106 protein-coding genes (2 of these 106 cut by a window edge) are annotated in these 115,098 nt (G+C 60.4%); 39 read left to right on the top strand and 67 right to left on the bottom strand.

Going from position 1 to position 115,098, the window contains the following annotated elements:
• The 14 genes from YH62_RS08140 to YH62_RS08075 all read right to left on the bottom strand — a co-directional run.
• Positions 1-148: the 5' portion of a Xaa-Pro peptidase family protein gene (locus tag YH62_RS08140; RefSeq protein ID WP_046793635.1), read on the bottom strand. 1,271 nt of this gene lie to the left of the window's left edge; only the first 148 of its 1,419 coding nucleotides appear in the window; the start codon lies at positions 146-148; its stop codon lies beyond the left edge, outside the window.
• 841 nt (positions 149-989) lie between these two features.
• Positions 990-2,498, bottom strand: a complete 1,509-nt coding sequence (locus YH62_RS08135; RefSeq protein WP_046793634.1) for an aldehyde dehydrogenase (NADP(+)) — start codon at positions 2,496-2,498, stop codon at positions 990-992.
• Positions 2,499-2,609: 111 nt separating this feature from the next.
• Positions 2,610-3,515: a 5-dehydro-4-deoxyglucarate dehydratase gene (gene kdgD, locus YH62_RS08130; RefSeq protein WP_046793633.1), complete on the bottom strand. Its 906-nt coding sequence runs from the start codon at positions 3,513-3,515 to the stop codon at positions 2,610-2,612.
• Positions 3,516-3,588: 73 nt separating this feature from the next.
• On the bottom strand, positions 3,589-4,323 hold the full coding sequence (locus YH62_RS08125) for a FadR/GntR family transcriptional regulator (protein ID WP_046793632.1): 735 nt from the start codon (positions 4,321-4,323) through the stop codon (positions 3,589-3,591).
• A gap of 221 nt (positions 4,324-4,544) precedes the next feature.
• Positions 4,545-5,234 carry an RraA family protein gene (locus tag YH62_RS08120; RefSeq protein WP_245282060.1) on the bottom strand — a complete coding sequence of 230 codons (690 nt, stop codon included), beginning with the start codon at positions 5,232-5,234 and terminating at the stop codon, positions 4,545-4,547.
• Positions 5,231-6,016: an aldolase/citrate lyase family protein gene (locus tag YH62_RS08115; protein ID WP_245282059.1), complete on the bottom strand. Its 786-nt coding sequence runs from the start codon at positions 6,014-6,016 to the stop codon at positions 5,231-5,233. Before YH62_RS08115 ends, YH62_RS08120 begins: the two co-directional genes overlap by 4 nt.
• 22 nt (positions 6,017-6,038) lie before the next feature.
• Positions 6,039-6,869: a carbon-nitrogen hydrolase family protein gene (locus tag YH62_RS08110; RefSeq protein WP_046793630.1), complete on the bottom strand. Its 831-nt coding sequence runs from the start codon at positions 6,867-6,869 to the stop codon at positions 6,039-6,041.
• Positions 6,870-6,925: 56 nt separating this feature from the next.
• Complete coding sequence (locus YH62_RS08105; protein WP_046793629.1) at positions 6,926-7,924, bottom strand: DctP family TRAP transporter solute-binding subunit; 999 nt, start codon at positions 7,922-7,924, stop codon at positions 6,926-6,928.
• Positions 7,925-7,969: 45 nt separating this feature from the next.
• The gene (locus YH62_RS08100) at positions 7,970-9,250 is read right to left on the bottom strand and encodes a TRAP transporter large permease subunit (protein ID WP_046793628.1); all 1,281 of its coding nucleotides are present in this window, start codon (positions 9,248-9,250) and stop codon (positions 7,970-7,972) included.
• A complete protein-coding gene (locus tag YH62_RS08095) occupies positions 9,247-9,822 on the bottom strand; it encodes a TRAP transporter small permease (RefSeq protein ID WP_046793627.1) in 576 nt (191 codons plus the stop codon). Before YH62_RS08095 ends, YH62_RS08100 begins: the two co-directional genes overlap by 4 nt.
• Before the next feature lie 202 nt (positions 9,823-10,024).
• Positions 10,025-10,726, bottom strand: a complete 702-nt coding sequence (locus YH62_RS08090; RefSeq protein WP_046793626.1) for a FadR/GntR family transcriptional regulator — start codon at positions 10,724-10,726, stop codon at positions 10,025-10,027.
• A gap of 220 nt (positions 10,727-10,946) precedes the next feature.
• Positions 10,947-11,411 (bottom strand): hypothetical protein, encoded by a 465-nt coding sequence (locus tag YH62_RS08085; protein WP_348625750.1) that lies wholly within the window; start codon positions 11,409-11,411, stop codon positions 10,947-10,949.
• Between the two features lie 120 nt (positions 11,412-11,531).
• Positions 11,532-11,801, bottom strand: coding sequence for a hypothetical protein (locus YH62_RS08080; RefSeq protein ID WP_046793752.1), 270 nt, complete (start codon positions 11,799-11,801; stop codon positions 11,532-11,534).
• A 248-nt stretch (positions 11,802-12,049) separates the two neighbouring features.
• Positions 12,050-14,092 carry an alpha-amylase family protein gene (locus YH62_RS08075; protein WP_046793624.1) on the bottom strand — a complete coding sequence of 681 codons (2,043 nt, stop codon included), beginning with the start codon at positions 14,090-14,092 and terminating at the stop codon, positions 12,050-12,052.
• A 228-nt stretch (positions 14,093-14,320) separates the two neighbouring features.
• Between YH62_RS08075 and YH62_RS08070 the strand changes: the two genes are divergently transcribed.
• The 6 genes from YH62_RS08070 (at position 14,321) to YH62_RS08045 (ending at position 22,282) form a co-directional block, all read left to right on the top strand.
• The gene (locus tag YH62_RS08070) at positions 14,321-15,061 is read left to right on the top strand and encodes a GntR family transcriptional regulator (protein ID WP_052760366.1); all 741 of its coding nucleotides are present in this window, start codon (positions 14,321-14,323) and stop codon (positions 15,059-15,061) included.
• Positions 15,062-15,280: 219 nt separating this feature from the next.
• A complete protein-coding gene (locus tag YH62_RS08065; RefSeq protein ID WP_052760365.1) occupies positions 15,281-17,230 on the top strand; it encodes an ABC transporter substrate-binding protein in 1,950 nt (649 codons plus the stop codon).
• Between the two features lie 119 nt (positions 17,231-17,349).
• Positions 17,350-18,345 (top strand): D-2-hydroxyacid dehydrogenase, encoded by a 996-nt coding sequence (locus YH62_RS08060; protein ID WP_046793623.1) that lies wholly within the window; start codon positions 17,350-17,352, stop codon positions 18,343-18,345.
• A 23-nt stretch (positions 18,346-18,368) separates the two neighbouring features.
• Positions 18,369-19,355 (top strand): ABC transporter permease, encoded by a 987-nt coding sequence (locus YH62_RS08055; protein ID WP_046793622.1) that lies wholly within the window; start codon positions 18,369-18,371, stop codon positions 19,353-19,355.
• Positions 19,356-19,470: 115 nt separating this feature from the next.
• Positions 19,471-20,553 carry an ABC transporter permease gene (locus YH62_RS08050; protein WP_046793749.1) on the top strand — a complete coding sequence of 361 codons (1,083 nt, stop codon included), beginning with the start codon at positions 19,471-19,473 and terminating at the stop codon, positions 20,551-20,553.
• A gap of 10 nt (positions 20,554-20,563) precedes the next feature.
• Positions 20,564-22,282, top strand: coding sequence for an ABC transporter ATP-binding protein (locus YH62_RS08045; RefSeq protein ID WP_046793621.1), 1,719 nt, complete (start codon positions 20,564-20,566; stop codon positions 22,280-22,282).
• Positions 22,283-22,295: 13 nt separating this feature from the next.
• Here the strand turns inward: YH62_RS08045 and YH62_RS08040 are convergent, their stop codons facing one another.
• The 3 genes from YH62_RS08040 to YH62_RS08030 are packed head-to-tail and all read right to left on the bottom strand — an operon-like array spanning position 22,296 to position 25,284.
• The gene (locus YH62_RS08040; protein WP_046793620.1) at positions 22,296-23,324 is read right to left on the bottom strand and encodes a LacI family DNA-binding transcriptional regulator; all 1,029 of its coding nucleotides are present in this window, start codon (positions 23,322-23,324) and stop codon (positions 22,296-22,298) included.
• Between the two features lie 33 nt (positions 23,325-23,357).
• The gene (locus YH62_RS08035) at positions 23,358-24,236 is read right to left on the bottom strand and encodes a 2-hydroxy-3-oxopropionate reductase (protein ID WP_046793619.1); all 879 of its coding nucleotides are present in this window, start codon (positions 24,234-24,236) and stop codon (positions 23,358-23,360) included.
• Between the two features lie 28 nt (positions 24,237-24,264).
• Positions 24,265-25,284, bottom strand: coding sequence for a LacI family DNA-binding transcriptional regulator (locus YH62_RS08030; protein WP_046793618.1), 1,020 nt, complete (start codon positions 25,282-25,284; stop codon positions 24,265-24,267).
• Positions 25,285-25,695: 411 nt separating this feature from the next.
• Here YH62_RS08030 and YH62_RS08025 point away from each other — a divergent pair, with 411 nt between their 5' ends.
• The 7 genes from YH62_RS08025 to YH62_RS07995 all read left to right on the top strand — a co-directional run bounded on the left by YH62_RS08025 (position 25,696) and on the right by YH62_RS07995 (position 34,538).
• The gene (locus YH62_RS08025) at positions 25,696-26,838 is read left to right on the top strand and encodes an ABC transporter permease (RefSeq protein WP_046793617.1); all 1,143 of its coding nucleotides are present in this window, start codon (positions 25,696-25,698) and stop codon (positions 26,836-26,838) included.
• Positions 26,835-27,887 (top strand): ABC transporter ATP-binding protein, encoded by a 1,053-nt coding sequence (locus YH62_RS08020; RefSeq protein WP_046793616.1) that lies wholly within the window; start codon positions 26,835-26,837, stop codon positions 27,885-27,887. Before YH62_RS08025 ends, YH62_RS08020 begins: the two co-directional genes overlap by 4 nt.
• Positions 27,884-28,945, top strand: a complete 1,062-nt coding sequence (locus YH62_RS08015; RefSeq protein WP_082118290.1) for an oligopeptide/dipeptide ABC transporter ATP-binding protein — start codon at positions 27,884-27,886, stop codon at positions 28,943-28,945. Before YH62_RS08020 ends, YH62_RS08015 begins: the two co-directional genes overlap by 4 nt.
• On the top strand, positions 28,935-31,019 hold the full coding sequence (locus YH62_RS08010) for a beta-galactosidase trimerization domain-containing protein (protein WP_046793615.1): 2,085 nt from the start codon (positions 28,935-28,937) through the stop codon (positions 31,017-31,019). Before YH62_RS08015 ends, YH62_RS08010 begins: the two co-directional genes overlap by 11 nt.
• Before the next feature lie 64 nt (positions 31,020-31,083).
• The gene (locus YH62_RS08005) at positions 31,084-33,042 is read left to right on the top strand and encodes an ABC transporter substrate-binding protein (protein ID WP_046793614.1); all 1,959 of its coding nucleotides are present in this window, start codon (positions 31,084-31,086) and stop codon (positions 33,040-33,042) included.
• Between the two features lie 77 nt (positions 33,043-33,119).
• Positions 33,120-34,106 carry an ABC transporter permease gene (locus tag YH62_RS08000; RefSeq protein ID WP_046793613.1) on the top strand — a complete coding sequence of 329 codons (987 nt, stop codon included), beginning with the start codon at positions 33,120-33,122 and terminating at the stop codon, positions 34,104-34,106.
• Positions 34,107-34,286: 180 nt separating this feature from the next.
• Positions 34,287-34,538, top strand: a complete 252-nt coding sequence (locus tag YH62_RS07995; RefSeq protein WP_046793612.1) for a type II toxin-antitoxin system ParD family antitoxin — start codon at positions 34,287-34,289, stop codon at positions 34,536-34,538.
• A 350-nt stretch (positions 34,539-34,888) separates the two neighbouring features.
• Here the strand turns inward: YH62_RS07995 and YH62_RS07990 are convergent, their stop codons facing one another.
• From YH62_RS07990 to YH62_RS07980, 3 genes are read right to left on the bottom strand one after another with little or no spacing between them, the layout of a single operon-like run.
• On the bottom strand, positions 34,889-36,556 hold the full coding sequence (locus YH62_RS07990) for a hydantoinase/carbamoylase family amidase (protein WP_046793611.1): 1,668 nt from the start codon (positions 36,554-36,556) through the stop codon (positions 34,889-34,891).
• A complete protein-coding gene (locus YH62_RS07985) occupies positions 36,556-37,491 on the bottom strand; it encodes a dihydroorotate dehydrogenase (protein WP_046793610.1) in 936 nt (311 codons plus the stop codon). Before YH62_RS07985 ends, YH62_RS07990 begins: the two co-directional genes overlap by 1 nt.
• Positions 37,491-38,345, bottom strand: a complete 855-nt coding sequence (locus tag YH62_RS07980) for a dihydroorotate dehydrogenase electron transfer subunit (RefSeq protein ID WP_245282057.1) — start codon at positions 38,343-38,345, stop codon at positions 37,491-37,493. Before YH62_RS07980 ends, YH62_RS07985 begins: the two co-directional genes overlap by 1 nt.
• Positions 38,346-38,682: 337 nt before the next feature.
• Between YH62_RS07980 and YH62_RS07975 the strand changes: the two genes are divergently transcribed.
• From YH62_RS07975 to YH62_RS07945, 7 genes are all read left to right on the top strand, one after another.
• Positions 38,683-39,588, top strand: coding sequence for a helix-turn-helix transcriptional regulator (locus tag YH62_RS07975; RefSeq protein WP_046793608.1), 906 nt, complete (start codon positions 38,683-38,685; stop codon positions 39,586-39,588).
• 166 nt (positions 39,589-39,754) lie between these two features.
• Positions 39,755-40,537 (top strand): ABC transporter ATP-binding protein, encoded by a 783-nt coding sequence (locus YH62_RS07970; RefSeq protein ID WP_137326660.1) that lies wholly within the window; start codon positions 39,755-39,757, stop codon positions 40,535-40,537.
• The gene (locus tag YH62_RS07965) at positions 40,537-41,301 is read left to right on the top strand and encodes an ABC transporter permease (RefSeq protein ID WP_046793606.1); all 765 of its coding nucleotides are present in this window, start codon (positions 40,537-40,539) and stop codon (positions 41,299-41,301) included. The genes YH62_RS07970 and YH62_RS07965 overlap by 1 nt, the downstream gene beginning before the upstream one ends.
• Positions 41,298-42,065: a nucleoside phosphorylase gene (locus YH62_RS07960; RefSeq protein ID WP_052760364.1), complete on the top strand. Its 768-nt coding sequence runs from the start codon at positions 41,298-41,300 to the stop codon at positions 42,063-42,065. Before YH62_RS07965 ends, YH62_RS07960 begins: the two co-directional genes overlap by 4 nt.
• Before the next feature lie 20 nt (positions 42,066-42,085).
• Positions 42,086-43,090, top strand: a complete 1,005-nt coding sequence (locus tag YH62_RS07955; RefSeq protein WP_052760374.1) for an ABC transporter substrate-binding protein — start codon at positions 42,086-42,088, stop codon at positions 43,088-43,090.
• Positions 43,091-43,093: 3 nt separating this feature from the next.
• Positions 43,094-43,837, top strand: a complete 744-nt coding sequence (locus tag YH62_RS07950) for an ABC transporter permease (protein WP_046793604.1) — start codon at positions 43,094-43,096, stop codon at positions 43,835-43,837.
• A gap of 8 nt (positions 43,838-43,845) precedes the next feature.
• On the top strand, positions 43,846-45,039 hold the full coding sequence (locus YH62_RS07945) for a phosphopentomutase (RefSeq protein WP_046793603.1): 1,194 nt from the start codon (positions 43,846-43,848) through the stop codon (positions 45,037-45,039).
• 75 nt (positions 45,040-45,114) lie between these two features.
• Here YH62_RS07945 and YH62_RS07940 read toward each other — a convergent pair whose 3' ends face one another.
• From YH62_RS07940 to YH62_RS07900, 9 genes are all read right to left on the bottom strand, one after another.
• A complete protein-coding gene (locus YH62_RS07940) occupies positions 45,115-45,549 on the bottom strand; it encodes a heme-binding protein (RefSeq protein ID WP_046793602.1) in 435 nt (144 codons plus the stop codon).
• A 19-nt stretch (positions 45,550-45,568) separates the two neighbouring features.
• Entirely contained in the window at positions 45,569-46,234 is a 666-nt protein-coding gene (locus YH62_RS07935) for an HD domain-containing protein (protein ID WP_046793601.1), read from the bottom strand.
• Between the two features lies 1 nt (position 46,235).
• Entirely contained in the window at positions 46,236-47,192 is a 957-nt protein-coding gene (locus YH62_RS07930) for an acetamidase/formamidase family protein (protein WP_046793600.1), read from the bottom strand.
• Between the two features lie 5 nt (positions 47,193-47,197).
• Entirely contained in the window at positions 47,198-47,611 is a 414-nt protein-coding gene (locus YH62_RS07925; RefSeq protein WP_046793599.1) for a DUF3830 family protein, read from the bottom strand.
• A 64-nt stretch (positions 47,612-47,675) separates the two neighbouring features.
• Positions 47,676-48,452 carry an ABC transporter permease gene (locus tag YH62_RS07920; RefSeq protein WP_046793598.1) on the bottom strand — a complete coding sequence of 259 codons (777 nt, stop codon included), beginning with the start codon at positions 48,450-48,452 and terminating at the stop codon, positions 47,676-47,678.
• The gene (locus YH62_RS07915) at positions 48,449-49,288 is read right to left on the bottom strand and encodes an ABC transporter ATP-binding protein (RefSeq protein ID WP_046793597.1); all 840 of its coding nucleotides are present in this window, start codon (positions 49,286-49,288) and stop codon (positions 48,449-48,451) included. Before YH62_RS07915 ends, YH62_RS07920 begins: the two co-directional genes overlap by 4 nt.
• Before the next feature lie 5 nt (positions 49,289-49,293).
• A complete protein-coding gene (locus YH62_RS07910; protein WP_046793596.1) occupies positions 49,294-50,727 on the bottom strand; it encodes a dihydroorotase family protein in 1,434 nt (477 codons plus the stop codon).
• Positions 50,728-50,739: 12 nt separating this feature from the next.
• On the bottom strand, positions 50,740-51,531 hold the full coding sequence (locus tag YH62_RS07905) for an SDR family NAD(P)-dependent oxidoreductase (RefSeq protein ID WP_046793595.1): 792 nt from the start codon (positions 51,529-51,531) through the stop codon (positions 50,740-50,742).
• Positions 51,532-51,589: 58 nt separating this feature from the next.
• Positions 51,590-52,639 carry an ABC transporter substrate-binding protein gene (locus YH62_RS07900; protein ID WP_245282056.1) on the bottom strand — a complete coding sequence of 350 codons (1,050 nt, stop codon included), beginning with the start codon at positions 52,637-52,639 and terminating at the stop codon, positions 51,590-51,592.
• On the opposite strand from YH62_RS07900, the gene YH62_RS07895 reads away from it, so the two are divergent.
• Positions 52,600-53,679 (top strand): LysR substrate-binding domain-containing protein, encoded by a 1,080-nt coding sequence (locus YH62_RS07895; RefSeq protein WP_137326659.1) that lies wholly within the window; start codon positions 52,600-52,602, stop codon positions 53,677-53,679. The genes YH62_RS07900 and YH62_RS07895 overlap by 40 nt on opposite strands.
• Positions 53,680-53,733: 54 nt before the next feature.
• Here the strand turns inward: YH62_RS07895 and YH62_RS07890 are convergent, their stop codons facing one another.
• From YH62_RS07890 to YH62_RS07835, 12 genes are all read right to left on the bottom strand, one after another.
• A complete protein-coding gene (locus YH62_RS07890; protein ID WP_082118287.1) occupies positions 53,734-55,308 on the bottom strand; it encodes an amidohydrolase family protein in 1,575 nt (524 codons plus the stop codon).
• Positions 55,226-56,239 carry an ABC transporter substrate-binding protein gene (locus tag YH62_RS07885; protein ID WP_046793593.1) on the bottom strand — a complete coding sequence of 338 codons (1,014 nt, stop codon included), beginning with the start codon at positions 56,237-56,239 and terminating at the stop codon, positions 55,226-55,228. The genes YH62_RS07890 and YH62_RS07885 overlap by 83 nt, the downstream gene beginning before the upstream one ends.
• 269 nt (positions 56,240-56,508) lie before the next feature.
• Positions 56,509-58,329, bottom strand: coding sequence for an allophanate hydrolase (gene atzF, locus YH62_RS07880; protein WP_046793592.1), 1,821 nt, complete (start codon positions 58,327-58,329; stop codon positions 56,509-56,511).
• Positions 58,326-58,679, bottom strand: a complete 354-nt coding sequence (locus tag YH62_RS07875) for a cupin domain-containing protein (protein ID WP_046793591.1) — start codon at positions 58,677-58,679, stop codon at positions 58,326-58,328. Before YH62_RS07875 ends, atzF begins: the two co-directional genes overlap by 4 nt.
• Entirely contained in the window at positions 58,672-59,340 is a 669-nt protein-coding gene (locus YH62_RS07870) for an isochorismatase family cysteine hydrolase (RefSeq protein ID WP_046793590.1), read from the bottom strand. Before YH62_RS07870 ends, YH62_RS07875 begins: the two co-directional genes overlap by 8 nt.
• Positions 59,340-60,890: an ABC transporter ATP-binding protein gene (locus tag YH62_RS07865; protein ID WP_046793589.1), complete on the bottom strand. Its 1,551-nt coding sequence runs from the start codon at positions 60,888-60,890 to the stop codon at positions 59,340-59,342. The genes YH62_RS07870 and YH62_RS07865 overlap by 1 nt, the downstream gene beginning before the upstream one ends.
• Positions 60,887-61,948, bottom strand: coding sequence for a ring-opening amidohydrolase (locus tag YH62_RS07860; protein WP_046793588.1), 1,062 nt, complete (start codon positions 61,946-61,948; stop codon positions 60,887-60,889). Before YH62_RS07860 ends, YH62_RS07865 begins: the two co-directional genes overlap by 4 nt.
• Entirely contained in the window at positions 61,948-62,649 is a 702-nt protein-coding gene (locus YH62_RS07855; RefSeq protein ID WP_046793587.1) for an isochorismatase family cysteine hydrolase, read from the bottom strand. The genes YH62_RS07860 and YH62_RS07855 overlap by 1 nt, the downstream gene beginning before the upstream one ends.
• Positions 62,650-62,659: 10 nt before the next feature.
• A complete protein-coding gene (locus tag YH62_RS07850; protein ID WP_046793586.1) occupies positions 62,660-63,676 on the bottom strand; it encodes a formamidase in 1,017 nt (338 codons plus the stop codon).
• A gap of 10 nt (positions 63,677-63,686) precedes the next feature.
• Complete coding sequence (locus YH62_RS07845; protein WP_046793585.1) at positions 63,687-64,616, bottom strand: ABC transporter permease; 930 nt, start codon at positions 64,614-64,616, stop codon at positions 63,687-63,689.
• A gap of 3 nt (positions 64,617-64,619) precedes the next feature.
• Positions 64,620-65,744 (bottom strand): ABC transporter permease, encoded by a 1,125-nt coding sequence (locus YH62_RS07840; RefSeq protein ID WP_046793584.1) that lies wholly within the window; start codon positions 65,742-65,744, stop codon positions 64,620-64,622.
• A gap of 17 nt (positions 65,745-65,761) precedes the next feature.
• The gene (locus tag YH62_RS07835; protein ID WP_046793583.1) at positions 65,762-66,889 is read right to left on the bottom strand and encodes a BMP family ABC transporter substrate-binding protein; all 1,128 of its coding nucleotides are present in this window, start codon (positions 66,887-66,889) and stop codon (positions 65,762-65,764) included.
• A gap of 308 nt (positions 66,890-67,197) precedes the next feature.
• Here YH62_RS07835 and YH62_RS07830 point away from each other — a divergent pair, with 308 nt between their 5' ends.
• The 3 genes from YH62_RS07830 to YH62_RS07820 all read left to right on the top strand — a co-directional run bounded on the left by YH62_RS07830 (position 67,198) and on the right by YH62_RS07820 (position 69,813).
• Positions 67,198-67,881 carry a GntR family transcriptional regulator gene (locus YH62_RS07830; RefSeq protein ID WP_046793582.1) on the top strand — a complete coding sequence of 228 codons (684 nt, stop codon included), beginning with the start codon at positions 67,198-67,200 and terminating at the stop codon, positions 67,879-67,881.
• Between the two features lie 374 nt (positions 67,882-68,255).
• On the top strand, positions 68,256-68,567 hold the full coding sequence (locus tag YH62_RS07825; RefSeq protein WP_046793581.1) for a helix-turn-helix domain-containing protein: 312 nt from the start codon (positions 68,256-68,258) through the stop codon (positions 68,565-68,567).
• Complete coding sequence (locus YH62_RS07820; RefSeq protein ID WP_046793744.1) at positions 68,560-69,813, top strand: HipA domain-containing protein; 1,254 nt, start codon at positions 68,560-68,562, stop codon at positions 69,811-69,813. Before YH62_RS07825 ends, YH62_RS07820 begins: the two co-directional genes overlap by 8 nt.
• Before the next feature lie 144 nt (positions 69,814-69,957).
• On the opposite strand, the gene rpiB is transcribed toward YH62_RS07820, so the two are convergent.
• The 8 genes from rpiB to YH62_RS07780 all read right to left on the bottom strand — a co-directional run bounded on the left by rpiB (position 69,958) and on the right by YH62_RS07780 (position 75,739).
• Positions 69,958-70,404 (bottom strand): ribose 5-phosphate isomerase B, encoded by a 447-nt coding sequence (rpiB, locus tag YH62_RS07815; RefSeq protein ID WP_046793580.1) that lies wholly within the window; start codon positions 70,402-70,404, stop codon positions 69,958-69,960.
• A 15-nt stretch (positions 70,405-70,419) separates the two neighbouring features.
• Positions 70,420-71,697 (bottom strand): TRAP transporter large permease, encoded by a 1,278-nt coding sequence (locus YH62_RS07810; protein WP_046793579.1) that lies wholly within the window; start codon positions 71,695-71,697, stop codon positions 70,420-70,422.
• 9 nt (positions 71,698-71,706) lie between these two features.
• Entirely contained in the window at positions 71,707-72,174 is a 468-nt protein-coding gene (locus tag YH62_RS07805) for a TRAP transporter small permease (RefSeq protein WP_046793578.1), read from the bottom strand.
• A gap of 67 nt (positions 72,175-72,241) precedes the next feature.
• Positions 72,242-73,234 (bottom strand): TRAP transporter substrate-binding protein, encoded by a 993-nt coding sequence (locus tag YH62_RS07800; protein WP_046793577.1) that lies wholly within the window; start codon positions 73,232-73,234, stop codon positions 72,242-72,244.
• A 35-nt stretch (positions 73,235-73,269) separates the two neighbouring features.
• Positions 73,270-74,022, bottom strand: coding sequence for a FadR/GntR family transcriptional regulator (locus YH62_RS07795; protein WP_046793743.1), 753 nt, complete (start codon positions 74,020-74,022; stop codon positions 73,270-73,272).
• Positions 74,023-74,074: 52 nt separating this feature from the next.
• Positions 74,075-74,317, bottom strand: a complete 243-nt coding sequence (locus YH62_RS07790) for a hypothetical protein (protein ID WP_046793576.1) — start codon at positions 74,315-74,317, stop codon at positions 74,075-74,077.
• Between the two features lie 253 nt (positions 74,318-74,570).
• A complete protein-coding gene (locus YH62_RS07785) occupies positions 74,571-74,834 on the bottom strand; it encodes a DUF2798 domain-containing protein (RefSeq protein ID WP_046793575.1) in 264 nt (87 codons plus the stop codon).
• A gap of 2 nt (positions 74,835-74,836) precedes the next feature.
• The gene (locus tag YH62_RS07780; protein WP_046793574.1) at positions 74,837-75,739 is read right to left on the bottom strand and encodes an NmrA family NAD(P)-binding protein; all 903 of its coding nucleotides are present in this window, start codon (positions 75,737-75,739) and stop codon (positions 74,837-74,839) included.
• Positions 75,740-75,844: 105 nt separating this feature from the next.
• Between YH62_RS07780 and YH62_RS07775 the strand changes: the two genes are divergently transcribed.
• Positions 75,845-76,738, top strand: coding sequence for a LysR family transcriptional regulator (locus YH62_RS07775; protein ID WP_046793573.1), 894 nt, complete (start codon positions 75,845-75,847; stop codon positions 76,736-76,738).
• Between the two features lie 312 nt (positions 76,739-77,050).
• Here YH62_RS07775 and YH62_RS07770 read toward each other — a convergent pair whose 3' ends face one another.
• Positions 77,051-77,779 (bottom strand): class I SAM-dependent methyltransferase, encoded by a 729-nt coding sequence (locus YH62_RS07770; protein WP_046793572.1) that lies wholly within the window; start codon positions 77,777-77,779, stop codon positions 77,051-77,053.
• Positions 77,780-78,232: 453 nt separating this feature from the next.
• Positions 78,233-79,063, bottom strand: coding sequence for an alpha/beta hydrolase (locus tag YH62_RS07765; protein ID WP_046793571.1), 831 nt, complete (start codon positions 79,061-79,063; stop codon positions 78,233-78,235).
• Positions 79,064-79,247: 184 nt separating this feature from the next.
• Here YH62_RS07765 and YH62_RS07760 point away from each other — a divergent pair, with 184 nt between their 5' ends.
• Entirely contained in the window at positions 79,248-80,216 is a 969-nt protein-coding gene (locus YH62_RS07760; protein WP_046793570.1) for a GlxA family transcriptional regulator, read from the top strand.
• A gap of 391 nt (positions 80,217-80,607) precedes the next feature.
• On the opposite strand, the gene YH62_RS07755 is transcribed toward YH62_RS07760, so the two are convergent.
• From YH62_RS07755 to YH62_RS07730, 6 genes are all read right to left on the bottom strand, one after another.
• Positions 80,608-81,072 (bottom strand): shikimate kinase, encoded by a 465-nt coding sequence (locus YH62_RS07755; protein WP_046793569.1) that lies wholly within the window; start codon positions 81,070-81,072, stop codon positions 80,608-80,610.
• 53 nt (positions 81,073-81,125) lie between these two features.
• Complete coding sequence (locus YH62_RS07750) at positions 81,126-81,845, bottom strand: glyoxalase superfamily protein (RefSeq protein ID WP_046793568.1); 720 nt, start codon at positions 81,843-81,845, stop codon at positions 81,126-81,128.
• A 218-nt stretch (positions 81,846-82,063) separates the two neighbouring features.
• Positions 82,064-82,750, bottom strand: a complete 687-nt coding sequence (locus YH62_RS07745) for a hypothetical protein (RefSeq protein WP_046793567.1) — start codon at positions 82,748-82,750, stop codon at positions 82,064-82,066.
• The gene (locus YH62_RS07740) at positions 82,747-83,979 is read right to left on the bottom strand and encodes an MFS transporter (RefSeq protein ID WP_082118286.1); all 1,233 of its coding nucleotides are present in this window, start codon (positions 83,977-83,979) and stop codon (positions 82,747-82,749) included. Before YH62_RS07740 ends, YH62_RS07745 begins: the two co-directional genes overlap by 4 nt.
• On the bottom strand, positions 83,976-84,572 hold the full coding sequence (locus tag YH62_RS07735; RefSeq protein WP_046793565.1) for a TetR/AcrR family transcriptional regulator: 597 nt from the start codon (positions 84,570-84,572) through the stop codon (positions 83,976-83,978). Before YH62_RS07735 ends, YH62_RS07740 begins: the two co-directional genes overlap by 4 nt.
• A gap of 383 nt (positions 84,573-84,955) precedes the next feature.
• Positions 84,956-86,014: a LacI family DNA-binding transcriptional regulator gene (locus YH62_RS07730; protein WP_170986307.1), complete on the bottom strand. Its 1,059-nt coding sequence runs from the start codon at positions 86,012-86,014 to the stop codon at positions 84,956-84,958.
• A gap of 178 nt (positions 86,015-86,192) precedes the next feature.
• Here YH62_RS07730 and YH62_RS07725 point away from each other — a divergent pair, with 178 nt between their 5' ends.
• The 11 genes from YH62_RS07725 to hisD all read left to right on the top strand — a co-directional run bounded on the left by YH62_RS07725 (position 86,193) and on the right by hisD (position 99,492).
• Complete coding sequence (locus YH62_RS07725) at positions 86,193-88,574, top strand: CoA transferase (protein ID WP_082118284.1); 2,382 nt, start codon at positions 86,193-86,195, stop codon at positions 88,572-88,574.
• Positions 88,575-88,576: 2 nt separating this feature from the next.
• Positions 88,577-89,392 carry a hypothetical protein gene (locus YH62_RS07720; RefSeq protein WP_046793562.1) on the top strand — a complete coding sequence of 272 codons (816 nt, stop codon included), beginning with the start codon at positions 88,577-88,579 and terminating at the stop codon, positions 89,390-89,392.
• Positions 89,385-89,825, top strand: a complete 441-nt coding sequence (locus YH62_RS07715; protein WP_046793561.1) for a MaoC/PaaZ C-terminal domain-containing protein — start codon at positions 89,385-89,387, stop codon at positions 89,823-89,825. Before YH62_RS07720 ends, YH62_RS07715 begins: the two co-directional genes overlap by 8 nt.
• Before the next feature lie 160 nt (positions 89,826-89,985).
• Complete coding sequence (locus YH62_RS07710; protein ID WP_046793742.1) at positions 89,986-90,447, top strand: thioesterase family protein; 462 nt, start codon at positions 89,986-89,988, stop codon at positions 90,445-90,447.
• On the top strand, positions 90,440-91,555 hold the full coding sequence (locus tag YH62_RS07705) for a mandelate racemase/muconate lactonizing enzyme family protein (protein ID WP_046793560.1): 1,116 nt from the start codon (positions 90,440-90,442) through the stop codon (positions 91,553-91,555). The genes YH62_RS07710 and YH62_RS07705 overlap by 8 nt, the downstream gene beginning before the upstream one ends.
• Positions 91,556-91,674: 119 nt before the next feature.
• Positions 91,675-93,270 (top strand): ABC transporter substrate-binding protein, encoded by a 1,596-nt coding sequence (locus YH62_RS07700; protein WP_046793559.1) that lies wholly within the window; start codon positions 91,675-91,677, stop codon positions 93,268-93,270.
• Between the two features lie 61 nt (positions 93,271-93,331).
• Positions 93,332-94,267, top strand: coding sequence for an ABC transporter permease (locus YH62_RS07695; RefSeq protein WP_046793558.1), 936 nt, complete (start codon positions 93,332-93,334; stop codon positions 94,265-94,267).
• A gap of 1 nt (position 94,268) precedes the next feature.
• The gene (locus YH62_RS07690; protein ID WP_046793557.1) at positions 94,269-95,153 is read left to right on the top strand and encodes an ABC transporter permease; all 885 of its coding nucleotides are present in this window, start codon (positions 94,269-94,271) and stop codon (positions 95,151-95,153) included.
• A 9-nt stretch (positions 95,154-95,162) separates the two neighbouring features.
• Complete coding sequence (locus YH62_RS07685) at positions 95,163-97,028, top strand: ABC transporter ATP-binding protein (protein WP_245282055.1); 1,866 nt, start codon at positions 95,163-95,165, stop codon at positions 97,026-97,028.
• An 80-nt stretch (positions 97,029-97,108) separates the two neighbouring features.
• Positions 97,109-98,098, top strand: coding sequence for an acryloyl-CoA reductase (locus YH62_RS07680; RefSeq protein ID WP_046793556.1), 990 nt, complete (start codon positions 97,109-97,111; stop codon positions 98,096-98,098).
• An 83-nt stretch (positions 98,099-98,181) separates the two neighbouring features.
• Entirely contained in the window at positions 98,182-99,492 is a 1,311-nt protein-coding gene (hisD, locus tag YH62_RS07675) for a histidinol dehydrogenase (RefSeq protein ID WP_046793555.1), read from the top strand.
• A 186-nt stretch (positions 99,493-99,678) separates the two neighbouring features.
• On the opposite strand, the gene YH62_RS07670 is transcribed toward hisD, so the two are convergent.
• The 3 genes from YH62_RS07670 to YH62_RS07660 are packed head-to-tail and all read right to left on the bottom strand — an operon-like array spanning position 99,679 to position 103,192.
• Positions 99,679-99,921, bottom strand: a complete 243-nt coding sequence (locus YH62_RS07670; protein WP_046793554.1) for a type II toxin-antitoxin system prevent-host-death family antitoxin — start codon at positions 99,919-99,921, stop codon at positions 99,679-99,681.
• Positions 99,922-99,980: 59 nt separating this feature from the next.
• Positions 99,981-101,342 carry a sigma-54 dependent transcriptional regulator gene (locus tag YH62_RS07665; RefSeq protein ID WP_046793553.1) on the bottom strand — a complete coding sequence of 454 codons (1,362 nt, stop codon included), beginning with the start codon at positions 101,340-101,342 and terminating at the stop codon, positions 99,981-99,983.
• Complete coding sequence (locus YH62_RS07660) at positions 101,339-103,192, bottom strand: ATP-binding protein (RefSeq protein ID WP_046793552.1); 1,854 nt, start codon at positions 103,190-103,192, stop codon at positions 101,339-101,341. The genes YH62_RS07665 and YH62_RS07660 overlap by 4 nt, the downstream gene beginning before the upstream one ends.
• Before the next feature lie 223 nt (positions 103,193-103,415).
• On the opposite strand from YH62_RS07660, the gene YH62_RS07655 reads away from it, so the two are divergent.
• A complete protein-coding gene (locus YH62_RS07655; RefSeq protein WP_046793740.1) occupies positions 103,416-104,744 on the top strand; it encodes a dicarboxylate/amino acid:cation symporter in 1,329 nt (442 codons plus the stop codon).
• Positions 104,745-104,824: 80 nt separating this feature from the next.
• Here YH62_RS07655 and YH62_RS07650 read toward each other — a convergent pair whose 3' ends face one another.
• The 3 genes from YH62_RS07650 to YH62_RS07640 all read right to left on the bottom strand — a co-directional run bounded on the left by YH62_RS07650 (position 104,825) and on the right by YH62_RS07640 (position 110,148).
• Positions 104,825-105,892, bottom strand: a complete 1,068-nt coding sequence (locus YH62_RS07650) for a glycosyltransferase (RefSeq protein ID WP_046793551.1) — start codon at positions 105,890-105,892, stop codon at positions 104,825-104,827.
• A 114-nt stretch (positions 105,893-106,006) separates the two neighbouring features.
• Positions 106,007-109,114, bottom strand: coding sequence for an autotransporter outer membrane beta-barrel domain-containing protein (locus tag YH62_RS07645; protein WP_046793550.1), 3,108 nt, complete (start codon positions 109,112-109,114; stop codon positions 106,007-106,009).
• A 212-nt stretch (positions 109,115-109,326) separates the two neighbouring features.
• Complete coding sequence (locus YH62_RS07640) at positions 109,327-110,148, bottom strand: NAD(P)H-binding protein (RefSeq protein WP_046793549.1); 822 nt, start codon at positions 110,146-110,148, stop codon at positions 109,327-109,329.
• Positions 110,149-110,303: 155 nt separating this feature from the next.
• Here YH62_RS07640 and YH62_RS07635 point away from each other — a divergent pair, with 155 nt between their 5' ends.
• The gene (locus tag YH62_RS07635) at positions 110,304-110,897 is read left to right on the top strand and encodes a TetR/AcrR family transcriptional regulator (RefSeq protein WP_245282054.1); all 594 of its coding nucleotides are present in this window, start codon (positions 110,304-110,306) and stop codon (positions 110,895-110,897) included.
• 39 nt (positions 110,898-110,936) lie between these two features.
• Here YH62_RS07635 and ugpC read toward each other — a convergent pair whose 3' ends face one another.
• The 4 genes in view from ugpC to YH62_RS07615 are tightly spaced (at most 34 nt apart) and all read right to left on the bottom strand, a layout consistent with a single transcriptional unit that may run on beyond the window.
• Positions 110,937-111,992: a sn-glycerol-3-phosphate ABC transporter ATP-binding protein UgpC gene (ugpC, locus tag YH62_RS07630; RefSeq protein ID WP_046793547.1), complete on the bottom strand. Its 1,056-nt coding sequence runs from the start codon at positions 111,990-111,992 to the stop codon at positions 110,937-110,939.
• Between the two features lie 34 nt (positions 111,993-112,026).
• Positions 112,027-112,848 carry a carbohydrate ABC transporter permease gene (locus YH62_RS07625; protein ID WP_046793546.1) on the bottom strand — a complete coding sequence of 274 codons (822 nt, stop codon included), beginning with the start codon at positions 112,846-112,848 and terminating at the stop codon, positions 112,027-112,029.
• Complete coding sequence (locus tag YH62_RS07620) at positions 112,848-113,786, bottom strand: sugar ABC transporter permease (RefSeq protein WP_046793545.1); 939 nt, start codon at positions 113,784-113,786, stop codon at positions 112,848-112,850. Before YH62_RS07620 ends, YH62_RS07625 begins: the two co-directional genes overlap by 1 nt.
• A protein-coding gene (locus YH62_RS07615) for a sugar ABC transporter substrate-binding protein (protein ID WP_046793544.1) crosses the window boundary here: on the bottom strand, positions 113,786-115,098 show its 3' portion. 19 nt of this gene lie beyond the right edge of the window; only the last 1,313 of its 1,332 coding nucleotides appear in the window; its start codon lies off the right edge, out of view; it ends in the stop codon at positions 113,786-113,788. Before YH62_RS07615 ends, YH62_RS07620 begins: the two co-directional genes overlap by 1 nt.

Below are 115,098 nucleotides of genomic sequence, written 5' to 3'. Positions count from 1 at the left end.
TGGCCTCGCGCCGGATATGACGCAGACGTTCGGCGAATTCCTCCTCCGGCAACGGATTGACGGGCTCGAATTCGAAGCTTGGCCGGAACCCGTCGAGAAGGGTTTCGGGGGAAAGTGATGCGAGAGCGTAATCGGACCTTGTGAGCATTCATATGGTTCCTTTTTTTCAATTAAGAGCGCATCGGCCAGTCTTTGCAATAAATATTTCATGAAAGGAAAATCGCATCGCAGGAGGGCTGTAAAAAAATTCAGGCCCGGAGCGGCCTTTCTTTCATGAGTTTTATCGGTCGAAGGCGATAATTATCAGAAATAATTGGCATAACGAGCTGTGCTATTGCCTGGGAGACTTAGAAGAAAATGCCGCAAGACGAAATATTTTTTACAGCGTTTTTTTTAAAGGCTGGCATCCACTCAGCCGTGCTTGCGGGTGGACATGATGGGCTTCCTCGTCGGTTGTGGTCGCAGCCGCAACCATGGCGTAGTGTTCAAGGTGGCGATGAAGCTCGGAGACATTTGCTTCGCAACCCGGAGCGGGTGGCGGGCGAGCGCATCCGAACATTTCAACGGTGGGAACGCCGATCTAGAGCTTCCGGTCGTGCGGCAACCAAGGGAGAAGCGGATGATGAAGACAGTGCGTCCTCTTGCCAGCATATGGTGCGTGAAATGCTCGACCGGCGCCGCCGCCTATGTCCGAAAACTTCCAGCGGCCATGGGCCTGAACGTGATCATAGTCAAACCAAACGAAGGATCACCGCTTCGACACGGGTCTCTTCTCGGGCCTGACAGCGACGGGAGCGCGTTGTTCGCCTATCTGGCGGCGGCGGGGCGGCCTGTCTCCTGCGATCTTTCGACGGAGGCTTCAGGCGGAGTTGTCTCGCCTGTCGATGGCGCACGGATCCTCATCGAGGACGTCGCAGTTTCGCAACCGTCTAACTCGGTATGGCGAAGACTTCGAGGCGCTTCGCCATGCCATCTCGCGCCGCGCCTTCTCAGTCCACAGGCAGGAGGTCTGAAGGGATATTCTGATAGCTGACCGGACGCAGGAACCGACGGATGGACATGGTCCCGACGCTCGTCGCGCCGAAGTTGGTGCTGGCCGGGTAGGGGCCGCCATGAACCATCGAATCGACCACCTCAACGCCGGTGGGAAAGCCATTGGCCAGTACGCGTCCGGCCTTGCGTTCCAGAACCGGCATCAGCTTACGGGCATCGGCGACATCGTCCTTGTCCACATGCAGGGTGACGGTGAGCTGCCCCTCAAGACCCTTTGCCAGATGCACCATATCGTCAACCGATTTCACCCGAACGACGACCCCGAGCGGGCCGAACACTTCTTCACCAAGCGTATGGTCGCTGAGGAAGGCTTCGCCCGTTGTCTCGTAAAGATTGGGCGAAGCCTCGCGTCCCTTGCTTTCGGTCGTAAGGATAGGGCTGACGGAATTGCGGCTGTCGAAACGGGTCTTGCCGTCCTGATAGGCCTTGGCGATGCCGTCGGTCAGCATGACCTGCGGCGAAACCTTTTCCAATGCACTGCGGGTGGATCGCACGAAACTGTCGGCATCCGGACCGGCAATCACCACCGCGATGCCAGGATTGGTGCAGAACTGGCCTGCTCCCATGGTCAGCGATCCGGCCCAGCCCTCACCGAGCGACGTTGCACGTGCCTTCATGGCTTCCGGCAGCAGGAACATTGGATTTACCGAACCCAGTTCGCCGAAGAACGGAATAGGCTCGGGACGCTGTGCACAAAGATTGAACAGGGCGCGGCCACCGCCAAGCGAACCGGTAAAGCCGACAGCCTTGATGAGCGGATGGGTGACAAGCGCTTCGCCGACCTTGCGATCGCCGCCCTGAATGAGGCTGAACACCCCCTTTGGCATGCCGGTCCTGGCGATGGCGGCATGAATGGCTTCAGCTACGATCTCGCCGGTTCCCGGATGCGCCGAATGACCTTTCACCACCACAGGGCAGCCCGCGGCAAGCGCGGCCGCCGTGTCGCCTCCGGCCGTGGAGAAGGCAAGGGGAAAATTGGAAGCGCCGAAGACCGCGACCGGGCCGATCGGACGCTGCATCAGGCGGATTTCCGGACGCGGTGCCGGCTTACGATCAGGCAGGGCCTCGTCAACGCGACGATCGAGATAGTCGCCCTTGCGGATATGATTGGCGAAGAGCCGCAACTGGCCGGTAGTTCGTCCGCGTTCGCCTTCGATCCGAGCGGCAGGCAAGCCGGTTTCCTGGGTGCAGATTTCAGTGATATCGGCAGCGCGCGTTTCGATTTCATCGGCGATTGCGTCGAGAAACGCAGCGCGTTCGTCGCGCAACGTATAGCCATAGATCCAAAACGCTTCTTCTGCGGCCTCACAGGCCTTCTCGACATGAGCAGGTGATCCGACCGAGAAACTGTGGGACATCCCGTGAGCGGGCGCCGACTGGAAGATGCTTTTGCCTTGGACCCATTCGCCAGCAATCAGGTGCATTCCATGAGGGACAAACGTCATCGTTTCCGTTCCTTTATCGTGGGGAGGTTCCTATGCGACGGGAGGCAATCTCTGCCCCTCACAGAGAGCGTCGCCCCATCTTGGCCGAGGCGACGCGCCGCTTATACCACGTCAGCGCTTATATGGCGCGATCAGCTCAGCCATCATGTCTTCCTCTTCGGCGGAAAGATCGCTCAGAGGTGGCCGGACCGGGCCTGCATTGAACCCCTGGATTCGTACGCCAGCCTTGATCGCGGAAACCGAATAGCCCTTGGCTCGGTTCCGGATCGCCATAAATGGATAGAAGAAATCCAGCAGGATCCGTTCGCACTTGGCACGTTCGCCGGCACGCAGGGCATCGTAGAATTCTACCGCAAGCCCCGGCACGAAATTGAACACCGCCGAGGAGTAGGTGGTAAAGCCTGCCCCCAGGTAAGCCTCGGCAAAAAGCTCGGCAGTCGGCATTCCACCAAGATAGGTCAGCCGGTCACCCATTTTCGCGGTGATCTGACGGACGAGCCCGATCTCGCCAGTGCCATCCTTAAAGCCGACCAGATTGGGGCATTCATCACAAAGCCGGGCGAGAGTATCGGCCTGGAGGACCGAGTTGTCGCGATTATAGACCATGACGCCGATCGCCGTGGCCTGGCAGACGGCCTTGATGTGATGATAGAGGCCCTCTTGCGGTGCATCGATCAGATAATGAGGCAACAGGAGTATCCCGTCCGCGCCCGCCTTCTCGACAGCATTCGCGAGCGAAACGGCTACCTCGGTACCGTAGCCGCAGCCGGCTACGATCGGAGTTGCGCCTGCCGCTGCCTTGGCCGCCTTGACGACCGCAGGAACCTCATCCGGTGCAAGCGAGAAGAACTCGCCCGTTCCACCCGCGGCAAAGAGTGCTGCGGCTCCAAAGCCTGAGAGCCATTCGACATGCTCGCCATAACTGTCGGGATTGAACTTTCCTTCGGAATTGAAATGGGTGACCGGGAACGACAGAAGGCCGGCCCCGAGGGTTTGTTTGAGAGTCAAGAAATCCATGAATGGCACAACCTTTTCTGATGACCGTTACAGCCCGGTTATGCCTCTTTGAGGATACATGTCAATAGAGTTATTATGATAAGTTTGTATCGTCGTTCAGATAGGAGCGGTAGCGCTGTTGACTTCCTGCGAGATGAGCGCGCATCGCTTCCCTTGCTGCCATCTGATCACGATCCGTGATGGCTTTGACAATCAGGCGATGCTCCTCGTGGAGACGCTCGAGATAAGCAGGAGAGGCGGCGCCCGGTCCCTCAAGAGCGGCACGTGGGATCATCTCGGCTCCCAGTGATTTCAGTATTTCGATGAAGCGACGGTTGTTGCTCGCTTCCGCGATCGCGAGATGGAAAGCGAGGTCGGCATCAATGGTCGGCTTTCTTTCTCTGATGCGCTTTCCGATTTCCTGATGGCAGCGGATGATCGCTTCTTCCTGAAGAGGCGAGCACCGCGCTGCGGCGAGATAAGCTGCTTCCACCTCAATCGCCGTACGGAGCTCCAAACCTTCGACAACCGAGGAAATCCGACTAGCGTCTATTCCGCCCGACACCGGATCAATCGCAGCGGCTGGTTCTACTACAAACACGCCGGCTCCTCGGCGCGGATCGACCAGGCCTTCCTCACGCAGATGGGCAATAGCCTCGCGGATGACAGTCCGGCTCACACTGAAACGCTCGATCAACTGGGCTTCACTTGGCAGTTTCTCGCCAGGCGCCGGATTGCCGCCGAGTATGCCCTCTTTGAGCGTGTCGTGGACATGACGTGTTAGCGTCCCGTAACGCCGACGAATGTTGTCGCCTGATATTCTTTCCATGCTCGGTGACCGTTCTTATTTACCACCTCTCTCCTACCTCGATGACACACGATATGAGCTATACTCGCGACTTTTGAGGTTCGGAAAGTTATGATGATACGTAGAGCGGTATCGTGGACAGGATGTCAAGCCGGCTCTGCCAGTCGCTGACTGCTGGTGCTCACCTCGAGGGTCTGGATAGTGCGGACCCGAGCGACCTTAACCTTGCGGCAGATTCCATATCAAGGCGTGTCCGCTACAGAGCGTACACTCGCTGCACGTTGCCGGGCTCCGTTCAATTCAGCCAGGGATTCGCCGGAAGCCAACCTTTGTCGCCATTCCACCTCCCTCCGTTCATCGGCTAATGCGAGTTCGATCAAGTTTTGGATGTCGACGCCGGAGACGTCGAGCCGAAGAACACCATTCATGTCTCCGAAAAGAATGTCGCCGGTCGAAATGGCGACCCCTCCGAGCGAGATAGTTCCAAATAGTTCTGCGCCGGGCAGGCCAAGTGCTCGCGTCGTGATCACGCTCGTGCCTCGAGCATAGATCGGCAACCCAATCGTCGCGAGTTCCTCAATATCCGTGACGACCCCATCCACCACGATGCCTGCCGCCCCGGCGTGAAACGCGGCACGTGCGACCATCTCACCGACACATGCGACCTGATGATCGCCCTGTCGATCGATGACGAGGATATCACCCTCACGAAGCTCATCGAGCGCGAGATGAACCGGCACGCCATCCGGGAGTGGTTGCTTGACCGTCAAGGCGCGTCCGACCATACGCTGCACGGGTACGAGCGCACGGATTCCCGATGATATGGAACCGGAAGCAAGATAATGACCGAGAGAAGCAGGCTGCACCTGCGCTAGTCTGTTGAACAGGTCGGCGTCATCGGACACTGCTGCGCGCGGATGCAAAATCATCATGCTTGCCTCCGCGTATTGAGGGCGATGTTAGCCGCGTGTTCGCAACCTTGATGCAGAAAGCCCAGATCATTGCCGAGAAGAAGCATGTCTCCGCCTTCGGAAATCAGTTCCTGTGCCTTGGCGCTCTCGGCTGGAAAGCAGGGCAGCATCACTTTGATTCCGCGTGAACGGCATTTGGCAACGAGCTCACGCATTGCCGCCCGCACCTGCGGATGGTTCATCGCGTAGTCCACTTCGATTCCGCGGGAGAGGGCATAATCCGCTGGACCGAAATGGACCGCATCGATCCCCGGAACATCGAGTATGTCCTCGATCTCCTCGAAGAATTCGAAGCTTTCGGCCATCGGAATGATCAGCGTTTCGCGGTTCGCCTGCTCGGTATAGGAGGACCAGTTAAAACCGGGTCCTCCATAGCCGGCGGAACGGACGGAACTATCCCCACCGCGCCGTCCGAGCGGGGGAAATTTGGTCGCGGCAATGATTGCCCGCATTTGCTCTGCAGTATGGACCTGGGGAACGATGACACCTGCCGCCCCAAGTTCGAGCGCCTTGCGCAATCCCACCGCACCGCTGTCGGGCACGCGGACCAGGGGAGAGATGTTTGCAAGCCGTGCCGCGAGGACCATGCGCTCCATGGGCAAATCGAGGCCCAGCACCGTATGCTCGGCATCGATGAATACGAAATCAAGCCCCATCCGTCCCGCGATTTCGACCGCAGCGGGCGCCCCGGAATAGACGTTAATTCCAAAAACGACTTCGTTTGCCTGGAGTTTCTGTTTCAAGGCCGAGTTGTCGAACATTGCATCAGACCGCACTGGGCATCGCGCAGATCCGGTAGTCCTGCGGCCTCCTGTCTCGGAAAGGGTGGACCTCGTAAACGCCGGGCTCTCGGATGATCGACTTAACGCGGGCACTCTCGATATCTATATCGACCGAGAAGATGCCATCCTCCATGCCTGCATTGATGATTTCGCGACCATCGGGCGAAATGACATGGCTGGATCCCATGAAGGCCATCCCCTCGTCTACGTCATTGCGGTTCACCGCCAACAGGAACACGAAGTTCTCGGCAGCCCTCACTGTCGTGAACAGATCTGGCAAGATGCGCGCCGCTTCAGGCCAGGCTGCCGGAAGTACGATAAGATCGGCACCTTCCAGCGCCAGTGTCCGCGCAACCTCCGGAAACCGGATTTCGTAACAAATGGCGACGCCGATCCGTCCGATGGGCGTATCGAATACCGAGGGCCCTTCGACTTCGGGAATTTCCGCGAACCGGTCGCCGATCATGAAAGGCAGGTGCATTTTATGATGCAATCCAATTATGCCTTCAGGGCCGATGACAGCCGCCGTATTGAGCGCCTGGTCGCCTTTGGCCTGATAGAAACCCACCACGACCAATATTCCTGTCTCACGTGCTGCGGCCAGGATCGGCTCCAGATCGCCGCGCTCGATATTGATGGCCGCGTCAAGCAGGCTTTGGCGATCATCGAAAGAGCCGCCGGTCAGGAAGCATTCGGGAAACGCAATAAGCTGTGCGCCGTCCGCTGCCGCCTCGCGGACCTTCTGCGCAACAAGGCGCGTTGTGGCGACGGTATCGCCATGGATCGGTGGAAATTGGGCAAAGGAAATCTTCATGAGCAAATCCGGTCAGGTTGGAGCCGCACACGGCACGCCGTGTGCGGCTTGGTCTTTCAGTTAAGGGAGAAGCCAACTGCCTCGAATACAGTCTTGGTGAGCTGCGGATCGAAGGTTTTGGCGTATTTCTCGATGACGGGCTTAACCGCCTTCTGCATCTCGGCCAGGGCGGTCGGGTCAGGCTCGGTCACGACGTTGCCGGCAGCGCGTATCTTGTCGAGTGCCGTGGTCTGCGCATCGCGCGAGATCTTGCGCTGTTCAACGGCGGTCTCTCGTGCAACGTCGATGATCAGCGCCTTTTCGTCGTCGTTAAGCTGATCCCAGAACGGCTTCCCGATCAGCACGATCTGAGGGTTGTAGTTGTGGCGAGTAACAGTGATATATTTCTGCACCTCATAATACTTCGAACCGAGCATGAAGGGTGCGGTGGTCTCCTGGCCGTCAACAGCTCCGGTCTCGAGCGCAGTGTAGAGCTCGGTGATTGCCAGTGGCGTCGGGTTCGCCCCGAGAGCCGCCCACATGTCCGCCAGCAATGGATTCTGCTGCACCCGAATCTTCAGGCCGGATATGTCGGAGAGATCATGCACTTCATGCCGGTTGTTCGACAGAAGACGGAAGCCTTGCTCCCAGAAGGCGAGACCAACGACGCCGTGGGCGGGCAGCTTGTCGATCAGCTGCTTACCCAAATCTCCGTCGAGCAGGCGATCCATGACGTCCACGTCCTGATAGATGAAGGGTAGATCGAAGATCCCGAAATCCTTCTCCTGGGCGATCATGTTACCGGCATTCCAGACCATCATCTCCACGACGCCACCCTGGAGTGCCGAGAGCACCTGCACGTCACCTCCCAATACGCCGTTCGAAAAGACGCGCGCTTTGAGCTTGCCGCCGCTGCGTTCGGCGAGCTTCTCGGCGAAGATATGCATCCCCATGACCGGAGGCGTGCCTTCCTGCCCGGTCGCCGCAAACTTGATCGTGCGAGTTTGGTACTCCTGTGCCTCGGCGCCGCCGACCAGCAACGCAAAGGCGATGGCCATTCCAACAAATCGTTTCATTTTACTCCCCTTTTGTTGGTTGAGATTGAAGGTTTCGTGGCTTGGTCAGTGCGCGATCCAGCGCGCTGGCTCCGTGACGAGTTCCGGAAACAGAACCAGGAGGAAAAGCACCAGCAGCTGCGCCAGGAAGAACGGCAACGTACCCTTGAGCAACGACTCGTACTTCATACCGCCGATCGAGCAGACCACGTTCAGCACGGTTCCCACGGGCGGCGTAATGAGCCCGATTGCACCGTTGATCATGAACAGGACGCCGAAGTAGATCGGATCCACACCCGCTTGAGCGACAACCGGCACAAGGATCGGCCCGAGAAGTAGAATCGTCGGCGTAAGGTCCATCGCCGTGCCCACGACGATGATGACAAGCATGAGAACGAAGACGAGTAATCTGGGATAGTCCATGAATGGACCGATCATATCGACGATCTGGCCAGGAATGTCGGCGATGGTGATCATCCAGGCCGGTATGGCTGCGGCCCCTACCAGAAACATCACGCCCGCCGCTACTTTACCGGCGCGCAGCGCAAGGTCAGGAAGATCCGAGATCTTGAGTTCGCGGTAGACAAACAGCGCTACGAACAACGAATAGGCAGCCGCCAGGGCCGCGGCTTCGGTCGGTGTGACAATACCGAAACGGAGCCCCACGACGATGATGATCGGCAGCATAAGGGCCCACAGGCTGTCGACGAATGCCGAAAGACGCTCGGCTGCGGTCGCTTTCGGCGCTGCCTCCACATCCTCTCGTCTGGCCACGAAAAACCATGTCACGGCGAGCGCCGCGGCGATCATCAGGCCTGGGGCAATTCCGGCCAGGAACAATTTGCTGATGGACAGGTTCGTGGCAACACCAAATACAATGAACCCGATGCTTGGGGGGATGATCGGCCCGATTATGGAGGATGAGGCAATGAGACCACCGGCGCGCGCCTTGTCGTGCCCGGCCGCAACCATCATCGGCAGAAGGAGAGCTGAGAGAGACGCAGCATCGGCGAGCGCGCTGCCTGACAGACTCGAGAGCAACACGCCCGCGAAGATCGCCACATAGCCTAATCCGCCTCGCCTATGGCCGACGAGGGCTCGGGCCAGGGCGATGATGCGGCGAGAAAGGCCGCCGGTATTCATGACCTCTCCCGCGAATATGAATAGCGGGACGGCAATCATCGCGAAACTGTCGACGGAATTCAGGATGTTCTGCGCCAGGATCTGGCCGTCAAACAGCCCCTGCTGCCACATCAGTGCCGCGCCTGTGATGATAAGGGCGTACGCGATGGGCGCACCGACGGCGATTGCGAGGAGCAGCGTTCCGGTGAAGATCGCGATCGTCATTTGAACACACCCCTGGCATCGGCAAGGTCATCGCGCTGAAGTTCGGACGCCATTCGATCGGCTTCGGCTTCATCCTCTCCGACACTCACGACCAGATCTTCGTCGTTGAGCTTGCCCGTGAGCATCAGGAGAAGCTGGGATACCAGGAAAAGCCCGCTTGCGGCTGCGAAGACCACCCCGGCCAGATAGAGCAGGGCGATTGGAAGCCGTGTTGCAGTGGAGAGGACATGAAGATTGATAAGCGCTTGCGCCCAGCTGCCTTTTAGCAACAGCCACGTGGCATAGATCATGATCCCGTGGGTCAGCACGAAGCACACACGACGCAACCGCAACGGCAGCCTGCGAACTGCCATGTCGACGCCGATATGTCCCCGATCATAAAGAACGAGAAGCGCACCGATGAACGTCATCCATACGAATAGTAATCCAGCGATGCCCTCGGCCAGAAAGATGCCCGAGTTGAATACATAGCGCAGGAAAACATTCGCGAAGATAAGAAAAAGGATTGCGAGGATGCTGGTGATAACCACCCACTCAAGCAGTCGCAGATATAATTTCGCTAGATGTCCCATCGCTCCTCCCATTGGCAGTGAATGCCAAATTGCCAGCCAGGTTGGGCCTTCCCCTCAATCGGCGCCTCGGTCGGCGCCGTCGAAAAACATCGGCCTCCCTCCGGCTTTCGCCGAAGGCTCCCAAACCCTCGCTCCCAGTCGATGGCTGTTTTCCTATTTCAATTGTATGATGACTGTCAACAGACAATAGTGGGCCAGAGACTCACTTTTCGAGTTGGAGCTCTCGGTAGCGTTCCAGGCTCCCGGCGAGATGGAACCGCATTGCTTCGCGCGCACCGAGCACATCTTTCCGTTTGATTGCCACAGCGATGCGCCGGTGCTCCTCCGTCATCTTTGCAAGATACTCGCGAGTGATCTTAGGCACGGTTGAGTGGATCAGTTGGCTGCGTGGTATGATCACCGGCCCAACAAAATCCATGAAGCGGGGCATGTAGGCATTGCCCGAGGCGATGGCGATTGCCTTGTGAAAATTGAAATCAAGCTGACGCGGATTCTGATTGAAGGCGTCCGGGTCCGCCGTTTTCTCAAGGCACTCCAATATTTTGGCTAGCTCGGTTTCGTTCGCACGCTGCGCCGCAAGGCCCGCAGATTCGACTTCGACGCCAATTCGAAGCTCCAGAATGTCGATGATTTCGGACAGCTCCTCCGCCGCCTCAGGCGGTATCTTCAGGGTTACGTTCCCCCGGCCGGTAACAAAGGCGCCGATTCCTTGACGAGAGTCGACCAGTCCTTCGGAACGCAGATAGGCGATCGCTTCGCGAACGACCGTTCTACTGACATTGTAGATCTCACAGAGCTCAGTCTCGATGGGAATTCTGGCTCCCACCGCGTACTCACCCGTGTCGATGCGTTGGGCGATATCTTTCGCCACAACGCTGGCCAGACTGTCGCGTCTTCGTCTCATTTAGCTCCCTCACGTCGAAGTATTGGTACTATGTCGTACAATAGCGCAAGAGGCACTCGCTAGCCAGATTCAAGGCGCTGTGGGTGATGTTAATCACCGTAAAGTCACAGGATGGAGGTGTTCAAAAACCTGAGTAGGCAAAAATTATGCTGCTTTGGATAAAATGCAGGCGGTTTGCCTCGGATCAATACCTTATAGCGGCTTGTTCGTTGATCCTTGGCTAATGGGCGCAAACTTCCTCTAGAAGCTCTATTGTTCTCTGCTGCGCTTGGGACGGAATCTCTGAATAGTTCGGCCTATAGAGTAGCTTGGACATAACCGTTTCCGCGAGCCGAGGATTCATCTTACGTGCTGCGTTCAGGGCTTGTGAGCATGCATCTTTAAACGGGGTGAGCGCATCGATAAGGCGGGCATCACCCTCACTCTTGCGGACACACGCAATATCAAACATATCGCGCGGCTGCATCGAGGCTCCGCGGTAGAATATCTTCTTTGCAATAATTTCGGCAGGGGTTTCGAGGTTAACTATTTGTCCGCGTACCTCTTTTTCCCTATATGGCTCCGGTGTGAGAGCTGGCGCCACGATGAAGTCGATTTCGCCGATATCTTTAAACACAATCTTGAGCGCGTGCGTTCCGTCGGAACTATAGGCGTCGAAGCTCTCCCGATGATCGATCTGAAGCATTAGTGAGGTGCCTCCGCCGAAGCTCCACCTGTCGAGCAAGGTGAACTTTGAATTGGCGTGGCTGATTATCTTCTGGGCTTGATCAAAGATTGCCCCAGTGGCTAATTTGCGGCTGTGCCACTAGGATGCCCGGGCCAGCGGTAACTGGTATCCAGCCATGCCGGAAAACTTCTGCGCAACGATAGATGCATCCGCCAGGCTGATATGCATCTCGTCCAGGAACGAAAGCTGAAGGGCTTCTCCAACGTCCGAAAAAAACGCAAATGCAAATACATCACAATGGTCGGCGCTAGCCGGGTCGGCAAGCTTTGACGCCAGCTGCTCAGCCGAAAGCCTCGTCCCATAAGGGGCGTTTACAGTAGACAAGACTATTATAGCGACCGACGTCATTGATTTCATCGCAGTTAAGCTAGTCCCCATATGTAGTCTATTCAGATGATGGAGATAAGGAACAGCCAGCTGGCGATAGCAAGCATCGCCATCAGTCATGTCGTACCAGCTTACGATATCTATGTCTTGCCGCCCACATCAATGTCGGACGAAAGCGCATTTTCAGCGGAAGAGACGTAAGCGGTGTCCCGCTCGCATCTTGACCATGCCTCTTTTATCTAAAATTCGGAGACGGCCGTCACGCGATTTCAAGCATCAGTTCCGGTCCACCTGATGCGGATTGCCTCGAAATAGCCGATCGGCGGAAGTCTCACTTTCTGGCGGCCGTTGCCATCGTTTTCAACTGTGAGAGCCTTGCCTGCCACCAGCGCACGGCAGCTGACAACCGGCAGGTCAAGCAGGAGGTCCATGTCGTGAATGGCGATAGGCTCGTCGTAGCAATTGTCATTCTGGCCGGAGTAATTCACCAGATGCACAACGAGATCGCCGCTTTCGCGATGGCGCTGCACGGTCATTTCCAGCCGCCGCGGCGCGGAGAGGGATATTTTCGCCGGTGCGAACTTCAACGCCAATTGTGCGAGCAGCGCACGGTGCTCGAGCAGCCCGTGCTCGTGATAGAGCATGTCTACGTTCCACGGGATATAGATCACCTGTCCCTTCCCGTGATCTGCAAGCAACACACCTGGCAGATCGGAGTCGAGTTCCGGATCCGGATAGCAGAGTTCCGGCGGCCCGAAGCGCTGCGGCAGAAGGATCGAATAGAGTGTCCGGGCGTCGGGCTTGGGGGTGACACGCCAGTAGGAGCCGTCCAACAGAATGAGATCGGAATCGAGCCCACCGATCGTGCCGGCGTCCGTCCTGACATAGCCGCCGCGCATCTCCTCGAAAACCTCCTCAACCCTGGTGAACGGGCGGCAGTTCAATCGGTTCTGCGGCAGCGGATCGCCTGTTTCGTCATAGTTGCCCGCATCGCCGATCATCAGCAGCGTGCCGCCCGCCTCGACAAAGGCGTCCAGCGACGTCGCCTCGGCCTGGCTCATGCAGCCGGCACCGGCCAGGATGATCGTTTCGTAGCGGCGGTGCGCTTCGGCGAAATCCGCATCGTCAGCCCGCAGATCATGGATCGTGTCGAAGGCGATGCCGGCATCGACCAGCGCCCGATAGGCACCGCGAAAGGCGGCGACGGACGCGCCGCGGCGCGGGTGGTAGCGGCGCGACTTGTGGGACGTGTAGAGCGCAATGCGGGCGGCGGATTCGAGATCGCCGTAGAGCGTCTCATTGTGACGGTGGTAGTCGAAAATCGCCCGCACGGCGGCTAGCGGTTTGCGGTCGGCCTGATCGAGTGTACCCATGAAATAGTAATGCGGATCGGCTCCGTTGGCGAGCTGCTGGGCGAGACGTAATGCCTGCGCTGCGCCCGTCTCGGCGCTGTAACGCCAAGGAAAGTCGACAAAATGCGTCAACGCGCTGGAATAGCGGGTTTGGTCGCCGCCAAATGAACGGAAGTTGCGGGCCTCTTCTCCGGAGAGATGCGCCCATTCGGGATGCGGACGGTCCAGCCGGCGGTTTACCTCGCCGCGGAAGAAGTCGCTTCTGCGGCCCATGTTCGAGACGGCAACGCCCGGCCGGACGGATTTGACGACGTCATAGATCTCTTCGGAAAGGGCCCGGCTGGTGACCTCCTGGAAACGCAGATAGGTGCGGTAGAGCCTGTCGGAGACATTGGCGCGATGAGGCAGGTCCTCGCCCGAGAAGGTGCGAAATTCGCGCCGGCAGTTGTTGCAGTGGCAAAGTCCGTACTGGCGGTAGCTGTAATCGGTGCTGAGATAGCCGAACATGTTGAAGAACAGCCCGTCGATATCGTAGCGCCCGAGGGATTCCTTGAGCACCTGGACGCCCTGATGGTGATACCAGCCGCCGTTGACGCAGGCCTGATAGGTGCCGTTATATTCGAAGGGGCGGCCGTCGCGGTCGCGGCAGAACCATTCCGGGCGTGCCTCGTAGGCGATCCGTGTTGCCTTCGACAGGTCGTACCGGCCTATGAAGCGGATGTCGTGGCGATGCGCGGCATCGACCATGCGGCCGAGCAGGTCACCCTCAAGCATCGGATTCTTCGCCTGCAGACCAAGTTCGGTTGGATACCAGGCGAAGATGCCGCCGACATTGAACAGCATAGCCGTCGCGCCGAAGGCTGCGACATCGGCCGCCAGCCGTTCGGGATCTAGGGTGCCATCGATCAGCCGTAGATTGGTCTGGACAATGCGCTGCGTGCGGCGCCACCACTCCGTCATGATTTCCTCCCGATTTGCGGATTTTTGCAGGCGCAGTCACGGCACCGGCCCTTTTCCAGCATGCGGCATCAACAAATAACACATAAAACGTCCACGATAGTGTGTGATATGTCAATATCCAGCCAGACGAGTGCCGGATTTTAGGGGAAACGTGTAAAATTCTTGATCTGTATCCTAAGATTGATGCTAGGCTTGGAGAACAGTTGCCCTACCACCAAGGGAGAGATCATGGAGCAGCGCGCCGTCAGGCAACGACAGTCATCCGCAGCACGCGGCAAGGCCACCGAGGTCCGGGAGGTGCGCGAGCCGGGTTACGGGCGTCTGCAGCAGCTGCTTCGCGACGATATTCTCGAGGGCCGCATCCCGGCCGGCGCGCGGCTGAAAGTATCGGAAATCGTCGAGCGCTACCAAACGAGTACCAACCCGGCCCGTGAGGCATTGCAGGCCCTGGAAGGCGAGGGGCTCGTCGTCATCATGCATAACCGCGGCGCCCGCGTACGGCTGATCAACGAGGACCTCGTCCAGAACATCTTCGATATCCGCGGCCTCCTGGAACCTTACTTCGTCAGGGCTTTCGTTGAATACGCGACACCTGAGGATGTCGCGGTTTTGAGGCGTTACCAGGAGGGCTGCCAGGCGGCGGCTGATGCGGCCGACTATCCGAGTTTCCATCAGAACAATCTCGCCTTCCATGATTTCATTATCGAGCGGCATTTCAATGTCGAGGCAGTACGGATCATGAAGCAGCACAATGGCTGGCTGCGGGCCTTGTCGCGCAAGAATCCGCTCACACTCGCTCACATGCGGCGCTCGAGTAGCGAGCACTGGGAGTTGATTGAAGCGGTGGAAAAGGGCGACCCCGACAAGGCCGTCGAGGTCATAGAGCGGCATATGCGCAACTCGCGCGCAGTGTTCCTTGCCAACATGCGGCGCGATCGCCTGCGGGATGCGGGCGAAGAGGCGATGTAAACTGCAAGGGGCAGTGGTGCGCCCCCTATTTGGCTGAAATAACACATTAAATTACCTAACTTTCGCAACATTGTGGATTTTTGTACAAAAATCGCACACTATCCGATATCATCCCCATGAAGCGAACATCTGCGTGGCTCCGGTGATCCTCTGAATAGACGGAGGACTGTCGGGTCGTAACGCGGTCGCTTCCTGTACGCAGACTTTGGGAGGGGTCGGATGAACATGCTTGCGAAAATGTTTGTGGCTGCGGCGGCACGGCGGATGTCGCTCGCCTGCGGCCTTGCCTTTGCCTTGGGCGCCGCGCTTCCCGCGGCAGCCGGCGAATCGCCGATGTTGGCCAAGCTGGTCGAAGCCAAGAGCCTGCCGCCGCTTGAAGAGCGCCTGCCGAAGAACCCGCTGGTGGTCAGGCCGGTCGAACGCGTCGGCGAATATGGCGGGACGTGGCGCTCGGCCCTGGTCGGCGGCTCCGACGACGGCTGGATCCTGAGGACAGTCTCCTACGAAAATCTGATGCGCTGGTCTCCCGACTGGAAGGAAGTCGTGCCGAACATCGCCGAATCGATCGATGTCAGCGACGACGCCAAGAGTTTCACCGTCCATCTTCGCGACGGCATGAAATGGTCGGACGGTGCGCCCTTCACTGCTGACGATGTGCGCTTCTGGTACGAGGATCTTTTCACCAACAAGCAGTTCACGCCGACGCCTTCGGAACCCTTCATCAATACCGATGGATCGCCGGTCGACTTCAAGATGGTGGACAAGACCACCTTCCAGTTCAACTTCAAGAACCCGAAGGGCATCTTCCTGCAGTATCTCGCCACGGCGCGGCCGCTCGACAATGCAACGGTCCGTTATCCCCGGCATTATCTGGAAAAATTCCATCCGAAGTACAATCCAGACATTCAGAAGGAGATCTCCGCCTCCGGGCAGTCCGACTGGGTGGGCCTGATGGTCAACCGGTCGAACTTCTGGTCCAATGTTGACGTGCCGACGATCAATCCATGGATCTTCAAGACCGGCTACGGCAGCGGTTCGGCAACACAGGCGATCGCCGAGCGCAATCCCTATTACTGGAAGGTCGATACGGAGGGTAACCAGCTGCCCTACATCGACATTCGCCATTTCGACGTGCTCTCCGACCCCCAGGTCCTGGTGGCGAAGACGCTGGCTGGCGATATCGACTTCCAGGATCGCAATCTGGCCGTCGCCGCCAACAAGCCTGTGCTCTTCGAGGGCCGCGAAAAGGGCGGCTTCGAATTCTTCGAGGAAAAGCCGGCGAGCCCGAACCTGATGGTCATGATGTTCAATCTCAACCACAAGGATCCCGACACGAGGGCGATCTTCCAGAGCAAGGATTTCCGTGTCGGCCTGTCCTACGGCATGGACCGCCAGGAAGTGCTCGACGTGGTGTGGCTGGGGCAGGGCGAAATCGCCCAGAGCTCGGTGACGCCGGGCTCGGTTTACTACAATGAGCGCCTTGCCAAGCAGTACACCGAGTATGACGTCGAAAAGGCCAACAGCTTCCTTGACAAGGTGCTGCCGAACAAGGGATCGGACGGCATGCGCCTGCGCCCCGACGGCAGGCCCTTCGCCTTCACCTTCGCCTACAGCGCCGCCAATCCCGTCTTCGGCGACGCGTTGGAACTGGTGGCCGCGCAATGGGCAAAGGTCGGCATCGCGATGACACCGACGCCGCTCGACCGTACGCTGATCCAGACACGTCAGGATGCCGGTGAACTCGAAGGCGTTGCCTGGGAGCGCGGCGGCGGTTCCGGCCAGGAGGTCGTGCTCGATCCGCGCTGGTGGTTCCCGTCCAACACCGACAGCTATTATTGGGCGCCGGCCTGGGCTGCCTACTTCCTGGGCGTTAATCCGGATTCCGCACAGGTCAAGCCCGAAAAGCCCGTGCCGGCCGCCCTCAAGCAGATGGAACTCTATGGCCAGCTGCAGGCCTCCGCGAGCGCCGACGAACAAATCAAGCTGATGAACCAGATTCTCGACATCGCTGCCGAAGAGTTCTGGACCATGGGCATTGCCTGGGAGGCGAGCGGCTACGGCGTCAAGAAGACGAACTTCCACAACGTGCCGGCTTCCATGCCTGCTTCCTGGATCTATCCGACGCCAGGTCCGACCAATCCCGAGCAATACTTCATGACCAGGCCGTAAGGCCCGTTGGTCCGCCCCGTGGTCTCCTCCGCCCGGGGCGGGCCTTCCAGACGCCTTGCCCTTCGGGCAGGCGCAGTTGCCCGCAACCCCGTCAAACAGTACTCCAGGACCAATGATCGATGTCGCAACCTATTGTCTTCGTCGCACGTGACCTCCCTTTCGACGCCGGGCACTGGCAGCGGTTGGAGGAAGCGATCGGCTCCGGCCGTATGCTACTCGTGGATACTAGGGATCCGGCTGCGGTTTCGGCTGCGCTTGAACAAGCGGAAATCGCCATCCTTTCCGGCGACCTCGACGATCGCCACGTCGCCGCTCCGAATCTGAAATGGGTCCATTGTGACCATGCCGGACTGACGAAATCCGCAAGGCCCGAAGTCTTCGAGCGCGGCCTTGTAGTCACCGGCTCTGCGGGCCGATCGGGTCCAGCGCTTGCCGAACATGTGTTGATGTTCTCGTTGATGCTCTGCTCGCGCTACCCGGATTTCTATGATGCGCAGAAGCGCCATGAATGGCGCCGCACGCCCGAGATGATGGATATCCGCGCGCTCTACGGCCGCACGATCGGCATTCTCGGCATGGGGCATACCGGCATTGCACTGGCGAGCCGGGCGAAGGCCTTCAACATGCGCGTTCTCGGCTATCGTCGCCGCGATCTCCCGCCGCCTCCAGGTGTCGACCGCATGTACAGCGCCGACAGGAAAGAAACCATCGACGAGATCCTCGAACAGGCTGACATTCTGGCGCTGGTGCTCAACCTTTCGGATGCGACCTACCGAATGATTGGACGCGAGCAGATCGCCCGCATGAAGCGGTCGGCGATCATCGTCAACCTGTCCCGCGGCGGTGTCATCGACCAGGACGCTCTGATCGAGGCGCTGAAGGACGGGCGGCTCGCAGGCGCCGGTCTCGACGTCACGAGCCCGGAACCGCTGCCGGCCGATCATCCGCTGTGGGATACGCCGAACGTGCTGATTACCCCTCATTTCACTGCGGCCCTGCCCGACAAGGTCGACCGGTCAGTCGACGTGATCACCGAGAATTTCCGTCGCTATCGGGCAGGGGAACCGATGCTCAACCGGATGACGAAGGAAGATCTTTGGACCAGGGATGCTTGAGCAGGATTGAGGGGAGGACTGCCATGCCACGCTACGTCTTGAAACGCCTGCTCTACATGATCCCGACACTGGTCGCGATCTCCATCGTCGCCTTCGCGCTGATCCAGTTGCCACCCGGCGACTTCGTCACCACACTGGCGGCGCAGATGTCGCAGGCCGGCGATACGGTCGATCCGAACACGCTGGCCATGCTGCGGCGCCAGTATGGGCTCGACCAGCCGATCTGGGTGCAGTACTGGATCTGGATCTCCAACATCGTGCTCTACGGCGACTTCGGCCGGTCCTTCGACTGGGACGCGCCCGTTTCCGATCTCCTGTGGAATCGCCTCGGCCTGACCGTGGTCCTGTCATTGACGGCGCTGGTCTTCACTTGGGTGATCTCGCTGCCGATCGGCATTTACTCGGCGGTTCGCAAATATTCGATCGGCGACTATGCCGCTACCTTCTTTGCCTTTGTCGGCCTGGCGGTCCCAAACTTCCTGCTCGCCCTGATCCTCATGTATGCGGCGCTCCGTTTCCTCGGCATCAGTATCGACGGGCTCTTCTCCCGCGAATATGTCGATGCGCCCTGGAGCTGGGGCAAATTTGTCGATCTCGCACAGCACCTGATCGTGCCGGTCATCGTGCTTGGTTGCTCCGGCACGGCAGCGCTGGTGCGCATCATGCGCGCCAACCTGCTCGATGAGCTCTACAAGCCCTATGTGACGACCGCCCGGGCCAAGGGCCTTTCGGAATGGCGCCTGATCCTGAAATACCCGGTGCGCGCCGCCCTCAACCCCTTTGTTTCGACACTCGGTTGGACGCTGCCGGAACTGGTATCGGGTGCAACGGTGACCGCGATCGTCCTCAACCTGCCCACGACTGGCCCGCTCTTACTGCGGGCGCTGATCGCGCAGGATGTCTATCTCGCCGGCGCGATGATCCTGATGCTCTCGGTGCTGACCGTCATCGGCACACTGATCTCGGATTTATTGCTTGCGTGGCTCGATCCCCGCATTCGCTACAAGTGAGGCACGGGCGATGGCACGAACTGACGGAGTAAGACCTTTGTTCACCTGGACCCGGAACAAGACCGCCAAGTCGACGGCTGCCACTGGTGCGGGCGTAGCCGAGGAGGTCACGCATATCAAGGACGCCGAACATGCCGGCGCCTGGCAACTGGCCTGGTGGAAATTCAGGAAGCACCGGCTCGCCGTGGCGAGCGGCATCGTGGTGATCTGCATCTATCTCGTGGCCGCCTTCGCCGAATTCCTGGCGCCGCAGGGAGCCGGGGACTATTCGGCACGCTATACCTATGCGCCGCCACAGCAGCTGCATATATGGGACAATGGCGAATTCGGCCTCTACGTCCACGGCTACAAGGTGCGCGTCAATCCCGAGAGCTTCGCCCGCGAATTCGTCATCGACCCGGAGACAAAAATTCCCGTCGGCCTGTTCGTGCGTGGCGCGCCTTACAAGCTCTGGAACTTCATTCCTTCCAACATCCATCTGATCGGTCCGGTGAAGGCCGGCCAGCCCATGTATCTGTGGGGCGCGGATCGGCTGGGTCGCGACATGCTGAGCCGCGTCATCCATGGCACGCGGGTTTCGATGACGGTCGGTCTGGTCGGCGTGTCGCTCAGCCTCGTCTTCGGCATCATTCTCGGCGGTCTCTCCGGCTATTATGGCGGCGGCATCGATACGGCGATCCAGCGCGTCATCGAATTTCTGCTCGCCATCCCGACCATCCCGCTGTGGATGGGACTTGCCGCGGCGATCCCGCCGACCCTGCCGCCGCTGCAGGTCTATTTCATGATCACCATCATCCTTTCGCTCGTTGGCTGGACGGGCCTGGCGCGGGTGGTGCGGGGGCGATTCTTGGCGATGAAGAACGAGGACTTCGTCACGGCAGCACGTCTCGACGGCGCCCGCGAGATGAGCGTCATCTTCCGCCACATGCTGCCTTCCTTTGCCAGCCACATCATTGCTGCGGTGACGCTTGCGATCCCGGTGATGATCCTCAGCGAAACGGCGCTTTCCTTCCTGGGTGTCGGTCTGCGCCCGCCTGTCGTCAGCTGGGGCGTGCTCCTGCAGGAGGCACAGAACATCCGCACCGTCGCCACTGCGCCTTGGCTGCTTCTGCCCGGCGTCGCCGTGATCACGACAGTTCTGGCCCTCAACTTCCTCGGCGATGGTCTTCGCGACGCTGCCGATCCCTATTCCGATTAGGAGACTGTCGATGAGCGAACCCATGACGGCAGACGTTCTCAAGGTGGAAAAGCTCTCCATCGAATTCCAACTGCGGACCTCGGTGTTCAAGGCGGTCAAGGATGTCAGCTTCTCGATCAAGCGGGGCGGCACGCTCTGCCTCGTGGGCGAAAGCGGCTCGGGCAAGTCGGTGACGGCACGCTCGCTGCTACAGATCGTCGACAAGCCTGGCCGCATCACCTCCGGCAGGATCGTGTTGACGCGCGAGGCCGAGGTGATCGACATCACCACCTTGAAGGCCAATGGGCCGCAGATCCGTGCCGTGCGCGGCGGCAAGGTCGGGCTGATCTTCCAGGAGCCGATGTCGGCGCTGTCGCCCTTCCACACGATCGGCGACCAGATAGACGAGGTTCTACAGATCCATCTGCATCTTGAGAAGGCCGAGGCGCGCAGGCGCACCATCGAACTGCTGCGCCAGGTCGAGATCAAGAATCCGGCGGAAATGGCCAACCGCTATTCCTTTGAGTATTCCGGGGGCATGCGCCAGCGTGTCTGCATCGCCATGGCGCTTGCGTGCGATCCCGATGTGCTGATCGCCGACGAACCGACAACGGCACTGGACGTCACAACGCAAGCCGAGATTCTCGACCTGATCAAGCGGCTGCAGCAGCGCCGCGGCATGGCGGTTCTGCTGATAACCCACGACATGGGCGTGGTGGCCGAGGTGGCAGACGAGGTCGCGGTGATGCGCAACGGCGAGATCGTCGAGAAAGGGCCTGTAGAAGCGATCTTCCACGACCCTCAGCACTCCTATACCCGTCACCTGCTGGAGGCCACGCGCAAGCTCGAGCACAATTCTCGGGAGCGCGACGATCGCACCGCAAGCAGGATCGAACCGGTGCTGTCTGTCCGCAACCTCAGCAAATATTACGGATCGAAGCAGGCTGCGGACGGCAGCTGGAGCGGCGGCCTGCGTGCCGTCGACGATGTCAGCCTCGATCTCTATCCCGGCGAGAACCTCGGTATCGTCGGCGAAAGCGGTTCCGGCAAGACGACGCTCGGCCGGCTGATCATGCGGATCACCGAGCCGACGATGGGATCGATTAGCTACCGCCAGGCCGATGGCGTCACTAGCGACGTCCTGGATATGCGCGGCGCCGCCTTGCGCGCCTATCACGCGCAGGTGCGATTGATCTTTCAGGATCCCTTCGCCTCGCTCAACCCGCGCATGACCGTGAAACAGATCGTTGGTGACCCGCTTCGGATCGCCGGCATGGCGCGCGGCAGAGCGCGCGACGGCCGGGTCGCGGAACTGCTGCGTATGGTCGGCCTGTCGCCGGACACGATGGACCGCTATCCGCACGCCTTTTCGGGTGGCCAGCGGCAGCGCATCGGCATCGCGCGGGCGCTGGCGCTCGATCCGCGGGTCATCGTCGCCGACGAGGCGACGTCGGCTCTCGACGTCTCGATCCGCTCCCAGATCCTTGATCTGCTGCTCGACATCCAGACGCGTCTCGACTTGAGCTTCATCTTCATTTCGCACGACATATCGGTCATCCGCTATTTCTGCGACCGCGTCGCGGTGATGTACAAGGGCAGGATCGTGGAGGTCGGATCCTCGCAAAAGATCTGCACCAGCCCCGACGAGCCCTATACCAGGGCCCTGATCTCGGCCGTGCCCAGTCCCGATCCGCGTCAAAAGCGCATGATGCATCGCGTCCGTTTCGCGCCCGAGATCGCCGACGCGTGACCGGACGACGGGTTTAGCGACGGAGCCGTGAATGCCACGATCCCGGGCCTGGCGGCCCTGACGTCTGGCGGGCCACCAGATGCGGGACAAGACTGACGCGCACCGGCGTCGGGTCGGCGACAGGCAAAATGAGGCCTGCCCTTGAGAGCAGCAGCCGCACTGCGGTCAGCCCCATCTGCCTGTACGGCGTGTGAAGTGTGGTGAGTTTCGGCGATATCTGCGATGCGATCGGATCGTCGGCATGGCCGACGACGCTGACATCATCGGGAACCCTCAGCCCCATTCGGACAAGCTCCGAGACGACGGTGACGGCCACGCCGTCGCTGCCGCAGAAGAAGGCCGTCGGCACGAAACCGTCATCGACCATGGTGATCAGCGACGAGCGGAAGGCCGAGGTCTCCTCGTCATATTCGAAGATCATCTCGCGAGCGCTTGCATCATCACGACCGGCGACCGTACGGGCAAAACCGTACAAGCGCGCCTCGCGATCGGGATAGTCGGCCTGTCCGTGCACATAGACCATACGGCGATGGCCGAGGCCGAGGAGGAAATCGGCGACGAACTCACCAGCCTCGACATCGGTCGCCGTGACCTGGTCCATGCCGTCGAGCGGCGGAACGCGGTGGTTGACTGTGACGGCTGGCCGGCGGCTGCAGCGAACCGCCTTGTGCATCTCGGCGTCGTGAGGACCGACGAGAACAAAGCCGATCGTCGATCTTTCGACCCGGGAAACGATCCTGTGATCCCCGGTCCAGCGCACCGCCATCGCAAGGCCCCATCGGCTCGCTTCGGCCTCGATGCCGTGCTGCACGTCACCCCAAAGTTCACGATTTGCGACGTTGCGATCGTGAAGGATCACGTCGATCGACCGGCCATCGCCGCTCTTCAGGCGCGGTATGCGGTAGCCAAGCTGCTCGGCGACCGCGATGATGCTGCGTCGCGTCTTTTCGCTGACGCCCGGCTTGCCGGAGAGGGCGCGCGAGACAGCAAATTTCGAGACGCCGAGCTGCGTGGCGATCATGTCGAGAGTGACGTTGCTCATCGTGGTCCGATTTCTCGTCCTCCGGTGGCGGCGCTAGGCGTCGGGGAGGCCTGCGAGCGTCTCCAGCGTGCGGATCAGCGCCGAATGGTCCTTGTCGCCGTCGCCGAGCGCAATTGCGGCATTCATCATCTGCTGCACCATGGCGACATTCGGTAGGGCCAGATCCAGCGCTCGGGCGCTGTCGACCGCCAGCGTCATATCCTTGCGGTGCAGAGCGATGCGGAAGCCCGGATTGAAAGTGCGGTTGATCATGCGTTCGCCATGCAGCTCCAGAATGCGCGAGGCGGCAAACCCGCCCATCAGGGCCTGCCTGACCTTCGCAGGATCGGCACCGGCTTTCCTGGCAAAGAGCAATGCTTCCGCTACTGCTTCTATCGTCAGCCCGACGATGATCTGGTTGGCGACCTTCGCGGTCTGGCCGTCGCCGACGCCGCCAACCAGCGTGATGTTCTTGCCCATCTTCTCGAAGAGCGGCAGCGCGCGCCGGAACGCCTCCTCCTCGCCGCCGACCATGATCGTCAGCGCGGCGTTGCGGGCGCCAACCTCACCGCCGGAAACAGGCGCGTCCAGATAGGCGCAGCCGAGCTTGCCGATCCTGGCGGCAAAATCCTTGGTGGCGATCGGCGAGATCGAGCTCATGTCGATCACCAGCTTGCCTGGCGACAGGGCCCCGGCGAGGCCCTCTGCACCGAAAAGAACAGCCTCGACATCGAGCGTGTCGGGCAGCATGAGGATCACCACATCGGACTGCGCGGCAACCTGCGCTGCGCTTTCTGCCGCGCAGGCGCCTTTCTCGACGAGATCGCGTGAAGCTTCCTTGACCCGGTGGAGCGACAGCGCATGGCCTGCGTCGATCAGGTGCCCGGCCATTGGCCTCCCCATGACGCCAAGCCCGACAAATCCGATGTTCATGAATGTCTCCTCACATGTTCTCTCGTCGTCAAAGCTTGGATTTCCAGGATTTCGTCGTTGCCGGCGCCGTCGACTGCCGCTCGACCAGGTGCGGAACGAGGCTCAAGCGCTGGGGCGGCAGGTCGTTCAACTGTCCGTTGAGGCCGATGCGCGACAGAAGCTGGCGCACGGCGGCGATCCCCATCTGCTTGTGGGGCATGTGGATCGTCGTCAGGTTGGGTGAGACCTGGGTGGCGATCGGATAATCCGCATGGCCGACCACCGAAATATCCTCAGGCACGGAAATGCCCATGCGCATCAACTCGGAAACGACCGTGACGGCAACGCCGTCGCTGCCGCAGAAGACCGCTGTGGGCTCGAAGCCCTCATTGGCCATCTTCACCACCGCCTCGCGAAGGTCGGCTGCCATGTAGTCCTCCTTGAACGCGATCTCCCGCAGCTCGGCGCCTTCAAGTTCGGCGATCGCCTCGGAGAAGCCTCGAAGACGCGCATAGCGTCCGGGATAGCCGAGCTGTCCGTGTGCATAGACCATGCGTCGATGCCCCAGGTCGTAGAGGAATTTCGCCACGAAGACGCCGGCCTCGACGTCTGTCGCGGTAATCTGGTCCATCGTATAGAGTTCGGGGACGATATGGGCGACGACGACGGCCGGAACTGAACTGTCGCGGGCGGCGTTGAACATCTTCTGTTCCTGCGGGCCGACCATGATGAAGCCGACCGAAGCATCCTCCAGCCGCTCTATGATGCGGTGATCGTTCGTCCAGCGCACCGCCATCGAACAGCCGAAACGCGTCGCCTCCATCTCGATGCCGTGCTGGACGTCGATCCAGAGCTCCCGATTGGCGACGGTCCGGTCATGAAAGATCACCTCGATCGATTGCGAAGTCACTTTCGTGCGCCTTGCGATGTACCCAAACTGTTCGGCGATGGAAAGTACGCTGCGCCGCGTATCCTCGCTGACGCCCGGTTTGCCGGTCAGCGCTCTGGAGACGGCGAATTTCGAAATTCCGAGATGATCGGCGATTTCCTGCAAAGTGACGCGGCTCATGGTGTTCTTTTCCAATGGGGCAAATTGCGGCAAGGCAAGAAGCGCAATTTTTGTATTTGTTATGTTAGTGTTGCGGCGCCTGTCAACCAAAACACGTAGTGCGATGCACCACGCCATGCGAGGTTTCCTGCAGAAATCATCATTTTCCGGAAGATATGTCTATGGATTTCCTGCAATACTGACGTTCTTGCAGACGCAGCAAGGCTCTTTCTATCTGCTGTTTTGATCGCGGCGCGCAAACAATCCGCTTGACGCATGGGTTTTTTGTCATCAATTTAGGCTAACAACAAGCAAACAATGCTCCAGTTTGAGTGGGGAGTTGCGGCTAAGGGAGGAGCCTATGGCCATGTCTGCGTTGCCTTACGATAGGATCAACAGCCCGGCCGGAGGTGCCAGCCGGAGTGCACCGAAATGGCGGTGATCGCGGATGCTCCTGCGCCGCCGCAGACTGTAGCCGCTGCCGCGGCCATCGGTCTTGCCAGCCAGCGCCAGCTGATATGGCTCAAGTTCAAGGAGCACAAGCTCGCCTATTGGAGCGGGATCGTTATCCTTCTGATCTATCTCGTTGCCGTCTTCGCAGAGTTCCTGGCGCCGCGCACTCCTGACTATTATGATTCCGCCTATACGATGCTGGCGCCGCAGGGGATCAAGCTGTTCTTCGTGGACGAGGCCGGCTCCTATCACTTCGAGCCGCATGTGACCGGGTTCAGCTCCAAGCGTGATCCGAAGACACTGCGCAAGGTCTTTGCGGCCGATCCCAATGTGCGGATACCTGTCGGCCTGTTCGTGCGCGGGGAGCCCTATAAGCTCTGGGGCCTGTTTCCCTCCAACATCCACCTGATCGGGCCGAAGGATCCCACACAGCCCTTCTACCTCCTGGGTTCGGACAGGCTCGGGCGCGATGTGCTCAGTCGTCTGATCTACGGCACGCGCGTCTCGACCTCGGTCGGCCTGATCGGCGTGGCGATCAGCCTCATACTGGGCGTCCTTCTCGGCGGTATCTCCGGCTATGTCGGCGGCGTGGTGGACAATGCCATTCAGCGGGTCATCGAATTCATCATGTCGGTGCCGACGATCCCGTTGTGGATGGGTCTCGCCGCGGCAATCCCGGTGACCTGGTCGCCGATCCTCGTCTATTTCATCATCACCATGATCATCTCACTGATCGGCTGGACTTCGCTTGCCCGCGAGGTGAGGGGGCGTTTCATGTCGTGGCGCAACGAGGTCTTCGTCGTCGCCGCCCGCCTGGACGGCACGTCGGAGATGAAGATCATCACCCGCCATCTCGTACCGGGCTTTGTCAGCCACATCATCGCGGCGACGACGCTTGCAATCCCGGCGATGATCATCGCCGAGACTTCGCTCTCCTTCCTCGGCATCGGCCTTCGCCCTCCCGTCGTCAGCTGGGGCGTGCTGCTGCAGGAAGCCCAGAACATCCGCTCGCTGGCAGAGGCGCCCTGGCTTCTGGCGCCGGGCGTCCTTGTCATCGTGACGGTGCTGTCCCTGAATTTCCTCGGCGACGGCCTCCGTGATGCTGCGGATCCATACTCATGAGCACGACATCCGAGACACCCGTCCTTTCGGTTCGCGGACTGAAGACCCACTTCCATCTTCGCGAGGGCCTGATCAAGGCGGTCGATGGCGTTGATCTTGACGTCCGCCGCGGCAAGACCCTTTGCGTCGTCGGCGAATCCGGTTCCGGTAAGTCGATGATGGCGCGTTCTGTGCTGCAGATCGTCACGCCGCCCGGCCGCGTCGTCGACGGCAGCATGATGTTCAGCCGTGACGGCGGCGGCAGTGTCGACATCGCGGCGCTCGACCCGACGGGCAAGGAGATCCGCGCGATCCGCGGGCGCGACATCGCGATGATCTTCCAGGAGCCGATGAATTCGCTCAGTCCCGTGCACACGGTTGGCGACCAGCTGGTGGAAAAGATCCTGCTGCACCACAAGATCGGCACCAAAGCGGCGATCGAGCGAACGGTCGAGGCGCTCGATCGCGTCGGCATACCCGATCCGCGCCGGCGGCTCGCCGCCTATCCCTTCGAGTTGTCTGGCGGCATGCGGCAGCGCGTGATGATCGCGATGGCGCTTGCCTGCCGGCCGGCCATGCTGATCGCCGATGAGCCGACAACGGCGCTCGACGTCACCACACAGGCAAACATCCTCGAGCTCATGCGCACGCTTCAGGACGAAACCGGCATGGCGGTCATGTTCATCACCCATGATCTCGGCGTGGTCGCGGAGATCGCCGACGAGGTGGCGGTGATGTATCTCGGCCAAGTCGTCGAGCGTGGCAGCGTCGAAGACATCTTCTACGAGCCGCAGCACCCTTACACGCTGGCGCTGCTCGCCTCCATCCCCAAGCTTGGCGCGCGGCATTCGACCGGCAAGCGCCTCACGGCGATCGAGGGCATGGTGCCGCATCCGCTGAACCGGCCGACCGGCTGTCCGTTCAACACGCGCTGTCCGGAGGCCGTGGCCGGCCTTTGCGACCGGGCGGATCCCGCGCTGAAGGAACTGCGGCCCAACCATTTCGGCGCCTGCCACCTTCGCGACCCGCAGCATATCAAGAGCAGAAATCCGGTGGAAGCGGGAGTATGAACATGATCCATACCGGCCATACCAGAAACGAGCTTTCTGCCGGGGAACCGCTGATCCGGGCCGAGAATGTCAAGGTGCACTTCCCGGTGACGTCGGGCTTCCTCAGGCGCACGGTGCGCCATATCAAGGCGGTGGATGGCGTTACGCTTGCCATCCGGGCCGGCGAGACGCTGAGCCTGGTCGGGGAATCCGGTTGCGGCAAGACCACCTTCGGACAGGCGCTGGTGCGAGTACTGGAACCGACCGACGGCCGTATCCTCTACCGGAAGGATGGTGAGACGGTCGACCTTTCGCATCTGACGCCTATCGAGATGCGGCCCTACCGTGCCGACATCAGGATGATCTTTCAGGATCCCTTCGCCTCACTCAACCCGCGCCGGAGGGTCATCGACATCATCGCCGAGCCTCTGCGCAATTTTGGGGTGACCGACCAGGCGGAAGTCGAGAGCCGGGTCGCCGACCTGATGCGTCGCGTCGGACTTCGCCCGGAATATATGGCACGCTATCCCTATGCCTTTTCAGGCGGCGAACGGCAGCGCATCGGCATTGCCCGCGCCCTGTCGGTGCGTCCGAAGATCGTCGTCGCCGACGAATGCGTCTCGGCGCTCGACGTCTCCATCCAGGCGCAGACGCTCAACCTGTTGCAGGACCTGCAGGAAGAGTTCGACCTGACCTACCTCTTCATCTCGCATGATCTGGGCGTCGTCGAATACATTTCCGACCGCGTCGCCGTTATGTATGCGGGCAGGGTGGTGGAGTTGGCGACGACTGACCAGCTCTTCTCGCGCCCCCGCCATCCCTATACGGCCGCACTTCTTGCTTCGGTGCCGCGTCCCGATCCGCGCCTTGCACGCAGCCAAAAGCGCATGCGGCTGAAGGGCGAGGTTGCCGATCCGGCCAACCGCCCGGTCGGCTGCGCCTTCCATCCGCGGTGTCCGTTCGCGACCGACCTCTGCCGGACGGAGGATCCGGCGGCCAAGGACGTTAACGGAACGCAGGTCGCCTGCCACCACGCCGAAAATCTCGATTTGAAGGGAGTAACCGAGAATGCTGCTTGATGCTGTTGAGAACAAGGCCGCGGCCGCGGCGCAGCCGGTCTGGTGGAGGCGGCCCTACCGCATGGTGCAGACCAATCTGCGCCAGCCCGACGCGCTCTACGATCAAAAGAAGCTCGCGAAGGAGGTCCGTGAATTCGGCGCCGACGTGTTGCTTTACAATATCGGCGGCATTTTCGCCTTCTATCCAACCAAGCTGCCGCTTCATGCCATCAACCCTTTCATGAAGGGTGACGCTCTGGGCGATGCCATCGAGGCGGCACATGCGGAAGGCCTCTCCCTGGTCGGCCGGTTCGACATGTCGAAGGCTACCCGGATCGCCTACGAGGCCCATCCCGACTGGTTTGTGCACAACATCAAGGGCGATGCGCTCGAATACAACGGCACCTACCAAGCTTGCGTCAACGGCGGCTGGTATCAGGACTACGCGCTGGAAATCATTTCGGAATCGCTCGGCAAGTACGATGTCGACGGCGTGTTCTTCAACATGTTCGGCTATACCAACTTCACCTATTCCGGCGACTATTTCGGCATCTGCGTCTGCGATAATTGCCGCAGACGCTTCCGCGCCATGTACAAGAAGGAATTGCCGCTCAAGGAGGATTTTTCCGATCCGTCCTATGCCGACTATCTGAGCTTTAAGGAGCGCACCTCGCTTGAGCTGCGCAGCAAGGTCTACAAACATATCAAGCAGGTCAATCCTAAGGTGGCGATGACAGGCCATCGCGGCGATTCCGACTTGATCCGCATGGAGGTACAGCGCGCTGTGGACCGGCCGCAGCCGGAATGGCCCTACCAGGCCGGCGAGCAGGCCCGGTGGGCGGCTGCCTATGGACAGGGCAAAACCTTCTCCTCGACCTCGACCAATTTTGTTGATTTCGCCTGGCGCTTCCACTCCGAAACCAGCGGCTATCACATGCTGCGCTTCGCCCAGCAACTCGCCAGCGGCGCCACGCTCGACTATTACCTGCTCGGTGTCATGGATCAGGACGACAAGACGCCCTTTTCCGACATTTCGAAACTCTTTCGCTGGCACCGGGACAACGAGGCGCACTACACCGGCTTGCGCTCCGGCGCCCGCATTGGTCTCTATCACTCCCACAGCAATGGCGTTTTCCGCAAGCGAACAGGCAGTGCAGCCCTGGGCGACACGGCCTTTCGCGGGGCCTACCGCGCCCTTGTCGAGGCGCGGCTGCCCTTCGATTTCGTCAGCGACGATCTGGTCAAGGCGGAGAACGGCAAGGATATACTCGCGGGCTACGATGCCATCGTGCTTGCCAACGTTTCCTGCCTCGGCGATGAGGAGGCAAGGCGCCTCGATGACTATGTCAAGGGGGGCGGCGTTCTGCTTGTCACCGGCGATACCGGCTTTTACGACGAGCGCGGCATCGTACGCGACATGCCGGCGCTCGACAGTTTGCCCGTCAAGGACAGACCCTCCGTCCGCATGCATATGCGCGGATCTTACTTCCGGATTGCGGAAGGCGAGCTGCCGACGCCGCTCAGCACGTTGCTGATGCTCGATGGCCGCTATTTCGTCGCCCATCCGAAGGACGGCGCCGAGACGCTGTTGACGCTTCTGCCTCCCCAGCGCTTCGGCCCGCCTGAACTGTGCTTTCCCGATATCGAGAGCGACTTGCCCGGCGTCATCACCGGCGGTTACGGGAAGGGCAAGGTGGTCTACATCCCGTGGAATCCGGAATGGCAGTACTTCCGCGACAGCCTGCCCAACCACCGCCTGCTGGTGTCAGACCTGCTCAACCGCAATATTGCGCCAGCGCCGGTGAAGCTTGATGGCCGCGGTTCGCTGGAGGTGACGATCCAACACCAGTCGTCGACCGGACGCATGCTCGTGCACGTCGTCAATTTCGGCGGCCAGCGCAACAATCTCTACGAAGATGCGCCTGCCGTGCACGGGCTGCGGCTCGGGATCCGCAACGCAGGGGACAACGCACAGGCGCTCGTCTCCGGTCGGTCGCTGGTTGCGGCGTCCGGGCCTGACGGCGACGGCTACACCTGGTTCGACCTGCCACCGGTTGATGCATTCGAGGCGCTTTCCGTGGAGGGGAAGCGCTGACGCGCAAGGAATGGAGGAGCAGGCAGCTCGGCAATGACCGTCCTGCCTTGAGGAGGAAGAGCTTATGGACGTGAATACCGGAATGAAACTACTGCGACGGATTTCGACGGCTGCCGCCTTGCTGGCGCTGACGGCGGGTACTGCCCTCGCGCAGGACTACAAGGAAGCGCCGATCCTTGCCCAGGAGGTCGCAGCCGGCAAGCTGCCGCCGGTGACCGAACGGCTGCCAAAGGAGCCGCTAGTCGTCAAACCCTTCGAAAGCGTCGGACAGTATGGCGGAACCTGGCGTCTGACTATGGCTTCGGCGAGCGACATTTCCTCGTTGGTGCGCACGATCGGCTACGAGAACTTCACCCGCTGGGAAACATGGCAGCCCGGCATGGAGCAGAAGGATATCGTTCCCGGCGTCGTCATGAACGTCGCCAAGTCGGTCGACATCAATACCGACGGTACGGAATATACCTTCAAGCTACGGGAAGGCATGAAATGGTCGGATGGCCAGCCCTATACGGCCGACGACGTGATGTTCTGGTACGAGGACGTTTATTCCAATACCGAGGTCATGCCGACAAAACCGACCTGGTCCGTACGCGGTGGCAAGCCGCTCGTCGTCGAGAAGATTGACGACTACACGGTGAAGTTCAAATTCGCCGCGCCGAATGGCTTGCTTCTGCAGGCGCTCGCAACGCCGGCGAACGATCCTGAACCGAACGTGCCGACAGCCTATCCGAAGCACTATCTCGAGAAGTTCCACGCCAAATACAACGAGAATGCCGATGCCGAGGCGAAGGCCTCCGGCGGTCAGAACTGGGTGTCGAACTTCAATGCCAAGGCAGATGCCTGGCGCAACCCCGACCTGCCGCGGCTCAATCCCTGGATCGTGTCCAGCGGCATCGGCCAGGGCAATGGCAGCCAGGTCGTGGCAAAACGCAATCCCTACTATTTCAAGGTTGATACGGAGGGCAATCAGCTGCCTTACATGGATCAGTCGACGATCGACATCATCTCTGATCCGCAGGTAACGCTGCTCAAGGCGGCTAACGGCGACTTCGACATGGTCGACAGTTATATCGGTTTCGTCACCACGCCGGAGAACAAGGGAACCTTCTTCGATAACCAGGAGCGCGGCAACTACGACTTCTACGAGGTTCTGCCGAACCGCGCCAACCTGATGATCGTGTCGCTCAACCTGACGAACAAGAACCCGGTCAAGCGTGAGATCTTCGGCAACAGGGTTTTCCGTGAGGCCCTATCGACAGCGATCAACCGAGACGAGATCATCGAGGTGGTCTGGCTCGGCCAGGGTCTGCCGTACCAGACCGTCGAACGTCCCGAGTCACCTCTTTTCGACGAGGAAATGGCGACACAGTTTACCAAGTTCGATCCTGTCCTGGCCAACAAGATGCTCGACGAAGCCGGCTTCGCCAAGAAGGACGGCAACGGCATCCGGCTCGGTCCGGACGGCAAGCCGATCCAGTTCACCATCGACATTTCCGTGCTGCGCCAGCCGTGGATCGATACCGCCGAGCTCATCAAGAAATATTGGCGCAATGTCGGTATCGACCTCCTGATCAACACGACCGACACGACGGCGCTTAACCAGCGTGTCGAATCCAATGATCACGATGCGGCGGTCTGGTCCGCCTCGGGCGGCGCCGATACGCTGTTCGATCCGAAATATTTCCTGCCGTCCTCCTGGGCATCCTTCTACGCTACGGCTTGGGGCCAGTGGTATGCCAAGGACAGCAATGCCGAGGAGCCGCCGGAGGTCGTCAAGAAGCAAATGGCACTCTACGACGAGCTCTTCGCCACCGTCGACGTCGGCAAGCGTCTCGACCTGATGAAACAGGTGATGCAGATCGCCAAGGAACAGTTCTACACGATCGGCATCATGCAACCGACAACGGATTACGGCATCATCAACAAACAACTGCGCAACGTGCCGAAGACGCTGCTCGCCAGCACCGAATACACGCATCCCGGCGCCGCCAATCCCGAGCAGTTCTACTTCGCGCAAAAATAGCGCGCGAAGATTGGCGCCCGCTCTTGATGAGGGCGGGGGCCATCGGCCTGCAGCCGGCATCAACTTCGGAGAGTTTCATGGCAGCCTTCATCGCACGCCGCGTTCTGTACATGCTGGTTACTTTGTTTGCGATCTCGGTGATGACCTTCATCATCATCCAGCTCCCGCCGGGGGATTTCGTTACCTCAATGGTCGCCCAGCTGAATCTGCAGGGCACGACCGTCGATGCCGGCGCCATGGCCGTGATGCGCGAGCGCTACGGTCTCGACGACCCGATGTATGTGCAATACTGGAAATGGATGTCCGGCATCTTGCTACGCGGCGATTTCGGCTATTCTCTCGAATGGCGCCGCCCGGTCGCCGATCTCCTGTGGAATCGCCTCGGTCTCACGTTCGTGCTGGCGCTCTGCAGCCTGCTCTTCATCTGGGCCGTGTCGCTACCGATCGGCATCTACACGGCGGTACGTCGGAATACGGTGGGCGATTATGTCGCCACCTTCTTTGGCGTCATCGGCCTCGCCATCCCGAATTTCCTCTTCGCGCTTGTACTGATGTATGTCGCCTTCCGCTATTTCGGCGCCGGCATCGGCGGACTTTTCTCGCCGGAATACGAAACGGCGCCCTGGAGTTTGGGCAAGGTCGCCGATCTTCTTATGCACCTGATCATTCCCACCATCGTGCTCGGGCTTCATGGTACGGCGGCGCTGATCAGGCTTCTGCGCGCCAACCTGCTCGACGAGCTGAACAAGCCCTATGTCGTCACCGCTCGCGCCTACGGACTTTCCGAACGCAGGCTGCTCCTGAAGTATCCCGTTCGCATAGCGCTCAATCCTTTCGTCTCGACGGTCGGCTGGGTGTTGCCGACCCTGGTCTCGGGTGCAACGATCACTGCGGTTGTGCTCAACTTGCCGATGACAGGTCCGCTCCTGCTGCAGGCTTTGATTTCGCAGGATATGTACCTCGCCGGCAGTTTCATCATGATGCTGAGCGCACTCACGGTGATTGGAACGCTTCTTTCGGACCTGTTGCTCGCCTGGCTCGACCCCCGCATCCGCTATACCTGAGGCAAGCTCAAATCTCGCCAATTTCTGTAATATCTTGGAAGCGGTATTTTGAGTTGTCTATTCCAACCTCCGCCTCTTAGGTGGTGAATGAACCTATTGGGCTATGTTTCCGTGGTCTAAAGAATCGAGTTCGACAGACGTTGCCAAGTTCGATTAAATCAAGGGCATATGGAGGCTCGAATGGCGACGATGAATATATCTTTGCCGAACCCAATGAAGGATTGGGTCGAGGCGCAAGTGAGGACCGGGCGATATTCTAATGCTAGTGACTACGTTCGCGATCTGATCGCGAGGGATCAGGCGCGCAGTGATAAGACTACCACCACGCAACACTTCGTCGAGGAGGGTTTCGGAAGTGGTGTTGGCAGTCGGTCGAAGGACGAACTCTTTGCTGCCGCGGTCGCACGCGCGGCAGCAAATAACGCGCTTTAGCTTTCTGTCGAAGCGGAAGAGAACATCCGCGATCTTGTGTAGGTCTCGCCGGCGGAGATGTTTGGCCCCGGACCTAATGGATCGGGTTGCGTGGCGTGAAGTGTGACCAGGCACCAGCCAGTCGCACGAATGGTGTGTCGCCGCCAGGTAGTGTTTGGTCGTCGGCGCTGAATTGTGCCGGTCATTCCTCGATCCAGCCGGCAATGCGGTCGCCGTGGTAACCTTCAGCAATCAGGCGTCTCGAGCCTCACACCATGCCAGGAACTCGAGGCCACCTTCGCGTGAGATCTAGATCTCGCCGGTCCTGATAGAGGATATAAGACCGTCCCCGCTGCAGGTGATTGACAATATCAGGGCTGCCGGTCAGCCATCTTGTTGCTAATCAAACTTGTGGCGATGGTGGACACAGCTTTCAGTTGCTGCTCGACATCAATGTCTTCGAATGCCTCATCCAGTAGTTTGACATACGCGTCGAACCGCTTGAGTTCCAATCCGAAAATGTCACCGTGCGACGCCTCGCCGTAGTGCATGTCACCGAATTCCTGTGCGGCTGCAGCAAGAATGAAATAGCCGGCGGCGCGCTGCGGTTCGGCAAGCGCGGCCTGTCGGGCGGCGGCAGCAGCGGCGTGATAGGCACGAGCGCCATTGCCCTTCGCGCGGATGATGTCGGTAATCCTGCGGAACATGGAAACGTTCGCCTTTCCTGTCTGATTTGACGGTTTCGCCCTGACAGCGGCTTCAGCGAAGTCGACCAGCAAATGGTAGAGGATGTCGGTCGCGATGCCAAAGTCGGCGATCTCCATCGCCTCGTCCGGATTGTGAGAGCCGTTGCGATTGCGGATGAAGATCATCGCGGAGGGAATCCCCGCTTTGGAGAAGACGGCGGCATCATGCCCGCCGCCCGAGGGGATTTGCGTGAACGGATTGCCGACTGCCTGTGATGCTTCGCCGAGCATGCCGATCAGCGTCTCGTCGCAGGGCGCCGGGCTCGTCCACAGTGCCGTGCCGAGATCAAACCGGACTGCACGTTCACGCTCTATGCGGGCGACGTTGGAGAGAACCAGCGCATGCATCGACTCGAGCATCTCGCTGTCCTGGCTGCGGATATCGAGGCTGAACTCGACACTGTCGGGAATCCGCGACAGCGCGTGTTTCTGCTGGTCGGTCGAGACCATGCCGCTGGTGACGACAAGGTCGCGCCCCTTAGCGACGAAATCGTGCCAGGCGGCATCGAGCACATTCAAAAGCTCTACCATTGCCAGCACCGGGTCGTGTCGGTAGGCGAGGGGAACGGCGCCCGAATGGCCGGCTTCGCCATGGCAGGCTATCTTCCTATAGCGGAAATTGCCGCGGATGCCGGAGACGATCGCCGCCGGCAGCTGGCGCTCGACGAGGACTGGGCCCTGTTCGATATGCACTTCGAGATAGGCGCTGACGCTTGCTCCGTCGAGAAGCGGCTTGCCGGCCCGGATCGGCGCCATATCGATGCCAATCGCTTCCATATGTACGTCGAGGCTGCGGCCATCCACCCGATGCTGTGCGGCAAGTTCATCGGCCGAAAGAGCACCGAGTAGTGCCTTGGAGCCGATATAGCAGGGGCCGAACCAGGCGCTTTCCTCGCCGCGCATGGCTATGACTTTTACCGGCTCAGGGAAGTGAACGCTTTGCCGCCGTGCGCGCGCAAGGCAGAGAAGGCCGGAGAGGATACCGGCCAGCCCGTCGAAATTGCCGCCGCGCGGCACGCTGTCGACATGCGAGCCGATCAGCACATAGCGCTCGGCCGTCCGGTGTTCCGGCAGCGAAAAGACGACGTTGCGGCCGGCATCCCATTCCGCCACCAGGCCTTCCGAGTGGGCAAAATCGATCAGGAACTCCAGCGTTTTCGTTTCGATTGCGGAAAAGGCCGGTCGGCTGACGCCTTCGACATCTGCGGTACAGGCTGCGATCTCCGCAAACAGGCGTGCGGCCTCGCCGGTCAGGTCGTAGGTCTCAGTCGTCTTCAGAACGGCAACGGACATCAGGTATACTCCGCAAGGGTGGTCGTTTCGCCGCTGAGCCTCGCCGTGCCGATCAATGCCTCGACGGAGGCAAGCCCACGGGCGGCAAGCGTTGCGTCCAGCTCGCCGACAAGGCGCGGCATGGTGTTGGGGCTGATGAATGTGGCGGTGCCCACCTGCACGGCGCGTGCGCCGGCCATCAGGTATTCGATGACGTCATCGATGGTGGAAATGCCGCCGCAGCCGATCACCGGAATGGCAACGGCCTTTGCGCATTGATAGGTCATGCGCAGTGTGATCGGCTTCAGCGCAGGGCCGGAGAGCCCGCCCATGACGTTTCCGAGGCGGATTTCGCCGCTGCGGCTGTCGATTGCCATGGCGAGCATCGTGTTCGCCGTCACCAGCGCGTCGGCGCCTGCCGTTTCTGAGGCCTGCGCCACTTCCACAACTTCCCCGGTATTGGGGGACAGCTTTGCCCAGATCGGCACGTCTGTGGCGGAGCGAATTTTCCTGATGACGTCCTCGGTCGAGCCGGGTCGCATGGCAAAAGCCTTCCCGTGATCCTCGATATTCGGGCAGGAAATGTTGACCTCGATTGCCGCCACGCCTGGCACGCTCACCTCTTCGGCAAAGCGGGCAAAGTCGTCCGCCGTGCTGGCCGAGATGCTGATGACCAGCGGCGCATCGTAATCGGCATAGAAGGGGATGGTGTTCTTTACGAACCAGCCGGCGCCCTTGCTGGGAATGCCGATCGAATTCAGCATCGCGCCATTGAGTTCGCAGACGCGCGGGACCGGATTGCCGGAGCGCCTTTCGCGGGTGATCGTCTTCGTCACATGCGCGCCGAGGCAATCGAGGTCGAAGACGTCGGCGAGTTCCTCTGAAAATGTGCCGGACGCTGGCATGATCGGGTTCTTCAGGGTCAGCGCGCCGACCCGGGTGGAAAGGTCGGCCATCACATTGCCTCCTGCAGATCGAAGACCGGGCCCTCGCGGCAGACGCGCAGGTTGACCGCGCCATCGGCGCGCCGGAAGGGCCACACGCAGGCATGGCACATGCCAATGCCGCAGGCCATGTGCTGTTCCAGCGCCACCTGTCCGCCAATTCCGTGGCGGCTGCCGATATCCTGCAGCATGCGCGTCAGGCGGGCCGAGCCGCACGTGAAGAAGGCGTCGATGCCGCGGCTTGCGATCAATCCCTCGATCAGACCCGTCAGGCTCTCGACACCGGAATTGCCCTCTGCATCGGTGACGGTGATGACCTCCGCGCCATAGTGGCGAAAAAGTTCGGTCGACATGAGAAGCTCTGGGGACCGGGCGCTGCAGATCACCGTCAGCGACCGACCGAGGCTCGCGCATTCCCTGGCCAGTGGCGCAAGCGTTGCCAGCCCGACGCCACGGGCAAGAAGCAGTGGGCGCTGCCATTCCGGTTTGATTTCGAAAGCCTGTCCGATTGGCCCGACGATATTCAGCGTGTCGCCTGTTTCCAACTCGGCCATCGCGCTGGTGCCGGCGCCTGCAACCTTGTAGAGAAAGGCAAGCTCGCCCTTTTCGCGATCATAGGAATAGATGCTCATCGGCCGGCGGAAATAGGGCTGGAAGCGATCCGTCTGCGGGCACAGAAGATGGAAAAATTGGCCCGGTCGGCAATCAAGTACCGTGTCGGGCGCGGCAAGCACTATCAGGCGGTACTGGCCGTTGACCCAGTCATGGCTTTTGATGCGTGCCTCAACCTCATGGATGGAGCGCTGGCGCCCCAAAGTGAGGGGGGCGGATGTGGTATCGGGAACGACACAGGGACTGGCTGGCATGAGAGTTTCCGGAAGAGAGAAATGAAAAAAGCGATCCCCGCAGCGGTTTGGCCGCCAGGCGAGGCTCATGTCGGTCTTGGAAAAGGGCTGGCGACGACTAACGCGTGTCCGTCATCGCATGCGGCCGGTTGCTGAAAGTCAGCGTCGGGCGAAAGGGCGATCGGACGTCATAGGGCTCTCCCTGCGTTCAAAAACAGAGCCTATTTTGAAAATATGGATACTGTCAAGATTATTCTCAAAAATGAGAATTTTCGCCGCCAGCAACATCTTCATTGCGAATTGTCGCGGTTTTGTTTAGGGATTCGAAGATTTATCGTCAGCCAACAGGGGAAGAGCCTTGGACTTTGTAAGTTCCACTGAGGATGTTGGGCGTCGTCTCCGCGCTTTCCGTATGGGCGCGGGGCTCACCCCGGAAGAGCTGGCAATTAAGGCTGGCGTCTCGCGCGCGGCCATTTACCGCTACGAATCCGGCAAGCCGCCGAAGGTCGATACGCTCGGCAAGATCGCCGATCTCTTAGGCGTCTCGCTGCCGACGCTGCTCGGCGTCGGGGTGGAATATATCGCGTCGGCCATCAGCTTCTTCGAGCGCATGCGGCAGATGGAAGAGGATGTCGATCAGATCACTGTCATGTTCGGGCCGATCTCCTACCTGCTCACCACCGATCGCTACGATGAACTGCTGCCGAAGATCCTTGACGAGAGCATCCCGCAGGATGTCAGAGACCGCGCGGTGGCCATTCGCGAAATCGGCGCGTTGATTGAAATCCTCAAGACGCGCAAGGAAACCTTTCGCCGTCGCAGTCCTAGTATCGTCAGCCTCGTTTCGGCTGCCGAGCTCGAAGACTTCGGCCGCGTCGGCTTCGTCGGTGCCCATAATCCGCCCGGTGTCGATCTGATGGAGCGGCAGGCGGCGGCACATGAAGAAATCCGCAATATCGTCCGCATGCTGCGCGAGCAGCCGATCGGCGTGCAGATCGGCGTCGTGATCGATTCCATGCCGGGTGCGAGTTTTCAGGTGTTCAAGCGGGCCGACCGTGCGCAGGTCGCCGTCAGTCCCTTCCGGCTCGGCTCGTTCGCCAATATCCGCGTCGGCGTCGCCACCATCACCGCGGCGGCCGAAGCCGTACAGCTTTACGGCAGCGTGACCGACCAACTCTGGCGCCGCAGCCTCAAGGGCGATCAGGCGGCGGACTTCATCGAAGAGAACGTTTTACACCGTGGGGCTGGCCGATCCTCACATTAGAATTTCAGTTGTATTCTTTTTTGACACAAATCTCAACTTTGAGAATTCGGTTGCGTGGGCGGATATTTTGTGAAAGCTTGCGGCCTTCCCGGGGAGACTGGTGGTGCGAGAGGCGGAGCCTTCAAGACCGCGTTGCATTCCCGTTTCTTACGTACGGAGTTTTTGGGTGGCACAGTCTGAGCGGATGATCGATATTGCGGGTGTTCACAAGACATTCGTCGCTGACCACGGAACGGTAACGGCATTGGAGCCGGTGACCATCACCATCAAGGAAGGCGAATTCATATCGATCGTCGGTCCGTCTGGCTGTGGCAAGTCGACACTTCTGCGACTCATTTCCGGTCTCGACCATGCCAGCGGCGGCACGATCACGCTCGATACCGCCGGCCGCAAGCGCCCCGTCGGCTTCGTCTTTCAGGAGCCGGTGCTCCTGCCGTGGAAGACGGTCCTCGAAAACGTTCGCTTCCCGCTCGATACCGCCGGCGTATCCCGCGCCGAGGCCGATAGGACTGCTCTCGACCTGATCAAAATGGTCGGCCTTGCCGGCTTCGAAAAGGCCTTGCCGCGCCAGCTTTCCGGCGGTATGCGCCAGCGCGCGGCCATCGCCCGCTCGCTGTCGGACGATCCGCCGATCCTGCTAATGGACGAGCCCTTCTCTGCCGTCGACCTTCTGACCCGCGACACACTCAACGACGAACTGCTGCGTATCTGGCAGTCGACCGGCAAGACGATCCTGCTCGTCACCCATAGCGTCGAGGAGGCAGCCTATCTTGCAGACCGCGTCATGGTGATGACCGCACGCCCCGGCAAGCTGAAATGCGTTCACGACGTCGATCTTGCCCGTCCGCGCGGCGAGGAAACCAAGCTCGATATGGCCTATCACGCACTCGTTGCCCAGCTTCGCCGCGATCTGCGTACGTCGGGCGGTTCCGATGAGGGGACGCACTGATGATCAAGCGCGTCACCGCTTGGATCGATTATGCGCTGGCGCTTGCCGTGCTTCTCGGCGCCTGGTGGTTCGCCACCGGTCCGATGGCGATGCCGACTTATCTTCTGCCGTCGCCGGCGCGCACCTGGAATGCGCTTGCGGGCATTGCCATGAGCGGCGAGCTCTGGCTGCATCTCGGCTTCACCATGCAGAACATCGTGCTGGGCCTGATTTTCGGCCTTGTTGCCGGCATCGCGCTCGCCTATGTGATGACGCGCTTTCCGAAACTTGCCATCTGGCTCGACGGGCCCCTCGTCATCCTGCAGACCGCACCGAAGATCGCGCTGGCGCCACTTTTCGTCGTTTGGTTCGGCTTCGGCATCCTGTCGAAGATCATCCTGATCTTTTCGTTGGTGTTCTTTCCGGTCTTCATCGGCGCGGTGGCCGGCTTCCGCACGCTCGATCCCAAGATGAAGGATCTTTCAAAGCTTCTCGGCTTGGGCAATATCCAGCGCTTCCGCCAGATCGAGCTGCCGTCCGCCATGCCTGAAATCTTCGTCGGCCTGAAGATCGGTGCTGTTCAGGCGCTGGTCGGCGCGGTTCTGGCCGAATGGATGGCCGGCAAGCTCGGCCTCGGCTACCTGATGACCTTTGCCGGTGCGACCTACAAGACGCCGCTTCTATTTGCCGCCGTCCTGCTGACGGCCGTGCTCGGTCTCCTCATGCATGTCGTCCTGACCCTGCTGGAAAACCGGCTTCTCTCGTGGAAGGGAGCCAAGCGGTGACGAGCGCAGCGTTCCCCTGGAAGAACGGCCGTCCACCACATCTGCCTTGTGGTCCGGGCGATATCGCCGAGAACGTCCTGACGCCCGGCGATCCCGATCGCGTGAGCCTGCTTGCCGATATGCTAGAGGATGTGACGGATTTCGGCCGCAAGCGCGAATTCGCGATCATCACCGGCACGTACGAAGGACAGCGGCTGACGATCTGCTCCACCGGCATTGGTGGACCATCGACCGAGATAGCGCTGGTCGAGCTTGCTATGCTCGGCGCAAAGCGCGTTGTTCGCATCGGCGGCATGTCGGCGCTGGTGGCGGGCTATGCGACTGGATCGTTCGTCGCCGTCGACCGCGCCATCGGCGATACCGGTACGGCGCGTACCTATCGCGCAGCCGGCGGCGGCGCAAAGGCTTCGCCTGCGATCGTGGCAGGACTAGTCAATGCTGCGGCCGATCTCGGGCTTACCTGCCGTACAGGTATGGTCGCCTCCACGGACAGCTATTATTTCGGCCAGGATCGCCGTTATCGTCCGCTCGATGACGGCCGGGATCTGGCCGCCGGGTTCATCGGCCGTTTCCAGGCTCAGGGCGCGATCGGCGTGGAGATGGAAAGCGAGATCATCATGACGGTCGGGAGCGCCATCGGGCTCGAAACCGGCTGCTTGCTTGGAATTCACGGAAATCGCGCCACGGATGAGTGGCTCGACGATTACGACGCCACCCAACGAAATCTCCTGCGCATTGCAGGACGTGCCTTCTCGAAACAATGAACAATCAGGGGATCAAAACAATGTTCAAGTTCCGCGTTTCCACGGCAGCAAGCCTTGCCGCTCTGCTGATGTCGCCGTTCTACGCCATGACTGCCGAAGCAGCCGACAAGGTGATCCTGCAGATCGACGGCGCCGCCGCGCCGTTCTACGCGCCGCTTTATGCCGGCGTCGAACAGGGCATTTTTGAAAAGAACGGCATCGAGGTCGAATTCATCTATGCCGCAGCCGCCGACATCCTGACCAACATTGCCGCCGGCAATGTCGATTTCGGTTTCCCGAACGGTGACGCCGTGGTTGCCGCAGCCGCTAACGGGCTGCCGGTGAAGGTGGTTCACACGACCTACCAGCGTGGGATCGGCGCGCTGTTGGCCAAGGAATCGAGCGGCATCAAGACCTATGCCGACCTGAAGGGCAAGAAGGTCGCCGTTACCAGCCTGGCTAGCCCGAATTATCTCCAACTACAGGTTGGCTTGCAGCAGGCGGGCCTGACGATCGACGACGTCAATGTCGAAGTCGTTGCCACCGGTGCGATCATCCAGTCCCTGCAGGCCGATCAGGTCGATGCGATCGTCTTCTCCGAATTGCGCAAGTACAACCTCGAGGCCGACGGCACGAAGGTCACGATGATCCTGTCGAACGACTTTCTGCCGTCCTTCGGCAATGTCGTCGTCACCAGCGAGGCCAAGCTTGCGGAAGACGCCGACGTCGTCAAGCGCTTCACCACCGCCATAACCCAGTCCTATGAGTGGGTTATCGACGGCCACGTGTCCGAAGCGTTGGACATCGCGCTCGAGAATTATGCTCCGACCTGGCCGAAGGACCAGAAGTCGATCCTCACCACCGCCTTCGAGCAGACTTTCGTACCCTCCGTTTGGCAGAGTGCTTTGACCAGGGAGAAGGGCCTCGGTGCTGCGGATATCGCCGGTTGGCAGAAGAATGCCGATATTCTGGCGCAGTACAAGGTGATCGACGCCGCGCCGCAGGCTGCGGACTTCGTCGTCGACCCGTCCACGATAGGTCAATAAATCATGATCTTGCGTGGCATAGCGGGTCTGATCGCGACCTTCGTCCTTTGGACGGCGATCGTCTTCATCTTCGACGTCCCGGCATATCTCTTGCCGGGCCCCATTGAAGTGTTCGACCGCGTCGTTTTCCTGTTCAAGAACGCCGATCTTACACAGCATGTCTGGGTGACCTTGTCGGAGATCATCGCGGGCTTCGCGTCCGGGACCATCGCCGGTATTGTCGCCGGTGTTGTCTTCGCGCGCTTCCCCCGCATCGAACGCTTTGCCACGCCGCTCATCCTGCTTCTGCAGACTGCCCCGAAGATCGCGATTGCACCGCTTCTGCTTCTGTGGCTCGGCATTGGGCCGATGCCGAAGATCGTACTGATCGCAATCGTTACCTTCTTCCCGGTTATGGCCGGTATGGTGACGGGCCTGCGCTACGGCGAGGGCAGTTTCCGCGACCTTGCAGCAGTACTGAAGCTCAGCTCATGGCAGCGCTTCGCCCATATCGAACTGCCGTCCGCGCTACCTTCGGTGCTCGCCGGCATGGCAGTTGCCACAACGCTTGCCATGACCGCCGCTGTCATCGGCGAACTGATCGGCGCCAACCAAGGCATTGGCTATCTTCTGTCTTCGGGTCAGGAAAACAGCGATACTTCGGTTGTCATCGGCATGGTCATCCTGCTGTCATTGATCGGCTGGGCTTTCTACGAGGTCATCGAGTTGATCCGCCGGCGTTCGCTCGGCCGGTTTCAGCTTTCGTGAGATAGGTCATGGCACGCGTCTTCCTGTGCGTTCTCGATTCCGTCGGCTGCGGCGGCGCACCCGATGCCTCTCACTATGGCGATGAGGGGGCGAATACTCTCTTGCACATCGCGCAAGCTTGCGCCGAAGGTCGCGCCGAGACCGGCAGAAGCGGACCGCTCAAGGTGCCTCACATGGATGCGCTTGGCCTGGGCGCGGCGATCACTCTTGCGTCGGGTATGGTTGCACCGGGTCTCTCGGCCGTTGCCTCCGGTCGTTATGGCGCGGCTCAGGAAATCTCTGCTGGCAAGGACACCCAGTCCGGCCATTGGGAGCTTGCGGGCGCTCCGGTGGAACGTGACTGGCATTATTTTCCGCGCACCGTTCCGGCTTTCCCGGCCAAACCGATGGCGGAACTGGTTTCACGGGCTGGTCTTTCCGGCACGCTTGCCAACAATCACGCCTCCGGCACGGAGATCATCGATGCTTTCGGTCTGGAGCATATCGCGACCGGCAAGCCGATCGTCTATACGTCGGCCGACAGCGTCGTACAGATCGCTGCGCACGAGACCCATTACGGGCTCGACCGGCTACTGGACACCTGCCGCATCGCCGCCGAGATCTTTCATCCGTTGAACGTCGGGCGCATCATCGCCCGGCCTTTTGTCGGTGAGGCACCGGGCGGGTTCACCCGCACCGCCAACCGCAAGGATTTCGCCATTTCGCCCCCGGACGGGACGATCTGCGACCGGGTTGTCGAAGCTGGCGGAGCGGTCCATGCCGTGGGAAAGATCGGCGATATCTTCGCGATGAAGAGCATTACCGACGTTTCCAAGGGCAAGGACGATATGGCACTTTTTGACCATGTTCTTGACTGGACCCAAAAAGCCGCCGCGGGCGATCTCGTCTTTGCGAATTTCATCGAATTCGACAGCTTGTGGGGCCACCGCCGCAACGTTTCCGGATATGCTCGCGCGCTCGAAACTTTTGACGCCCGCCTGCCGGAGCTGACGAGGCGGCTGCGTGAGGGAGACCTGTTGATCATCACCGCCGATCACGGCAACGACCCGACTTGGGCGGGAACCGATCACACCCGCGAGCGTGTACCTGTGCTGGCAACCGGTCCAGGAATAATTGGACAATCGCTAGGCATTATTCCCTTTGCCGCGATCGCGCACTTGACCGCCTCACATCTTGGGTTGCAGGTACAAACCTCATTCTAGTGAGGAAAGAGGCGTTAGCTTGTCACCGACCCTGATCCCATCAAGACCTCAGGTGTGTGTTGCAGCCCGACATGCTCATTCTTTTGACTTCATCCAAGTCATAAAACGGTCAATTCCTGACTGCGCACACTCGATGTCCTGCGCGGGTGTACCCGAGCTTACCCCGATTGCGCCAACTACCTCGCCATCGACCACAACAGGCAGGCCGCCGCCAACTACGAGGAGCCGACCGCCGATCGCAGAGTTGATCCCGTAGGCAGGGCTTCCGGGCTGACTGGCTGTCCCGTAGCTCTCAGTTGTCCGCTTGGCGCCGGCCGCAGTATAGGCCTTGTCCTGGGCAATAATCGAACTGGTGATCTTACCGCCATCCATCCGCTCGAAGGCAATCAACTGACCGGATTCATCCGAGATTGCGATGCACATCGGCACGCCGATTTCGACGGCTTTGGCGCTGGCGCCTTCAATCAGGATACGGGCGTCGGCAAGACTGAGCCGCTTAATCGTCAACATGGTGGAACTCCTGCTGCTATTACCGCTGGGTGGTGGAAAGGCGCTGGGCATTAGGCCCCGGGGTAAGAATGCCCTGTTCGATCGCGATGGCGATCAGCGTCTCGCAGAGTTGGCCGAGACTCTCGGATGCAAGGGCGATCGGCGCCGTCCGATGTTCGACGTCGATGGAGGTCACGCCATTGGTATTCCAGGTGCCGCCCTCGGTGAGGAAATTATGGAGCGTAGGCTGCAGCCGGTCCATGGCATTGGCGAAGCGAGATTCTTTCGTCGCCTTCAACTCGAATTCATCCCAGAGCTCCCGAAACTCCTTTGCCTGCCCCTCGGGCAGAATCGCAAATATCCGGTCGGCGGCCTTGATCTCCCGCTCGGCTTGGCTGACCTGGGCAACATGGTCATAGGCGAAGGTGTCGCCGGCATCGATCTCAACAACGTCATGGATGAGCAGCATCTTGATGACACGCAGGAGATCGACGGGTTCTCGCGAATGCTCTGACAGTACCATAGCCATCAAGGCCAGTTGCCACGTATGTTCTGCATCGTTTTCGACGCGGGAGCGGTCGAGGAGTGAGGTTCTTCGCAAGACGGTCTTCAGCTTCTCCACTTCAAGAATGAAAGTTAGTTGCTGCATCAGGCGTTTGTTGCCAAACAGGCTTTCGAGACGGGCTGCAGTGGTATGTTCCAGCATGTCAGGCCTCCCTGGCCTTCTGGAGCAGAAGGGTTCTGGGGATCATCACATGCACACCCTTCTTGATGTTGACGACTTGAGTGATGCGGACATCGGCAGCCATGCTGCAGAGGCTGTAGGCTTGCGCCGATGTTATCGCGCACCGGTGGACGATCATCCGGATCGCGGCACGTAAAGCGGCCTGCATCGCCTGCTGCAGATCCTCATCGAAAGCCATGGCAATCAGGTGATCGGGCGTTTCCGCATAGGGTATTGAGAATGTCGCGTTCTTGATGAGGTCGAACCTGAACGTGCCGCTCAGTCCGGTCTCCACGGCGGTCAAGCAGACTTCGCCATCACCTTGCGACGCATGCCCGTCGCCGGCGGAAAACAAGGCGCCTTCGACGGAGACGGGTAGATAGAGCACGGAGCCGGCAGTCAGTTCCCGGTTATCCATGTTGCCACCGAAGTAACCCGGAATGATTGATGTCAGAGGGCCGTCTTCGGTGCGTGGCGCCGTCGCCATGACCCCGAAAAAGGGCCGAGCCGGCAGGACCATGCCCCAGGGTGTGTCAATTGTTCCGGCTTCACGGTCGATGCCCAGATGCACAATCTGGTCTTCGGTGAAATCGTCCGGCAGCGCGCCCTTGCCTGGCCTGATGATATTGAAGCCCCAATCGTCGCGCAGCTGTATGTCGAGGATCTCGACGCGCAGCATGTCGCCAGGCTCCGCTCCACGAACATGGACGGGACCTGTCAGGATATGAGGGCCCGGCGACGGAACCTGGGTCTCATGGATCGCCCGCAGTTCCGGCCTCACCGAATACGCTGGATCGTTGGAGATCTCTCCAGGCGCGCCGCTGACACTGTGAATCGTCACCGTGTCTCCCTGCTCGATCTCGAGAACTGCTGGCAGGCTGGCATCGAGGCTGCCCCAATGCACGGTTCTGGGTGTGGGGAAGACGTCGTGATGAGGCATACCGATCAGGCTAGTTCGAAGCGGATGGGCTGGGCACCTTCCCAGAGTGTCATATTGCCGAGTGCCTTCAGGTTGTCGAGCCCTGAGGTCAGGGTGATGAAGTGATTGCCGGCCAGTTGCCCCATCTTGGAGGAGAAGTCGACGCCGCCATATGCAAGCAGTATTTCCGTCTCGCTGATACCGCCCGGGTAAAGGATGATGTGGCCGGGGGCCGGATGGCTCGTGTGGTTCTCATAGGTGACTTCGAAGTCTTCGTCGCCGAGCGGGACCCAGACGCCTTCACCGCTCCAACGGACGTGAACGATCTTGCTTTCGTACGGGAGGCGCTTGAGGAAGGAAGCGCAGGTCTTCGGCGCATCCTGAGTTTCCAGTCGGGCATCGAAGGTGAAGGGGTCGGCGGTGATCTTGAGCTTTGTCATGACGGTTCCTGTGAATGTGGCCTCTCTCGACGAGAGGGATACTGCGAGAGTGGGTTTAAAGAGATCAGCCGTTGGAGACGAAATCGTCGCTGCGCACTGCCCAGCCGGTCACGCGGGCTTCGATGGCGGAGAATACGATGTAGAGGGTGACGCCGAGGCCGGCGAGAATGAACAGTCCGGCAAAGACGAGCGGCACGTCGAAACTGGAGCTCGCAATCATCATCAGGTTGCCGATGCCCCGGTTCGAGGCGACTGTTTCGGCAATGACCGTGCCGACGAAGGCGAGGGTCGCGGCGACCTTAAGCGATGCGAAGAAATAAGGCATCGTCCGCGGCAGGCCGATATTCCAGAGGATCTCGAGCTTCGTGGCCTTCAGCGTTCGCATGACATCCTGTAGTTCGGGCTCCGTCGAAGCAAGCCCTGTTGCGACGTTGACCACGATCGGGAAGACACACATGACCATCGCCGTGAGAATGGCCGGTACCGTTCCAGCGCCAAACCAGAGCACGAGAATCGGCACGATGGCGACCTTGGGGATCGAGGAAAAGCCGACCAACATTGGATAGGCGACGTCATAGGCAAGCCTCGAGGAGCCGATCAACATGCCGAGAAGGACACCGATCAAGATGCCGAGCCCCAGCCCGACCAAAGTCGTATAAATGGTCTGGAACGCGTGCGGCCAGATCGCGGGAAACTGCGAGACCAGCGTGTAGACCGCTTGCGTCGGCCTTGGCAGAACCATATCCGAAACGCCGAATGCAAGGCAGATGGCTTCCCAGGCAACGAAGGAGCCGAGAATGCAGCAGGCGGAGAGAACGCGGCGTCTGGTGTCCGGCTTCATGGCTGTTGCTCCTTGACGGCTCGGACCGCGACGATGCGCTCGCGGAGCCTCTGCGTGAGGGAAACGAAATCGGGTTCGAAGGACACATCGATTGTACGTGGCCGGGCGAAAGGCACGGTACTGTCTTCTATGATGCGTCCCGGCCGCGCCTGCATGACGCAAATACGCGAGGCAAGGTAGGCTGCCTCCTTGAGGTCATGGGTCACCAGGAGAACTGTCGGCTTCTTCTCGATCCAGAGATTCTGCATGATTTCCCAGAGTTCCTCGCGGGTAAACTGATCGAGCGCGCCGAATGGTTCATCAAGCAGGAGCAGGGTCGGATCGTGGATCAGTGCGCGGCATAGGGAGGCGCGCTGCTGCATGCCGCCTGAGAGCTGCCAGGGGAATTTTTCACCGAAACCGGACAGCCCGACCTTGGCGAGAAGCGCCTCAGCGCGTTCCCGGTACTCGCCCTTCTTTTTCTTCGCATAGCCATGCTTGAAGGGCGGAACGATCTTCAGCGGCATCATCACGTTGTCGCGGATGTTGAGCCACGGCAGCAGGGTCGGATTCTGGAACGCCATGCCGATCCGCACCTCGTTGGCACCGATCTCTCGCCCGGTGACGAAGATGTGGCCTTCGGACGGCGAGAGCGTGCCGGCTACGAGCTTCAGGATCGTCGACTTGCCGCAGCCGGATGGCCCGACCAAGGCGACGAACTCCCCCTTCTCAATCCGCAGCGACGTCTCCGCCAGGGCCACCGTTTTGTTCTTTTCGCCCCCAAAGGTGACGTTTACTCGTTCCAGATCGATCACAGGATTACGGGGCGCGACCCCAGTCGCGAGAGCTTGGTTCATGGCGATCAACCCTTCCGGGGAGCAGTGACGGCTGCCATTGTCTGGTCGGCGTTACGGATGTCGGGTGTCGGCATTTGCTGGATCGCATGAACCGAACGGCCCCAGCCCTTCGCTTCGTTCTGCAGCGTACGGTGCTTCATCGCGAAGCGGCCCCGCACGATGGTATGGACCGGCAGTGCGGTGGCCTTCATGCCGTGCCATGGCGAGATTTTGGCCGTCGATTGGGTCTTGGCATCGTCGATCGTCCACTCGCGATTGGTATCGACGATGGCAAGATCTGCGTCGGAGCCGACCATCAGCGCGCCCTTGGTCGGGTACAGACCCCAGCACTTTGCTGGCCTTTCTGCACTCCAGCGAACGTAGTCTGACAGGCTCGCCTGCCGGCGGGCAACCTCGGTCAACATCAGCGGCATCTGTGTTTCGACACCGGGGAAGCCGCAATCGACGGTCCAGATATCTTCACGCGTTTTCTCTTCGACGGAATGGGGAGCATGGTCGGTGGCGATCATGTCGATCGTGCCGCCGACGAGCGCCTGCCAGATAGGGCCTTGGTTCTCGATCTCGCGCACCGGCGGGTTGACGCGGATGACGCCGCTCTTTTCCTCGTAATCGTTGGTCGAGAGAAGCAGATATTGGGGGCAGGTCTCGCCGGTGATGTCGACACCCCGGGCCTTGGCCTCCGCCAAAGGCCGAAGTTCAGCCGCTGACGAGATGTGCAGGATATGGATGCGGGCTCCGGTCCATTCCGCAAGCGTTGCCGCGCGTTCTACGGCTTCGGTGGCGACGATTGCTGGGCGGGCGGCGAGGTGTGCAAGCGGGTCGGTGCGGCCCATGGCGCGCAGACGCGCCTCACGGCGTTCCATGATCGAGTTTGTTTCGGCATGCAGTGAGATGCGTTTGCCGGTCGGGGCCACGATCTCGAAAAGTTCGAGCATGGCACCGGTCGTCGGAGACGGAATGCGGCCGAACGTATTGCCCATGTAGCATTTGAAGCCGATGATGCCGCCTTCGATCAACGCTGCGATATTGGGTAGACTGTCTTCGCCGAGCACGGCGTAGAGGCCGTAATCAACATGGGCCTTGGCGGCGGCAAGCGCATGTTTCTCTGCCAAGGACCTGGCATCGGCGACCGCGGGCAGGGTGTTCGGCATGTCGAAGACGGTGGTCACACCGCCGAAAGCGGCTGCCGCCGTGCCGCTGGCAAAATCTTCCTTCTGCGGATAGCCGGGATCGCGGAAATGAACATGCACGTCGATTGCGCCGGGCAAAATATGGAGGCCTGTTGCATCCAGGCTCTCTTTCGCCTCGGGCATGGCTTCTTCATCGCCGATCGCGAGGATCTTGCCGCCTTTGATGGCGATGCTGGCCTGATATTGCGTATCCGGGGTGACGATCGTCCCGCCGTTGACGACGAGGTCCGCGATGATCTGGCTGGTCATGTTGAAATCTCCTTAAAGGGCAGCCCATCCGCCATCGACGGGCAGATCGACGCCGGTGATTTGGCGCGAGACGTCGCTGGCGAGGAACAGGCAGGCACTAGCGACGTCCTCATCGACGGTGATGCGCTTCAGCGCGTAGTCTTCCGCGTGGCGGATGGCGGCCTCTTCCTCGGAAATGCCGAGCTTAAGGGCCATGGTCCTGCAGACCTTGTCACGGAAACGCGGCCCATCGACCATGCCTGGGGCAACGCAGTTGACGTTGATATTGTGCTGTCCGACTTCCAGCGCAAAGCTCTTGGTGATGCCGCGCAGGCCCCATTTGGAGGCAGAGTAGGCGAGACGTCCCGCGCGCCCCTTCATCCCGAAGGTGCCGCCGACATTGACGATCTTGCCATATCGGTTCTCGATCATCGCCGGCAGGACCGAGCGGATCGTGTGGAAGCAGCCGTTCATGTTAAGTGTGACGATCTCGTCGAATTCCTCCGGCGTGGTTTCGACACCGGTCTTGCCCATGGGACCGGAGCCGCCGGCAACATTGACCAGCACGTCGATGCGGCCGAAGGTTTCAACCGTCTTGCTGGCAGCTGCGTCGCATTGTGCGGCATCCGTCAGATCGCAACCAATGACGACAGCTGAGCAATCTTTGGACTGAGCCTCTTCGGCCACCGGTTCCATGGCCGCCGTATCACGGCCGACAAGCGCGAGCTTGCAGCCTTCCTTAGCGAAGGCAACGGTGATGGCGGCGCCCATGCCCTTTGCCGGGCCGGTGATGAATACGACCTTATCCTTCAGCATCAAGTCCATGATGTTGTTCCGTTCATATCGTCTGGGGGAGGGGGAACGGCGCGTTACGCGCCGTTTCTTATTTGACTGAGGTCAGGAGCTCGCTCTTGGCCGGCAGAAAGCTGCGGTCGAACACTTCGTTGACCGATGGCGTGCGCGGCAGGCCGTTTGCCTGGACGAGGATGTCGATGGACTTTGCAAGGCGTGCTTCATCGACATCGCCAAGGCCGATCGTGGCGACTTCGGGATGCGCCATTTCGTCGGCCAGCGTTGCGTCGAAACGTTCGCGCTCCACGTCGGTCTTGATCAGCGGTTCGCGCGCCTTTACCGCCGCGACGGCCGCATCGGGGTCCTTGATGGCGTCCTTGATGCTCTTGTTGAGCGCGCGCAGAAATCCCTTCACGGCTTCCGGGTTTTCCTTCACAAAGCTCTTGGCGACGATGATGGCGTTGGAATAAAGATCCATCCCGTAGTCGCCGTAGTTGATAAGGCGGATTTCCTTGTCCGGATCGACACCGATCAGCTTAGCGCTGAAGCGGATGGTGTTGACGTAACCGAATACACCATCGACTTGGCCCTTCATCAGCATTTGCTCGCGCAAGTTCGGCTGCATGTTGGTTACTTCGACCTTCGAGCAATCGGTCTTGGAAATCGAGCACAGAGCAGGGAAGAGCTTGAGTGCGCCATCATTGGCAGCGCCACCAAATGTGTGCCCGGGGAAATCACTCGGCGACTTGATCGGGCTGTCGGCCTTGACTGCGATGGTGAAGGGGGGCTGATTGTACATCATGAAGATGCCGACTGGCGCATCTTCAGGCTTCTTGGCGGCAAGTTCGATGAGGGCATTGATATCCCCGAAACCCATGTCATAGGCGCCGTTGGCAACGAGTGGAACCGCTGCGCCGGAACCGTTGCCTTGGTCCATGGTAACGCTTAAGCCTTCTTCCTTGAAGTAACCCTTGTCCTCGGCGAGGAACAGCAGGCCCTGCGGGCCCTGGTATTTCCAATTGAGGACAAGCTTGATGTCGGTCTCGGCCTGCGCAGCAGGGGCTGCGCTGAGCGGTGCAAAAGCCGCCATCGCGGCCAGTATTGTTCTGCGGGCGCGCGTCTTCATCTGGTGATCAGCCATTTTTTGTTCCCTTGTCTGGTCGGTGGAGGCCGCCGTTCACGACGGCTCATTCGTTTATGTTGCAATGCGAGAGTACACGGTCCAGTGTGTATCTCAACCGCAATTATCGTTCATTAGCGGTGCCAAAAAGGCCTCACTGGGAGTATGCGATGCGTCACCTGAAATTGCTGCAGCAGGTTTCTGAAATTGCCAAAGCAGGCTCGATCCGGCAGGCTGCGGAGCGGATGAACATCACGGCTTCGGCGATGAACCGCAAGATTCAGGATCTCGAATCCGAGATAGGGACTCCAATTTTCGAAAGACGTGCGCGAGGCGTGAAGCTGACCACTGCCGGCGAGATGTTCGTTCGCTATGCCAGGAGCCAGATCGCCGATGCCGAGCGCCTCAGCTCACAGGTGGAGGATTTGCGCGGACTACGGCGTGGTCCGGTCAAGATCGCCTGCAGCCAGGCCCTGGCGCTTGATTTTCTGCCCTCTCAGATCGGCGACTTCCGAAAAGATAACCCACGCCTCGTCTTTGATCTTAAGGTGATGGATCATGGCGCCGCGATCGCAGCGCTCATCGAGTACGACGTCGATCTCGCTCTCGTTTATCGTGCCGTCATGCGGCCTGCCGTTCGCATCCTCACCTCGGTTCCGCAAAGGCTGGTCGCGATCATGCGGGACGATCACCCTTTGGCTGCAAAACAGATGCTGCGGCTGTCGGACTGCGTCGGCTATCCGCTCGCACTGCCCGATCAAAGTCTCGGAGGCAGGCAAGTTCTGGATGAAGTCATCGCCCGCCGCGATTTTCGTTTCGATATCATGGCTGAATCCAATTCGTTCGAGATGTTGAGAGGGCTAGCCCTTCGTGGAAACATGATCTCGTTCCAGATCGAAGCTGGAGCGCCGCGCGAGGATTTCGGGATGGGGATCATCGGCCGCGCCATCGACGAGCGCGACATACCCCGCTCGGACCTTGTACTCTGTCAGCTTCGAGGGCGGGTTCTTCCGATCGCTGCAGCCAGCTTCGCGGACAGGCTGATCAGGGCAATGAAGTAGGAACGGGAACCTGCGTGACGAACCGGTCTTTCGCTCCGCGGCCAGCGGACACCCTTAGCAGCAGCCTCGGTAATGTTCACCGATCAATGGCTCAAGCGCCGAAAAGGCCTCCCGGACATGCCGCGTCGAACTCATCGCCACCCGATATTGCTGGCGAAGAGTGTTCTCTGCGGCATCCAGGTTGAAGCCGACAACCTGTCCATCGCGAACAATCGTCCGCCCGCCATTGATGACCTCGATGATGTGCTCCTGTGTGGCGCGGGCGAAGAGATAGTGGCGCGGATCGACGTCTGTAACGCGGTCTTTATCGAGCCTGTCGAGATCGAGCAGGAGTAGATCGGCAGGCATGCCGACCTCGATCCGTCCTCCGGTGCCAAGGCCAATAATTTCCCGACCGGTCGCGCAGGCTGCGGCCAACGCGTCGGCGGGCGTTATCTGCTCGTCAAAGGCAATTCCGGCGTTGAGCAGACGGAACAGGCGCAGCTCCCGCAGGGCGTCGTCATCCTCGTCGAAGGCACATCCGTCCAAACCCAGTCCAAACCGCAAGCCAGAAGCCTTCATTCGCCCGACGCCTGCGATGCCCGACCGCAGGTGCAAATTCGACGATGGATTGACGGCGACCGTCACTCCGTGTTGCGCCAGGACAGCTAGCTCCATCGGCCTCGCCCAAACGCAGTGAGCAAGTGTGAGGCGTGGGGACAAAAGGCCGATTTCGCGCAAACGCTCGACGATGCCCCCAGGATAGGTGCGGTCGGCCCATTTCCGCTGTTCGCGGGTTTCCAGGAAGTGCATGTGCACCCGACGCCCGGTCTCCGCCGATGCATTAGCGATTGCTTGCAGGAGGCGATCGGAGCACCATTGGACGCCGTTAGGACCGAATTGCACATCCACGTGGGAGTGGCTTTGCATTTCCGCCGCTACATCGGCGACACGCTGGACCTGATCCTCCGGCGACATGGTTTCGGCCCGCCAGATATCGTCTATCCGAAATCGGTCCGCCAGTTTCGCAGCGATCGCCGAATGACTGCCGTAGACGATCGGGTTGCGGTCCCGCATGGCGACCGCAAAGCCGATCGATAGGCCTGCGTCAGATGCGGCGCGCGCATAGTGGTGTACCTCTTTCGTCAAAGGCTCGCGCCCCATGGGACGGATAAGATGCACCATAACACCGACGCAGCCGCCCCGAGCGGATCGACCGAATGAGGCGGCCGCAGCAAGGTACGGATCTACGGACGGGATACCGGCGAGGGAGGGCAGCCAGGATTCGAGTGGCTTCATACCCCCCCCGAACGACGTCGGCGACAGAGGCCTTGCATGATTATGCCCGTCGACCAGAGCCGGGATTGCTAGAAGCCTCGGTACCGTGTCCTCCTGAGATACGGGCCGGATTTCGCGAACATGTCCCGCTTCGATCCGAAGCTTAACAGGTCCTGTCGGCTCGTAATCGGGGCCGATCAAGGCTTGCGAAACTATGATTTGCCGGTCGGTCATGATCATCCCGGTATCGGTGGTGACGGCCTCGGACGGCTCCGAGGCCTCCAAAGGGTTAGTTAAGGGTTCGTTCTGCGACAGGTGGCAGGTATTCGGCTGAGAATACCCGTTCCGGCGCCACCTCACCTTGGAGCTCATAGGCTGCCTTGATGGTCTCGATCGACCGGGCAAGACGGGGAATATCCATGCCGCCCAATCCCACCTTGCCGGTCTCTTCTGAGACGATCAGGTTCTTGATAGCGAACTCGATCCGGCGCTTTTCCAACGCTTCGTCGACGAGCGGCTCAATCGCCTTGACCGTGGCAGCACCGAGCGCCGGATCACCGACGATCTCCACCATGGCGCGATTGACCGCTTTTACCAACCCCCGAACGGCTTCCGGGTGCTCGTTTATCAATTTGCGGGAAACCATGAGGCCATTCGAGTAGATGTCCACACCGCAGTCGCCATAGTTGTACCAGGTGAAGTCCTCATCGGGATCCAGGCCGAGGCCGACAAGATTGAGATAGCTGGTGACGTTGAAGACCAGGCTCGCATCTACATTCCCCCGGATCAGCATCTGCTCCTGGAGGTTTGGTGCGACATTGACGATCTCCACGCTTGCCGGATCAATGCCGGCTTTGGATGTGAGCGCGGGGAAGAGGCGGCCTGCAGCCGAACCAGCCGGGCTGCCGACCTTCAAGCCGGCGAGCTGCTGGAGGTCACTGACAGGCCCATCCTTTTTGACCAGCACGGAAAAAGGTGGCTGGTTGTAGATCTGGTAGACCATGACGGGTGCTTCGTCGGGCTTTGACAATGCGTTCTGGATAATGGCATTCATGTCGCCGAAGCCGGCATCATAGGCGCCTGACATGATGCGGGTGACCGTTACCGCCGAGCCTTCGCCTTGATCGATCTGAACATCCAGTCCCTCCTCGGCGAAATAGCCCTTGTCTCTGGCCATGTAGAACCACGAGTGGATGCCCTGGATTTTCCAGTCGAGCGTCAGCTTGATCGGTAGATCTGTGGCCTGTGCCTGCGAGGCAAACATAAGTACGGGTATAACCAGCGATCGGATGAGTTTTCTCATTTCTGTTCCCATTCTGAAGGTCTTGTCTTCCTCAACATCGTCGCAAGGCGTGCATGACTTCGCCGAGGCCGATCATGCGGGCGGAAGTCGCCTATCCGATCTGTGGCTTGCCAATGGTGACGCGCTAAGGACCATCTGTTGCGGTGGCTGCCCCGGTTCCTGTGATGGCAGGTTGGGTAGCAGCGCAACGTTAGGTGCAGACTGTGGGGCGGGCTATTGCTGTTTTCGTGCACATGTGATGCCGAAATGGTTGCGCTGGCTTGTCGGATTTAAGCGAGTACGGCCTCACCGGCAGAGCAGTAAGCGCGCCAGCCCCCAAGGCTGCTAATGTCTTTTCCGCCGGCCTCGATTGCAATCTGCTCGCACAGGAAGCCCTTGGCCGAGGTCCCATCCGAAAGCGAGACCGTGCCGATCCCCAAGGGAGAAGGGATGGCGGCTACGAACTGGCCGAAGGCGGCCGGCGACAGGCGCCAGATCTCTACCTCGATCGCAGCCCCCTGTCCCTGAGGCACCCTTACCATACCGGGCTTGGGAGGAACGGTGCCGGCGAGGGCGTATAACCTGTAGTCCCCAGAGGTGCGGGCGATACGGGAAAAGTGTCCGCCGAGTTCGACCAGTTGATGGTTGAGCGGCATGCCGGAGAGATGCGCACCGACGACGACGAGATCGATCAGGTCGTCGGCGACATCCGACGGCTCGACCTGGGCAGGCGCTGGTTGTCGCCAGCGTGTCGCTCCGAGTGTCAGGCCGCTTGCCACGTGAAGTTGGCGTGCGATTGTTGCTGCCAGACCATCCTTGCCAGCCGTGGCGAGCAGGGTAACACTTGCAGGCAGGCCGTCCCGCCTCGTGCCGGTCGGTACAGCAACGCCGCACATATCCATGAGGTTGACGAAATTCGTATAGGTGCCGAGGCGAGAATTCTCTCGGAGCGGTTCGGCCTCGAGTTCTGCCACCGTAAAGTGGCGTGGCGCTGTCGGTACGCAGAAGATGTCGACGGAAGCGATCACCGGTGCAAGTTTTTTCTTCAATGCCTGAAGAGCGTAGAGGCCGTTGAAGGCATCCGCGGCAGAAAGCATCTTCGCCCCGCCGTAGATCCTGCGGGTCACCGGGTGGAACTTATCTTCCTGAGCATCGAAGAAATCCTTCACCGCTGCGTAGCGTTCTGCCACCCAGGCGCCTTCATAGAGCAGGTTGGCCACCGTATAGAAATCGGCGAAGGGGATTTCAACGAGCCTATAGCCAAGCTTCTCCAGCGCCGCAAGGGCTTGCCCGTAGGCTTCTTCCATTGCCGTGTCGCCGAAGAATCTGAGATCGGCATTCGCGGGAACTCCAATCGTCAGAACAGGCGGGACGGACCCGAAGCCTTTGGCGGGTATGGGCCTCGAATAGGCGTCGGTCTCATCCGGCCGGGCGACTGTCTCAAAAACGCGCCAGGCATCGTCTACGGTCAGCGCGAAGACCGAGACGCAATCGAGCGTCCTGCAGGCGGGGATGACACCTGTGGTGGATAGTGCGCCAAGGCTGGGCTTCAGGCCGACGATATTGTTGAGGCCGGCAGGGATGCGGCCTGAGCCAGCCGTATCCGTTCCGAGTGCGAAGGAAACGATACCGCGGGCGGTAGCTACCGCCGAACCGGAGGACGAGCCTCCCGGTACGAGGGTCGACTCGATGGCATTTTTGGGGATCGGATAGGGCGAGCGAACGCCAACCAGGCCGGTGGCGAACTGGTCGAGATTGGTCTTGCCGATGACGAGTGCGCCTGCCTGCTGCAGCAGTGTGACGACAGTGGCGCTTTTTTCTGGCAGATAGGAGAAGTCAGGGCAGGCTGCGGTGGTGGGCATGCCAGCAACGTTGATATTGTCCTTGACCGCAAAAGGGATGCCGAAAAGCGGCTTTGCCGCATCAAAGGCGCCAAGCTTTTTTGCTTCGGCCAGAACTTTGTGCTTGTCCGCGAGATGGATGAAGATGCCTGGATCGTTCACCTCTTCGATACGGGCGTAGGCCGCCTCGATCACGTCGGTGACGTTGCCGCCCTTGCGATAGAAGTCGTGAAGTGATGCGATGTCGAGCGCTGGCAGGGTGGGGGTCATGCTACTTCCTCTTCCAGAATGGTCACGGGCCGATCCCACTGGATCAGGACGACGCAGCCGCTTTCGCTCCAGACCGAGTGCTGGGATCCGGAAGCGTTGACGATATAGCTGCCGCGCCCGTAGTCGCCGCTTTCGTCAGATTGGACGCCGTCGAGCACGAGTATGGTCTCGAGCCCTTCATGGCGGTGGCGCGGCACGGAGGCGCCGGCAGGATATTTCAGGAGCGCCACACCGGGTTGGTCTCCCTCGAACGGGCGGATCCAGTGGATGGTGACGTCGCCACGAAACGGAGTGAACGGGAGTTGCTTCCATCCATCTCTCGTCAGTTGTTCACGGATGGTCTCAGGCATGGGAGATTCCTTTCAGGATGTCGTCGACATGGGCGGTCCAACCGACGATCGCGCCCTGGGCGCGGATCATCGAGAGCGCGGCCACCTTGAACTCCGGGAAGTAGCTTTCCGTCGCCTCCTCGGCAAGAAGGCATTCGAAGCCGCGATCGTTGGCTTCGCGCATCGTCGATTGCACGCAGACTTCCGTGGTGACGCCCGCGAAGACGAGCTGGGTAATGCCCTTTTCCGCGAGTGCTTGGCCGAGGCCGGTAGCGTAGAACGCACCCTTGCCGGGCTTCTCGATCACGATCTCGCCGTCGACCGGCGCAAGCTCGGCGATGATGGAGGTTCCGGCCTCGCCGGCAATCAGGACGCGGCCCATCGGGCCTTGGTCTCCGATCCGAAGGGTCGGGTTGCCCCGGTCGCGCTTGGCCGGCGGCAGATCCGAAAGGTCCGGCCGGTGGCACTCCATCGTGTGGATGACGGGGAGGCTCGCCGCGCGAAAACCCTCCAGCAGGCGCTTCACGTCCGGCACGATCTTGCCGATGCGGCTGACGTCGTTGCCGAGGCTTTCGCCGAAGCCGCCCGCTTCGGCAAAATCGCGCTGCATGTCGATCACGATCAGCGCCAGCTCGTTCGGGCGCGCAGGGAAGGGGAAGGGCTGTGCCTCGATCGCAGCCATCAGTGATGCCCTGCCATATGTGCGCCGATAATGCCGATATCGGCACCTCGTGCGGGTGTTTCATAGACTAGCCGGCCCCCTGACATCACATGGATGCGGTCCGATAGTTCCATGAGCTCGTCGAGATCCTCCGAAAGGAGCAGGACGGCGGCACCGGAATTTCGTGCCCGCACGATGCGCGCCCGGATTTCCGCCACCGCGGAAAAGTCGAGACCGAAACAGGGATTGGAAACGATAAGAAGGTCGACCTTTCCCGTCAGCTCGCGCGCCAGCACGGCACGCTGCACGTTGCCGCCGGAAAGTGCGGCGATCGGGGAGGCCGTCGATGCCGTCTTGACCTTGAAGTCGGAAATGAGCGTGGTTGCCCAGCTCTTCATTTGCCGCCGCGACAGCCAGATTGATTTGCGGCCGTCCATCTTGAGGTCGAACATCCGAAAGGCCAGGTTCTCGCTGACCGTCATTTTGGGCGCGCAGGCGTTCTGCAGCGGCTCCTCGGGAATGAAGCGGACATTGTTCGTGCGTGCCTCCTGACGGGTCGCTCCATAAACCTCGCCGTTGACGACGACCCGGCCGGTCTCGCTCGGCCGTTGACCAACCAGGATCTCGGTGAGTTCCTTCTGCCCGTTCCCGGAAATCCCGGCGATGCCGACAATCTCGCCGGCGCATACCGTGAGCCCGTCGATCTCGATCGTCTTCAGTCCTGTCCGGTCGGGAGCCTTGAGGTGCTCGACCTTCAGAACCGGTCTGGCCGCATTTGCAACGGGCAAGCGGCTGTCGAGCTGGGCGAGCTTGACGTCGCCGATCATTTTTGCCGCCATCTCGGCGGTGGAAAGTTCGCCGACCTTGCCGCCGCCGACCAGCTTGCCGCGCCTCAGGATGGAGACGGCGTCGGCGAACTTCATCACCTCATGGAACTTGTGCGAGATCATCAGCACCGTCAGTTCCTTGCGCTCGGTGAGGTCGCGCACCAGCCCCAGCATCTCGTCGGCCTCCGCCGGTGTCAGCACCGATGTCGGCTCGTCGAGCACGAGAAAGGAGCGGCCGAGATAGAGCTGCTTGACGATCTCGAGCTTCTGCTTTTCGCCTGCGGCCAGCTCCCGCACCGGACGATCGAGTGGTATCCTGAACGGCATCCGCTCCATGAAGGAAGCCAGATCGGTGCGTTCCTTGGCCCAGTTGATGACGCCCGGCACCTCCCGGCGGCTGATGACGAGGTTTTCGGCGCCGGTCAGCGAGGAAACCAGCGTGAAGTGCTGGTAGACCATGCCGAGCCCGTAGTCGGCGGCAGCCTTGGGTGAATCGATCACGACTTCCCGACCGTCCACCGAAAGCGATCCGCCAGATGCATTGTAGAAACCCATGATGCACTTGACCAGCGTCGACTTGCCGGCGCCGTTTTCACCGAGCAGGGCGTGGAAGGACCCGGCGGGTATGCTGATCGACACGTCGTCGAGCGCGGTGAAGGCACCAAACCGCATGGTCATCCCCATCGTTTCGATGCCGACGGCCTTGCCGGGTTGCGGGAGGACGCTATCGCGTATCGTCTTCACGTCAGTTTTCCCTTATCCACGATGATGGCGACGGGCCCGCCGCCCGACGGCCCCTGATGCTCGGCGCCGCCCGAAACATAAAGATCGGTTCTTCCGAAGAGGCCGGCGAGGACGCCGCCGACGAAGGCGCGGGCGTGGCGCGTTGCGGAGATGTCGGAATCGTCGAGCATGGTGTGGCGGCAGCCTCCCACCATGCCGGACGGATCGGGTTCGGCTTTGGCAAGAACGGCGGCAAGCTTGGCTTCGGCGGGAAGACGCTCGCGGGCATCACGAACGGAGGCGGTGTCGATTGCGTCCTGCATCACCGCATGATCGATCGCCATTGGCCCGGACCAGGCGTTGCTCATGCCCAGCACGACGATCTCGTGGTCGAGCAGTTCGACGCCGGCGGATGCTGAGGCACAGGACGAAAAGAGATCGAAGCGGGTGCCGATATCCTCGTCGGCGATTGCATCCGTCGCAATTTCTCCAAGGGCTACGGCAACGCCAAGCGCGGAGGCCCCGCGCGACAATCCCATCGACTTCAACGTGTCGCGGGTCGCCACCGTTTGACCGGCTTCCTGCGTCGCTTGGATGCGAGCGAGCGTCAACAGCGGGCATTTGATCTGGACGAAATGGACATCGGCCGGATCGTCGATACCGGCATCCTTCATCGCAATCCTGACGCCTTCGGCGACCTGCTGTACCTGCTCGCGACGACCGAGATGCTGTGCCGGCAGGTCCGGCGTTCGGGCAACCCCGACGGCGAGTGCCCGCGACGCCGGCGCATGGCTCGATTCGCGCGCAAAGATCGTCCAGTGCGGCGACAGCGCTCCCTCAGTGCCGCCGGACATGACAAGCGGCACGTTCTTCACACCATGCCGGGCAAACAGCGTTTCGAAGCTTCGCGTCGCATAGCCGCGGGTGAAGTCGTTGACGCAACCGTTGCCTTCTGTCTTGCCGAGCACCGCAACGATATTGGTAGGATTAAGGCCGGCGGCAAACAGGGCCTCGACTCCGGAAACATCATCGGGCCCGGCGGCCGGTACCCGATAAACCGATGCACGCATGGACGCCATCAGGAGATCGCTCCGATCAGCGCACCCGACGAGGAGACGGAGCCGAAGACCCCACCTTGCATCTTCACCATCTTGATCGCAGCAAGATGATTGCCGTAGTCGGTGGCGCCGCAGCAATCCTCCAGAAGGAGGCATTCAAAACCGCGGTCGTTTGCCTCGCGCATGGTGGTCGAAACGCAGACATCGGTTGTGATGCCGGTCAGAACGATGTTCTCGATGCGCTTCTGGTGGAGGATGAGCTCTAGATCGGTGGCGTAGAACGAGCCCTTACCCGGTTTGTCGATGATCGTCTCGCCCTCGATCGGATAGAGCTGGGGGATGATATCCCAGCCGGGTTCGCCGCGGGTGAGGATGCGGCCGCAGGGGCCGGCGTCACCGATACCCGCGCCGATGCGCTGGGAGCGCCAGCGCTTGTTGGCCGGCAGGTCGGACAGATCGGGACGGTGGCCTTCGCGGGTATGGATGATGTGGTAGCCCTTCGTTCGCATCGCCGCCAACACCCCTTTGATGGGCTCGATCGGCGCCTGCACGAGGGAAAGGTCGTAGCCCATGTTATCGACATAACCGCCCTTGCCGCAGAAATCGGTCTGCATGTCGATGATGATCAGCGCCGTGTTGTCCGGCCTCAGCTTGCCGTTGAAGGGCCAGGGATAGGGATCGGCGGTGACATAACGGGTGTTTGCCTCGACCAGCGTGTCCATCTCGTCTCTCCTATTCGGCTGCGGATTTGAAGGTTTCGCCGTATCGGCGCGTCGGCTTGGCAAAACCGCAGGAGGTGCCGTCGGTCACCCTGACTTCGGCTTCCCATGGCAGGCGGTACTGTCCTGCGACGAGGTCGTGCATGTAGGTGTAGGGTGCGTCGCCTGCGCCGCCGGCCACGGCGACGTAGCCGCGATGACCGAACTGGTAGATGTTGTTTTCAACGCCCCAGCCCAGCCGCGCTTCGCGAACGAGATCGGGCCGGGCTTCCGCCGTGATGATCTCGTTGACCCGGCCCGATGTCCCGCGGGCGATGATCGTGCCATCGAAGTTGCAGATCATGCCTTCGCCCATGGAATCGAACGTGCCGTCGGTGCCGCACATGCACACGCTGGCTGTGACCATGAGATTGCAGAAAGCATTGGAGTGGTTGGTGAACTTCCAGCTTTCGCGGATTGGCGCCGTGTAGCCGGCGGTGCGGATCATGATCTCGGCGCCCTTGTATGCGCATTCGCGGGCCATTTCCGGGAACATGCCGTCGTGGCAGATAATGAGCGCCAGCTTTGCACCCTTCGGCCCGTCGATGACGGGAATGCCGAGATCGCCCGGCTCCCATGGCTCGACCGGGACCCACGGGTGCATCTTGCGATAATAGAGCTTCAGTTCGCCCGCGTCGTCGATGACGATGCCAGAGTTATAGGGCATACCGCCGGGGTTTAACTCCATGATGGAGAAGCAGCCCCAGATCTTGTTGTCGGCGCACGCCCTCTTGAACGCCGCGACTTCCGGGCCGTCGAGGCTGCACATGATCTCTGGGTTGATATCCATCGACAGGCCGTGAAGCGCGTATTCGGGAAACACGACCAGGTCCATTCCCGGCTGGTTACGTCGAGCCTTGCCGACGAGATCGACGATCACCTGGGTCTGTTTTGCAAGATCCGCCTTGGTAACGGTGACCGGCAGCTGCAGCTGTACCAAGCCGATGCCGATGCCGTTTTCGGATTTGTTGAGACCGCCAAGTCCGTTCATCTGATGGCTCCTATAATTTCGTTAGCGACAGGGCGCCGGGCGCGCCGATAAGTGGGCGGTTCGGCGACGAGGTCATGATCAGGATGATGAGGGTGAGCACGTAGGGTGCAGCATAAAAAAGGTAGTAGCCCTGGGTGACGCCGACCGACTGGAGGGCCGGACCGAGCGCGCCGGCACCGCCGAACAGGAGGGCGGCAAGGAAGCAGCCGACCGGGTTCCAGCGGGCGAAGATCACCAAGGCGATCGCCATCAATCCCTGTCCCGAAGAGATGCCTTCGTTCCACGATCCCGGGTAGTAGAGCGAAAGATAGGCGCCGCCGATCGCCGCCAGCGAGCCGCCGATGGCAGTTGCAACCAGACGCACGAAGTCGGGCTGGATGCCCATTGCCCGGGCCGCATCCGTGCTGTCTCCGACCACGCGCAGGATGAGCCCGATCCGAGTGTGCCTGAAAGCCCAGAACAGAACGAGGGCGAGGGCGGCGCCGATGAAGAAGAGCACGTTTATGTTGAGCGCCGCCTCAACCTGCGGCGTATCCGACCATGCCCCGAGCGGGATCGACGGCAGCTTGGGCGCAATCGGCTGGATAAATGGCTTGCCAAGAAAGAAGGCGAGCCCGAGGCCGAACTGCATCATGGCGATGCCGATCGCGATATCGTTGACCTTCGGAAACTTGCAAATCCAGCCGTGGACGATGCCGAAGATCGAGCCGACGAACATGGCAGCGAGAACGCCGAGCCAAGTCGACCCGGTCGTGGCGGCCACGGCGTAGGCGGTCATCGCGCCGAGAACGAGCGTGCCTTCCAGGCCGAGATTGATGCGGCCGGAGCGCTCAGTGATCGTTTCACCGAGGCTGACGAAGATGAACGGCGTGGAAACCCGGATGGCGCCGCCGATGATCGCGAGCGGCACGCCCCAAAGGCCGAGACCGGTGTCCTCCATCGGTCAGCTCCTTTTCCATAGATCGGGGTTGAAGACCTTGAACCGGTCGTAGAAGGTTTCGCAAAGCAGGATGACTACGAACAGCGTGCCCTGCAGAACCATTACGGTTGCATCCGGCAGTCCAAGCCGTCTCTGGATGAGCCCGCCGGAGGCCTCGAGACCACCGAGCAGGACCGCCACCGGGATTATCGCAAGCGGGTTGTGCCGGGCGAGGAAGGCGACGAGGATGCCGGTATAGCCGTAGCCGGTCACGATCGAGGCGTTTGCGCTACCCTGAACGGCGGCCACTTCGATCATGCCTGCAAGCCCTGCGAAGCTGCCGGCAATCGCCGTGAAACCAACGATCAGCCTGCCGACGGGCAGGCCTTGGATCTGCGCCGCGCGGACGTTGCCGCCGGCGATGCGCGCTGCGAAGCCGAAGCTTGTCAGTTCGATCAGCACCCAGGACAGGATGCAGGCACCGATCCCGATAAGGAGGCCCCAATGCAACGTCATGCCCGGGATGTCGCCCATCATGTATTCCGCGGGAAGCGGGCTGGTGGAGGGCTTGTTGAGGCTTGCCGGATCACGCAGCGGTCCTTCGACGAGCTGGTTCATCAGTGCGATGGCGAGATAGGCGAGCAGCAGCGAGGAAATCGTCTCGTTGACGCCGCGGTAGTGGCGCAGGAACCCGGCCAGGCCGACCCAGAGGCCCCCGACCAGCATGCCGGCTATCGCCATGGCAAGAAGCGCCAGCATCGGCGACACTGTTCCGACCAGTGGAAGGGCCGTCGCCGCGGCGGCAACGCCGCCCAGCACGACCGCGCCCTCGCCTCCGATGACGATGAGGCCGAGACGTGCAGGAAGCGCTACGCAAAGCGCGGTCAGGAGAAGAGGGGCGGCACGCGACAAGCTGTTCTGGATCGAGAACCAGCTGCCGAAGGCGCCCGTGTACATGACCTGGAATAGCTGCACCGGCGACTTGCCGATCGCCAGGATGAACAGCGAGAACAGTGCCAGCCCGACGAGAACCGCACCAAGGCTGATCACGACCGGCTCAGCCCGCCGTGCCGTCCATTCCAGGAACGGACGGAAAGGCGAAGGCCGGATGGCGATCGGCAAGACGGCGTTTTCAGCCTCGACCGTCATGGAAGGTTCCTTTCCGGTCAAGAAGTCGAACCGACGACGCCTTCCACGAGATATGCCATGCTTTCCAGCTCGATCGCATCTTCGGCGAACGCTTGGCTCGCGCCGACAACCTCGTTGCCCTTGTTGTCCTTGAGGGGACCTTGGAAGACTGAGAACTTGCCGGTCATGATCTCGGTGAACGTCGTTTCGAACTGCTTGCGGGCAGGCTCCGTCACGGCCGTGCCAAGCGGGCTCATCTTGACGAAGCCGTCCTTCAGCCCGCCGCGGACGAAATTGCCGAGCTTTTCGCCGTTCTGCGCCGACTTGACGAAGTTGCTGTAGACGTTGCCCCAGGCCCATTCGGCGCCGGTGAGGTATTTTTCCGGTGCGAGAGGGCTCTGGTTGGCGTGGTAGCCGCAAACGAAGGCGCCGCGACCGGCCGCAGTTTCCACAACCACTTTGGGGCTGTCGACGTGGCAGGTAATGACGTCAGCGCCTTGATCCACCAGCGCGTTTGTCGCCTCGGCCTCCTTGACGGCCAGCGACCATTCGCCGGTGAATATGACTTGGCAGGTGATGGAGGGATCAACCGAGCGCGCGCCGAGAAGGAAGGCGTTGACGTTCTGAAGCACCTGCGGGATCGGCTTTGCCGCGACGAAGCCGATCTTTTTGGTCTTCGAAGCGTGGCCGGCGGCGACGCCGTTCAGGAACTGCCCCTGGTGGATATAGCCGAAATAGGATCCGGTGTTGGCCGGATGCTTTCCCTCCTGCCACAAACCGCCGCAATGGCGAAACAGCGTATCTGGGTTCTTTGCAGCCGTTGCCAGCACATGGGGATCGAAATAGCCGAACGAAGTCGGGAACAGCAGCGCCGCGCCGTCGAGGTTGATCATCGACTCCATCGACTTCTGCACATCGACGGTTTCGGCGACATTCTCTTCCTCGATCACAGTGACGCCTGGCAGCGCCTTAACCACCGCGGCGCCCTCGGCGTGCGCCTGATTGTAACCGTAGTCGTCCTTGGGGCCGACATAGATGAACCCGACCGCCAGCTCGGCCTGCGCCAGCGCTGAAGACGCCATGAAGCCGGGCACGGCACTTGCTGCGAAGCCCATAGCTGAAGCTCGAAGGAAATTTCGGCGGTTCATGGAAGGGAAATGGGTCATCGTCATGCTCCCGCGGCGCTTGGCCTTTAGTTGTTGGATAGCGATTTTGAAGCAAACCTTGTGCCAGTCGCTAGAGCATTGATTCTCTGGATGTTTCTCTGCGAGCGTACTCGTGACAGATGAAAGTGTATGCAGTTTTGTATGTAGCGACTATTTTTCAGTCATCGCCTGTTCTATTGGTTCTCCTGTCACTGGACCGAGCATGGAGGCTTCCACAAACTCAGGAGGCCTCTTCAGTCGGTTCATTAATTTGCGGTATGACCTCATGCATCTGCATACACTGTGCAGGCGGTAGCTCTGGAATCATCATGACGCAGCAAAAGCGAAGGAAGGTCATCCGCGCGGGAACAACGGTGGAGCAGATGGTGCGAGCCATTGCCGACATGATCGTGACCGGGGCGATGTTGCCTGGCGAGAAACTGGACGAGGTTTCGCTCGCCGCTCGATTCGACGTTTCACGAACACCTGTCAGGGAAGCGTTGCGCGAACTCGGGGCAATGGGACTGGTGGGCCGGGAGCCAAATCGCAGCGCGATCGTGACGAACGTGACGGATACCCAGCTTCACAGCATGTTCGAAGCGATGGCGGAACTTGAAGGCATTTGTGCCAGACTATCGGCGGCACGCATGACTGTGGACGAGCGGCGTGCCCTGAGTGTCGAACACCGGGCCTCTTTGCGGCTCGTAGATCGCGGTTTGCTGGAACACTATTCCGCGCACAACACCGAGTTCCACAGCCGGATTTACCGTGGAGCGCATAACGAGCACCTTCTGGAGCTAGCCACGCAGACAAGGGCACGGCTCGCGCCGTTTCGCCGGGCACAGTTTCGGCTCACGGGCAGACTTTCCAAATCCTACGAGGAGCACGACAGAATCGTTAATGCTATTTTGCGGGGTCATCCTGAAGAGGCCGGTCAGGCAGCTTACGATCACGTGTCGATCGTGAGCGATGCGAGTGCCATTTTCGCTGCGCCTGCGCAATCCTACCAGTGACTCAACAAGTAGACCAAAAAGGGAAATAACAAAATCGTAGGTTCAGATCCGTTCAAGAGCGAGATGATGTCCTGCTCAGATGCACACTGGCTTTGGCATCCGAGTAGGTAGGCTCAGTCGGGCTTCCTGCCTGGAAAACGAAGCTCGACGTCGCCGCCGTGAACGGTCTGACGGAGGAATTGGAACCCAAGGCGATCATAAAGTTGCGCATGCGCGCCACGCCACGGGCAACTTCCGGCATTACCTAAAAATGATCTATAGGCGGATCAAAATATAAACTGATGATCCCTATTCATATCTTCCTCTTGATGTCGTTAAAGAACGAAGATACATTAACGTATCATTTGATAAACGGAGATATGTATAGGTATCATATGGGGTCGGAATCGGATGCTTTGGTGGAGATCGGTCGTCTCTTGAAGGGCACGCGGAAGCGCCTAGCTCTCACTCAAGAACAGGTCGCGGACATGGCTGGCATATCGCGTCCAAGGTATCGCGACATCGAAGTCGGGAGCAGCGCTGCCCGCACGACAAACCTGATCAATATTGCGCGGGCGCTCGGGCTCGAACTGATGCTCATCCCGCAGGCGATGGTACCGGCGGTCGATGCTCTGCTGCGACCGCACGATGAGGACGACGATCTTCCTGCCTTCGTCGCCAACCCTGATGGCGGCGCAAATGCCTGAGCAGTATCTCGATCCGAAATCCATCTCGTCGCTTGAGGTCCTACTCAACGACCTGAAGATCGGCACGATTGTCAGAACGCCAGGCGACTTCACTGCGTTCAGCTTCGGTGATAGCTACCGCGCAACGGGTGGCTTTCCTGTGCTGAGCTTGTCCTTCCGCGCGGCCACCGGAGGTTTGCGCAAAGACCCCAAGCCTGTTGCCAGAGCCTTGCCCGCGTTTTTTGCCAATCTTCTTCCGGAGGACAAGCTGCGCGAGGCGATGGAGAAGCACCACGCCGGTAGCGTTCGCCCCGGGAATGATTTCGATCTACTCATCGCGCTCGGGTCGGATCTGCCGGGTGCTGTCCGCATCGTGCCAAGTGGAGGGACGGTTTCTCGTCTCGACGATCCGTTGCATCTTAAACCGAAAGCCCGGTTTTCGCTCGCCGGCGTGCAGATGAAGCTTTCTGTTATCAAGAATACAGGAAAGGGTGGCGGCCTTACACTGCCACTGGGGGATGAGCAGGGCTCCTATATTGCCAAGTTTCCGTCGACATCCTTTCCCGGTGTCTCGGAAAACGAATATGCCAATCTTGCTCTGGCGGAAGCGATCGGCATGGACGTGCCAGAACGCGAGCTTCTCGAACAATCGGAGTTCGAGGGCATACCTGAGGAGTTCGAGACGCTGTCGGATGGAAAAGTCCTGCTCGTCAAACGCTTCGATCGCGGCGCTGGCAGCGAGCGTATCCATATCGAGGATTTCGCTCAGGTGTTCGGCATCTATCCTTCGCGCAAGTACGAAGGTGCAGCCTATAACGATATTGCCGCTGCTCTCGGCATCGCAGTATCGTCTACGGCCGCGATTGAATTCGTTCGTCGCCTGGCTTTGGCGGCCATGACCGGCAATGGGGACATGCACCTCAAGAACTGGTCGCTGATCTACCGCGGTGTAGGGGACAAGCCGGCACTCGCGCCCGTCTATGATGTACTCTCGACCATTCCCTATATCCCGGCAGATGTCATGGCGCTGTCGCTCGCCGGCGAGCGCTCCTTCAAGGCAATGAACGCGCAGCGATGGAAAACCTTCGCCAATCGGGCGCGTCTGCCGGAAGCTGCCGTTCTCAAAGCAGTGACCGAAACAGTCGAGCGCGTGAACCAGATCTGGTGGTCGTTGCCAGAGCGCGAGGTCGTTCCAGCAAAGGTGCTCGAGCGGATCGACACGCATATAAAGGCGATGACGCCGATCCTGGGCACGTGCGCGGTCTAGCTTGTCGTCATGTCGTAGGTCTGGAACTGGATGGCATACCTTTAAGCTTATCCTTTCACGATCAGGAAAAAGGAAGGTATCGGACAGCCAGTGGTTTTGGCCGTTTGGTTCACAGGTAAAGACCCTGACGCGGCAGCAGAGAAATCAGCGGTCCCCGTCCATCTCCGCAAGTTTGCGAACTCGCCGCCGGAAGTCCTCGTCGGTCGAGAATTCCGCCGCGAGATACGCCGCGACCAGGTCTTTTGCCAGCCAAGCGCCGACAATCTGGGCACCGATGCACATGACGTTAACATCGTCATGCTCCACCGATTGATGTGCCGAGTGCACGTCGTGGCATACCGCGGCTCGAATCCCTTTGACCTTGTTGGCTGCTATCGACGCGCCGACGCCGGTGCCGCACACCAGCAGACCACGCTCGGCTGCGCCGGCCATGATCGAGGACGTGACGTTCTTTGCCACGTCAGGAAAATCGACCGGGTTGGGATCATAGGAGCCGACATCGGTGACCTCGTGCCCGAGTGACTTGATGTGGTCGATAATGGTGGATTTGAGCGGGAAGCCGGCGTGATCGGAGCCGATGACGATGCGCATTTCGTTCCTCCAGAGTTACTGAGCAATGAGACGGGGCAGCCACAGCGTGAAATCCTTCGCAAAGGTAAGGATAGCAAGTGTGGCAAGGAGCGGGACATAGAAGGGCAGGAGGGCACGCAGCAGCGCCCGAACCGAAACCTTGGCGATGTCGGATACGAGAAACAGCGAGAGCCCCATCGGCGGCGTCAAAAGACCCATCATCAGATTGAAGATCGTGACGATGCCGAGTTGCACCGGGTCGACTCCGGCCATCACGAGCGGTGGCGCGATGATCGGCACCAGCAAGAGGGTCGCAGTCGTGGAGTCCAGGAACATGCCGGCAACAAAGAAGATGAGGTTGGCAATGATCAGCAGCATCAGCGGGTCTTTTGAAAGGCCCAGCAGAACCGATGCGAACGTCTGCGGCACCTGTTCCACTGCCAGGATCCAGCCGAAGAGGGCTGCCGCGGCCACAATAATGAGGATCGCACTGGAGCTTCGCGCTGTCAGAACTGCGGAGTTCCAAAGATGCGCAACGGTCAGTTCGCGGTAGAACGCGCCACTGATGAATATGACATAGACAGCCGTGATCGCAGCCGCCTCCGTCGGCGTGAAGGCGCCGGCGGTCATGCCGCCGACCATGAATACCGGTGCGATAATTGCAGGTAGGGCAGGCAGGAGCGTTTCGACGATTTCACGTCCTGTCGGCCAGCGTTCCGCGCGTGGATGGCGGTGCCGCATGGCGACGATCAGAACAGTCAGCATTAGCAGGATCGTACATGCGATAGCCGGCATGATGCCCGCGATCAGCAATTGCACGATCGAAACACTCGTCACCGAGCCGTAGACGATCAGCGGGATGGAAGGCGGGAAGATCGGTCCAAGGGTTGCGGAGGCGGCCGTTACCGCGCCGGCGAAGGCGGGATCGAAGCCTCGCTTCTTCATTGCGTCGATCTCGATGCGACCAAGTCCACCGATATCCGCCAGTGCAGCCCCCGACATCCCGGAAAAGATCAGGCTTCCAAAGACGTTTACCTGCGCCAGGCCGCCGGGAACACGACCGACGAGGGTGTAGGCAAAGCGAAAAATGCGGTCGGTAATCCCGGAGAGGTTCATCAGATTGCCGACGAAGATGAAGAGCGGGACGGCGACGAGGGGAAACGAATCCAGGGCGTAGGTAATGCGTTGGGCCAGCAACCCGAGAGGCAGTCCTTCGATCAGCACATAGGCGATCGATGGCAGCAGAATGGCATAGACGACCGGAAACCCGAGAATGAATAAACCGAGGAAAGCGATGACCACAAGGAATCCCATGATCGCACCTCACACAGCGATATTTGTGTCCGCCTGCGGCGGTTTGCGCAGGTGGATCAGGTGGACCAGGACGGCGCCGGCGAATCCGAAGGCCGTGGCGCCTAGGAACAGCCAGAAGGGAATGCCGAGCGTCGGCGTGGCGTTCGCCAGGTTTTTGGAAATGTTGGAAACCGTGACCCAGGCCAGGAATCCCGTGATGGCGATCGCGCTGATGGAGATGCTGATATCGACGATCCGGCGCAGGCGGACGGGAAGCGCAGCCTTGATTTCGCCCATGACGATATTCTCGCCCTTCAGCACGACGAGGGGATATGAGCAGAAGACCAGACAGATCAGCAGGAATCGTGTCAGTTCCTCTGCGCCTATGAAGGGTAGCGTGAAGACGCCACGCATGACGACCTGAGCGGTCGGTACGAGAACCAGTCCGGCAGTCAGCAGGGCGACGACGGCGGTCAGGACGCGTTCGGCTAGACGCATCTGGCAAACTCCATGAAAGCGGTAAGGCGAATTGAGGGGCAGCGCACGGCCACCCCTCGATGCAGATTTACTTGACGGCTTCGATCTGGCCGAGCAGCTGTTCGAAGTCTGGAAAATCCTGCTTTATCTGGGCGCTCACTTTTTCACGAAAAGCGGCCACGTCCAGACCGTCTGCCTTCGTGATGACGGTCATTCCGCGCCCTTTCAGATCTTCGACGAGCTTGGCCTCGGACTCCGTCGCCATCTGAAGCGACTTGTCAGCTTCTTCATCCAGCACCTTAGTGATCGAGGCGCGCTGCTCGTCGGTGAGGCCCTGCCAGACCTCCTCGTTCACGAACACCGCAAGGACCGCACGCATGTGCCCGGTCATGGCCAGGTGCGACTGGACCTCGTTGAGATTGTTCGATGCGATCATCGTCAGCGGATTCTCCTGCCCGACCACGACGCCTGTCATCAGGGCTGTCGGAAGTTCCGCGACCTCGACTGGCGTCGGAATGGCGCCAAACCCCTTGACCATCGAAACCCAGAGCTCCAGCGGTACGGCGCGGAACGGCTTGCCGGCCAGATCCGCCGGTGTCTTCACCGGAAAGTTCGATGAAATGTGCCGATCACCACGGTAGATGCGGCCGATGATGCGCACGCCTTGGGCGACGAGCTTCTCATTGATCGCCTGGAGCGCTGGCGACGATTCTGGATCAGTGGCGGCAAGCGCGTGTGCTCCGTCACGATAGATGAACGGCGCGTTGAAGACGGCGACTTCCGGTACAAGCTTGCCGAGGGATGCGAAATCGTGATGGCCCATGGAGATCGATCCCATTCGAACGCCATCGACCATCTCGGCGACGCCGCCAAGCTGACTTGCAGGATAGACGGTGACGGTCACCTCGCCATTGGTGGCCGTTTTGATACCATCCGCAGCCTGTGCCGCGAAGACCGTCTGGATATCTCCCTCCGCACCGACATGGGCGTAACGCAGTTCGGCAGCCCCAACCTGGGTACCGGCAAGCGAAGCAGTTATGGCGAGGGCGGCCACCGCCCCCTTGATAGAGATGTTCAGCATTTCCTTCTCCTCCCTTGTAATCGAGCAGGCCTGCGTCACTCCTCCTTCGGCAGGTCTTTTTTCGTGAATGCCGCGATGTAGCTCTTTCGTCGAAGCTCATCGCCAATGGCGAAGTGTTGTCGAAGCTTGTCTTCCGCCTGATCCGGATCTCGAGCGAGCACGGAGAGGTACACTTCCCGGTGGGCCTCCACGAGATAGTCCAGGATCCCGGCTGTTTCGCTCGTCTCGAGGCGGCGTTGGACGTGGCTGCGCTTCAGCAGCGTGGCGATCGACTGGTAGATGGTGACGAGCGCAGGGCTGCGACTGGCTTCGACCAATGCCATATGGAAGGCGAAATCGGCAGCGCCCCCTTCATCCACGTCATGGATCGTATCCAGGAGCCGTGTGAGGAGGGAGCCGATCCTCGACAAATCCCCGTCCGTCGCCCGCACGCACGCCAGACGGATGGCCTGACACTCGATGGCAATACGGGCCTGCATGATGTCGTCCATCATGTCGGGCTGCTGGGCGAGACAGAAGGTTAGAAAGTCTCCGATGACGGCCATGTCGGCTTTGCGGACATAGGCGCCCTTGCCATGGCGGATGTCGAGGAAGCCCAGATTTGCAAGCGATCGTAGAGCCTCTCGAAGGACCGGCCTTGAGACTCCCAGCGCCAGTGCCAGCTCGCGCTCGCCTAGAAGGCGATCGCCCTCACGTAGAGCACCGGAGAGAAGCTGCTCGCGAAAGAAGGCGAGCACCTTCTCCGTGCCGGCGAGGTCTGCAGGTGCGTCTACGACAAGTGAGTTCACGTTCAAGTGGCCTCCAGTGGTATTACCACTCAATCACCACTTAAAATCACTGTCAACTCGTTATAGCGGAGATCAGCATCTCGGGAAGGAACAGGCCCGTTTTCGAACTGCGACCAACGAGACCGAGCAGGGTTTCGATGGCGACGGCGGCGCCGCGTGCGCTCATCGCGGCGGCGCCATCTGGATTAGCGAGCTCATACCGGAACCGACCGGACTCTCCACTTTTGCGCTTTCCAGTGATCTCGATGATCACCTCATTGGGAGGTACCTTGCCCTGCTTGCTGGATGCGTCCAACCCTGCTGCGAGGTCGATCCGGACGCGCGCCGCACGGGTGAGGGCGCCACAGCGAGGCCGAAACCACCTCGCTATAGGAAGACGCCCATCCGCTTCAGGCGGATGAGCGCTATCCTGCAGTTAGGCGTTTGGAGGGCGGTCTGCTTGTTGAGGAGCCGATGAAACGATTTGCCAAGCCGTTCAACTCGTCAGTTTAGCCTCGCCACCTGGGGTCGGGGCCACTCGCGCGAGGTGAGGAGATGGCACGTTTTCCTCATCTCGGTTGCTCGACGATGGCCGCTACGATCCGCCGCACGACGGGCAACACGATGATGAGGGTTGGAAAGCCCACCACCCACGACACCAGCCAGGCATTTGGCCAGCGAGAACCAAATTGTGTGATGGCACCGACGGTCATCGCCGTCGATACCGCCGACACCACGGCAGACATCAATATTGAGAGTACGAGTGGCATGACGATCCATCCGTACTTTGGAGAGAGCTTCCGGCGGGCGGGTCGAGATTGGGTGTTCGGCATACTCATTGGCTTCGTGTCGTCCGGCTGGAGGAAATCGATGTCTGTAGTGCGAGCTGACGGATGTATTGGCGCAGCGATCTTGGCTCTCGTCCCAAGGCGGCCCGCAGGGTGAGAGTGTTCCCGCCGAGACCGTACTTCGCGTAGTGCTCGTGAACCTTCGAAAGAAGCTGTAACTGGCTCTCGTCGTATGGGAGTTTCGATGCCGCGACCCACTCTCCGAATGTAGACTCCTCGGCGCTGATTGGCCGGGAGAGCTCTTCTGTCATTATCGCAGCGACCTCGGTCCGGCTGTGCATGCCGGCAGCGAGCTCAAGGGTGGCGTAGGTAAGCGTCGGCCCGGTGAGGGCGATCGCTGCAACCTCCGCGACGTCACGATAGTCTACCCGTGCGATACTGGCGTCTCTTGGGAACGGCTCCGAGAACTGCCCGGTTTGCAGAATGGATTGCCATGCGAATCCGATGTTCTGCATGAGGTTCGCAGGGTGCAGGATGGTGTATTCCAGCCGGGACGAATACAGCGCTTCTTCAACCGGGATCTTGCTCGCGTGGTTTTTCAGGCGTGTGTTGGTCGGCTGGATGACCGACGAGAACACGAACTTCGACACCCCTGCGCGCTGCGCGGCGTCAACCAACGCGACACCCATCGTTGCTTCGTCCGGGGCGAATGCCGGCCCAATGTGAAAAATACCATCCACCCCGGCTACGGCGTTCGCCAGGCTCCTGGAATCCCGAAGATCGCCGATGGCCACGTCCGTTGCACCGGCGGCTTTGGCCGCATCAGCTTGCGCCGGACCGCGGACCAGCGCCCGCACCTTGGCGCCTCGCTTGACGAGCTCCGGGACAACATATCCCGCGAACTTCCCCGTCGCACCCACTGCAAGAACTGTCTGAGCTCCTTTTGTCATCGCATCCGCCTTTCATTGTTGATTGAGGCGCCAAATTAATTATTTCAGTAAGCGAGACAATGCGTAGAAGGTGTGAGTCTTAATCAACGAGTTCGAGATTATGTGATGAGCCGAATAGAAGATCTTGAAACATTCGTCGCGATCATCGAGGCAGGCAGTCTGACTGGCGCTGCGAGAAAGCTGGGCCGGTCCTTGCAGGCCGTCAGCCGATCTCTTGGCGCGCTGGAGCATGACGTGGGCATCGAACTTATCCATCGGACGACACGCCAATGCAGGACGAATGAGGCGGGGCAAGCTTTCTATCAGCGCGTCAAGCCTGCGTTGACGGATATCATCGAGGCACGATTGGAGATTTCCGACCGGCGGCTGGAACCGAGGGGCCTTCTGAAAATTGGAGCCCCGACGCTTTTCGGGCCGGATTTCCTGGTGCCGATCATCGCAGAGTTCATGCGAAGCTATCCGCAGATCGAGGTCGATCTTCAATTGACAGATACGTTTGTCGACCTGGCGGCCGAGGGATTTGATCTGGTCGTGCGCATCGCGCAACTGCCGGACTCCGGTCTTCAAGGAAAGAGGCTGGGAGCTTTGCGCAGAGTGGTGTTCGGGGCGCCCTCCTACCTGAAGGAGCGCGGGATACCGAAGCATCCAGGAGAACTGCGCGACCATTGCTGCGTGGTCCGAACGGTAGACAGGCATCCCGGACAGTGGACCTTCAGGGCAGGCGGCCGGCCACGAAAATTCAGCGTAAGTGGCTCGTTTCGCTGCAACTCGATGGAGGGCATATACAGCGCCGTGCGGTGCGGACTTGGCTTGGGCTACTCTCCGCTCTGGCAAATCAAGCACATGATCGACAACGGTGACGTGCTGACCGTTCTGGAGGATTATGAGCCGGAGCCAGTCCCCATCCATGTGCTTTGGCAAGAGAACAAATATCCGCCGGCTAAGGTACGCGCGTTCGTAGACCTGCTCGCCGAACGACTGTCACTAGAGGGTCTTTGAGGTGGGCGTCGCGATGAGTGGCTGAATCGGCTCTCGAGCGCCGGATATCCGCGATACATGTGTAGATATGTGATTGTGGGAGCACGTGAGCATGTGTGGTCCAGGGCACTTGAGTGCGGCGTGGTCCCAAGCCACCGCTGTCCACAGTCAGCTGATTGCCGGTGGCAAGGCGGGACGCATTTTCATGACGCTCGGCGTGGGGTCGCCAGAGGTGCGCGTCTCCCGGAGGCATGGATCGGGAGAGCCGCGACTTTGCTGCGTGAGTCACCGGCCAGGTTCTCCTTCGTGGCCGGTGAGCCCAAAACACTGTGCTTAGGTCTGAGCCGCGACGATCAGTATCATCGGCCTCTCCATCTCATCAATCAGCGCCGGCTGCTCTTCCAATTGAGCGCTGGTCGGAGACCATTCGTTTAAGTGGCGAATCGAAAACCCTGCGTCAACGAGTGCATTCACTGTCGTGGCAAGCCGGCGGTGATACTTGACGACGCCCTTCGCGAACCAGTCCGTTCGCCGCTCGCCTTCCTCCGCATAGTGATCGACTGGCCAGGTGCGAGTTTCCTGTTGCCGGAGCATCCAACCCGGCGATGCGGAGGCCATGTAAATCGGATGCTCGATTGTGAAGACGAAATGCGACCCGGGAAGGAGGGAGCGATAGATCGTACCTGCAAGCCGGCAGAAGTCTTGCACATAGTGAAATGCGAGTGACGAATAGGCAAGGTCGAATGCCGCGGCTGGCAACGTTAAAGTGTCCAAGTCGGCTCGCTCGTATCGGACTCCGGCATGGGTTGTTTCCGCCCTCGCTTTCGCGAGCATGTTTTCTGACAAGTCGAGGCCGAGGACCGAAGTTGCGCCCTGAGCCGCCGCCCACTGCGCGAACCACCCGAAACCGCAGCCAAGATCGACAATACGTTTTCCGGCGATGTCTGGCAGCAATTCTCTCACGGACGGCCACTCTGGTGCGCCACTCAGCCCATGCACCGAGCGCGGCAGGGTGCTGTAACCTTCGTAGAATTCTGCAATGTCATAGATATTTTGAGCCATGTCTGTCTCCGATTAGGGCCGGCCGACGGAGCGCAGACAAAATAAAAGGCCCCGTCCGTTTCCGGCAGGGCCAAGGAACCGCGCGACGCTCCCCTTAGGAGCGCAACCGAGTTTCCTGCATCCCGCCTCTTGGGATGCAGGCCAGCCGGGCAACAATCAAAGCGGGGCTTTCGCGCATGTGGGCTTTCTATCGGGAAAGTGCTCCAGTTGCAAGCAACCTCGGGAACACGTGAACATTAGGCCCATGGAGTGACACCATGCGCGGCGCGTACCCTCGCCGCTGGCGTAGGGATAGCGGTCGGAGATCGATAGCCGCATGCTTCAATGTCTGCACCGGCGCGGCGGCCCACCTCATCATTGCAATTTTAGGGTTCCGCTACGACGCCGATTTGCGGGTCGGGAATAATACAACAGGGGACGGGCGGGTATCCGTCCCCTGTTCGCGCGAGTTGATCAGGCCCTGGCAAAAACCAGCAAATCCGCGTTGATCAGCTCCGGATGTGTCGCAAAAGGTGCATGCGAGAGGCCAGGATAGGTCTTCAGCGTACCATTCTTCAGCAGCTTGATCGCCTTGTGAGCCGAGTTCTCGATCGGAACGATCTGATCGTCTTCGCCATGCATCAGCAGGACCGGGATGGAAAGGGCCTTGAGGTCCTCGGTGAAATCGGTTTCCGAGAAGGCCTTGATGCTGTCGTACTGCGCCTTGGCGCCGCCCATCATGCCCTGCCGCCACCAGTTCTGGATCTGGCCCTGACTGACATTGGCGCCCTCACGATTGAACCCGAAGAACGGGCCGGACGGGACGTCCAGGAAAAACTGCGCACGGTTGGCAATCAACGCGGCACGGAAGCCGTCGAACACCTCGACCGGAATGCCATCCGGATTGTTTGCGGACCTGGCCATCACGGGCGGCACCGCGCCGATCAATACGGCCTTGGCGATGCGGCCCTTTTCGGCCCGTGCCGCGTAACGGGCCACTTCGCCACCACCCGTAGAATGGCCGATATGGATCGCATTCTTCAGGTCCAAGGCTTGGGCCAGCTCGACCACATCATTGGCGTAGGTGTCCATCTCGTTGCCCGTGTCGGTCTGATCGGAACGTCCATGCCCGCGGCGATCGTGGGCGATAACCCGATAACCCTGTTCGAGGAAGTAGAGCATCTGATTGTCCCAGTCGTCGCTGGATAATGGCCAGCCATGGTGGAACACGATGGGCTGGGCGTCGCGAGGGCCCCAATCCTTGTAGAAGATATTGGTGCCGTCCTGGGTCTTGATGGTAGCCATGATAAGGTCTCCTTGGGTTTGAGCGGTGGTATGCGTTGCATGACAAGAAGGGGAGTTCAGCAGCCCCGTGTTAACGGTGTGCGTCTGGTGTGTTGCGCTGCCTCTCTGATCGATGTTGACAAGATAGGCGCTGTATTTCAGACCGGGCTTGGCAGAAATGACAATAGTCGGGGCAAAATAGACAATGGCAAAAACTGCGAAGCTGGTGGCCGACATCGGTCTGCTGATCTATCCGGGATGTCAGCTGGCAGCGATCTATGGATTGACCGACCTTTTCCGGATCGCGGGGGAGTGGTCGGGGGACGACCCGCGCGCCATCCGCGTCTCGCACTGGAAGGCGGACGACGATCAAGTCACCTGCATCTGGGACAGCCATCCAGGAGCAAACCACAGGCTCACTCACGTCATTGCGCCGCCGAGCATCATCATGCCGGAGCACATGCCCCCCGCACCTCGCGCAGCGTCATGGCTCCTTGATCAGCATTCCGCAGGTGCGACCCTGTGTTCCGTATGCGCGGGAGCTTTCGTCCTGGCGGAAACCGGGCTGATGGATGGTCGCCGCGCCACGACGCACTGGGCCTTTGCACAGCAACTCGCCGCGCGGTTTCCCAAGGTGCAGTTGGCTGATGAGCACATGGTGATCGACGAGGGCGACATCATGACCGCGGGTGGAATTCTCGCCTGGGCAGATCTCGGCCTCACTTTGGTCGATCGCTTGCTCGGCCCGGCCACGATGCTGGCCACCGCACGTTTTCTGCTGACCGAGCCGCCTCGGAACAGCCAGCGTCCCTTCGCCCAGTTTCTACCGCGCCTCGACCATAACGACGATGCGATCCGCAAGTGCCAACACTACATCCATTCGCATGCCACCACGATGCAAGGCGTGACCGACCTTCCGGCCGCAGCCGGAATGACGGGCCGCACGTTCCTGCGCCGGTTCAGTGCAGCGACCGGGTTTACGCCTGTCGAGTACCTGCAGCAGGTCCGCATCGCCAAGGCGCGCGAGGCGCTCGAGAGGACCTTGACCCCGGTGGACCGGATTGCCTGGGAGGTGGGTTATTCCGATCCGGCCGCATTCCGCAGGATCTTTCAGAAGCTGACGGGGCGGCCACCGGCGGCGTATCGCCAGCAGTTTGGCATCGCAGGCAAATAAATCTGCACCTTATGGACGCGCCGGGGTCTCAGCAGGGTCAATATTGCCGATCTATATGTCGAACGCCGCGGAAGGCAGGCATGTCTGTTGCGCTCCCCGCAAGAAGAGCTTTCACGTTGCTCCCGCTCGATTTACAAAATCCTGCTCGTAGCTATTTCGCATTGGTCTCTCGACGCATGAGCGACACGCCGGTGGCCGCTGAGACCGGCTTCTCCAACGGTTTTTACCTAGGCCCAACCGCAGATCGTGCCCGGCTGCTCGGCGGCAGCAAGTCGGACTCGTTTGCTACGCCTCAGCTCCTAGCGATGACAACATGATCGTGTTCGTAAGGAGCGTGTCCGGCCGCAGGCGCGTATCTACCAACTGCTTGTCCAAGGACAATCTGGAAGCATCAATCTCCCAGGATAGCGGCGATCTCTTCTGCTGTCGCCGACAGCGATTTCGTTGTCTGGATCTCCAAGTCGGCCGAGCCCCTGAGCAGCGGTTCGACCTTCAAAATCAGAGCCATCACGTTTTGTCGCTCTTCTTCCGAGTGGCCGTAAGCGCCTGGTCCGCGCTGGGCGAGCCTTTGAAGGATTGTCGGAAGCGGAGCCGACAGCAGGACGATCCGGTCGATCCAAGGAAAGAGCCGTTCCATGTTCGCAGCGCAGCCGCTGACGAACAGCGGTCGTTCACGAGGCGCAGACAGCAACTCGCGCACCTGGTCCTCACGCCAGACCCAGTCTTTGCCCGTGGCTGGTGTTAGGGTGTCCGCCGGATCGACATCGACCCAGTGCGACCACTCCGTCGTGTCGAGGTCAACAGCGTCGAATCCCCTTGCACCGAGTTCGACGAGTTCAATCGAGACATGGAACATGGCCTGATCAGTCGGTCGAGGCAGGTGCGACTGATCACACCTGCCTCCCCAGGCTAACGAATTGGACTGTATCGATCGAAGTCGAGATTGGCCGGGCGCTCCAAATGAGGCCGGCCACCGGTCGTGGCCACGTTTCCGGTCAAGGCGCCGAAGCCGACATCGCGCGCTCGGACGTTTCCAAATCCCTGCAGCAGAACCCCATAGTGAATGCTCGATGCTGCTGCGGAGACATCGAGGACGATTTCGCGCACTGTCCAATCCATGGTCCCGTGAAGAGCGCCGCTCTTGCGCTCGATCATGTTGTCGAATGCCAACACGGCGCCGGCGGCATCATCCACCCGAAGCCAGATCGAACCGACATCGGCGTCCTCTGTTCGGAGGGCGGCGGCGAACCGGACTCGTTTGCCGCGATAGGCGTCAGCGCTGATGCTCTGCATCAGCGTTGCGAAGTCTTCCTCACCAGAACCGATGCTGGCTGACCGGTCGAGACTGCACGCGATCAGCACGGTGCCGGGCTCGGCCGGATCGAGCCCCATACGATAGAGGCCGCGGCCGCTGTTGTCGTTGGCCAGCCAGTTGACGGGAAGCTCCAGCGGCGCCTTATCCTTGCGCGCCACTGTGCCAATCTTGGCCGCCAGGACGTTCCAGTCAGCAACCCCGAACTGTCGGGCCACGATGTCAAGGGCTTCGCTGTGCGACAACTCCACTTTTCGCTCCGACATGGACTGCCGAAGCGCCCTGGCCATAGTCTTAGCGTCGAGAAAACTTTGCATGGTTAGTTCCTCTTGGTGAGGGCGATCTCGGTTTTAAGTGTCAGTGCTCGCATTGCCGACGGATCGCCCGACAAGAAGGTGACGCCGTGGAATCTCGTGCATTCACCATCCCCGGAGGGGCGCGAGCGGCCGGTTGCACGAACCGATTTCAAAATAGGAGCGCACGTCGATTTTTCAGTTGAGATGCAATACTCAGGTTTATGCTGCATCGTCCTTCCTCAGGTGAAGCTGCAAAAGAAGTAACTGTCGCCAAGGCGGCGGCACTGGACGAGATCGCCACCGAAGAGTTTGGTGATGCTGTCCGGCGCGGCGAACTTGCCAGAGGCAGGATCGAAGCCGGCGGCGCCCATGACGACCTGGGTTGGGTCGAAAACGATCGCGGACCAATTGTCCAAAATGCCCTGCGGATCGAAGGCGACACGCAGCGGTGGTCCTGAGTCGGCTATAAATCGGATGCGTCGCTCGGCCCGATGCTGGTCATCGGCTGGATTGCGCTGACCGGATACGGACGAAGCGATGATCGCTTCGTACTGGCTGCGGTTGTCCACCAGCCGCAGCCAGGCGCCAGCAAGAGAGCCTGTCGAGAAGGCAGGCATGCCGAAGGCAAAAGCGCCGAGGCCAAGAAGTGGAGCGACAACGATGTTGGCGATGCGGAGACCGACGGCCCGGCCCGGCCTCCTGGCGAGCCGAATACCTTGAAGCAAGAAGATCGCAGTCCCTACAAGCAGGGTGAGGACCAACGCCGGCAAAGCCACGATCATTACGAAACCGGCGAGCGCTCCCGCCAGGCTTGTGGCAGCGCCAAGGCCAAAACTCGTCGCGAGTAGTACTGAAAAGAACAGCGCTGCTTTGAGTTCGATCGAAGCAGGAGGCCTCCCTCGGAGGCGTTCAGCGTTTGCGCTCATGGCCGATCTCCAGAGCCACGCGAGATCCGCGCCAGATGGGGACTGAACGCTGCGACCACCGACAAGAGAGCAAGCAGCGCGGAGAAGCTGGCGAAAGCTGGAGTGACGCCCCAACGATCGACCATGACGCCAGCGATCAGCGCCATAAGAGGTGTTGCCACCAGCGCTGCGGCTGTTGATGCGCCGATCACGCTGGAACGGATCGAGGCAGGCGCGCGGCGCATGATAATGGTCCGCACCAATGGTGCGAGCGCGCCCGTGGCCAAGCCAAGGATTGCTCCCGCGACGAACAGCGGCAGACCGGAGCCTGTCACAGCCATGAGGATGAGACCGATGGATGTCCCGGCAAGGCTGGCAAGGACAACCAGGCGGCGATCGAGGTGTGGCCCCCAGCGAGCAAAGCTCAAAGCTGCGACTGCTGCGGCGCAGCCTGCGACGGTGAGGAAGGCACCGAGATTAAGCGCCGTCTTCCCAGCGCTTCCGAACAGGGCGGGCATGACGACGGCATTGAGACCGCCGAAGACGGCGACCACCGCCATCGACAGAATGAGCAGGAGCCGCAATGCCGGATCGTCGATGAGGAAGCGGGCGCCGTCCAGGAAGCCGATTGACTTGCCGTTGCTGGGCCGGGATCGCTTTGGAAACGATAACCAGGCGAGGGTGGCGGCGATCAGGGAGCAGGATGCGGTAATAAATAGGGCGGGCGCGATCCCAAAAAGGCCGATCACGACGCCGGCGATCGGCGGCCCGAGGATTGTGGCGCCGTTTTCAATCAACTCGTCGATGGCCGTCACGCGCTCAAGGGGGATATCGGCGAGCCGCGCGAGTTCGGGATAGCGGCCATCGCTTGCCGCCATGCCAGGTCCGTCGATGAGGGCGCCGAGCGCCGACAGCGCTATGACGATCCCGATCGTTATGTGTCCTGTCAGGAAAAGCAGCGGGATGGTCGCGACACTGGCGGCGCTGACCATGTCGGCAGTTACAACCATGGCGCGCGTACCCAGGCGGTCGATCAGCGGTCCGCCGAACAGCGATCCGAGCGCCAGCGCGCTCATGCTGGCTGCGGCCGCAACGCCCATCCATGTGGCGCTGCCCGTGAGCGACAGGATGAACCACGGCAAGGTCAGGCCGGCTATGGCATTCCCGAAGATCGAGAATGCGCCTGCCGCCATTACGCCAAACAAGGGCAAGCGCCGCCGCAATGTTACGCCCGCATCGTTTTGGGTCATGGCGCGAGAAAGCGTTTGACGAGACGGGCGAGGATATCGTGGTGCGTCCTGGGATCAAACGGGCGGCCAAGGACGACATGGCCGATTGCCCCTTCGGCAATAGCAATCAGCCAGAGCGCGGCCTTCTCGAAATCTAGATCAGGATCGACCGTGCCTTGCCCGACGCCGCGCTCGAGAAGCGCGCAGAAGGCTTCGATCATCAGCACTTCGTGGCCGACGAACATGGCGGCCACCGCAGGGTTTCGGGTGGCTTCGGTTGCGATTTCCAGACTGAGGCGGGCGAAGATCGGATCGCCGGATTGGGTCAGCGAGGCGTCGAGGATGAACATGATGCCATCGATCGCATCGGCGTGCGCCTTTGCCTCCTCGAAGGTCATGGTCATGTCGCGCCGGTCGTATTCGGCAATCGCCTGCACGATCGCGTCCTTGCTCGGGAAATAGTAGAAGAGGTTGCCCGCACTCATGCCGGCAGCCTTGCAAATCTCGGCCGTCGATGTGGCGTGGATACCTTTCTCTGCGAAGCATTGCATCGCCGCCGCCACCACCTCCTGGCGGCGTGCCTCTTGCCGTTCGGGATCGGCTTTGCGCGCCATCTGGGCCCTCGCTCAATTAATAGTTTGACTGATCAGTCTAGAATACATCAGTCCTGAGCACCGTCAACCGGTTTGATGCGTTTTGATGAAGTAGGGAGGAATGCTCGAGCATCATCGCCTTCCTCTTCGGGGAACTATCCCGGCTCGGCGAATTTCCCTGGAAAAGCCAATTGCAAGATACCGGTGAAAGGCGCGAGGAAACGAAGTAGGTTCACCGAAGGCTCGAGTGGATGGCTAGCGTAGCCCCTCCCAAAAATTCGCCGACCGAGTGGTGCTCCCTATCAATGATGCCGTTATGGCACATTGGGTGGACATGTATTCCAGGTCGCCGTGACAGGGCTGGTTCTTTGATGACCGCACATGAAAGCGCCTGTCTAATGGCATCATTCGATGATTTCCGGTAACCATTCCGCGACGGTGGAATGGCGTATTATGAGTTCGCCGCTTATCGGATTCCGGCTCGGCGGCAAAGAAGGCGTTTCCAACTGCTGCGTGACCGAGCTTACAGTCTTTTCTACAATAGCATCAATGGGCTGTCGGAAGGTCGTGAGCGAGTAGTGCGGCCATCGCGCCAAAGCCACGTCGTCAAAGCCGGCAACAGCGACATCCTCCGGTACGCGCAGTCCGGCGCTTTCCCTCAGCGCGTCCATGCCGCCCGCTGCAAGAATGTCATTGGCGAAGAATATAGCATCCGTCTTCTCTCCGCGTGCGATTTCAAGCGCTGCCCGATGACCCGCCTCGTAGCTGTATTCCCCGGCGGCGACGCTGTGGATGAGCCGCATCCCAAGTTCCGCCACCCGTGTCACGAAGGCGTTTTGCCGCTCGAGATTGGTGGAGGTATGGGGCAGGCCCGCGACATAGGATACCCGGTGCCGGCCAAGTGCATGGAAGTGATCGGCAATGGCGCGAGCGCCCTCGACATTGTCACAGCTGACGGAGGTGAGGGGGAGATCGGGAATGGTGCGGTTCACAAGGACGGCGGCCCGTCCATCGGTTGCCCATTGCACCGAAGCGCCGGACAGCACGGTAGCTGAGATGATGATAACCGCATCCACATTGTACTGCCGCAGTGCGACGAGCTGCTCTTCGATATTGGAGCCGCGAGTGATGTTGAACATTAAGCTTTGGAGCCTGACCCGCTGTAGCCCGCGCGAGAGTTTTTCGATCAGTGTCGGATAAAACGGGTTCTGCATTTCGGAAACGACGATGCCGGCGATATTGCTACGCCGAGTTGAGAGCATGGAGGCAATCGCATTCGGCTGGTAGTCGAGTTCGCCGGCCGCCTTGAGAATCCGTTGCCGAAGCTCGGGAGAAATCGAGCTTCCCGGCGTGAAGGCCCGGGATACTGCAGACTGGCTCACACCCATCAGCCGCGCGAGCTCACGCGCCGTCAGCGGTTTGGTTCGAGGCGAGGCTATATTGTCATCGGCATTGTTCATCATCACTCCCTGTCGTGTTCTTGCCGCACGACCCGCAGCAGCATGAGCGGTATATCGCACAGACATGCATCCGTATGCAAATCGTCGCTTGCATACGGATGCAATGTTCCCTAACCTTGCTTCACAAGACGGGTAGAGGAGACGGTCTTGGTCTTGTCTACGCTTGTCTTTGGGAGGAGCTATGAGGGGCGCTTTCAGCCATCTGCGGGTGGTCGATTATTCCGATACATTGGCGGGGCAGTACTGCGCCCGGCTGCTTGCGGATTATGGTGCGGCGGGGATGCTGGGGGGGGGGCCGGAGGGGTCGCCAATCCGACGTTCTGCGCCATTTTCGCGAAGGGGGGGCTCGCTGCCGTTCTTCCACTTCAATTCCGGAAAGAGCTCTTATGTGCTTGATCGCGGCGATCCGGGAGCACGCGGCCGGCTCGACCTGATCCTTGCTGCGGCGGATGTAATCGTCGTTCCTCCAGATGAGGATCCAGACGAAATAAGCCAGAGCAATCCCAATGCAATCGTCGTGCAACCGAGCAGTTTTGGTGGCGACGGCCCACGCGCGGATTGGCAGGGGCCGGAAATCGTCCTTCAGGCTTTGTCAGGGATGATGCACAACAATGGCGCTGCCGATCGGGAGCCGCTGTTTGGGACCGGAAACCGCGCCGGAGTGGCGAGCGGTATCGGCGCTTATATCGGGGCCTTGGTGGCTTTGTATGCCCGTGAGGAGAACGGGCGCGGTCAGGTCGTCCGCATCGACGCGGCTGAGGCCGCCGTATCCATGTGTTTCCCCTACGTGATGCAGTACATCTACAATGGCACGACCAGGCGCCGGACTGAACAGGCTGTGCAGGCGGGGCAGGTCCTTTGCCGTGACGGCTGGGTTTGCATCTGGATCTATAATTTCCGGTGGCACGCCCTGCTGGAAGCGCTTGGCCTGCTTGAACTGGAACACGAAGAGCGCTTTGCCGATCCTGCCAACCGCCGCGCCAACTGGGACGCGCTGTTTTCTATCTTCCAGTCAAGGGTGGCTGAGATGGCAGCCGAGGATCTGGTGGAGATACTCCAGAAGGCGCAAGTCATTGCAGCCAAGGCATATCGGCCGTCCGAGCTGATCAGGAGCCGCCACCTCGTCGAGCGAGGGTATTGGGAAACACTGGATGGCCGGACCATTCTCGGGGCGCCGTTCCGTTTGTCGGCGACGCCGCGCCGGGTATGTGGTCTGGCCCCGCGCCTCGGTGATGCGGGCACCGGCGATGAAGGCAGCGCTCGGTTGCCTTCGGAAAAAGCGCCCCTGTCTGCTTCGGAACTCAAGGGTCGTCCCTTGGAAGGCTTGCGCGTCATTGAGCTGACTACCGCATGGGCAGGCCCGATGGCCGGACGAGTGCTTGCCTATTTTGGCGCCGAGTCGATTCATGTGGAAGCGCCGAACAGGGTCAATTCCTGGCGCCTCAACAAGGACGAGCCCAATCCGATCAACTTCCCTGCACGACAGCCAGGTGAGCGCTGGTACGACCGATCGTTCCTGTTCAACTCTCAAAATGTCAATAAACTCAGCTGTATTCTCAATCTGAAGACTGAAGAAGGCCGGGCGACGCTGCGTCGGTTAGTGTCGGTCGCGGATGTGTTGATCTGCAATTTTCGGCCAGGCACCCTTAAGAAGCTCGGTCTCGACTATGATGCTCTCAGAGCGATAAAGCCGGACATCATCGTCGCCGAACTGCCGGCCTTTGGTACAACGGGGCCGATGTCCGGCTATGCGGCCCTCGGCCCGACCATGGAAATGGCAGCGGGCATGTCGGCGATGATCGGCTATCAGGGCGGCCAGCCTGAGGTGACCGGACCGTCCTACCTGGATCCAATCGGCGGGTTTAACGCTGCTGCAGCGATCCTGACGGCGCTTATCCACCGCCAGAGGAGCGGCGAGGGCCAGTATGTGGAGGTTCCGCAGGTCGAAGCAGCGATGCACCTGATCGGCCCCGAAATCCTGCTTGCCAGTGAGACGGGGCAGGACCCGGCACCCAATGGTAATCGCGTCAGCTTTGCCAGCCCACATGATGCTTTCCCCGCCCGGGGCGACGACCAGTGGATCGTCATTGCGGCGCTTGACGAGGGCCAGTGGCAGACCCTGTGCCGGATCATGGGACGGCCGGAGCTTTCGGCGGATCCGCGTTTTTCCGATCTGGAGCGGCGGCGCGTCAATGAAGATGAACTCACCAGGCTCATTGCTGCCTGGACTGCGGGCGAAGACAAGCATGAACTGGCTGCGCGGCTGCAGGCTGCCGGCGTGGCGGCGGCGCCGGTGCAAACGCCCCGGGATCTAGCGGAAGATCCATATCTCGCCTATCGGGGTTTCTTTACGGAACTCCAGCACCCTGACGCGGGGCGGCACAAGCATCCGGGCCTGCCGATCCATCTCAGCGGCACTCCGGGGGCACAGCTGGCGTCGGCCCCGCCCTTCGGCTGGCATAACCGGCACGTTCTTGAGCACATCATCAAACTTCCGCCGGATCAGATCGCCGCCATCGAGACAAGTGACGCCATGGCGACCGAACCACTACAGGGAGCGTGAGCATGGATCAGCCGACGCAACTTTTCCCATGCTGCTTCGATGTCCGGATCCTCCTCGACGACGCGCCCCGTTACAAGGGAACGATCCATGACGACGCCGTCGCTCGAGCCCGAGGTTACAAGGCGGCCCTCATTCCCGGCGCCTTTGTTTATGGCCACATCAGCAGGGTGGCGATCGACAGCTGGGGTGCCGATTGGGCCGACCGTGGCGCCATCTCGGCGCGTTTTTACAAGCCCGTCTACAATCATGACGAAGTGACGGTTTCAGCCGGACCACTCACCGACGACGGAGTGTTTCAGCGCAGCATGGTCAGCGTCCGTAATGGGGACGGCCAGGAGGTGGCGAGCGGATGGGTCGCGCTGGCTCATGAAGCGGTTTCGCCGCCGGATCCGGCTCGATTGCAATTGCTTCCGACACCGCAAGATCCACCTGCTGTGAGTCCCGGCGAAATCCAGCCGGGCTCACCGCTCAAGAGCCGTGAGCGGGTTCTGTCGGCCGCAGACTTCAAGACCTCGTTGTCGGCATTTGCTGAAACCCACCCGATTTACGACGATATCGGCTTCGTCCATTCCGGGATGCTGATGCGCATGTCCATGGGTGACGCCAATTCAGGCTGGAAATTCCCGGCGGCCGTCGTCCTGGTCGAAGTGGAAACGCAGCATTTTGAGAGAGTTTATCCAGGTCAGTCGATCCGCACGGCCGGCCATGTGGCCGAAACATTCGAACGCAAGGGTAAGCACTACCTGGTCACCGATGAGGTTCTTCTCGCCGACGGTCGACCTGCTGCACGGTTCAGGAGGACGCAGATCTATGGCTGATGAGTTGAGCCGGACAGTAACAGGCCTGGTGGCATCCTATGCAACGACGGTGGGACACGAGGATATCGCCCGTTTCACGGGGCTGAGCGGCGACGACTACGAGGCACACACGGACGCCGGGGCCATGGCCGGGTCCCGGTTCGGCGGCATCATTGCCCACGGTGCGCTTCTGGTGGGCTACATGTCGGCAGCCGGTACCAAGGCGATCCGGGAGGCGCGGTTGCGGGGAAACACCACGGTCCCGGTCTCGCTGGGCTACGATCGGCTGCGCTTCGTAGCGCCAGTCTATCCCGGCGATAGGTTGACCGTCACCTATCGCGTGAGGGGGCTCGATCTCGAGCGGCAGAGGTCTGTTGCCGATATCGAGGTGACCAACCAGTCCGGCACCGTGGTGGCTGTCGCCGAACATCTGATGAAGTGGCTGCAATCATGAAGGCGCTCCCCACGGTATCGCTTGCATACGGATGCAAAGCCTGTATCCTAGGAGCAGACTTAGAGTGTGGCGCTGCGGGAGAGGCCCTGCTCCGAAGTGGGAGGTTTCGAAAGATGAACGCATCTTTGTCGCGCATGCATGCGCCACCGCTGTGGCTGCCATGACGGAGCGCAGACCGACAGAACGGCGGCAGGCTTTCGCGTGGTTCACCGCCGTATCGCTGCGATGGAACGACATCGACATCTTCGGGCATGTCAACAACGCCCGCTATTACGAGTTCTTCGACAGCACCGTGCTTGGTTTCCTCCATCAGAAGGAACTAGGGCTGGGCCGGGATGGCGGGGCAATGGTGGTGGTTGAGAATGGCTGCCGATTTCATCGCGAAATCATCTTTACCGACCGGCTCGAGATGGGCCTGCGAGTAGAGAGTATCGGGACCTCCTCGGTGCGATACAGGCTCGCCGCGTTCCTCAACGGGTCGGATGAGGCGACGGCCGACGGCCATTTCATTCACGTCTTCCTCGATGCCGCCAGCAAGCGCCCCGCGCCATTTCCGGCGTCGCTTCGGGCTCATCTTGAATCGATTATGACCCTACCAGCCTCAGGAGTAGCTCATGGGTAGAGCGTCCGTCATCAAATCCGTCGAGGCGTTCCAGGTCGCCTGGAATGGGGACGATCCGCCGGGACGGCGCAGTGCCATTGTGCGGATCACCACCGAAGAGGGGTTTGTCGGGTATGGCGAAGCTTCGCCGATGTTCGGCGGAGAGCACTCGCTTTGGGTGATACGCGACGCCGCGACCTCGCTGATCGGCGCAGATGTTCTGGATCACGCCGTCATCTACGACCGCCTGCTGCACCGCTATGTCAAGCTCGGTCCGGAAGGCGCCGTAACGGGCGCGCTCGCAGCGCTCGACATCGCGCTTTGGGACATCAAGGGCAAGCTCTTCGGTCTGCCGATATACAAGCTTCTGGGTGGTGCTTGGCGTCAAGAGGTACCATTCTACTCCTCGATCGGGGGCAATGCCAATCGCAGCGTCGACGAAACGGTGCGCGTAGTCGAACGGCGCTGGCGGGCGGAGAAGCCGGCGGCAATCAAGATTCGCTGGGACGGCGACCGCACCCGACAGGACTATGACATCCCGGGTGACATCGCCAAGGCAAAAGCCGTGAGGCAGCTTGTGGGTGAAACGTTCCCGCTCGCCTTCGACGCCAACAATCAATATTCGGTTGGCGGTGCCATCCGGGTCGGACGCGCGCTCGAAGAACTGGGCTATGTCTGGTTCGAGGAGCCGGTACAGCACTATGACGTGAGGGCTATGGGCGAGGTGGCGCAGCGGCTCGACATCACCGTGTCGGCGGCTGAGCAGACCTATACCACGCAGGCATTGGTGGACATCATCAACGCGGGCGTGCGCATGGTCCAACCGGACATCGTCAAGATGGGAGGTATCACCGGGCTCATGCAGTGCGCGGCCATTGCCTATGCACACGGAGTGGAATTGGTGCCTCACCAGACACAGCCGACGATCGGCCACACGGCCAACCTGCATGTGCTTGCGACGATCATGCATCTCACCAAGCCGGCGGAATTTGCCGACCCGGACACACGCATGCATCCGGCTTTCCGCAATCCACCCAAGCCGGTTGACGGCAAGTTCGCGATCCCGATCGGGCCAGGCCTCGGGTTGGAAGTGATAGGTGAGGAACTGGAGGCGCGCCGTGTTGGCTAGGCATTCCACACCATGGAGGGTCAACAGGCATGCCGGAGACTGCACCGCGACATAGGGCGTGACCCGTGATGGCGCAGGCGAGGGGCCGGCGCCGCATACAAGCTGGGAGGAGGAACCCCATGGCTTTGACAAGACGCAATTTCCTGGAACTGGCCGCGGCCACCACGGCACTCTCGGCGGTTGGCATCAGCGCTGCCCGGGCGCAGGATGTCGATACCTTGCGGATGGGCATTGCCGCCAATGGTCCGCGCCACTCAGATCCGAACCTGACGACGCAGGGATCGGACAATTGGGCCACAGAACAGATTTACGAGCAGCTGGTGCGCCCGGAAGATGGTCGTTTCGCGCTCACTCCGGATGAATACCTGCCGACGCTGGCCACCGAATGGACGCAGTCCAATGACGCCAAGGTGTGGACCTTCAAGCTTCGTCAGGGCGTGCAGTTTCATCGCGGCTACGGCGAGATGACCTCGGACGACGTTGTCTTCTCCTTCGAGCGAGCCATGAAGGAAGGAACCAATCGCACCATTTTATCAAACATCGACAGTGTGGTCGCAAACGGTCCCCACGAGGTGGCCATTCATCTCAAGCAGCCGGACGTAAACCTGCTCGGTACTTCGATCTTCAACAACAACACATCCATCGTCTCGAAGAAGGCCTATCACGAAATCGGAGCGGAGAAGTTTGCGACCGATGCGGTGGGAACCGGACCTTATGAACTGGTGAAGTTTGATCCGGAAACCGGAACGAGCCTCAAGCGCCACGAAGGTTACTGGGGCGAAAAGGCGAAAATCGCCAGGGTGGAATGCGTTTACATCGCCGACACCACGGCGCGGACGCTGGCGCTGCTTTCGGGCAATGTCGATATCATCGAGGCGGTGCGGGCGCCCGGATGGATCGATTCCATGCTGCAGCGCGACCCGACTCTCAAGATCGACATGACATCACCGGGCTCGTTCAACACGCTGCATGTGAACCTGACTCGTGCACCCTTCGATAACCTCAAGGTCCGCCAAGCCTTGATGCATGCGATCGATCGGCCCGCTGTGGCCCAGGCGCTTGCACCGATGGGAGGCACGATGGCAGGCCTGCAGCCTGATTTCTTCCCCGCCGGCTTCAAGACGGAGGACCTGCCACCGGAGCTGCAGTATCCCTACGATCCGGAAAAGGCCAAGGCGCTCCTTGCGGAAGCGGGGCATCCCAACGGCATCAGTTTCGACGCGCTTTGTAGCCAGCGCGAGGATTATTCCTCGACCATGCTGATCGTGCAGGAGCAATTGCGTCTTGCCGGCTTCAACATGAACCTGAAGATCATGGACCACACCGCTTACCACGCGGCAAACCGGTCGGATCAGAACACGCTTGCGATGCATTCGTCGAGCTATCCACCCATCCCGACACAGATCTACTTTCAGCAGCTGGCCAAAGCATCCGAGGTCAAGTCGGATGGCTCTGGGGGTGGCAATTACAGCCATTATGGCGCTGTCATGCCCGGTATCGACGACAAGCTCGCAAAGGCCCTGCAGGCGACGGACTACGATACCTACCTTGCGCTTTGCAAGGAGATCGAATTGCAGGTCCTGCGGGACCTTCCCTTGATCGGCCTGTCCTCTCTCGGCTTCACGGCGGTCCGCGCCGCCCGCGTCGATCTCGGCTACCCTGTCCAAAGCGGCTATGCGCGGTGGCGGTTCCATCGCGCGACCAAGACGGCCTAGTGCTTCCTCAACAATCTCGGGATCTTCGCCGAGGCGAGAATCCCCAATTTGGGTGATCCGCATGGCCCGTTACATCCTTCTTAGAATGGCTGACGCAATTCCGACGCTTTGGTTGGTGCTGACACTTGTCTTTATCGCGATGCGAATTCTGCCCGGTGACCCGGCGCTTGCGGCACTCGGGGACGCTGCTCTGCCAGAGCAGCTGGCCGAATTCCGCGAGCGCATGGGTCTGAACGTACCGCTTTGGCAGCAGTATCTGAATTTCCTCGGTGGCGTGTTGACCCTCGATTTCGGACGATCGCTCCTATCCAACACGCCGGTGGTCACCCTGATCGCCCAGAACCTTCCTTACACGATAGAACTTACCGTTGCGGCAATGCTGATGGGAATCATCGCGGGCATTCCACTCGGGGTGCTCGCCGGCACCAACCGAAACAGGATCCCCGATACGGGCGTACGTGTTTTTTCGCTGATCGGCTACGCCATCCCCGATTTCTTCCTGGGGGCAGTCTTGCTGATCACCTTCTCGCTCAATCTTGGATGGTTCCCGATCAACGGCGCCGGCACGGACCTGGCGAGCCGTATCCACCACGTCTTTCTTCCGGCACTCACGCTTGCCTTCGTCAAGGCGGCCTTTCTTGGTCGACTGACCCGCACCAGCCTGCTCGAGGTCCTCGGACGGGATTACGTGCGCACTGCCCGGGCCAAGGGCGCGAGGGAGAGCCGGGTGATATACCGACACGCTCTTCGAAACGCCCTCCTGCCGATCTCGACAGGGCTCGGACTAAGCCTCCTGTCGACGCTTTCCGGATCTGTCGCCATCGAGCTGGTGTTCAACAGGCCGGGCATTGGCCGTTTGCTGATCGATGCCATTGCCCAGCGCGATTATGCCGTGATCCAGGGCGGGGTTCTGGTTTTTGCCGGCTTCGTCGTACTCATCAATCTGCTGATGGACCTAGTCTACGTTGTCGTCGATCCACGTGTGCGGGTGAAGTAAGATGTCGCTCTTTACAGAAGAAACTCTCCGCGTTCCGGCTGTTGAGCCAGGCGTCTTCACCAAGGCCAGGAAGATCCTTTTCGGCCGAGCCGAGACTGTCTTTGCTACCGTCATTATCGTGGTGTTCGTCCTGGTCGCGCTGTTGGCCCCTTGGCTGGCACCCTATGATCCGTTGGCCCAGTCAATCATCAAGATCAACCGCCTGCCCAGCCAGGACAACTGGCTTGGGACTGATCAGTTCGGGCGCGATGTGTTGAGCCGGCTCATCTATGGATCGCGCAATTCACTGCTTTTCGGCTTCATCTCTCCGGTTCTGGCGGCTTTGTTTGGTACGATACTCGGCGTGATCGCCGGATATTTCGGGGGTATCGCCGACCGCCTGATCTCTCGTCTCATCGACCTGCTGCTGGCATTTCCGGAATTGCTGCTTGCGATCTTGATCGCTGCGGTACTGGGCGGTGGCTTCTGGAACATCATTGCGGTGATCACAGTGGCCTTCATTCCAGGCTTTGCGCGCGTGGCCAGAGCCCAGACGCTGTCGATCAAGCAGGAGCCCTATGTCGAAGCGGCAATCGCGGTGGGCGTCCGCACACCGGTCATCATCATCCGGCACGTCATCCCCAACATCATGGCGCCGATCGTCGCGCTGATGACGCTCTGGGTTGCGTCGGCGATCCGCATCGAAGCCTCGCTGAGTTTCCTTGGTATAGGTACCAGAGCCCCCAATCCGAGCTGGGGCAACATCATTCGTGACGGGCTCAACAGCCTTTTCGGCTCGCCGTGGCCAATCATCGGGGCGGGTATCGCCATCACGCTGGTAGTGCTGTCCTTCAACCTGGTCGGTGATGCCATCCGCGATGCACTCGATCCGTCGACGGCACGATAGGAGTAAGGCATGAACGCGATAGGTACGATGGCAGAACGCATTCTTCCCGTTGGCGGACCTGAACCGCTGCTATCAGTGCGTAACCTGAAGACCTCGTTCCTGACCCAGCAGGGCTGGACCGAGATCGTGAAAGGGATCGACTTCGATATCGGGGCTGAAGAAACGCTGGCGGTCGTGGGCGAGTCGGGATCGGGAAAATCGGTGACGGCGCTGTCGATCATGCGTCTGCTCGACCCTGAGATGAGCCGGATCGAGGGATCCGTCAAGCTCGCCGGCCAGGATCTGCTGAAGCTCTCTCCGGCCGCCATGCGCAAGATCCGGGGCCGACAGATCGGGATGATTTTCCAGGAGGCGATGACAAGCCTCAATCCGCTCCAGACGGTCGGTCAGCAGATTGCCGAAGTGCTGACCATCCATGGTACGCATTCAGGGCAGGCAGCGATGAAGGAGGCCGGGCGCCTGCTTGAGCGCGTGCGCATACCCGCTGCGTCCTCACGTCTCAAAGACTATCCCCACGCCCTGTCAGGCGGCATGCGGCAACGCGTGATGATTGCCATGGCGCTCGCCTGCAAGCCTAATCTTCTGATTGCCGACGAGCCGACTACCGCGCTCGACGTGACGATCCAGGCTCAAATTCTGCAGTTGATCAAGCAATTGCAGAAGGAGGAGGGCATGGGGGTTCTGTTCATCACCCATGATATGGGGGTGGTCGCGGAGATTGCTGATCGTACCGTGGTGATGTTGCAGGGCAGCGCGGTCGAATCCGACAGCACCGAGGTGATATTCGAAGCACCCCAGAACCCCTACACCCGCGCGCTGATTGCCGCTGTGCCGCGACTGGGGCAGGGCAGCGAAAGGGGGCCGCAGCATTTTCCGGTGCTCGACCGTGCCACGGGCATGGTCGTCGCCGGCCGCGAACGACCGGACACTGTGCGCAAGACAGACCCGGTGCTGCGGGTCAACGAACTCGTCAAGCGGTTTGATATTGCTGGCGGGTTGTTTTCCGGTCCCACGGGTCGTGTGCATGCCGTGGAGAAGGTGAGCTTCGATCTTAGAGCCGGCGAGACGCTGTCGCTGGTGGGAGAATCTGGGTGCGGCAAGTCAACGACGGGGCGTGCCATCATGCGGCTGGTCGAGCCCGACAGTGGTGAAATCAGTATAGATGGCACCGACATCAGAGTGCTTGACAGACATCGCATGCGTGACATGCGGCGGCATATCCAGATGATATTCCAGGACCCGTATGCCAGTCTCAATCCGCGCATGCAGGTGGGCGATGCTATCGCTGAGCCCTTCCTCACTCACAGGTTTGGCACCAGGGCACAGGCCCGTGACAAAGCCATGGACCTCCTCGAAAAGGTAGGACTGGCCACCGAGATGGCCAGTCGCTATCCGTCGCAATTCTCCGGCGGGCAGAGGCAGCGCATCTGCATTGCCAGGGCCCTTTCCCTGGAACCGAAAGTGATCGTCGCAGATGAAAGCGTGTCGGCACTCGACGTCTCGATCAAGGCCCAGGTGGTCAATCTTATGATGGATTTGCAGGAGCAGTTCGGACTGTCTTACCTGTTTATCTCTCACGATATGGCAGTCGTTGAGCGGATCAGCCACCAAGTCGCGGTAATGTATCTGGGTGAGATCGTAGAGAAGGGGCCGGTCGCAGCCGTCTTCGGTAATCCGCAGCACCCCTATACCCGGCGCCTGATGGCTGCCGTTCCTGTGCCCGACCCGGCACGCCGGAAGCAATTGCGGCCGGTTAACAACGACGAGGTCAGAAGCCCGATCCGGCCCGTCGACTATAAGCCGCCGGTGAGAACATACCGGCAAGTTTCGCCTGGTCACATTGTCCAGCTTTGGGGCGACGACTGGAAGATCTAGGAAGCCCTGCTTCGGCAGCGAGGGTAAAGACACAGCTTTGACGCCGGGCCGTAGAAGGTGCGGTTTGAAAGGACAGTCACATGACGTATCAGGCTTTGGTAACCACGCGTGGAGAAGACGGAAGCTTATCCTCAAGGGTCGAAACCTTGAATGAGGATCGTCTTCCCGAGGGCGATGTGACTGTTGACGTGGAATGGGCAGGGCTCAACTACAAGGACGGGCTTTGCCTCGCAGGTGGCGGGGGGCTCGTGCGGAACTACCCCCATGTGGCGGGGATCGACTTCTCCGGCACTGTGCGCGACAGTCTCGACCACCGCTACAAACCTGGCGACCGGGTGGTGCTGACAGGGTGGCGCGTGGGGGAAACCCATTGGGGTGGTTACAGTCAACGAACCCGGGTCAAGGCGGATTGGCTCGTGCCCCTACCGAACCGGCTTTCAACGCGGGATGCGATGACCGTTGGAACGGCAGGGCTGACCGCCATGCTGGCGATCGGCCGGTTGGAAACACTCGGATTAAACACCGAGGGCGGCGAAGTGCTGGTGACAGGAGCGGCCGGCGGAGTGGGGTCCATTGCCATAGCACTTCTCGCCCGTTTCGGTTATGAGGGCGTGGCGCTCTCCGGTCGGCCGGAGCATTCGGAGACTCTGAAGAAACTCGGCGCCACAGCAATCTTGGCGCGAGAGGAGTTTCTCGCTCAGTCGGATAAACCGCTGGAATCGGCGCGTTGGGCAGCCGTGATCGACAATGTTGGCGGCAAAATCCTCGGCAAGGCACTCAGGCAGGTGAAATACGGCGGTGCCATCGCCGCCGTCGGCAATGCAGCGGGCATCGATATCGAGACGAATGTCTTGCCCTTCATCCTGCGCGGGGTGACGTTGAGCGGTATCGACAGCGTCATGCAGCCGTATGCTGCGCGGATTGCCGCCTGGGATCGCATCGCCAAGAACTTCGATCTTGCCGCCTATGGCGGACTTGTGGAGGAAGTCGGCCTTGCCGATCTGCCCGAAGCGGCAAACCGCATTCTCGCAGGACAGGTGCGGGGTCGGGTCATCGTTCCGTTGGTGTAAGGCAAAGGCGCAACCGACGACTCGAGTCTTCCTCTGCAAGTTCCCATCCAGGCCCGCATATCCGCTGGGCATAAAGGACACCCATGGCCATTACCTATCTGAAGCGCGGCAAGCCCGATACGCTGCGCATCGAAGAGAACACCCAGGTACGCTCAGTTGTCGAAGGCATCCTCAGCGATATTGAGATGCGCGGCGATGCTGCGATACGCGAATTGTCGGCCAAATTCGACAAGTATATGCCGGTGTCGTTCCGCCTAAGTGACGGAGACATCGATGCCCTGATGAACAGGGTGTCGCCCCGGGATATGGCAGACATCAAGTTCGCGCAGGCGCAAGTTCGCAACTTCGCACAGGCTCAGCGCAATTCCATAAAGGATATAGAGGTCGAGACGCTGCCAGGGGTGGTCCTTGGCCACCGGAACATACCGGTTCGCTCGGTGGGCTGTTATATTCCCGGCGGCAAGTTCCCGATGGTCGCGTCGGCACATATGTCGGTGGTGACTGCCGCCGTCGCCGGAGTATCCCGTATCGTGGCAGCTACGCCGCCATTCAGGGGAGAGCCGAACCCGGCAGTCATCGCAGCAATGAAGCTCGGCGGTGCGCATGAGATCTATGTCATGGGAGGGGTCCAGGCCGTCGGGGCGATGGCGATCGGCACCGCTTCGATCAGCCCGGTCGACATGCTTGTCGGTCCAGGCAATGCATTCGTTGCCGAAGCGAAACGCCAGCTTTACGGCCGCGTCGGCATAGATCTATTTGCCGGCCCAACCGAGACCATGGTCATCGCCGACGACACGGTCGATGCGGAAATCTGCGCTACGGATTTGCTGGGGCAGGCCGAGCACGGCTACAACTCTCCCGCGGTCCTGTTGACCAATAGCAGGACCCTAGCAGATGCGACGCTGAGAGAAATCGACCGCCTTCTCGCCATCCTGCCGACTGCGGAGACCGCGCGGCCCAGTTGGGAGAATTACGGGGAAGTGATCGTCTGCGATACGCATGAAGAAATGCTCGACGTTGCTAATGAAATTGCAAGCGAACATGTTCAAGTCATGACCGATCGAGACGACTGGTATTTGGAGAACATGCACAGTTATGGGGCCCTGTTTCTCGGCGCACGCACCAATGTCGCCAATGGAGACAAGGTCATCGGCACGAACCACACACTGCCTACCAAGAAAGCCGGTCGCTACACCGGTGGTCTGTGGGTCGGCAAATTCCTCAAAACCCACAGTTACCAGAAGGTGCTTACGGACGAAGCGGCCACAATGATTGGCTCCTATGGTTCGCGCCTTTGCCTCCTCGAGGGATTTGTAGGCCATGCCGAGCAGTGCAACCTGAGGGTGAGGCGCTTCGGCGGTCGATCCCTCGGCTATGGACAGGCCGCCGACTGAATTGAAGCGGGGACGGGCACATGCGGATGATTAACAACAATCCAGGCGGATGAGGATGCCCGGGGGATGGAGGCTGGGCGTAAAAGACATGGCGGCAATCGCCCTGGATACGCTCAAGCCTATAGCAAGCACAGAATCCTCGCAGCATGGCCGCGACCAAGCCCATCATCGCCAAAATGGTCGGCATCAGTAACGATCGCCATCCCGCATTGATCGTACGAGATCGGTGGCACTTTGGGACTGCGGCGACATCGCTGCCGTCAGCGATTGAAGCAGAGCGGCATCGATCGGCCTGCGCGGCCTGGCCACGGCAGTGAGCCGCGCAACCAGCTTCCCGCGGCGGGTAATATCGATCGAAACGCCGGCCTCGACACGGTCGACCAACTCACTCAGATGGGCTTTGGCATCCGCCAGATTGATCGTGGCCATGCTGTGCTCCTGACCATATAGATGGACATATAGCCGGTTGGTCTTCCGAATTCCAGCGGCTATCCTTCGCCGTTCCTCATCGAAAAGGCGCGACGAACGATGCCGTGGCGCTGGAGCTTGTCGTAGAAGGTCTTGCGGGGAATGCCGAGCGCGGCGATCGTTTCCTGGACGTTGCCGCCATGGGCCGACAGCGTGTCGCGGATGATTTCTGCCTCGAGCCGCTCCAGCCTTTCAGGAAGGGTGCCGGAGGCCGCCTCAGGCGTGGCTGCATTCGGCGAGACGGCGGCTGGGGCCATCCCCAGCACGGCTCGCTCGGCGAAATGGGAAAGTTCCCGGACATTGCCCGGCCAGTCGTGCTCCCGCAGGTGACGGAATATTTCGGGGGAGATGGCCGGAGTGTCTCTTTGGAAGCGCCGTGCCGCCCGCTCTGCAAAATAGGTGTACAACAGCGGGATGTCGTCACGCCGCTCGCGCAGCGGCGGAATGGAAAGCGCAACGACATTCAGCCGATAATAAAGATCCTCGCGGAAAGACTTCCGCTGCGCGGGATCGGCCAGATCGACCTTGGCGGCCGCCACGACGCGGATATCCACCGGCCGGACCTCGTTTGTGCCGAGCGGCGTCACCTCGCGCATTTCCAGCACGCGCAGCATCTGGACCTGCGTGGAGAGCGGCATGCTTTCCAATTCATCGAGGAAGAGCGTTCCGCCGTGCGAATGCTCGATACGGCCGATCCGCTTTTTCTGTGCTCCGGTGAAGGCGCCCGCCTCGTGGCCGAAAAGCTCGCTTTCGATCACCTGTTCCGGAAGGGCGCCACAGTTGAGCGCCACGAAATTGCCTTGCGCGCGGCGGCTCCAATCGTGAAGCAGGCGCGCCACGACTTCCTTGCCGCTGCCCGTTTCGCCCGTTACCAGCACGTCGACATCCGTATCGGCGATCTGCCTCAGCGTTTCGCGAAGCCGCTCCATGACGGGCGTCTGGCCGAGAAGGGGGAAATTATCCTCCATCTGACGGGACGCCTCCCTGAGGCGGCGGTTTTCTATCACGAGACGGCGCTTTTCCGCAGCACGCCGGACGCATTGGATCAGGCGTTCGGCGGGAAAGGGCTTGGCGATGAAATCATAGACGCCATCCTGAATGGCTTTGACGGCAGTGGGAATGTCGCCGTGACCGGTCACCAGGATGACCGGGATTTCAGCGTCGAGATTCCGAATGCGCTCGAAGAGCTGCAGGCCGTCCATGCCGGGCATACGGATATCGGAGACGATGACGCCCGGAAATGCTGGACCGAGCAAGGGCAGGGCTTCCGTTGCGGAGGCAAGAGGCGAGACGTCGAAACCGGCGAGTTCCAGCGTCTGGGCCGTGGCGCGTAGAAGCTGCCGGTCGTCATCGATCAGCAGGATGGGTATAGGTGCATTCATTCTCCAGCCTTCCGCAGACGGACCAGGAAGCAGGTGCCGCTCTCCCCGGTTTCGACCTCCAGGCGCCCGCCATAATCCGAGACGATGTCCTTCGCGATAACGAGGCCGAGGCCGAGCCCGCCTTCTTTCGACGTATTGAAGGGTTCGAAAAGCGATCCCAGGATATCAGGCTCGATGCCTGAACCATTGTCGGAGATTGAGACAACGACTTCGGAACGTTGGGTGGCGATAGAGACATCCACACGGCCATTCGGTCGGGTCTCCACCGCTTCGAGCGCGTTCTGGAAGAGATTGATGAACACCTGTTCCAGTCTCAATCGACTGCCCATGACCCGAAGGCCGTCCGGCACCGTGTCGATCATCAACCGCTCGAGCCGTCCGGTGAAGCGGCTGCGAAGCAGCATCACCGCGCCGGCGATGACCTCGCGAAGATCGACCGGTTCTTCTCCCGTGCGTCCCTTTCTGGCAAATGTCTTCAGGTTCTCCGTGATCGCGGCGATCCTATCGGTGAGTCCGGCAATGAGATCGAGGTTCTCGACCACGGGCCCGGGCTTGCGGCGCTCGAGGAATATCTTCGAATTATCGGCATAGGCGCGGATGGTGGCGAGAGGCTGGTTGATTTCGTGCGCCACACCTGCGGCGACCTGGCCGAGGATGGCCAGCCGGTTTGCCTGCACGAGATCCTGCTGCACGGCCTGCAGCTTCGTCTCGGTTTCACGGTGGTCGGCGATTTCGCCCTGTAGGCGGTCGCGGGCGAGGCTCAGATCGCGAGTGCGGTCGATCACCCGGCGTTCGAGTTCTTCGCGTGCTGCCTGTTCTCTTATCGCATTGGCAAATGCCCCCTGCCGCCGACGCAGCCAGATGGCGGCCGTAATGGCGATTGCGCTCAGGGCGAGCAGCGCCAATAGGCGCGCTTCCCGTACGCTCGCGGCAACGGCTCCTTCGACCGGGACAAGATATTCGAACTGCCAGGGCGTCGAGGTCACCGGCGTCGTGATCTTGAGATAGGTTTCCGAACTGCCGCCTGGCTGAACGGCGCGGATGAGAGAGGTACCGCCGGCAAGCGTCTCAGTCGTTCGAAGAGGCAGCGGGAGAAGAGGGGCTTCACCGAATTGCAGGCTTTGCCGGATAGCGGAGAGATTTTCGGCCGGAAGCCTTTCCGTCGTCATGAAGCGCCAGGAGGGAATGCTGGTGATCAATACGACCTGGTTGGTGTCGACGACGAAGGATGGGCGCGATGTCTCGTGCCAATCCCTTTCAAGCTGATCGAACTCCATCTTGACGACGACGACACCCAGGGGCGATGCCGCCGGTCCGACCCGATGGGAGATATAAAGGCCAGGCCGCTTGCTGACCGTGCCGAGCGCGAAATGCTCTGCGGTGCCATCCTTCATCCCGCCGGAAAAATACGCCCGGAAAGCGTAGTCGTTGCCGACGAAACTGGTTGGCTCTCGCCAATTGCTCGCCGAGATCGCCATGCCCTTGCTGTCGATGACATAGATTACCGCAGCACTCGTGCCGGCCACCAGTTCTTCGAGCTTGCGATCGAGTGCCTGCCGTCTCAATGGCTCGGGGCTTGCCAAGGCGTCCTCGACGTCCCGATCAAGGGAGAGCAGGAAAGGCAGAGCGCGCGGACGCTCCAGGACGGCGCGCAGGAGGGCGACCTTCAGGTTCGCGTCGGTCCGGCCCCGGTCCTCCAATACCGTGAGCGCGGAGGAGCGCCCGTAGTTTCCGGCCACGTGGAGTGCGGCCCCCGATATGAGGAGAAGTGCCGCGCCAAACGCGATCCATTGCCGCCGCGCCCGGCGGAGCAATTCTGCTTCTTTGTTCGGTGTCGGGCGCGCATCCATCGGAAATATTGAGCATAAAATCGCACTGCGCTCAATCGAATTTGTGCGAAATTTCGCACATGTGTCGCGCAGGCATGACATCTCTGTGGTGAGATTGAAGTAATTTCAAGGCGTTAGCGTTGTCGCGGGCGATTGGCACGATGCTTGCTGCTCCTCCCTCGATAACAGCAAGTAGTCCCCGGGAAGAGCCAGGTCCCTGGTCGGGGTGCGAAAGGAGGAAATCGTGAACATCTCATCCGCCGTCACGGAAAAGCGTGACGCTCTGCCTTTTTATCGGCACCTCTATGTGCAGGTGATCGTGGCGATTGTCGCCGGCATGCTTGTCGGCCACTACTATCCCGATTTCGGCGCCGGCCTGAAGCCGCTCGGCGACGCATTCATCAAGCTGGTGAAGATGATCATCGCCCCGGTGATCTTCCTCACGGTTGCGACCGGCATAGCCGGCATGTCCGATCTGAAGAAGGTCGGGCGTGTTGCCGGCAAGGCGATGATCTACTTCCTGACCTTCTCGACGCTCGCGCTGGTCGTGGGCATGATTGTCGCCAACGTGATCCAGCCGGGTACGGGAATGCACATCGATCCCGCGTCGCTCGATGCCAATGCCGTGGCCACCTATGCGACGAAGGCGCATGAATCGACCATTACCGGCTTCCTGATGAACATCATTCCTCAGACCATCGTCGGCGCCTTCGCCGATGGGGATATCCTGCAGGTCCTGTTCTTCTCGGTGCTCTTCGGTGTGGCGCTCGGCATGGTCGGCGAGCAGGGCAAGCCGGTCGTCGATTTCCTGCAAGCGCTGACGACACCGGTCTTCCGCCTGGTGGCGATCCTCATGAAGGCGGCTCCGATCGGCGCATTCGGCGCCATGGCCTTCACGATCGGCAAATACGGCATAGGCTCCGTCGCCAATCTCGCCTTCCTGATCGCGACCTTCTACATCACCTCGTTCCTGTTCGTGTTCGTGGTGCTTGGCGCGGTTGCGAAGTACAACGGTTTCTCGATCCTGGCCCTCATCCGCTACATCAAGGAGGAGTTGCTCCTCGTCCTCGGCACGTCCTCGTCCGAAGCAGCGCTTCCGGGGCTGATGCAGAAGATGGAGCGGGCCGGCTGCAAGCGGTCGGTCGTCGGCCTGGTCATTCCGACGGGCTATTCCTTCAACCTCGACGGCACGAACATCTACATGACCCTTGCCGCGCTCTTTATCGCGCAGGCCGTCGATATCCCGCTGTCGCTGGGGGATCAGATCCTTCTGCTGCTCGTCGCCATGTTGAGCTCGAAGGGTGCGGCGGGCATCACCGGTGCCGGGTTCATCACGCTGGCCGCGACGCTCTCCGTGGTGCCGTCCGTGCCGGTTGCCGGCATGGCGCTGATCCTCGGCATCGATCGGTTCATGTCGGAGTGCCGTGCATTGACGAACTTCGTCGGCAATGCGGTGGCGACGATCGTCGTTGCCCGTTGGGAAAACGAGCTCGACGTCGAGAAGCTCAATGAGGCCCTGAAGGGCGCGCCTGGATCGTCTGCCGAGCAACCGGCCTTGCAGCCCGCCGAGTAGTCGACCGCAAACCGGCCACCGACATCTGTTGAAGAAGCAAACCCCGCGAGAGCGGGGTTTGTTTTTGGCAATCTCGGCGTCTACCCCGCGGCCCGGCGGATCGATTTGGACATCCGGACGAGAAAGGTAGGCCGGGAGGAGGCCAGCAACTTCCAGGAAAGCACCGCCGTCGCCATGCGCTGCGGAAGCACTCCGACCGCCAGGAACCAGGCGGAAAGGATCATGCGCCGCCGCAGCGACATGTTCATCTTAAGGCTCGCCTCCGCGCCGGCTACAGCGAGAGCCAGTCTGGAATCGTCCGGGACAGGATGCCGACGGCGGTCCACGCATAGAGAGGCCAACCTTTCTTCAAGATGGACCGGGTCGCGAAGTGTGACATTGTCCGGCACCTTGATCCCGACCTGGGCAGCCTCGCCGGTCAAGGCCTGCAATCGCAGGAAATCATGCTGGACGCGCCAACGCGCCCTTTGCCCAAGCCTTTCGGCAAAGACCGAATGGTTTTCGCCATGCATGCGATAGGCGCCGAGGCATTCTTCGATGGACTTCACCCGGCCGTAAAGCGGCGCGACGGTGGCGAGATAGCCGTCGGCTCCTTGCCGGAACTCCGCCTCAGGAACCGGCATGATCCGGTCCAGCGTTGCCCGGTCGAAGGCAAGCCCGCTGGTGACCGTCGTCTGATACCGGCCTTTTCGCAGGAGCTGCCGGGTTACGTCTCCGGAATCGAAAGGCACTTCGGGGGGAGGGAAGACATCCTTGATGTTCTGGCCCTCGTCGACGATGTGCAGCCGGAACTGCACCTGCGACGTCGAGGCGTCGTGAGCCTTCACGATTTCGGAAACGGCGTTCGGGTAAAGGTAGTCGTCCGCATCGAGGAAGAGGACGATCCGGCCGCGGCTGGCCTCAAAGCCGGTATTGAAAGCGGCGCCATGGCCGCCGTTGATCTCTTTCAAGCAGGGTTTTATCCGCTCTCCATAAGACCTGATGATGGGGACCGTATCGTCGGTCGATGCGTCGTCGACAACGATGACTTCCACATCGGAATGCGTCTGGGAAAGAGCGCTGTCTATCGCGCGTCTCAGAAAGCGGGCGTAGTTGAAATTGGTGATAATGATAGAGACGGGAATGCCGTCGGAATTCGTCGAATACATCGCAGAACCTCGCACTGGTGCTTTGGTCGTGGCGATTTCCTGATAAAGCGCCGGTGTGGCGGTTGCGTGACCGCAAGCTTCGATTTGGAGCAGCTTGCGGTCACGATAGTCAGATCACCATCTGACGCGCAGGCCGATATTGCCCTCGAAGGCCCGCTTGCGCTCGCCGCCGATATCGAACGTATAGTCGACGGCGGCGAAGGCGCTGACATTCTCTGTGAGGGCATAGACGAGGCCGGCGCCGAGCTCCAGCGACGTGCTCTCACCCTCCGTGGTGATTGCGTCGGTGTCGAAACGGATCGTGTCCGACGTCTTGAAGCCGTGCCAGATATTGGCCTTGAGATAGGGCTGCAGGAGGCCTTGATCCGTCTGGTAATTGCCCTGCAGGCGGGCGCCGATGCGGCCGGTCCAAGCGTTGTCGCTGTCGAAGGAGACCGGCGAGAAGGCATCGCGCTGGTCGTCGAGCGAGAGGCTCTGCCAGATGATCTGGGCCTGCGGTTCCAGCACCCAGTTGTCAGTGATCGCAATCGGATAGCCGCCTTCGAGCGAGGCGGTGAAGCCGTGGCCGTCGATATCGACGTCAAAGCCGCGATCCGAGCTTGCCGAGCCGCCATACCATGTGCCCATGATTACGCCGTCCAGATACCAGCCCGAAGGACCGATATGGGTCCAATAGGCACCCAGGCTGGTGGCATCGACATCGATCTTGCCGGTCTTCACATTGTTCCAGCCGAGCGCTTGACCGCGCACATCGGCGCTGAGCCCGGCATAGCCGAGGAATACGCCGGCAGTGTCGCTATGGCCGTCGCCGCTCTCCCGTCGCAAGATGTCGAAGCCGGCCTGGATGCCCCAGGTGGAGCCGTCGATGGATGGTGAGACAGTGCCCGACCAGCTCTGCTCCGTGCTTTGGCCGAAGCCACGGAACCAGGCGGCGGAAAGGTCGTCGCCGGGCGCAAGAACACTCTGCTCGCCGCGCCGCTCATGGAACGTGCCGAGTGTGGCGAGTGCGGCCTCTCGTGCTGCAGGCGGAATGACCGAGTAGGTCGGGACTTCCGGCCGGTAGAGCGGGATCACATCCCCCACGACCGGTGTTGCGCCGGGAGTTGGCGGCGTCGGTGAAGGGCTCCCCGGCATGGCGATCGGAAGCGAGGGAGTGCCTGGTGCCGGTTCACTCAGTACGGAAGACGAGACGGTATTGCGCAGATACCAGTTGTCGGTTGATCCGCCGTCGACGCTGCCTTTGTAGAGATAATAGTCGTAAGCGCCTGCCGCAGCAGGCCCGGCCAGCGAGAACGCGCCCGAGTCCGTACTTCCTCCGTTGACGGCTTCGACCACGAGGATGCCATTGCCTTGTGTCAGTGCTCCGGAACCGCCGACATTGGTGATCTGCAGGCCGCTGGTACCGCTTGCCGTTCCGCCGTCGATGATGAGCTTGTCCGAGGGGGAACCATCGGTGCCGAGATAGGTATTGAGGCCCACCGTGCCACCATTGCCGGCATAGTCACCGGAAACCGTCAAGCTGTTGCCGATGCCGGTCCCACCGATCTGGACGAGCCCGTTGTTGGTCACGTTGCCGTTGACGGTGAAATTGCCGTTCGGTCCGGATGAAAACGTCGAGAGAGCATTCGCAACGGCGAAGGTGCCGCTATTGACGAGATCGCCGGTAATGTTTCCGTAGCCACCGAGCGTGGCGCCGGAAGCGATATCCACCGCGCCGCCTCCCGACAGGGCGGCCGCCGCCCCGGAGGCATCGCCGAGCGCCAGTGTGCCTACCTGGACGCTCGTACCACCCGTATGGGCGTTGTCACCCGTCAGTTCGAGCGTGCCGGCGCCCACCTTGGTGAGCTTGCCGTCGCCGGTCGTACCTTGTGAAATCGTGGTGGTGAAGCCTTGCGTGTCGATCGTGCCGCCGCCGTCCTCGATCGTTATGGCACGCGAGGACGCCAAGTCGAATTCGCTGTCGAAACGCAGGGTACCTCCGTCGAACGAAACTCCGCCTGTGGCGGCTCCCAGCACATTGTCGGCGCCGACAGCGAGCGTGCCCTCATTGATCGAGGTGCCGCCGGAATAGGTGTTTCCCGCGGCAACGACCGGGGCGAGGGTGAGAACGCCGGCGCCGACCTTTTCGACCGCACCAGTGCCGGTGATCTGCCCGATATAGGTGCCGTCGTCGGATTGGGTGAAACGGACGAGGCCGTTGTTGGTGACGTTGTTGACGTTGTCGGCGGCGTTCGCCCTGGTAGGCAGGCTCTGCGCGCGTGCTTCCAGTGTGCCGGCGGTCTCCACCATAACCGCGCCCGTATAGTTGGCGTTGTCTCCGGTGAGAGCCAGCGTGCCGTTCCTGACCGTTGTTGTGGTGAAACCGCCGAGATTGCCGGCGACCGTCCACTTGCCTTCGCCGTCCTTGGTAAGTGAACTGAAATTGCTGATATTGCCCCGCAAAGTATCGTCGGAGCCGGAGGCGCCCTGAAGCGTCAGATTGTTGGTGCCGCCGCCCCCGTTGATGTTACCGGTGACGAGGGAGCTGGCCTCGAAGAAGAGATCGTCATTGCCGCCGCCGAAGCTGATGCCGCCGATGACCTGAGCGCCCGTGCGGTTATAGAACTGGATTCCGGCGCCGCCGCTGGAACCGATCACGCTGCCGACCCCGCCGACCTTCTCGATGGTGCCGTAGTTGTCGACGACGTTCTTCGTTCCGCGGACTTCATCCTGGAACCAGATCGCGGCGCTGTTTTCCGCCTGGATGAGGCCACGGTTTTCGATCCGGTTTCCGAAGCCATGAACGTTGACGGTTTCGGCATTGCCGCCCGATCCCTTCTTGATGATCGAGGCGCCTTCCTCAACGAGCAAGGTACCATTACTGTTGAATTCGATCGTGTTGAGGCCGGTATTGAAAAGCCCGCCGGTCCAGGAATTCGCGGTGTTGCCGACGGTGGAGCCGCTTTGGAGGGTGATGCTGGCGTTATTGCCCAGGCTGATCGCATTGGCGCCGTTGACGTTGATCTGCGCGCCCGAGCCGAGCGTTACCGTTCCGCCGTGATCTCCCCTGCCTGTTCCCACCGTCGCGGTGTGGGGATTGGGGGCTGAGCTGTCGCAGGTGGTGACACCCCCGAGCGTCGAACAGGCCGCTAGCGCCAGATCCGGGGAAACCACGGACATCGTCCAGGCTCCAGCAAGCACCGGCCAAAGAGCCGTGGAGGTCAACCAGATGCGTATCTTCATGGGGAGCTCATCTCCGTTGTTGACAGACAGTCCCCAGCCCAAAGCAAAACCTAGCGGGCATCCGTGTCAGGACAACAAAGCGCTTCCTTTTTGCCTCCGTTTTGACAAACTGTGTTGCAGTGCGGCAACAATGCGCTGCTGCGCACCACGGCTTCGTCCGTGGCCGCAGCGGGCGACACAAAACTGCATGCGGGTGGTTGGAGGAGCTATTGTCACGCCTCCCAAACTCCGGTGGCCGCGGTGCTGCGGACATAATCGGAAAAGTCCCGGGCGGGGCGCCCCAGTGCCTGTTCCACGCCATGCGTCACAGATGTATTGCGGCCATCCAGCACGACCGTAAAGAGTTCAAGAAGTAGATCGATGATCTCCCTGGAAGCATGGGGCCCCAAGCTTTCAGCGAACTCTTCGGGTGAAATCTGCCGGTAGCCAACAGGTCTTCCGACCGCCTGCGAGATTTCGGCGGCGGCCTGGGCGAAGGTGAGCGCACGGGGCCCAGTCACTTCGTAGAGCCGGTTGATGTGCCGATCATCGGTCAGCGCCGCCACGGCCACATCGGCGATGTCTTCCACGTCGATGAACGGTTCCGGCACGGGACCTGCCGGCAATGCGATCTCGCCTGCCAGAACGCTGTCCAACAGATAGCTTTCCGAGAAGTTCTGGCTGAACCAGCTCGCGCGCACGATCGTCCAGGGAATGCCGGAAGTCTGCAAAATTGCCTCCGAGCGCTGGGCCCCCGGTTCACCACGGCCCGACAGAAGAACCACCTGCTTCAGCCCTTTCTCGCGCGCGATCCGGCAGATCTCTTCGATGGCTTCGGCAGCGCCCTCCACGGCCAAATCCGGCTGGAACGTGACATAGGTGCGTGTCATGCCGTCGAAGGCCGCGGCCCAGCTTTCCGGCCGTTCCCAGTCAAACGGTATCTCGCTGGATCGCGAGACGGCGCGTGTTTCGATGCCGCGCTCCTTCAGCCGCGCATTCACGCGAGCACCGGTCTTTCCATTGGCGCCGATGATGAGGATCCTGTCCTGTCGCATGGTCATTCCTCCAAAAATACGAGGAAATCTCGTATTTGACAAATCGATAAACTCTCGTATTTTGAAAGTCAAGTGGTTTCGAAAGCCCTTGGAAAATGCGGAAAGCGAGAGCCGAACAGGTTCACACGGTAACGGGTACGGAAGGGGTCGCTCGATTGGCGCCGACCCAAAAGCGCAGCCGGGAGCGTTTTGAGAAAATCCTGGCCTGTGCCGAGGAGCTGCTGCTGGAGAAGGGGAGCGACGCTTTCCGTATGAGCGACGTCGTCGAGCGCGCAGGCGTTCCGTTCGGATCGCTCTACCAGTATTTTCCCGACAAGACCGCGATCATCGGAACGCTTGCGGAGCGATACAATCTCCTTGGACACGAATGCGTTCGCAAGGAGCTGGAAGCGATGCGCGGCACCGAGGACGTGCACGCTGCCCTCGCGAATATCACCGACGGCTTCTACCGGATGTATCGTGACGAACCGGCCATGGTGGTGATCTGGCAAGCCACGCTCGCCGATCGCGCCCTTCAGAGCCTCGACAAATTCGACGGTGAGTATCTGGCTGGTCTTTTCCAGCACGCCCTGTCGCGCTTCATCGACAGTGATCCGAAGGAGCTGGAAATCTTCTCACGGCTGAGCATGACGCTTATTGCGGCGGCCGTCCGTTACGCGATCACGCTGGAGGGGGCGGATGCGAAACGCGTGCTTGCCCAATTCAAGCGGACATTGCCCAGTCAACCCGCGCAGGTATGGGCTCAATGAACCAGATGGGAACCTGGAGACACACCGCCTAAATGGCCGTCAAATGCGACGGCCCGTCTGCCTGTCGAACAGATGAACAGCGGTGGGGTCCACGGCGATCCCGATGGTATCGCCGAAATTGATGTGGAGACGCTCCCGAAAAAGGCAGGCGATATCCTCTCCCCCGGCATCGAGCCGGACATAAATTTCCGAGCCGGTGCCCTCCACGAGCGTTGCCTTGCCTTCGATGCCGCCGGGAACCGCCCGGATATGCTCCGGGCGAATGCCGTAGACTAGTTCACGCCCGCCTGCTGTGGAGGGCACATCTTGCGGCAAGGGAAGGACCAAGCCCTGTTTGGTGCGAAAAACCCCTTCCTCGATGCGACCGTTCAGAAAGTTCATGGCAGGAGAACCGATGAATCCGGCGACGAACGTGTTGGCGGGGCGGTCGTAGAGTTCCAACGGCGCTCCCACCTGCTCGATATAGCCATCATGCAGCACGACGATCTTGTCGGCCATGGTCATCGCCTCGACCTGATCATGCGTGACGTAGATCGTCGTCGTGCCGATGCGCTGGTGCATGGTCTTGATCTCACCGCGCATCTGCACGCGAAGCTTGGCGTCGAGGTTCGACAGGGGTTCGTCGAACAGAAAGACCTGAGGGTCGCGCACGATGGCGCGGCCCATCGCCACGCGCTGGCGCTGGCCGCCGGAAAGCTGTTTCGGATAGCGATCGAGCAGCTTGTCGAGACCGAGGATGGAGGCGGCGTTCCTCACTTTGCCGTTGATCTCGGCGGGATTGACCTTCTTGAGCTTCAACGCGAAGCCCATATTGTCCTCGACAGTCATGTGCGGATAGAGCGCATAGTTCTGGAAAACCATCGCTATGTCGCGGTCCCGGGCGGGCAGGTTCGACACCTCGCGCGGACCGATCCGGATCTCGCCGCCGCTGACTTCCTCAAGGCCCGCGATCATGCGAAGCAGGGTGGACTTACCGCAGCCGGATGGCCCGACCAGCACGACGAACTCGCCATCGGCGATATCGATGCTGACGTCGTGAATGACCTTGACGGGGCCGAAGTGCTTCTGGACGTTCTGGATATTGACGTGTGCCATGATGATTGCCTTTTGCGAGGGAAGCCGAGCGGCTTCACCCTCCCTTGACTGCGCCTGCGGTGAGACCCGCCACGATTTGCCTTTGTGCGAACATCGTCAGAAGCAGCACTGGCAGCGTCACGATCAGTGCTGCCGCGGCCAATGGCCCCCAGCTTACCTGCTCGAAGGAGAGCATGTTGTAGACGGCAACAGGGAGCGTGCGCGTCTCGCGGTTTGCCAGCACGATGCCGAAGACGAAATTGTTCCACGAGAAGATCAGCGCCAGGATGAAGGAAACGACAATGCCGGGTTTTGCTATCGGCAGTGCGACCAGGCGGAAGACCTGCCAGGAGGTCGCGCCGTCGATGCTGGCCGCCTCTTCCAGCTCCATCGGCGTCGTTTCGAAATAGCCGATCATGATCCACACGACGATCGGCACGGTGACGACCAGGTGAATGATGATCTGAGGCCACAGCGTGCCGATGAGGTTCAGCCACTGGAACAGCAGAAAAAGCGGAATGAGAAAGGATAGGCCGGGCGTCATACGGGCGATCATGATGACGACCGCCGATTTCTCGGCCTTCAGCCGCGCAATCCCGTAGCCGGCCGGCACCCCGATCAGAAGTGCGAGCAGCGTCGCCGCTCCGGTGACCAGTACGGAATTCCAGAAATAGAGGAAGAAGTTATTCTCCTCGAACACCTTCAGATAGTTCGACCAGGCGAAGTTTTCCGGGATGAGGATGGGCGGGTAGGCACCGTTGTCGATTTCGTATTTGAGCGACAGCGAGATCATCCAGAGGAAGAACAGGACGACCGGCGAGACCATCACCAGGGCGACGAAGAGAAGGCCGAGTTTGTCGAGCGTCTTGCGTTTCATCAGCGGTTCTCCACATCGGACCAGTTGGCGCGCTGGCGGACCATCAGCAATACGAAGGAGAGCGCGACGATGATGACGAAGAACACGACCGCCATGGCCGAGCCATAGCCGATGTCGTAATAGGCAAAGGCGGTATTATAGAGATAGATGTTGATCGTTTCGGACGCCGTGCCGGGCCCGCCCTGCGTCATCGCATAGATGATGTCGAAGCTTTTGACGGCATCGATCGAGCGGATGATTACGGCGATCATCAGGAACGGGGCGATCATCGGCATGGTCAGGTAGCGGAATTTCTGCCAGGCATTGGCGCCATCGATCTCCGCGCTTTCATAGGGCTCGCGCGGTACGGCGGCCAGACCTCCGAGCACGATCAGCATGACGAGCGGCGTCCACTGCCAGGTTTCCACCAGAACCAGGGAGGGAATGACCGTCGACTGATTGTAGATCCATTCCTGCGGGCCGAGGCCGACAAGGGAAAGCAGATAGTTCAGGACCCCGAGCTGCGGGTGGTACATCATCGTCCAAACGAGCGCCACCGCCACGGGGGTGGCCATCATCGGCATGACGAAGACGCCGCGCAAAAAGCCGCGCAAGGGGAACTTCGCATCGAAGACCAGCGCCGCCAGCGTGCCGAGAAACAGAGGCAGGATCACGGAAAGGACCGTATAGGTCGCCGTATGCCACAGCGATTCCCAGAAGCGGGCGTCCTGCGCCAGGCGCACATAGTTCGCAAAGCCTGCGAAAACGCGCGGCTGGCCGAGCGTCCAGCTATTGACGCTCATCCACAAGGTGAAGACCCAAGGAAATACGATCACGGCCGCGATCACGATCAGGGCGGGCAGGACGAAGGGCCAGTAGTTGGGAGCAAGCCGTGAAGGCTTGCTCCTTTTCTCCTGCTTGCCCCGCGTCATCGGATTATCGATGCTCACGGACGCCATTATCCCTCGCTTCGCGCCAGAACCGGTTCGAACTGCGCGGTTGCGTTCTTGAGTTCCGCTTCCGGGTCGGCTCCGCCGATCATATTGGTGAGGGCCACGCCGTAGATGTCGCGGAACTCGGTGACCGGGATGATGACGGGAAGGGCGAGACGGGAGACCTTGCCCGAAGCGACGACGGCGTCCAGCCATTCGCCGGGCATCTTCACGCCCTCGCGCACCTTGGCGTCTTCCAGGATCGACTGGCGATAGGGCACGCCTGCGCCAGCCTGCAGCAGGCGGGCGCCCATGTCATGCGAGATCACCCATTGGCAGAAGAGATAGCCGGCTTCCTTCTTGGTGCTGGCTTCGACCACCCCTATACCGTCGCCGAAAGTGCCCGCTGCCTGCGCGGCCGGCCCCTTGGGAATGACCCCATAGCCCACCTTGCCGACGACGCGGGATTTCTGCGGATCTTCGATCGGCGGCGCGAAGCCCACGCCATCGAACCACATACCGATCCTTCCCTGCAGGAAGGCGGATTGCGCCTCCGCCCAGTTGAAGCCGGAGACGCCGGGAGGGGCGGCTTTCGTCATCAGGCGCTGGTAAAGCTTGGCGGCTTCCACGGCCTCCTTCGATGTGGCCTGCACCTTCCCATCCGCGCTGATCGGGGTTGCGCCATAGCCGAGCATCAACGAGGTCCACACCGGCGTATTCGCGTTCTTGAGACCGCGCGCGACGAAGCCGTAGGTGTTGCTGGAGGGGTCGGTTATCTTCTCCGCGGCGGCAACCAGCTCATCGAAGGATGTAGGGTAGGAAAGGCCGTGTTTTTCGAAAAGCTCCCGGTTCCAGTAGACGATCCAGTAATCCACAGAGAAGGGCAGCGAGCGCATCGTGCCGTCGGAATCCTTGGCGAAGAGCAGACCGGCTTCGGCAAAATCACCTTCCACCAGTGACGGATCGGTCAGCGACGGGTCCTTCATGAAGCCGCTGATATCGGCGAGCCATCCACCTTTCTCGAACTGCCGCTTCTGCACGTGATAGCTCAGATGTACGACATCGAAGCTTGGCCTGCCGGTGCTCAGCTCGATGACGGTCTTCTGCCGTTGCTGCTGTTCGGGCGTGGCTTCCGCATTGACCTTGATGCCAGTTAGCTCTTCGAATTCCGACAGGTGTTTCAGGATGATCTCGCTACGCGGGCTCTTGACCAAGTTCACGTCGAGCGTGGTTCCTGCAAAGCGCTTCCAGTCGACCGCGGCGGAAGCCGGACGGCCGCCGATGAGCGCAGTACCGCCGATCGCCGCGCTTGCAGCCAGGAACTGGCGTCGTGTCGGTT

Origin of the sequence: Rhizobium sp. LC145 (genome assembly GCF_001005825.1) — a bacterium.
Lineage (GTDB): Bacteria > Pseudomonadota > Alphaproteobacteria > Rhizobiales > Rhizobiaceae > Neorhizobium.
This window is presented reverse-complemented; position numbering and strand designations above follow the sequence as displayed.

Bases quoted from the DNA above. Each gene is read 5' to 3' on its own strand.
- YH62_RS08135 (WP_046793634.1), bottom strand. From the start codon at position 2,498: ATGACGTTTGTCCCTCATGGAATGCACCTGATTGCTGGCGAATGGGTC.
- kdgD (WP_046793633.1), bottom strand. From the start codon at position 3,515: ATGGATTTCTTGACTCTCAAACAAACCCTCGGGGCCGGCCTTCTGTCG.
- YH62_RS08125 (WP_046793632.1), bottom strand. From the start codon at position 4,323: ATGGAAAGAATATCAGGCGACAACATTCGTCGGCGTTACGGGACGCTA.
- YH62_RS08120 (WP_245282060.1), bottom strand. From the start codon at position 5,234: ATGATGATTTTGCATCCGCGCGCAGCAGTGTCCGATGACGCCGACCTG.
- YH62_RS08110 (WP_046793630.1), bottom strand. From the start codon at position 6,869: ATGAAGATTTCCTTTGCCCAATTTCCACCGATCCATGGCGATACCGTC.
- YH62_RS08105 (WP_046793629.1), bottom strand. From the start codon at position 7,924: ATGAAACGATTTGTTGGAATGGCCATCGCCTTTGCGTTGCTGGTCGGC.
- YH62_RS08100 (WP_046793628.1), bottom strand. From the start codon at position 9,250: ATGACGATCGCGATCTTCACCGGAACGCTGCTCCTCGCAATCGCCGTC.
- YH62_RS08095 (WP_046793627.1), bottom strand. From the start codon at position 9,822: ATGGGACATCTAGCGAAATTATATCTGCGACTGCTTGAGTGGGTGGTT.
- YH62_RS08090 (WP_046793626.1), bottom strand. From the start codon at position 10,726: ATGAGACGAAGACGCGACAGTCTGGCCAGCGTTGTGGCGAAAGATATC.
- YH62_RS08085 (WP_348625750.1), bottom strand. From the start codon at position 11,411: ATGCTTCAGATCGATCATCGGGAGAGCTTCGACGCCTATAGTTCCGAC.
- YH62_RS08080 (WP_046793752.1), bottom strand. From the start codon at position 11,801: ATGACGTCGGTCGCTATAATAGTCTTGTCTACTGTAAACGCCCCTTAT.
- YH62_RS08075 (WP_046793624.1), bottom strand. From the start codon at position 14,092: ATGACGGAGTGGTGGCGCCGCACGCAGCGCATTGTCCAGACCAATCTA.
- YH62_RS08070 (WP_052760366.1), top strand. From the start codon at position 14,321: ATGGAGCAGCGCGCCGTCAGGCAACGACAGTCATCCGCAGCACGCGGC.
- YH62_RS08065 (WP_052760365.1), top strand. From the start codon at position 15,281: ATGAACATGCTTGCGAAAATGTTTGTGGCTGCGGCGGCACGGCGGATG.
- YH62_RS08060 (WP_046793623.1), top strand. From the start codon at position 17,350: ATGTCGCAACCTATTGTCTTCGTCGCACGTGACCTCCCTTTCGACGCC.
- YH62_RS08055 (WP_046793622.1), top strand. From the start codon at position 18,369: ATGCCACGCTACGTCTTGAAACGCCTGCTCTACATGATCCCGACACTG.
- YH62_RS08045 (WP_046793621.1), top strand. From the start codon at position 20,564: ATGAGCGAACCCATGACGGCAGACGTTCTCAAGGTGGAAAAGCTCTCC.
- YH62_RS08040 (WP_046793620.1), bottom strand. From the start codon at position 23,324: ATGAGCAACGTCACTCTCGACATGATCGCCACGCAGCTCGGCGTCTCG.
- YH62_RS08035 (WP_046793619.1), bottom strand. From the start codon at position 24,236: ATGAACATCGGATTTGTCGGGCTTGGCGTCATGGGGAGGCCAATGGCC.
- YH62_RS08030 (WP_046793618.1), bottom strand. From the start codon at position 25,284: ATGAGCCGCGTCACTTTGCAGGAAATCGCCGATCATCTCGGAATTTCG.
- YH62_RS08025 (WP_046793617.1), top strand. From the start codon at position 25,696: ATGGCGGTGATCGCGGATGCTCCTGCGCCGCCGCAGACTGTAGCCGCT.
- YH62_RS08020 (WP_046793616.1), top strand. From the start codon at position 26,835: ATGAGCACGACATCCGAGACACCCGTCCTTTCGGTTCGCGGACTGAAG.
- YH62_RS08015 (WP_082118290.1), top strand. From the start codon at position 27,884: ATGAACATGATCCATACCGGCCATACCAGAAACGAGCTTTCTGCCGGG.
- YH62_RS08010 (WP_046793615.1), top strand. From the start codon at position 28,935: ATGCTGCTTGATGCTGTTGAGAACAAGGCCGCGGCCGCGGCGCAGCCG.
- YH62_RS08005 (WP_046793614.1), top strand. From the start codon at position 31,084: ATGGACGTGAATACCGGAATGAAACTACTGCGACGGATTTCGACGGCT.
- YH62_RS08000 (WP_046793613.1), top strand. From the start codon at position 33,120: ATGGCAGCCTTCATCGCACGCCGCGTTCTGTACATGCTGGTTACTTTG.
- YH62_RS07995 (WP_046793612.1), top strand. From the start codon at position 34,287: ATGGCGACGATGAATATATCTTTGCCGAACCCAATGAAGGATTGGGTC.
- YH62_RS07990 (WP_046793611.1), bottom strand. From the start codon at position 36,556: ATGTCCGTTGCCGTTCTGAAGACGACTGAGACCTACGACCTGACCGGC.
- YH62_RS07985 (WP_046793610.1), bottom strand. From the start codon at position 37,491: ATGGCCGACCTTTCCACCCGGGTCGGCGCGCTGACCCTGAAGAACCCG.
- YH62_RS07980 (WP_245282057.1), bottom strand. From the start codon at position 38,345: ATGCCAGCCAGTCCCTGTGTCGTTCCCGATACCACATCCGCCCCCCTC.
- YH62_RS07965 (WP_046793606.1), top strand. From the start codon at position 40,537: ATGATCAAGCGCGTCACCGCTTGGATCGATTATGCGCTGGCGCTTGCC.
- YH62_RS07955 (WP_052760374.1), top strand. From the start codon at position 42,086: ATGTTCAAGTTCCGCGTTTCCACGGCAGCAAGCCTTGCCGCTCTGCTG.
- YH62_RS07950 (WP_046793604.1), top strand. From the start codon at position 43,094: ATGATCTTGCGTGGCATAGCGGGTCTGATCGCGACCTTCGTCCTTTGG.
- YH62_RS07945 (WP_046793603.1), top strand. From the start codon at position 43,846: ATGGCACGCGTCTTCCTGTGCGTTCTCGATTCCGTCGGCTGCGGCGGC.
- YH62_RS07940 (WP_046793602.1), bottom strand. From the start codon at position 45,549: ATGTTGACGATTAAGCGGCTCAGTCTTGCCGACGCCCGTATCCTGATT.
- YH62_RS07935 (WP_046793601.1), bottom strand. From the start codon at position 46,234: ATGCTGGAACATACCACTGCAGCCCGTCTCGAAAGCCTGTTTGGCAAC.
- YH62_RS07930 (WP_046793600.1), bottom strand. From the start codon at position 47,192: ATGCCTCATCACGACGTCTTCCCCACACCCAGAACCGTGCATTGGGGC.
- YH62_RS07925 (WP_046793599.1), bottom strand. From the start codon at position 47,611: ATGACAAAGCTCAAGATCACCGCCGACCCCTTCACCTTCGATGCCCGA.
- YH62_RS07920 (WP_046793598.1), bottom strand. From the start codon at position 48,452: ATGAAGCCGGACACCAGACGCCGCGTTCTCTCCGCCTGCTGCATTCTC.
- YH62_RS07915 (WP_046793597.1), bottom strand. From the start codon at position 49,288: ATGAACCAAGCTCTCGCGACTGGGGTCGCGCCCCGTAATCCTGTGATC.
- YH62_RS07910 (WP_046793596.1), bottom strand. From the start codon at position 50,727: ATGACCAGCCAGATCATCGCGGACCTCGTCGTCAACGGCGGGACGATC.
- YH62_RS07905 (WP_046793595.1), bottom strand. From the start codon at position 51,531: ATGGACTTGATGCTGAAGGATAAGGTCGTATTCATCACCGGCCCGGCA.
- YH62_RS07900 (WP_245282056.1), bottom strand. From the start codon at position 52,639: ATGGCTGATCACCAGATGAAGACGCGCGCCCGCAGAACAATACTGGCC.
- YH62_RS07890 (WP_082118287.1), bottom strand. From the start codon at position 55,308: ATGAGCTCCAAGGTGAGGTGGCGCCGGAACGGGTATTCTCAGCCGAAT.
- YH62_RS07885 (WP_046793593.1), bottom strand. From the start codon at position 56,239: ATGAGAAAACTCATCCGATCGCTGGTTATACCCGTACTTATGTTTGCC.
- atzF (WP_046793592.1), bottom strand. From the start codon at position 58,329: ATGACCCCCACCCTGCCAGCGCTCGACATCGCATCACTTCACGACTTC.
- YH62_RS07875 (WP_046793591.1), bottom strand. From the start codon at position 58,679: ATGCCTGAGACCATCCGTGAACAACTGACGAGAGATGGATGGAAGCAA.
- YH62_RS07870 (WP_046793590.1), bottom strand. From the start codon at position 59,340: ATGGCTGCGATCGAGGCACAGCCCTTCCCCTTCCCTGCGCGCCCGAAC.
- YH62_RS07860 (WP_046793588.1), bottom strand. From the start codon at position 61,948: ATGGCGTCCATGCGTGCATCGGTTTATCGGGTACCGGCCGCCGGGCCC.
- YH62_RS07855 (WP_046793587.1), bottom strand. From the start codon at position 62,649: ATGGACACGCTGGTCGAGGCAAACACCCGTTATGTCACCGCCGATCCC.
- YH62_RS07850 (WP_046793586.1), bottom strand. From the start codon at position 63,676: ATGAACGGACTTGGCGGTCTCAACAAATCCGAAAACGGCATCGGCATC.
- YH62_RS07845 (WP_046793585.1), bottom strand. From the start codon at position 64,616: ATGGAGGACACCGGTCTCGGCCTTTGGGGCGTGCCGCTCGCGATCATC.
- YH62_RS07840 (WP_046793584.1), bottom strand. From the start codon at position 65,744: ATGACGGTCGAGGCTGAAAACGCCGTCTTGCCGATCGCCATCCGGCCT.
- YH62_RS07835 (WP_046793583.1), bottom strand. From the start codon at position 66,889: ATGACCCATTTCCCTTCCATGAACCGCCGAAATTTCCTTCGAGCTTCA.
- YH62_RS07830 (WP_046793582.1), top strand. From the start codon at position 67,198: ATGACGCAGCAAAAGCGAAGGAAGGTCATCCGCGCGGGAACAACGGTG.
- YH62_RS07825 (WP_046793581.1), top strand. From the start codon at position 68,256: ATGGGGTCGGAATCGGATGCTTTGGTGGAGATCGGTCGTCTCTTGAAG.
- YH62_RS07820 (WP_046793744.1), top strand. From the start codon at position 68,560: ATGCCTGAGCAGTATCTCGATCCGAAATCCATCTCGTCGCTTGAGGTC.
- rpiB (WP_046793580.1), bottom strand. From the start codon at position 70,404: ATGCGCATCGTCATCGGCTCCGATCACGCCGGCTTCCCGCTCAAATCC.
- YH62_RS07810 (WP_046793579.1), bottom strand. From the start codon at position 71,697: ATGGGATTCCTTGTGGTCATCGCTTTCCTCGGTTTATTCATTCTCGGG.
- YH62_RS07805 (WP_046793578.1), bottom strand. From the start codon at position 72,174: ATGCGTCTAGCCGAACGCGTCCTGACCGCCGTCGTCGCCCTGCTGACT.
- YH62_RS07800 (WP_046793577.1), bottom strand. From the start codon at position 73,234: ATGCTGAACATCTCTATCAAGGGGGCGGTGGCCGCCCTCGCCATAACT.
- YH62_RS07785 (WP_046793575.1), bottom strand. From the start codon at position 74,834: ATGCCGAACACCCAATCTCGACCCGCCCGCCGGAAGCTCTCTCCAAAG.
- YH62_RS07780 (WP_046793574.1), bottom strand. From the start codon at position 75,739: ATGACAAAAGGAGCTCAGACAGTTCTTGCAGTGGGTGCGACGGGGAAG.
- YH62_RS07775 (WP_046793573.1), top strand. From the start codon at position 75,845: ATGAGCCGAATAGAAGATCTTGAAACATTCGTCGCGATCATCGAGGCA.
- YH62_RS07770 (WP_046793572.1), bottom strand. From the start codon at position 77,779: ATGGCTCAAAATATCTATGACATTGCAGAATTCTACGAAGGTTACAGC.
- YH62_RS07765 (WP_046793571.1), bottom strand. From the start codon at position 79,063: ATGGCTACCATCAAGACCCAGGACGGCACCAATATCTTCTACAAGGAT.
- YH62_RS07760 (WP_046793570.1), top strand. From the start codon at position 79,248: ATGGCAAAAACTGCGAAGCTGGTGGCCGACATCGGTCTGCTGATCTAT.
- YH62_RS07755 (WP_046793569.1), bottom strand. From the start codon at position 81,072: ATGTTCCATGTCTCGATTGAACTCGTCGAACTCGGTGCAAGGGGATTC.
- YH62_RS07750 (WP_046793568.1), bottom strand. From the start codon at position 81,845: ATGCAAAGTTTTCTCGACGCTAAGACTATGGCCAGGGCGCTTCGGCAG.
- YH62_RS07745 (WP_046793567.1), bottom strand. From the start codon at position 82,750: ATGAGCGCAAACGCTGAACGCCTCCGAGGGAGGCCTCCTGCTTCGATC.
- YH62_RS07740 (WP_082118286.1), bottom strand. From the start codon at position 83,979: ATGACCCAAAACGATGCGGGCGTAACATTGCGGCGGCGCTTGCCCTTG.
- YH62_RS07735 (WP_046793565.1), bottom strand. From the start codon at position 84,572: ATGGCGCGCAAAGCCGATCCCGAACGGCAAGAGGCACGCCGCCAGGAG.
- YH62_RS07730 (WP_170986307.1), bottom strand. From the start codon at position 86,014: ATGATGAACAATGCCGATGACAATATAGCCTCGCCTCGAACCAAACCG.
- YH62_RS07725 (WP_082118284.1), top strand. From the start codon at position 86,193: ATGAGGGGCGCTTTCAGCCATCTGCGGGTGGTCGATTATTCCGATACA.
- YH62_RS07720 (WP_046793562.1), top strand. From the start codon at position 88,577: ATGGATCAGCCGACGCAACTTTTCCCATGCTGCTTCGATGTCCGGATC.
- YH62_RS07715 (WP_046793561.1), top strand. From the start codon at position 89,385: ATGGCTGATGAGTTGAGCCGGACAGTAACAGGCCTGGTGGCATCCTAT.
- YH62_RS07710 (WP_046793742.1), top strand. From the start codon at position 89,986: ATGACGGAGCGCAGACCGACAGAACGGCGGCAGGCTTTCGCGTGGTTC.
- YH62_RS07705 (WP_046793560.1), top strand. From the start codon at position 90,440: ATGGGTAGAGCGTCCGTCATCAAATCCGTCGAGGCGTTCCAGGTCGCC.
- YH62_RS07700 (WP_046793559.1), top strand. From the start codon at position 91,675: ATGGCTTTGACAAGACGCAATTTCCTGGAACTGGCCGCGGCCACCACG.
- YH62_RS07695 (WP_046793558.1), top strand. From the start codon at position 93,332: ATGGCCCGTTACATCCTTCTTAGAATGGCTGACGCAATTCCGACGCTT.
- YH62_RS07690 (WP_046793557.1), top strand. From the start codon at position 94,269: ATGTCGCTCTTTACAGAAGAAACTCTCCGCGTTCCGGCTGTTGAGCCA.
- YH62_RS07685 (WP_245282055.1), top strand. From the start codon at position 95,163: ATGAACGCGATAGGTACGATGGCAGAACGCATTCTTCCCGTTGGCGGA.
- YH62_RS07680 (WP_046793556.1), top strand. From the start codon at position 97,109: ATGACGTATCAGGCTTTGGTAACCACGCGTGGAGAAGACGGAAGCTTA.
- hisD (WP_046793555.1), top strand. From the start codon at position 98,182: ATGGCCATTACCTATCTGAAGCGCGGCAAGCCCGATACGCTGCGCATC.
- YH62_RS07670 (WP_046793554.1), bottom strand. From the start codon at position 99,921: ATGGCCACGATCAATCTGGCGGATGCCAAAGCCCATCTGAGTGAGTTG.
- YH62_RS07665 (WP_046793553.1), bottom strand. From the start codon at position 101,342: ATGAATGCACCTATACCCATCCTGCTGATCGATGACGACCGGCAGCTT.
- YH62_RS07660 (WP_046793552.1), bottom strand. From the start codon at position 103,192: ATGGATGCGCGCCCGACACCGAACAAAGAAGCAGAATTGCTCCGCCGG.
- YH62_RS07650 (WP_046793551.1), bottom strand. From the start codon at position 105,892: ATGTATTCGACGAATTCCGACGGCATTCCCGTCTCTATCATTATCACC.
- YH62_RS07645 (WP_046793550.1), bottom strand. From the start codon at position 109,114: ATGAAGATACGCATCTGGTTGACCTCCACGGCTCTTTGGCCGGTGCTT.
- YH62_RS07640 (WP_046793549.1), bottom strand. From the start codon at position 110,148: ATGCGACAGGACAGGATCCTCATCATCGGCGCCAATGGAAAGACCGGT.
- ugpC (WP_046793547.1), bottom strand. From the start codon at position 111,992: ATGGCACACGTCAATATCCAGAACGTCCAGAAGCACTTCGGCCCCGTC.
- YH62_RS07625 (WP_046793546.1), bottom strand. From the start codon at position 112,848: ATGAAACGCAAGACGCTCGACAAACTCGGCCTTCTCTTCGTCGCCCTG.
- YH62_RS07620 (WP_046793545.1), bottom strand. From the start codon at position 113,786: ATGGCGTCCGTGAGCATCGATAATCCGATGACGCGGGGCAAGCAGGAG.